This window comes from Rhizobium leguminosarum (assembly GCF_001679785.1).
GTDB classification, from domain to species: Bacteria; Pseudomonadota; Alphaproteobacteria; order Rhizobiales; family Rhizobiaceae; genus Rhizobium; species Rhizobium leguminosarum_R.
In genome coordinates this window covers 1346127-1461469 of record NZ_CP016286.1, presented here as the reverse complement: position 1 = coordinate 1461469, position 115343 = coordinate 1346127, and the positions used below count along the sequence as shown (strand labels likewise).

Below are 115343 nucleotides of genomic sequence, written 5' to 3'. Positions count from 1 at the left end.
TAGCGGCCGGTCTTGGCTGAGAATCCAGGATCTGAACGGTAAGCGGTTCCGTGCCACATAAAGGACGCGAACATCGACGACAGATGAGTCGCAATTGAAATCGAGCTGCTTTTCATGTAGTTCGAGGAGCATGGGCAAGATGTACCGAATCGCAATGAGCAGGTTGCTCGTGATGATGCGGCTGGTGATCATCGTATCACTGGCGGGGTACTCGCTGTCGAACGCCAGCGCCGCCATGCATGGCTCCTCCTTCCCCGAGGCGGCAGCGATACTGTCCGAGGCGGATGCAATGCAGCATCATGATGGCCATGACATGACGAAGATGGCTGTCCATGACCATTCCCGGGGCGACGTCAGTGATGACGCAGATGGCGTATCGAAGCCTGTCAAGCCAGAATGCTGCAAGGATTTCTGTGGCGGGCTCGGCATCATGTGTGAAGGCCAGGATGTCGGCCGACCCGTCTTAACCTCGATCCGGCAGTTCATCGACGACCGGACGACCCTTGGCGAGCTGCCGCCCCTCCACCGTCCCCCGAATATCTGAATAGAGACCTACCCGTTTGATCGGGTCTAGTCGGACGCTTGCCTGCTTCCGGGCGAGCGCCTTGTAGGCTATCTCCTATTCGGAAATTTCATAATGAAACCCTCGCTTTTCGTGGTGGGGCTGCCGCTTATCGTCGGCGGCTGCGCATCCACACTTCCTCCCGACGTGGTGGCGTTGCCCACCGCGGTCGACCAGCCGTCCGCACCTCCGGCGGCATACAGGTCGCCGATCGCAGGCTACGTCGCCCGGCAGCCGGTCGATCCCAAGCCCTGGCGCAGACAGAACGATCTGCAGTCTCCCATGAATGGAGACGACTCATGATCTGCACCAGAAAACTGATCTTGGCGCTGGCATTTCCACTCGCCTTGAGCGGCTGCGTTACAGGCGCCGAGTATTCCCGCAAAGAGGCGGGCTTCACCTCCGTTGCCAACAAGACCGCCACCGTCACGGCGAAAGAGACCGTCTGGATCCAGAACCAGAACCAGGCCCGATCGGCGGCCGCGCAGGTCAAAAGCCTGCTTGCTCGAACGAAGCCTCTTGACGTCGAGACAGCGGTCCAGATCGCGCTGCTCAACAACAAGGGACTGCAGGCCGCCTATGCCGATCTCGGCGACAGCGCCGCCGACGCCTGGCAGTCGACGATGTTCCTCAACCCGATCGTCTCCATCGGCACTACCGGCATGGGCGCGCCGGGCCTGGAGGCGTTCAAGACGATCGAAGGAATGATTGCGACGAACATCCTGGCGCTCGCCACGAAGAACAGGGACATGGCGATCGCCGACACCCGCTTCCGGCAGGCGCAATTGACCGCGGCGGTGAAGACACTTCAGGTCGCCGCCGACACCCGGCGCGCCTGGATCGGCGCGGTGGCGTCATGGGAGACCGTCGGGCAGCTCCAGCGTGCCCAGGCGACCGCCGACGCAGCCTCGGAACTCGCGGAGAAGCTTGGCGAGACCGGCGCTATGGCCAAGGGCGCTCAAGCCCGTGAGCATGTCTTCGTCGCCGAACTCGCCGGAGAAACGGCGAAGGCCCGCCTGTCCGCCCGTCTTGCCAAGGAGGAGCTGACGCGACTGATGGGCCTCTGGGGCTCCGATCTGGATTACCAGGTCCCGAACAGCCTGCCGCCGCTCCCCAAGTCCGTCATCAGACGCGATACCATCGAGGCCGAAACTCTCAGGAACCGCATCGATCTACAGATCGCCAAGCTCGACCTTGAGGCCACGGCGAAGTCCTACGGCCTCACCGAGGCGACGCGCTATGTGACCGACCTCGAAATCCTGACCGGTTTCGAAACGGAACGCGAAATCGAGGACGACGAGACGAAAACGCGAACCACTGCGCAGGTCGAGCTTGAGTTCGCCATCCCGATCTTCGACACCGGCAAGGCCCGGATGCGCAAGTCCGAGCTGGCCTACATGCGGGCGGCGAACCTCTTGGCGGAGAAAGCCGTCAACGTCCGTTCGGAAGCACGCTCCGCCTACGAGGCTTACCGCTCGAACTACGACATCGCCCGGCATTACCGGAATAGCGTCGTGCCGCTGCGCACCAAGGTCGAGGAGGAATCCCTGCTGACCTACAACGGCATGATATCGAACACCTTCGAGCTGCTGACAGACACCCGCGACAAGATCAACTCCATCCTGCTCTCCGTCAACGCGAAGCGAGATTTCTGGCTGGCCGAAGCCGATCTGGCGCCTGCGATCTACGGCGGCGGCGCGACGAAGGCGTCGGCAGAGACCGAGGTCGCCGCTGCTTCCGAAAGCAGTGCTGGCGGCGGTCATTGAGAAAGGACACACCATGTTCAACAGACGACAACTTTTTGGAGCCAGCGCCGCTCTGCTCACCACAGCCGCTTGGACGAAGACGTCGGCGATGGGCCTGCCCGACGCACCGACCATGGAATCGGCGGACATGCAGCCACCACTCCACCCTGCCTCGGGTCCGGACTATCAGCCCGTGGTCACCCTCAACGGCTGGACCCTGCCGCACAGGATGAACAATGGCGTTAAGGAGTTCCACCTGGTCGCCGAACCGGTCGAACGCGAGATGGCGGACGGCATGACCGCCTATCTGTGGGGCTACAACGGACAATCACCGGGACCGACGATCGAGGCTGTCGAGGGCGATCGCGTCCGCATCTTCGTCACCAACAAGCTGCCGGAGCACACGACGATCCACTGGCACGGCATGATCTTGCCATCCGGCATGGACGGCGTCGGCGGCCTGACGCAGCCGCATATCCCCGTCGGCAAGACCTTCGTCTACGAATTCGATCTCGTGAAATCCGGCACCTTCATGTACCACCCGCATTCCGACGAGATGGTGCAGATGGCCATGGGCATGATGGGCATGTTCATCATCCATCCCAAAGACCCGAAGTTCATGCCGGTCGACCGGGACTTCGTCTTCCTGCTCAACGCCTACGACATCGATCCTGGCTCGTATGTGCCCCGGATCATGGAGATGACCGATTTCAACATGTGGTGCTGGAACAGCCGCGTGTTTCCGGACATCAGCCCCCTCGTCGTCTCCAGGAATGACAGGGTGCGGGTTCGCGTTGGGAACCTGACCATGACGAACCATCCGATTCACATGCATGGCTACGATTTCGAGGTGACCTGCACCGACGGTGGCTGGGTGCGGCCGGAAGCGCGATGGCCGGAGGTGAGCATCGACATCCCCGTCGGCGCGATGCGTGCCTACGAGTTCGACGCCAAGTATCTCGGCGACTGGGCAATCCACTGCCACAAGTCGCACCACACGATGAACGCGATGGGTCACGACATCCCGACCTTCATCGGAGCCGACAAGTCGAAGGTCGCCGAAAAGATCAAGAAGCTGCAGCCGGAATACATGCCCATGGGCACCAAGGGCATGGCCGACATGGGCGAAATGGAAATGCCCATTCCCGAGAACACCATTCCGATGATGACCGGCTGGGGGCCGCACGGCCCCATCGAAATGGGCGGCATGTTCTCAGTCGTGAAGGTCCGCGAGGGCATCTCGGCAGACGATTACTCCGATCCGGGTTGGTACGAAAACCCACCCGGGACCCAGGCTTGGGAATGGACTGGCGAATTGCCGGACGCGACCAAGGCCAAAGACGCGAAAACGCAAATCACGCCGAAACCGAAAAACGGCTGAGGCTCAACCTCCACATCCAAAAAAGGATTTACGCATGAAGAATTATGTATTGGCACTGGCGCTGGTCGCCCTCGCATCGCCTGCCCTGGCTACCGGCAATCACGCTGGCGGTCACGGTGAAAAAATGGCCATTGGCGAACCTGGCGATAAAGCCAAGGCAACGCAGACGATCCGCGTCACGATGAAGGAAACCGACGACGGGAAGATGCTGTTCACGCCCGCTGTCTTCAACGTCCGTAAGGGGCAGACGGTCAACATCGCGATCAAGAATGCCGGAACGATCGACCACGAATTCGTGCTCGATCAGGAAGACAAGATTCTGGAGCACAAGAAGGTCATGGAGAAGTTTCCGGAGATGGAACACGACGATCCGAATTCGATCCGACTTCCGGCCGGTCAATCCGGCGAGATCGTCTGGAAGTTCACCACCGATGGCGAGTTCAAGTTCGCCTGCCTGATCCCCGGTCACTATGAAGCAGGCATGCACGGCGACGTCACCGTCGCTGGGAAGTAATCCGCAAAAGGAGTTGTGAACATGAAAAATGCCATGATCAAAATCAGCGTGGCCGCCCTGCTCTCTGCCGGCGTGGCCTTCGGTGCGTTCGCCCAGGAATTCACCAAGGGTGTCGTCAACAAGGTCGACGCCAAAGCGAACAAGGTGACCATCAAGCATGAGGACCTGAAGAGCCTCGACATGCCTGCGATGACGATGGTTTTCCGGGTCGAAGACCCAGCTCTGCTCGAAAGGATGAAGGAAGGTTCGAAGATCGAATTCGTCGCCGAACGTGTGAATGGCAAGCTGACCGTCACCGAAGTAAAATAGTGGGCTCCTGCCGCCCGGTCTCGATCCGGGCGGCAGGACATCAAGGAGTGGAGACGATGTACAGGAGAAGCTTCATTACGATGGCGGCATCCGCCCTGGCGTTTCTTGGCGGCGGGACACGCGCCGCCGCGCCGGCAAAGATGACGGTCTACAAGGATCCAAACTGTGGCTGCTGTCATGAATGGTCGCAGGCGATGGCGGCAGCAGGATTTTCCCTCGACGCTCGCGACACCGACGACCTTTCAGCGGTCAAGGCGCGGTTGGGCGTGCCGGCCGACCTGCAGGGATGCCACACCGCCGTCGTCGAGGAATACTACCTCGAGGGACATGTGCCGCTCGAGGCCGTCCAGCGCCTTTTGCGGGAGCGGCCGCCGGTCCGAGGGCTGGCCGTGCCGGGCATGCCGTCCGGCTCGTTGGGAATGGGCGACGACCCGCAGGCGTCGTATGACGTGTATGCGATCCCGTCAGGGACCGAAGCGCCATACGTGTTCAAGGAGGTCCGTCCCCGGAAGGGCTGACGTTGCGATCGATCAGGCCAGAACCGGGCGGCGATCAAGAACCCGGAGCGGAACTAGACTGAGACTGATCGACCGGTTGCCGCCGAACGACGCTGCGTGATTGCCATCGGCGAAGGCCAGCCCGCAGGCGAATTCCTGCTCGATCGGATGGTGTCGTGCGCTGGTGTTTCACCGAAGTCGAGGCGGATGGCTGCCATATATATTCGGCAGTCCCTCCCCACGGGAGGTGATGTCGGCAGCGTCGAACATGGCTGTTGAAGCGAATGATCCTTAAAGCGCGTCGCATCGAATTGGATACATGTGACGCGCTTTCCATGAGACGAATTACAAGTTGGGTGCCCGCACCGACTCCTCTTATCTCAAGGAACAAATCTCGCATGGCGATGTTGTCATTTATATAAACATAGAACCATGGGAGGAACTCATGCGGAAAACTCTTCAGTTCGTACTGGTCGGCTTGGCCGCGATAAGCGGGTTGACGATCTCGCCGACGATCGCGGCCGCGCAGGACTTAGAGTTGCGGATCGGCCCCGGTGGCGTCGGCGTTTACGACCGTGATCGCGACCGTGACCGATATGACGGATATGGCCGGCGCGGACCGCGAGGCTGCGACCCGGATGATGCTCTCGACATCGCACGCAGCGAAGGACTTCGCAGAGCACAGATCGTACGCATGTCTCCCCGCAGTATAGTCGTGCAAGGGATGACGCGCCGTGGACCGGAAAGAATAACCTTCGCAAACCGGCGCGGCTGCCCGGAAATCTGACCGCGGCGTGAGCAAATAAGACGAGACGGCCGGGCCTTCGAGGTCGTCGAAGGATTCCAGCCCTACGCCTTGTTTTCAAAGCGGCGGAACCTTTGGCCCCTCTGGACATTGCTGCCCATGCAGCGCTCTGCTTTGGGTCGCGTGCACCTTTGAGCACCATAGGAGGATTCATCATGATGAGCGGTCAATTGAAGGCGCTTCTCGCCGTCCTTGCCGTTGCCGGCTACCAAAACAGAGACAAGATCGGAGAGCTCCTACGGGGCATTCAGAACCCTCAGCAGGCCGGCGCGGGAAACCAGCAGCCCGGCGGGCTTGGCGGCCTTCTTGGCGGACTGACCGGCTCGGGTGGTCTCGGCGGACTTCTCGGCGGGCTGACGTCCGGAAGCGTCGTCAGCGGCGGTCTGGGCGATCTGCTGAAGACGTTTCAGCAGAATGGTCACGGTGACAAGGCGGAGTCGTGGGTAAAACCCGGTCCGAATGCGGACATTGATGACGGCCAGCTCGCGGAAGCACTGGGACCGGACGTTCTCAACGAGATCGCGGCCAGTACCGGCCTTTCGCATGAAGAGATTCTGGGACGCCTAAAGCGCGATCTTCCCAAAGCGGTGGACGACCTGACACCCGAGGGAAGAGTACCCACCGCCGAAGAGAGCTTTTTGTCTTCTGCAAGTCAATCGACCACCAGCGGACGACCCGGCACCCTCTAATTTCGTCGCACCAGCGCATCACTCGGGGAGACCGGACTTGCGGTAGCCGTCGATGAAATGTGCAAGCGTCCGAGCGTCACGGAACGGTTCGGCCGCCGCCCAGTGGCGGGTCGAAAAATGCGGGTTGGCGACGAGGAACAATTCGACCTCGGCACGCGCCTCTTCAAGCCGGCCGAGTTGGGCAAGGCTTGCCGCCAGGAAGCGGCGTGAGCTTGTGCGATAGGTCTCGTCCCGGCGCAGCGTCTCGATGGCGGCTTCGTATTGGCCGGCGGCATATTGCGCCTGGCCGAGCGTCAGGTAGTACCAGCCTGCCGGGAACGGGTTCAGCCGGAAGGCCTTGGCGATATGCTCAAGCCCCTCCCCGACCCGCCCAGCGAGAACCGCGATGTCGGATAGGGCCGCAAAGGTGTCGGCCTCATTCGGGTCGAGTTCGATCGCCTTGGCGAATTCCGCATCCGCCTCGGCGAAACTGCGCTCGTAGGCAAGCAGGTAGGCGAGGATCCAGCGGCAGCCGGCATCGTTGGGATCGATCGCCACCGCCTTGCGCGCCAGTTGCAGAGCAGTCTTACGCGTAGGCTCCGTCGGTCCGCCGGAATGCACCTCTCCCATCCAGTGATTTATGGCAAGCCAGCGATAGGGCTCGGCATAGTCGGGGTCGAGCGAAATCGCCCGCGTCAACATCAGATGTGCTTCCCGCGCCGTCTGCGGCGAGTCGTCCATCAGCTTGCGCGCCCGCACGCAGAGATCGTAGGCTTCGAGATTTTTGGGCCGGTTGCGCGGCGGCGGTGCGCGCAGCCGGCCAAGCAGCGCTTCCACTATCTTGGCCGTCACCTCGTCCTGGACGGCAAAGATATGGTCCAGGTTGCGGTCGAAACGTTCCGCCCATAGATGATTGCCACTGACGGCGTCGACCAGCTGGGCGTTGATGCGCACCTGCCCTGCTGCCCGGCGTGCGCTCCCTTGCAGCAGGTAGCGCACGCCGAGCTCCTCGGCGATTGTGCGCACATCCATCGGCCTTCCCTTGTAGGCGAAGGCCGAGCTGCGGGCGATGACGAACAGGCCCGGCATCCTGGACAGGTCGGTGATCAGGTCTTCGGTCAGGCCATCGGCGAAGGATTCCTGCTCTGGATCATTGCTGATATTGACGAAGGGCAGCACTGCTATCGATGGTTTATCGGGCAGCGGCAGAGGCTTTCGCTTGACGCCGGCGCGCTGATCGATGGCGCCGGTGAAGCGGTAGCCGACGCGCGGCACCGTGGAGATCCATTCACCGCCGTCGGCCGCCGGACCGAGCAGCTTGCGCAGTTGCGCGATCTGGACGGTGAGGTTGCCTTCCTCGACGGCCAAGCCCGGCCAGGCCGCATCCATCAACTCGCCCTTCCCCAGGATTTCTCCGGGCCGCTCGACGAGGGCAGCAAGCAGCTTTACCCCGCGATGACCAACGGCAACGGGATCATTGTTCCGAAGAAGCGTCCCCGCCGCCGGATCGAGCACGAACGGACCAAAGGCAAAGCGTGATCCCTGCATGGAGCGCATCCTAGAGACTTTCAGCCTCCGTTGGAACTGTTCAGCAGGGGACAATTCGGTCCAGTTCAAGGCTCTAGCCGCATCAGAACACCCTCTCGCTCGTCGATGAAACCTTGCCCGGCGACCATGCCGCGAGCCGGATCTCAAACCTGCCGGGCGATGGCGCCGACTATATTGACGACAAGGCGCGCGGCGGTCAGGGCCGACAGGCGGTCGATGTCGGCGGGAGGATAGAGCTCGACAAGATCGAATCCTGCGATCCTGGCCCGCCTGCCAAGGCCGGCAATCAGGTCGATTACCTCGGTATAGGTGAGGCCGCCGGGCGTGCGCGCAGCCACACCCGGCATGATGCTGGGATCGAGGCTGTCGCAGTCGAGCGTGACGACGACCCGCGCTCCTTGCGGAATATGCCGGAGAGCGGCTTCGGCGCCGTCGGCGTGAATTTCGCGGGCAGTGACGAAGCGGCTGCCGTAACCCCGCGCCGCTTCGATGTCGGCGAGGCGTGCGCTGCCGACACTACGGAGGCCGACCTGCACCATGCCGGCGACATGCCGCATTTCGCTCGCCCGACGCATCGGGCTCGAATAGCCGAAACGCTCGCCATGCACCTCGTCACGCCAGTCGATATGGGCGTCGACCTGCAGGATCCAGACCGGTTCGTGATCGGCAAAGCCGGCGAGGAAAGGAATGGTCACGGAACAGTCGCCGCCGAGCAGGATCGGCACGGCGGGCACTGACAGGATCTCGCGCGTCTTCACCTCGATCCGGGCGCGGTTGCCGGCATTGTCATGCATGGTGGTTTCGACGTCACCTGCGTCGATGCAGCACACCGGTTTGCCATCGAACAACGGTCCGCCGAGATCGAAGTCCCAGTGCTCTACGAGCGCGGCATCGTCCTGGCTCACAGCGCGGATGGCATCGGCGGCCAGGACATAGCCGCTGCTGTCCTTGCCGGGATAGGTGCTGCCGTGACCGGCCGCGAAGATCACCGCACGGGGCAAACGGCCATCGGCGAGGCGATGTGGAAGGCCAAGAAAGGAAGGCGAGGCTGTCATTTCCTGATGGTCCTGATGATGTCCGGCGGAAGTTGCTGTGGTGAGGACTTTTGGTCGGGGCAAAATTCTATGCAGACCTGTTTAGTCCCTTTGGAAGTTTTTGAGAACTTTTTGGACGCGCTTAATTACGGCGCTCGTCGTATCCCGCAGAATTCATCCTCTTTTGAGCTTGAAGGTTCCCGCACCTTCAAACACCATGGAGGTTGCAATGAACGATACTTCCACCCCTGCATTGGCGCCGCATCACGCGGCGCGGGCGGGAACGTCTGTGGAGCCGTCGGACGTGTCGGATCGGCACTTGCACGGCACGACATCGCCGCGAGAAGATCGGATCCCATGGGCCGCGATGGCGGGTATCATCGCGACCGTTACGGTGTTCGCCGTGGCGCAAGGGCTGACCTATCCGCTGCTCAGCTTCATCCTGGAGCGGCAAGGGACGACATCCGGCCTGATCGGATTGTCGGCGGCGATGACGCCGCTCGGTTTCATTCTATCGGCGCCCTTCATTCCGGCGCTTTCTCGGCGCGTGGGTGGGGCGCGGCTGGCGATCCTGTGTTCGATCCTGGCCGCGCTCACCCTAATGACGATTGCCTGGGCGCAGGACGTCTGGGCCTGGATGCCGCTGCGCTTCCTGCTCGGCGTCTTCGCCAATCCGCTTTACGTGATCAGCGAAACCTGGCTGATCTCGATCACGCCGGCGCCACGCCGGGGCCGGATCATGGGACTCTATTCGTCGATCGTTTCGGGCGGCTTCGCCATCGGCCCGCTGTCGCTCTGGCTCACCGGCACTGAGGGTTGGCCACCCTTCGTGATCGGCATTACGGCCTTCCTCCTCTGCGGCCTGATCGTGCTTGCGGTCGTCCCACACCTGCCCGACATGCCTGGTGAAGGCGAGGCGACGTCGGTCGGCGGCTTTTTCGCGCTGGCGCCGCTGCTGTTGTTTGCGGTTTTCACGGCTGCCGCCTTCGAGCAAATCCTGCTTTCGCTGTTTGCGGTCTATGGCGCAGCGCTCGGCAGTGGCGAGAGCCACATCGCTTCGCTGATCACCTGTTTCATCGCCGGCAATGCCGTGCTGCAGATTTCGCTCGGGCGCTTGGCCGAACGGTTCAGCTCGACGCGGATGATGCTCTTCTGCGTCCTGGCTTGCCTCGCCAGCTGCCTGCTGCTGCCGTCGGCCTTCAATTCGTGGCTTATCTGGCCGATCGTTTTCGTCTGGGGCGGGGTCTCGTTCGGGATCTACACCCTGTCGCTGATCCAGCTCGGCGAGCGTTTCACCGGCCAGGCCCTGATCGCCGGAAATGCGACCTTCGCCTTGGTATGGGGCATCGGCGGCATCGTCGGATCGCCTGCGACAGGACTGGCGATGCAACTGATCGGACATCAGGGTCTGCCATTGTCCCTTGGCCTGCTCAGCTGTGTGCTGGCGGCGTTGCTGATGGCCAGGAGATGGCGGGGCTGATCGAGGCACTTGCTCGTGCCATGCCGCCCTGCCCCGGGATTCATCTGCCGGCCCTTTCCGCAGAAGAATTGCTCCTTAATGTATAACATGTTATATAACAACCAATACAAATGGAGATCGACATGGTCGAGGATGTGGTCCGGACGCTGGGGTTTCTATGCATGGGCAGCCGGTTGCGGCGCATCGGAGAAAGGCTGCAGGCCGATACGCAGCAGGTCATCGACGAGGCCGGTCTCAGCATTCAGGCGGGCCAATATCCATTCCTTGCAGCGATCGACCGGGCCGGGCCGCTGACGATCGGCGAGCTCGCGCAGGCGGTGGGCATCACCCAGCCCGGCGCAACCCGCACCATCGGCCAGCTTCTCGAACTCGGTTACGTCGACATGCAGCCGGCCCCGGATGATCAGCGTCGCAGACTGGTGTCGCTGACCGACAAGGGACAGGACCTCGTCGGTCATTCGAAAAAGGTGATCTGGCCGCGCATCGCCGCCGCCGTTGCGGATCTCTGCGGTGATCTCGACGGGCCGATCCTCGAACAGCTCGCGGCCATCGAGGACGGGCTTGCGGCGGTGCCGCTTGCGCGCCGCAACGCCGCCAAGGAGGAACGATAATGCCCCATATCCTCGACCGACCGATCTGGAGCGCACTGGAAACCGCGCATGCCAATCTTGCCGAAGGCGGCAGGTCCGCGCGGCGATACCCACCCTCCATCGTTCCTTTCGCGGCGTCCGCCGACGACACGCCGGAGAGCCTCGACGCCCTGGAGAACCTGCCTTCGCAGGAGGAGAGCATGATTCTCGTCGAATCCGGGCCGATCGTCATTCCACGGGGTCTTACCGTCGCAACGGAGGCATCGGTGGTCCAGATGATTGCCGAGCGGTCCCATGAGCGGATTTCCGATCCTCGCATCCAACCGCTGACGGAGTCCGATGCCGCCGACATGCTTGATTTGGCGACATTGTCCAAACCCGGGCCGTTCACGTTGCGAGCCCAAAGCCTCGGCAGCTTCTGGGGGATCAAGAGCGAAGGCCGCCTGGTGGCGATGGCCGGGCAACGGATGCGGCAGACAGGTTTCATCGAGCTCAGCGGGCTTTGCACCCATCCCGATTTCCAGGGACGCGGCCTCGGCACCCTGCTCTTCCGCTTCGTTGCCGGAGAGATCGCATCGAGCGGCGACACAGCCTATCTGCACGCCTATGCGGCGAACACATCGGCCATTTCGCTCTACAAGACACATGGCTTTGCGCTTCGCTCTGAGATGAACATGCGGGTGGTCAAACGTCGCTCCTGAGCAATGCCCCGACCTATCGCACCGCCGGCGGCAGCACTTCGAATTTCCAGAATTTTTCCGGGCTGAAATAGGTCGTGGCAAACGCGCGAATATCTGCGGCGGCTACCTTGTCATAGCCGCTGAGATTGTCGCGTATCCGGTCTAAACCACGCGAATCCGTCTGAGCGCCGCGCAGATATTCAATCCAATATTCGTTACCCTGCTGCTGATGCTTCAGTGTCTCGATAATCGGTTCCCGCGCGCGCGTGAGTTCGTCCGGGGAGACATCACGCGACCGCAGATCCTTGGCGATGTCGTCGACGAGTGCGTAGAAGCGCGCGACCTTTGCCGGGTCTGTCTCGACGTAGAAATATGCGTAGCCGTAGCCAGGGACTTCACTTGACAGGTCAGCATCGCCCTCCAGCACATAGCTTGCTCCTTCTGCGATGCGAAACTGGTCGATCAACCTATTTTGGAAAATCTGGGTGGCGAGATTGGCGGTGAAGGACCGCGGCAGGTCGGAAAGCAAATCGCCAATCGGAACCCCTACCGCGGCGGCGGCGCTATCCGCCCTGCCCTTATGGGCCTCCACAACGGGCTTCTCGTTCGTCGCCGGAAAACGAACGTCGTTCCGATCGTCGCTCGACGTCGTCTCCGGGCGCGGCGGCAAGGCGCCAAAAGTTTCAGCTGTCAGCCGGATCGCGTCGTCCACCGTCACGTCGCCAACGATGGTGATATCGATCGGGCCGTTGGAGACCATAGGCCGGAACAGCGCCTCGAAATCCTCTGGATGAGCGGCCGACAACTGCGCGCGATCGGGGAAGGTCCAGCGCCGGTCGCCCGAATGCACGAGACCTGGGAAATCGCGGCTGACTATGCCGCCAGGCGTCGCCTCATACTGCTCGAGACCGCTCAAATAGGCTTGCTGCACACGTTTGAACGCCTCGGGGCGATAGGCGGGATCGGAGGTGTATGCGGTCATGAGCTGCAGTTGCGTCGCAAGATCTTCAGTCCGTGTACGCCCGTCGAACCTGAAGGAGCTGTCACCTACGGAGAAATCGATGCTGACGATGTTGGCCGTCAGCGCTTTCTGGATATCCTGGTAATCCATGGCCTTCACGCCGGACAGCACGACGGCCGAAGATGCCCAGATCGGGGCGGAACGGTCGTGCGGCAGGTCCAGCCGACCGCCGCCGATATATTCCCGCACCAGCACTTCGTTGGCACGCAGCTTGGTTGGCTTGACGGTAAGCCGCACGCCGTTGGAAAAGCGCACCAAGGTCAAGCCGAGATCGTCGACGGCGCGGCGTTCGACCACAGCGCCCGGCGTGCCGAAATGGACGTAAGGCCAGGCGACGTCAGCTGCACTAGATCCTACCGAGACGGCAACGGCATTTGACGCATCGTAGACTTGCCGAACCGCGTCGACTCCGCCCTCAGGTGGTTGGGCCGTCTGTAGCACGACCTGCGGACCGTTGCCGGAGAAAGCACGCTGCAGGGCCTGATTGACCTCGGCCGCCGTGACGCCGTTCGTCATCGTCTCGAACAAGGAGAGGTCTTCGCTAGGCGAGGTGAAGACTTGATCATCATCGACGCTGCTCGCCAGCATGGAAGCGACGTCGGTGGTCGTGCGTGTCGCGGCTCCGGCCGCAGCAGCCTGCAGGGCCGAGCGATAGTCGAGGATTTCGCGATCGATCTCCGCCTGCGTAGCGCCGAACTCCTGGATACGACGCTGTTCCTGGTCGATGGCCGTGAGCGCCGCCTGCCATTTTTCCGGCTCGGAGTTCGCCGCGATCAGGACGACATGTGCGGAATCGAGGAGATCCTGAGAGCCGACGCCGGCACTGATGAATGGGGCATCCGCCTTGCCGGCGATGGTGCTCACCCGGCGATTGAGCACCATGAGACCGAGATTTTCAATAAGCTCAGCGCGGCGCTTGGCGAAGGTGTCAGGCGCCGCGTCATAGAGACGCGTCCAGGCGACCTGTACGCTCGTCATGCCGCCGGGAACAACGATGAGGTCGGTGCTTTCGCCTTTCGTCACCAGCGTGCCGAGATCCGGTTTTGTCGGAGCCGGGTCGACGGCCTTCCAATCGCCGAAGCGCTGCCGGATTTCCGTTTCCATGGCGGCGGGGTCGATATCGCCCACCACCATCAGCGTTGCCCGATCGGGTCGGTAATTGGCCCGGTAATATTCACGGACGAGGGCCACAGGCGCATTGCTGATGATGTCGGCTTTACCGATCGGCGTCCGCATGGTCGCGCGCTTGCCGGCGAGCAGCGAATTCATAATTTCGAGAGCCGCGCGATACTGCGGCGTGTCGCGCAGCCGCTCTTCCGACAGGATGACGCCGCGTTCGCGATCGAAGGCGCCAGCGTCGAGGGTGAGCTCGCTCGCCGTTTCTCGCATCAACATCAGGCCCGTCGAAACCGTGTCTGCATCGACCTCGGGCAGATCGAGTGCATAGACAGTCTCGTCGTAAGAGGTATGGGCGTTGGTGTCCGGCCCAAAGGCCAAACCCTTGCGCTGCAAGATACGGATCATCTCCCCTTCGGCGACATGTGTCGAACCCTTGAAGGCCATGTGCTCGAGGACATGCGCCAGACCCTGCTGGTTGTCGTTTTCGTCGAGCGAACCGGAGCCGATGCGAAAGCGGATCGCTGCCTGTCCGGGCGGCGTGACATTGCGCATGATCGCAAATCGCATGCCGTTGGCGAGCATGCCGAAACGCACATGGGGGTCGGCTTGGATGTCGCTTTGCGTTTGTGGCCAGGGCACGGATGGGCTGTCCGCATAGGCTGGCGACGTGAAGTTTGCGACGAGGGAGACCGTCGCGAGAAACCACCATACCGTGGAGCATTCCATTTTTTTGTGAGACATTCTTGTCCAGGTGATGAGAATGAAGGGGTAGATGGCGTCAATCTGACTATTCCACAGGTTGCATTTCCCATCAACTGCCATGTGTAATGAATAAGAAGTAGATAACTCTGCCTAGAACAGGATCTCGTCCGAAAACCGCTCACACTTTTCGGCATCATGCTCTGGGTGTCAGACCATTGTCATCGAACCCGCCTAAGGGATAGCGCCTCGATACTGTCACCAGGAGGCGTTTTCGATGGCGACATTGGAGCAGGTCGCGTTCCGGGTAGGATGCTCGCTGGCGACCGCGAGCAGGGTTCTCAACCGCAACGGACCGGCCAGCGACCTGATGGTGCGCAAGGTGCGCCGTGCGGCCGCCGAACTCGGCTATCGCCCGGCCGGCTCGTCCGCCGGCAGGCTCGGACGCAGACCTGTGGTCGGCGTGCTGATCCCGAGCATCACCAATCCGGTCTTTGCCTCGTCACTGTCGAGCATCCAGAACCGCATGCTGGTGGCCGGCCATGGCGTCTTGATCGCCCAGTCGAATTACGATCCGGCGCGCGAGGCCGATGCCGTCGCAGCACTTTTGAACGACCGGCCGACCGGGCTGATCCTCACCGTCTGCGATCCATCCACCAGCAAGGCGCTGCTTGCGAAGCTGCCGCCGACCGTGCTGCTCAACAACCTGCCGACGGCGCAGTTTCCGGCGGCCGTCACTGCCGACAATCGCGGCGCCGGCCGCGAGATCGCGACATTCCTGATCGGCATGGGCCATCGCCGCATTCTGTTTCTCTCCGGGAATTTTGCCGCCTCCGACCGCGCCCACCTTCGCTACCGCGGTTATCTCGACGCTATGGCCGAGAACGGGCTGACACCCCTCGATGCGGTGCAGATCCCGTTCGTCAGCGGCTATGACCAGCTCGACCTTGGCGTCGCGATGACTTCGCTTGCGCCGACGGCGATCATCGCCTCCAACGATCTGCTGGCGCTCGGCGTCATCGGCGCGCTGAAGCGCGAGGGGCTTTCCGTGCCTGGGGATGTTTCGGTCGCCGGCTTCGACGGCATTGCCATCGGCCGGCTGATCGATCCACCACTGACGACCATCGAAATGCCGGATGCCAGCATGGGGGCGACGGCCGCCTCGCTGCTGCTCGACATGGCGGAGAATGCCGCCCCTGCCCGCCATCTTAATGTCGCCTATACGCTTCGCCGCGGCGGCACCGTGCGCGCCATCTGACGCTTGCGAAACCAGAGGGCCGCCACGCGCTCGGTGTGGCGGCCCTGCCCTGTTTCCGATCGGGAAACCGATCAGCTGCGCGGCAGCATGCCCTCGACATCGGCGGCTGCGTCGTCGAGCGCTTCCTTCGGTTCGGCCGACTGGTCGACGATGCGCGAGAGATTGTCGACGATCGTCTGCGTGACCTTGACGCCATTGGAGCCTGGGAAGGCGTACCAGGGGATCATCACCGGCATCTGGCTGAGGCCTGCCTGGAACAGCGGGTTCTGCTTGTAGAAATCGCCGAGATAATCGGCCGACTTGGCGGCAAGCTCGTTGTTCGGGACGTAACCGGTGCCGGGCACGACGACGGAAGCGCCATAAGGGCCGGCGGCGAATTTGGCGAACTTCCAGGCGGCATCCTGCTTGGCGGCGTCATGCGTCAAGATGACGACGGCGTTACCGCCGGTCGGCAGGCGGCCGTTCACCGGATCGATCAACGGGATCTTGGCGGTGCGCAGATCGAACTTGTTGCCGACATTCTTGATCGTGTTGCGCAGCGCTCCTGTTGTCTGGAATTCGAAACCGACCTTGCCGGCTGCGAAAGCCTGTTCGCCGGCGGCCTTGGTGAACACGGGCATGCCGCCTTCGGTCACCAGACGATGCAGGACCTCGACGGCCTTCTGACCTTCCGGGCCGTTGAAGGCAACCTTGCTTTCGTCGTCGCTCAGCATCTTGCCGCCGGCGCCGAAGAGCAGTGCCGAAAACATCCAGTCATCGCCCTGCCAGCGGAAATCGATTCCGTCGACGCCATTGCCGAGCGCCTTGATCTTGCCGCCGAGCGCGATGACCTCATCCCAGGTTTTCGGCGGGTTTTCAGGATCGCCGCCGGCCGCCTTCACGAGGTCGGCGTTGTAATACATGATCGGGTTGGAGGTCGCGAAAGCCAGACCAACCTGCTTGCCCTTGACCTGGGCAAGCTTGAGGATCGTGTCGGAGAAGCCCTGCTCGGCCATGTTGCCGTCCTTCTGGACGAGCGGACCGAGGTCGACGGCGACGTCGCGCTCGTCGAGCATGCGCAGGCGGTTGAGGCCGATGAAGGTGATATCGGGCATTTCGCTGGTGCCGACCTGGCGAAGGATCGTCTGGATGCCTTCTTCATAGGTGGCCGACGGGCTGGCGAACTGGATCTTGATATCGGGATTTTCTTCCATGAACTTCTTCGAGATCGTGTCCATCACGTCCTTGAAGAAGCCTGGCATCGGGTAGTGAACCGTCAGCGTCGTCTCGGCATGCGCGGGAAGCGCGATTGCCATCGATACGGCCGCTGCGGCGAGAAGCTGGGTGATATGTTTCATCGCTCGTTCTCCTGGGTTGAAACCGGTCAGCCTTTGAGACCGGTCATGGTGATGCCCTCGACGAAGCGCTTCTGCGCAAGCAGGAAGGCAATGACGAGGGGAAGGGTAATGATGAGGGTCGCCGCCATCAGCGCGCCGTAGTCGTCGCCGGCCTCGGCGGCGCGGAAATACATCAGACCAAGCGGTGGTGTGGCATAGTCCTGCTTGCTGATGACGATCAGCGGCCAGTAGAGATCGTTCCAATGGGCGACGACCGAAAAGATGGCGAAGGCGGTAACCGCCGGCCAGGCATTCGGCACGATGACGCGGGCGACGATGCCGAGTTCCGACATGCCATCGAGACGCGCGGCATGGATGAGATCGTCGGGCATGGCGCGGAAGAACTGCAGGAACATGAAGATCGCGAAGACCGAAATGGTGAAGGGCGCGACAAGGGCGGCATAGCTGTTGAGCAGCGCGGCGCGGTCGAAGGCGACATAGAGCGGCAGCGCGGTCGCATGGATCGGCACCAGCAGCCCGAGCATGACAAGCACCATCATCGCGCGGGCGGCGCCGAAGCGCAGCTTTGCCATGGCGTAGGCGCAAGGGATCGCCACCAGCACCTGGAAAAAGAAGATCAGCCCGCAGACGACGACGCCGTTCCACAACAGCTGCGCCATCGGCACCCGGCTCAAGGCCTTGGCAAAATTCTCGGCATAGGTGAAGTGCGTCGGGATCAGCGACAGCGACGAGGTGAAGATGTCGCTTTGGGCCTTGCCGGCCGTCGAGATCATGAAGACATAGGGCGACAGGAAGATGATCGCACCGAGCGAAAGCAGCGTCAGGCGGATGATCCTGCCGAGGGGAAAAGCGTTCGTCATCATGTGTAATGCACCCGGCGATCGAGAATGCGGTATTGCAGGAACATCAGCACCACCAGGATCAGCAGAAAGACCACCGTCATCGCCGAGGCATAACCGACGCGCAGGTAGACGAAGCCCTCCTGGTAGATAGTGAAGAGCAGCACCTCCGACGCCTTGTTCGGGCCGCCCTCGGTCAGCGTCTTCACAGTCTCGAAGACCTTGACCGAATTGGTGATGCTGATGGTGATGACGAAGAGCGTCGTCGGCCCGAGCATCGGCCAGGTCACCAGCAGGAAGCGGTCGAGGGAGGATCTGGCCCCATCCACTTCGGCTGCCGCGTAAAGCTCGCGCGGGATCGCCGTCAGTCCGGCCAGGAACAGCACCATATTGAAGCCGGCCGATTGCCAGACGCCGATGATCGAGAGGCTGTAAAGCACCGTGCCGGAGCTGCCGAGCCAGTTCGGGCCGGGAAGCCCGACGAGGGCGAGCAGCGCGTTGAGCGGGCCGATTGTGGGGTGGAACATATATTGCCAGACGGTCGCCATGGCGACGATCAGCGAGGCGACCGGGAGGAAATAGGCGGTGCGGAAGAAGCTGCGCGCCTTCGTCTCACTCTCGATCAGCATTGCGATGCCGAGGCCGAGAAGGATCGAGACGGGTGCGACGATCGCCGTGTACACCGTCGTATTCCACAGCGACTTGCGAAACGTGCGGTCGGTGATCAGATGCGCGTAATTCTCGAAGCCGACGAAACGGAACTTGCCGTAGCCGAGTTCGAAATCGGTAAAGCCGAGCACGATGACTGATGCAACCGGCAAAAGCACGAAGAGAAACAGCAGGATCATTGCCGGCATCACCAGCATCCAGGCGATGCGGGCCTCGCTGCGCCGATGCACAACGGCGGCATCCTGCGGCACGGCTATGGAGACGATGCTAGCCATGCGCCCTCTCCCGCTGGGCATCGGCAGCGCCGAGCCCGGCATCGGCAGCGCCGAGCCCGGCATCGTTTGTAGCGAGCCCGGCATCACCCGTTGCAACGCCGCCGGCCAGCCGGCTGCCGTCCTCGGCAAAGATCAGCGTGCGGCCGGGCGAAAGCCGCAGGCCGACCGGATCGCCGGCAACAAGGCCAGAGGCTTCGGCCGGTTGAACCTTGGCGACGATAGTCTCGCCGATTGCCTCGAGCCGGCAATGGAGGATGACTTCGGAGCCCAGGAATTCGACGCGTTCGATCCGGGCGGCAAGGCCGTCATGCCGGCTCTTGGAGACAAAGACGAATTCCGGGCGAATGGCGAGCGTGACCGGCATCTTGCCGCCGGGCGCATTCTCAAGCGTCAGGCGCAGGCCGCCGCAGAGAATGACGCCGCCTTCGGCAAAGGCCGGCAGCAGGTTGATGCGCGGCTGGCCGATGAAGCGGGCGACCTCGATATGGGCGGGATCGTCGTAGATGACCTCGGGGCTGGCGATCTGCAGCAGCTTTCCGCCCATCATCACGGCGACACGGTCGGCCATGGACAGCGCTTCCGCCTGGTCGTGGGTGACATAGAGCGTCGGTACGCCCGCGCGGCGATGCAGGTCGACGATCTCGCCGCGGGCGTGAACGCGCAGATTGGCATCGAGATTGGAGAGCGGTTCGTCCATCAGGAAGATGCTCGGCTGGCGCACCATGGCGCGGGCGAGCGCCACGCGCTGACGCTGGCCGCCCGACATCTGGCCGGGCTTGCGGTCGAGCAGGTGATCGATCTTCAGCGACGTCGCCATATCCCTGACGTCGCGGGCGATCGCCCTGCGGGTGGCGCGCTGGCCCGGCATCAACGACCCGATGAAGGGCAGCCGCTGCATCCTCGACAGCCGGCGTATCGCCAAAGGCACGGCGATATTCTCAGAGGCCGTCAGATGCGGATAAAGCGCGTAGGACTGAAAGACCATGGCGATGTTGCGGTCGGCGGCTGCAACGCCGGACATATCCAGTCCGCTGATCAGGATTTCGCCCTGGTCGGCATGGTCGAGGCCGGCAAGGACTCGCAACAGCGTGCTCTTGCCGCAGCCGGAAGGGCCGACCAGCGCGATGAATTCACCGGCGGCGACATCCAGGCTGACGCCATCGAGGATCTGGTTGCCGCCGAACGCCTTGGTGATGCCGCGAAGCGAGAGCGCGCTCATTCGACCGGTTCCCGCTGCTTGACCGCCTGGGGATAGACCTCGTGCACGACATCGTCGAGCACATGCGCGGTCATGCCGGGAACGGCGACGATCGTGCTTTCGACCGATGCCTCGAGCTCGTGGACGACGGCGCCGATCAGGCGCTCACCCGGCATCTCGCGCTCCATCTTGTCGATGATGAAGGCGGCCGACGGACCCCATGTCAGTTGGGTATTGTCTAAGCGCCCCTGCCAGGCCCAATGGAGATGGCCGCTCGCAAACAGCGCCACGTCATGGGCTGATATCAGATCATAGAGCCGCCGGCGCTGAGCCGGGCGAACGCTCCAATATCCGGTATCGCCTTCGTCGGGTTCATCGACGAAAAGCGGCTTGTGCGCGAACAGCGCCACCCGCCGCCCTGCCCTGTCGGATAGCGCCTGGTAGAGCCATTCGAACTGAGCTTCTTCCTCGTCATCCTCATGACCAAGAAGCAGCGAGTTCAATCCGATGAAACGCCAGGCACCCGTATCCTCCAGCCAGCGGTCGTCGCCGGCAAGGCTGCGCCAGCGGGACAGCCGCTCGGCATTGACGGGCTGATCCGATCCCTTTAGGTGGCCGACATCGTGATTGCCGGGGACGATCAGCATCGGGATCGACACCTGACGCATCAGATCCATGGAAAAGGTGATGTCGTCGTCCTTGTCGGCACCGTCGACGGTAAGATCGCCAGTATGGACGATCAAGTCGGCGCCGGTTTCTTCGATCCAGGTCAGAAGCGGCGCCCAGTTGCCGTTGAAATGCGGCTTGCCGGGGCTGAAATGGGTGTCGGTGATCTGAATGATTTTCATGGGGCGCGTCTCCGAGACGTCGGCAGCGCGTCACGGGCGCTCCCTTCTCGTGCCCTCTCTAGAAGGCTCCCATGTCAATCACACAGCTGAGGTTTTCAGCTGTTTCTCAGTTTTGACATCGATCTGTCATGCTGGCGCAGACCGCCCGCCGGAACCGTGGCAGCCTTCGCCTGTATTTGGAATCAAGAACACGCGGGCGTTTGCAACATTGCGTTGCAATCAGTGCCGTGGCGCGTTGGCGGGAATGGATGATACCGTTGCCGAGACAGGGTCGCTTGCAGGAAAGCTGTCCTCGAGGCCTTCATCGAGTTCCTCTTCCAGCGTTTGCCTGTCGCCGGCCGAACGCGCACTCGGCTGGCCGATCAAGCCCTTGCTGCCTTCGTCGAAATTGCCGTTGCTCAAGGCATCGTAACGGTTGATGCTGCCGTCTGCTTCCCCGCCGGTAAAGGTGGTCAGCTGAACCATCATGACCTTGGCGTGGTCGACCGCCGTCGTATCGTCGAGTTCGCCGTGGGAGTTGTCGATTTTGACGGAAATCGATTCTCCTCCCTCGCCCAGGAATTCGACGGTGAAGATGTCGCCGGCTTGTGTCACCCGAGTATCGATCAGCTGCATGGAAACCTCCTGTGTTCATGCACCTCAACGGCCATCCGGCTCCGGAGTTCCACCGCTATGCCGTTTCGACACAAGGCAACGAGCCTTGGGATAATGCGCCAGCTCGGAATAAAACGCCTATGCGAGTTCATTGCCAGTCAACAGTCGCATCCATGCCGCAATTGCCGCTGTCGCCTTGCCCTTAAGTCTTATGGTTAATTTATTAATAATTCGGGGTTTATGAATGGAACCTGACAACCTTTCCAAGTGTTGATGCTGCGCCGTGGAGGAACCCCCGATGATCCTGAAAATCCTTGCCCCCAAGATCGATGCCGATTGCCATGATACCGGCACTTATCCCGATGGGATTTTCGCCGACAACCGGATCGATCTTTCCGCTCGTCGCGACGACCGCCGTCGCTCACCACATGAGCGCGACTACGGCAATGACAGGAAAGTGGAAAACCTGCCGCTCGGTTTTGCTTGACCGTACCGGACGTGGCACGCGTCGCAGCCTGCGAAGACCAGAACGCCCGATGCCGCAGCACGGCAGTCAGCGCTCCGGCTGTTTCCCTAATTCTTCCGCCGCCGTTACCGACGTTCCGGCCGCCATATGTGTGCGCATCGGTGTTGAAGATTTCCTCCCAGAGTCATCGCCCAGAACTTTTGCTGTGCAGCTGATAGCCATGTTCGAAGGGAGCGTCGTTCAGCGACCCCGCAACGAGGAAATCCTCGCCGTCATTCCATCGATGAACGCGGTCATTCAATTTCCGTCGTGAACCAAGGGAATGGCGATGTTGCGGGACCGAATGGCATCCTGCTGGATACTGAGCGCAATCAGTTCGCGATAGCAGCTGAGCATCCCTGCGCCGCGACTTCCGCTTCGCCGGGATAGCCATCCTCGTCACGAGAGCGCTGCATTGGATGAGACGTCCAATCGTTCGAGGGGTGACCTTGCTCGTCCCAACTGCCGCGGAGCGGACATTGTCGAACGCCATTCACGGCAAGCCGCTGCGAAACCGGAATTGAACATTGACGATCATCGGATCCTCCCGTGTCGGATTCGCCGGACTCCGCTCTTGCGGCCCTCTCGCTCAGGCATGCTCAGCCGGCCGGACGGAAATATGCAAGCACAGATTTAATAATAAATACAATCCGAAACGGGCCACATTCGGAACAATATACCATGGTTAACGGGGTGATACCGCACGACCCTCCTCGTGTATTAAATCGAATTGGCTTTAACGACTGGGGATATATTCCCATCGCCAATTCCCTCATAAACTGGGAGAAAAAGCTATGGCTCAAGCCGTTAGAATAAACGATATTATTCGTTCTTTTGGAATTGATACGCATATCGACTACACCGACGGAAAATATTCCAATGTCGGAGAAGTTGTTAAGGCTCTCGACTATCTTGGCCTTGATACGGTTCGCGATCACGCCCCCAACTCCGCTTCCGACCCCAATGGCCAAACGCATCTCGGCGACGCGGCCGAGGCCGGCGTGCAATTCGTCTTCAGCGCCCAGCGGGAAGTCGACCCCGCCGCTGTCGCCCAGCGACTGCATGCTTTCGTGCAGACCCATCCCGGGTCAGTCGTTGGCATCGAAGGTCCGAACGAAGTCAACAACTGGCCGGTGAGCTATCACGGCTTGAGCGGTCAGGCCGCAGCGGTCGCCTATCAGAAAGACCTGTCTGCCGCCGTCAACGCCGATCCCTTGCTGAAAAATATCCCCGTTCTCGGCTTTACCGGATATACGGTCGCTTCCGCCTCCGACTACACGACGATCCACACCTATGCGAAGGATGGCGACCAGCCATATTCATGGCTTTCCCGCGAAGCCGGCGTTCAGCGCGCTGCCGATCCCGGCAAGCCGCTGGCGATCACCGAGACCGGTTACCACACCTCGCTCACCGCCGACAGCAATGGCGGCTGGGAAGGCGTCAGTGAAGCGACGCAGGCAAAGCTCCTGCTCAATACGCTGATGGACGGCGCGGCCCTCGGCTCGAAAAACACGTTCATCTACGAGCTGCTGGACGCCTATTCCGATCCGCAGGGCGCCAATCAGGAAAAGCATTTCGGCCTTTTTCATCTCGACTATTCGGCCAAGCCGGCTGCGACGGCGATCCACAACCTGACCGAAATCCTTCAGGACGACGGCGCAACAAGAGCGAGCTTCAGCGCGGGAACCGTCAATTATTCGATCGACGGCCTGCCGTCCTCGGCCCGCAGCCTGCTCACGGAAAAATCGGACGGAAGCTACCAGATCATCATCTGGAACGAGCCCGATATCTGGAACCAGTCCTCCGATACAGCCATTCAGGCCGCGGCAACAGCCGTCAAGGTCAATCTCGGCGCCTCATTCGGCTCCGTGAAAGTCTTCGACCCGCTGACCGGGACGACGGCGATCAAAAGCCTCAGCAACGTTTCGTCACTGACGCTCGATGTCGTCGACCATCCTTTGATCATAGAGATAGCAGGCAGCGGCGCCAGCACTCCGCCGGCCACCAATCATCTCTATGGCGGCACCGGTAACGACACCTTCACCGTGACCAATGCCAACCAAATCGTCGACGAAAGCCTGGGCGGCGGAACGGATACCATCAAGGCGTCGATCTCCTTCAGCCTGGCCGATCAGAAGCATACGGTGGGAACGATCGAAAACCTCACCTTGACCGGGACGGCCAATCTCAACGCGACGGGCAACAATACGGCCAACATTCTCACCGGCAACGACGGAAACAATTCTCTCAACGGCGGCAAAGGTGCCGATCGATTGGTCGGCGGGCTCGGAAACGACAAGCTGATCGGCAAGGCCGGTGCTGACGTTCTCATCGGCGGCGGCGGAGGCGATTCTTTCGTCTTCGATGTGAAGCCCGACAATACCAGCGTCGACAAGATCCGGGATTTTTCCTCCGCGGCGGGCGACAAGCTGATGCTCGATCATTCGATTTTCGCCGCGCTCAGCCTATCCAGATTTTCGGATGAGAATTTCGTTCTGGGAACGAAAGCGCTCGAGGCTGATGACAAGCTGATCTACGATCAGGCGAGCGGCATTCTAGCCTATGACGCGGATGGAAGCGCAGCGGGCGCGGCCATCCACGTTGCGGATCTCGATAATTCCACCGCACTTCACTTCAAAGATTTCTTGCTTGCCTGACCCGCTCGGCCCGTTCCCTTCCGGGCGCGGGCCTGCAGATCACAGGGCAGTCGCGTCTCCTCCTCTTGCCGGAGCCTAAATCCCGGCCACATTCTCCGTTGACGCCACCCGTGCAGGTCAGGAGAAGCCTTTGCCCTGGATCGCCAATATCGTCCATTTCATCGCCGCAGCATTTCTGACCAACGGAATTCCGCATTTCGTCAACGGCGTCAGCGGCAGACCGTTCCGCATTCCATTCGCGCAAGGGGCAAAGCTCGGCTCACCGACAGCGAATGTCGTATGGGGCTGGGCGAATTTCCTCATCGCCTTCCTGCTCTTTGCCACTGCATAATTCCTTAAATCGGAATCGATTTAAGGATAAAATTATGCAGCAATTCAAAGTGTTACAGCGTCCTTTGCGCGTCTGAAAAGACGCGCGGCGCTGTAATATCGGGCCGCTCTATATCGGCACGCTGGGCGACACGATCTTCGTCGCGGCCGGCATGCTCGTCATCGGCATCCTGCTTGCCCGGATTTTCAAGGGCGGCGTTTGATATAACTAACTTGCATGATGATAGTCACTGCTGTAATGACTATCATCATGCAGCGGACGAGTTTCAGCGACTTCAAATGCCCGGTGGCGCGCGCGCTCGACAGCGTCGGCGACTGGTGGAGCATGCTGATCCTGCGCGATGCCTTTCAGGGGCTTTCGCGCTTCGACGAATTTCAGAAAAGCCTCGGCGTGGCGCCGAACATCCTGACGCGACGGCTCAAACATCTGACGGAAAAGGGGCTGTTCGAACGGCGGCTCTACCATCAGCGCCCTGCCCGCTACGAATATCTGCTGACGGAAAAGGGCCGTGATTTCTTTCCTGTTCTGATGACGCTGTTTTCATGGGGAAGCCGGCACATCCCGGAAGAGGACCTCGCCTTTCTCTTGGGCGATTCCGCTTCCGGCAGAGAGCGCCAGACGATGCTGGTCGATGCGCGGACCGGCGAAGAAGTGACACCTGAAAACACCAGCCTGCTTGCAGGTCCCGCCGCCGATGACGAGGTGCACGAGCGGATCGCCCGCATGCGCGCCTGGTACCTCGGCATCGACGCATAAAGCAAAAAGTTACAGCGTCCTTTGCGCGTCTGAAATACGCGTGGCGCTGTGGAGAGGAAAATAGAATGGATCGCATTGTTGTCACCGGCATGGGACTTGTCTCGCCACTCGGCACCGGTGTCGAGCCCGCCTGGAAGCGCCTTCTCGACGGCGGTTCTGGGCTGCGGGTGTTGGCGGAGGATATCGTCGGCGAACTCTCGGCCAAGGTCGGCGGGATCGTTCCCGGCATCGCGGAAGATGCTGAGGCTGGTTTCGATCCCGACCGTTATATCCCGCCGAAGGACCAGAAGAAGATGGACCGCTTCATCCACTTCGCCATGGCGGCGACGGAGGAAGCGGTGAGGCAGGCCGGCTGGATGCCCACTGACGAAGGCGAGCGCGAGCGCACGGCAACGATCATCGCGTCGGGCGTCGGCGGCTTCCCGGCGATCGCTGAAGCGGTGCGGATCGGCGAAACGCGCGGCGTTCGGCGGCTGTCGCCTTTCACCGTGCCCTCCTTCCTCGTCAACCTCGCCGCCGGCCAGGTCAGCATCCGTTATGGCTTCAAGGGGCCGCTCGGGGCTCCGGTGACGGCGTGTGCGGCCAGCGTCCAGGCAATCGGCGATGCGGCGCGGCTGGTCCGCTCCGGTGAAGCGGATGTGGCGATTTGCGGCGGCGCCGAGGCCTGCATCGACAAGGTGAGCCTCGGCGGCTTTGCCGCTGCGCGTGCCCTTTCCATCGGTTTCAACGAGACGCCGGAGCTGGCTTCACGGCCTTTCGACACGGCGCGCGACGGTTTCGTCATGGGCGAAGGCGCCGGCATCCTGGTCATCGAGACGCTGGAGCACGCGCTTGCCCGTGGCGCCACGCCGCTCGCCGAACTCGTCGGCTACGGCACAGCCGCGGACGCCTACCACATGACCTCGGGCCCCGAAGACGGCGACGGCGCGCGCCGGGCAATGGAGGCGGCACTCCGGCAGGCAAAGATCCCCGCCTCCGAGGTCAGGCACCTCAACGCCCATGCGACCTCGACACCGGTCGGTGACAGGGGCGAGATCGCGGCGATCGGCACGGTCTTCGGCCGCAATGGCGGTATTGCCGTCAGCGCGACGAAATCGGCGACCGGCCACCTGCTCGGCGCCGCCGGCGGGCTCGAGGCGATCTTCACTATCCTTGCGCTACGCGACCAGATCGCGCCACCGACCCGCAACCTGGAGCATGCGGATCCGGCCGCCGACGGCATCGATATCGTCGGCAAGACGGCGCGGCCGCTGGCGATGGACTATGCGATTACCAACGGTTTCGGCTTCGGCGGGGTGAATGCCAGCGCCCTGTTCCGCCGCTGGTCGTAAAGTCCACTTTCCTTGTGCTGAAAATCGCCTACACTTCTGCTCTATCGGCGATCCTTTCCCCGATAGAGCCGGAGATACCCCATGCGCGCCTTCTTCGCAGTTCTCATCCTGTGTGCCGCGTCCGCCCTCTCCCCTGTCTCGGCCCGCGCCGAAGATCCGATCGACACGACGCGGACGATGATCGAGCAACAGATCAAGGCCTTCCTCAAGGACGATGCCGAGACCGCCTATTCCTTCGCCGCGCCTGGCATCCGGGCGCTGTATCCCGACAAGAACCTGTTCTTCGCCATGGTGAAGAAGAGCTACGAGCCGGTCTATCACCCCGGCAATTACGCCTTCGGGCGCAGCCGCTCGATCGACAACGGCGCGCTGATCTATCACGAGGTGCTGATTTCAGGCCGCGACGGCAAGGACTGGACAGCGATCTACCAGATCATGCGCCAGCCGGACGGCAGCTACAGGATCAACGGCGTGCAGATCATGCCGGACGCGGACAGCAAGGGCATTTGATCCCGATCTGATCAAACTTCGTCTGATTGGATCAAACGGGTTCGAGATCGCCCCTCGCCCATTCCTCCTGCGTTTCCGCCATGAAATCGGCGAAGCGGCCTTCGGCGATCGCCTTGCGGATGCCCTGCATCAGTTCCTGGTAATAGGCGAGATTGTGCCAGGAGAGCAGCATGCCGCCGAGCGCCTCGTTGGAACGGACGAGGTGGTGGAGATAGGCACGCGAATAGTCGCGCGAGGCCGGGCAGTTCGACTGTTCGTCGAGCGGGCGCATATCCTCGGCATGGCGGGCATTGCGGATATTGACCTTGCCGCGGCGGGTAAAAGCCAGGCCATGGCGGCCGGAACGGGTCGGCATGACACAGTCGAACATGTCGATGCCGCGGGCGACCGATTTCAGGATATCATCAGGCGTGCCGACGCCCATGAGATAACGCGGCTTTTCCAGAGAAAGCACCGGCAGTGTCGTTTCCAGCATCTGCAGCATGACGTCCTGGGGCTCGCCGACGGCAAGGCCGCCGATCGCATATCCCTTGAGGTCGAGCTGGCTCAGCGCCTCGGCCGAACGGATGCGCAGCGCCGGGATATCGCCGCCCTGGACGATTCCGAACATCGCCTTGCCGGGTTGCTCGCCGAAGGCGACCCGGCAGCGCTCGGCCCAGCGCAGCGACATTTCCATGGCGCGCTCGATCTCCTTCGGCTCGGCCGGCAGCGCCACGCATTCGTCGAGCTGCATCTGGATGTCGGAGCCGAGCAACCCCTGGATTTCGATGGAGCGCTCCGGCGACATATGGTGCAGGCTGCCGTCGACATGCGACTTGAAGGTGACGCCCTGCTCGTCGAGCTTGCGCAGGCCGGACAGCGACATCACCTGGAAGCCGCCGGAATCGGTCAGGATCGGATGCTCCCAGCGAATGAGCTTATGCAGGCCGCCGAGGCGGGCGACACGTTCGGCGGTCGGGCGCAGCATCAGGTGGTAGGTATTGCCGAGGATGATGTCGGCGCCGGTCTCGCGCACCTGGTCGAGATACATCGCCTTGACCGTGCCGACGGTGCCGACCGGCATGAAGGCCGGCGTGCGGATCTCGCCGCGCGGCATGGAAATCTGGCCGAGGCGGGCGCCGGAATCGGTCTTGTCGAGCGTGAATTGGAAATTGTCTGTCATTTGTCTTTCCGGAAAAGAAGGCTCGCGTCGCCGTAAGAGTAGAAGCGGTAGCCCGTCGAAATGGCGTGTTGATAAGCCGCGTGCATGGTCTCGAAGCCGGCAAAGGCCGAGACCAGCATGAACAGCGTCGAGCGCGGCAGGTGGAAATTGGTCATCAGCATGTCGACCGCCTTGAAGCGGTAACCAGGTGTGATGAAGATGCCGGTAGCGCCGGCCCAGGGCATGATCTCTCCGCTTTCCTCGGCGGCACTCTCGATGAGCCGCAACGAGGTCGTGCCGACACAGACGATGCGCCCGCCTCTTTCCCGCACGGCATTCAGCCGGGCGGCGATCTCGGCGCTGACATAGCCGCTTTCGAGATGCATCTTGTGATCGGCGGTATCGTCGGCCTTGACCGGCAGGAAGGTGCCGGCACCGACATGCAGGGTGACGAAATGGCGTTCGATGCCGGCCCTATCGAGCGCTTCGAACAGCGCGGGCGTGAAGTGCAGGCCGGCTGTCGGCGCGGCAACGGCGCCCTCCTCGCGCGCATAGATCGTTTGGTAATCGGCGCGGTCGCGCTCGTCCTCGGGGCGCTTTGCGGCGATATAGGGCGGCAGCGGGATATGGCCGACGGCGGCGATCGCCTCGTCGAGCGCAGGGCCTGAGAGATCAAACAGCAGCGTCACCTCGCCGGCCTCGCCCTTTTCCTCGACGGTGGCATCGAGCGAACCGAGGAAGCAGCTTTCACCTGAATGGCCGAAGGAGATGCGGTCGCCCTCCTTGATGCGCTTGCCCGGCTTGGCGAAGGCCTTCCAGCGGCTGGGGCCGGTACGCATATGCAGCGTTGCCGACACCTGCTGGCCGCCGGCGCCGTCGCGATGGCGTATCCCCTCGAGCTGAGCCGGAATGACCTTGGTATCGTTGAAGACCAGCGCGTCGCCAGCCCGCAGGAAGGAGGTGAGATCGCCGACGCGATGGTCCGACAGGTGGCTTTCCGCATTCGGATCGACGACGAGCAGGCGCGCGCTGTCGCGCGGCTCAGCCGGCCTCAACGCTATGCGTTCATCGGGCAGATCGAAATCGAAAAGGTCTACGCGCATCAGGGCACTTTCAGGCAAAGCGAAACCCGCCCCGCGCAGCTATGCGCAAGGGCGGGTTTCAGCAGAAATCACAATCAGACGTCGGCGGCAACCCGCATGGAGACGATCGAGTCCGGATCGGAAACCGGCTCGCCGCGCTTGATCTTATCGACGTTATCCATGCCTTCGATGACCTGGCCCCAGACGGAATACTGCTTGTTCAGCCAGGGCGCGTCGGTGAAGCAGATGAAGAACTGCGAATTGGCCGAGTTCGGGTTCTGCGAACGGGCCATCGAGCAGGTGCCGCGCGTATGCGTGGTCGCAGAGAATTCGGCCTTCAGATCTGGCTTCGAGGAGCCGCCCATGCCGGCGCGGCTGGGATTGAAGGTTTCCGAGCCCTTCTTGCCGAATTCGACATCGCCCGTCTGGGCCATGAAATCCTGGATGACGCGGTGAAAAACGACGCCGTCATAGGCCTTCTCGCGGGCGAGTTCCTTGATGCGGGCGACATGCTCCGGGGCGACCTGCGGCAAAAGCTGAATGACAACCTTGCCCTTGGTGGTTTCCAGAATGACGGTGTTTTCGGGATCCTTGATCTCGGCCATTGTCTTCTCCTCTAGTTTTCTCTCGTAACTTACTTCTTGCCCAGGGTGACCTTGATCATCCGGTCGGGACTTTTGACTTCGCCGTTCTGGCCTTCGCCCTTCTTGATCTTGTCGACGTTCTCCATGCCGGAGACGACCTTGCCGACGACGGTGTACTGGCCGTTCAGGAAGGAACCGTCGGCGAACATGATGAAGAACTGCGAGTTGGCGGAATTCGGATCCTGCGAGCGGGCCATGCCGACCGTGCCGCGCACGAACGGGGTCTTGGAGAATTCAGCCGGGATGTCAGCCATGTCCGAGGAGCCGGTGCCGGCGAGGCTCGCATCGAAGCCCTTTTCCATGTTGCCGTATTTGACGTCGCCGGTCTGAGCCATGAAGCCGTCGATGACGCGGTGGAAGGCGACGTTGTCATACTCGCCCTTCTTGGCCAGCGCCTCGATCTGGGCGACATGCTTCGGCGCCACCTCAGGCATGAGCTGGATGACGACGGGGCCATCCTTCAGCTGGATGGTAAGATAATGATCGGCCGACTGGGCGAAGGCATCCCCCGCGAAGGAGGCGAGATACAACACGCCGGCAAATGCGAGATAAAAGAGTTTCATATGAGCTCCATTGCGGCGGGTTCCGCCTAGTCTTTGCGCTTGCTAGTCTTGCTAGTTTGGGCGCTTGGATGTGAGGGCTTGCAAGACGGCGGCCGGCACGAAAGCGCTGACATCGCCGCCCATGGCGGCGATCTGGCGGACCAATGTGGCGGTAATGGGCCGCGAGGCCGTACCCGCTGGCAAAAAGATGGTCTGAATATCGGGCGCCATCGTCCGGTTCATGCCGGCCATCTGCATTTCGTAATCAAGGTCGGTGCCGTCACGAAGACCGCGGATCAACAGCGTGGCGCCATGGGCGCGGGCGGCATCGACGACCAGATTGTCGAAGGCGACGACGGCGATGTCGCCGGTCTTGCCAGGCAGCGCTTCAGCCAGCGAACGGCGGATCAACTCAGCCCTCTCTTCGAAGGAGAAGAGCGGCGCCTTGCCGGGATGGATGCCGATCGCGACGATCACCTTTTCGGCGACGTTGAGCGCCTGGACCAGAACATCCACATGCCCATTGGTGATCGGGTCGAAGGACCCCGGATAGAAAGCTGTCGTCATGTGGCCCGACCGTTGGTTTGACGCCTTTTGTCACGGATGACGCCTTCCCGCAAGTGATTTGGCCAGTCGTTCCGGGCGGCTGAATGGCGGATGAATGTGCCGTTCAAGGCGGTTTCAGACAGGATCTGCTTAACTCGGATCATCAAGGCAGCCGATGCCATTCCGTCATCCGGCGCTCCCCGAAAGACCAGGTCCATGCTGATCGTGCTCGTCGCACTTGCCGTCTTTTCCTCCCTCGCCGCCGAGATCGCCTATGGCTATTTCGCCGATCGATACGAGATGAGCTGGGTGCGGCCGGAGCTTGCCGAACATGCGGCGATCGTGCGCGCACAGGGCCGGCTGCGCGAAAAAAACGAGCTTCGAATCTGAATGCCAGATGAACGAGACATTCAAGGTCGCTTCAGATCGGCATTGGTAAACACCCGATCAACATCCGGCGGAACCATTTACAGACGGATGCGTTCATTCAACCGATACATAGAGCGGCGCGGAAGGAATAAAAATGCCCGGCAAGATTACGATGATTAACGTGCTCTGGATGGTAATGGTCACGGGCATGCTGACCGCAACTGTCGCTCTCTATGATCAGAAGGTCGATACGTCCAAGGTTTATGGTCCCTATGCTTCGGCCCGCACGGCCGTGCTGGGCCAGTACTGAGGGGCGAGAACGCAACTCCCCAGGAAAGGAATGCCTATGTTCACGATCTTGACAGTGCTCACCGCCCTTATCAGCGTCATGTTCATCGTGTCTGTGGCCTCGACGATTTCAGCGCTCCGGCGCGAAGGCGAAGAGGTGAAGGCTCTGAACGAAAAACATAGAGCATTCTGACGTTCCTTTCTCTCCTCTTCCCACCCTTGAGCGGCACCCTTCCGTCGCCAGGGCCATTCAAAGCCGGATGCACCCAGCGTCCGGCTTTTTCTTTTCGGTTTGAAAAGAAGAAGGGCGGCTTGAAAAGAAAAGGGCGGCTCGAAGCCGCCCCATTCATTTGATCATTCCTCGGCAGGCCCGGCCGGATCGCCATCGGCACCCGGCGCCTCGTCACCGCCACCTTCATCGGTAGCAGGAGCGCCTTCGGCGACCTCGACAGCCTCTTCATCCTCCTCCGGCTCGCTGATGCGCTCGACCGAGACGACTTTCTCGTCCTTGGCCGTCGAGAAGATGGTGACGCCCTTGGTGGCGCGGCTGGCGATGCGGATGCCGCCGACCGGCACACGGATCAACTGACCGCCATCGGAGACCAGCATGATCTGGTCACCGTCATCGACAGGGAAAGCCGCGACCAGCTCCCCGATCTCGCCGGTCTTCGACGTATCGGTGGCGCGGATACCCTTGCCGCCGCGGCCGGAGATGCGGAAGTCGTAGGAGGACGAACGCTTGCCGAAGCCCTTTTCGGAGACGGTGAGCACGAACTGCTCGAGCTGCTTCAGCTCTTCGTAACGCTCGTCGCTCAGCTGTCCCTCCTCGGTGACTTCCTCGCCGACCAGCGCGATTTCCTCGGCCTCGCCCGTCGTCAGGCGGCGGTCGTTGGCGGCGCGCTTCAGGTAGGCGGCGCGTTCCCACGGCTCGGCGTTGACATGGCGCACAATGGTCATCGAGATGATGCGGTCGCCGCCGGCAAGCGTGATGCCGCGCACGCCGATCGAGTTGCGGCCGGCAAAGACCCGGACGTCGTCGACGGAGAAGCGGATGCACTGGCCGAGCGCCGTCGTCAGAAGCACGTCGTCATCTTCCGTGCAGGTCTCGACGGAGAGGATTTCATCGCCCTCCTCCTCGAGCTTCATGGCGATCTTGCCGTTGCGATTGACCTGGACGAAGTCCGACAGCTTGTTGCGGCGAACCGTGCCGCGCGTCGTCGAGAACATGACGTCGAGATTGTCCCAGCTCGTCTCGTCCTCGGGCAATGGCAGGATCGTGGTGATGCGCTCGCCGGGTGCGAGTGGCAGCATGTTGATCAGCGCCTTGCCGCGCGAGGTCGGCGTGCCGATCGGCAGGCGCCAGACCTTTTCCTTGTAGACGATGCCGCGCGAGGAGAAGAACAGCACCGGCGTATGGGTATTCACCACAAATAGCCGGCTAACGAAATCCTCGTCGCGGGTGGTCATGCCGGAGCGACCTTTGCCGCCACGGCGCTGGGCACGGTAGGTGGTGAGCGGCACACGCTTGATATAACCGAGATGCGAGACGGTGACGACCATGTCTTCGCGGGCGATCAGATCCTCGTCGTCCATTTCGAGGCCGCCATCGACGATCTCAGTGCGGCGCGGCGTGCCGAACTCGTCGCGGACGGCGATGAGTTCATCCTTGACGATGGTCTGGATGCGGACGCGCGAGGAGAGGATATCGAGGTAATCCTTGATTTCCTCGCCGATCTTGTTGAGTTCGTCGCCGATTTCGTCGCGGCCAAGCGCCGTCAGACGGGCAAGGCGCAGTTCGAGGATGGCGCGGGCCTGCTCTTCGGAGAGGTTGTAGGTGAGGTCGTCATTAATGCGATGGCGCGGATCGTCGATCAGACGGATCAGGCTTTCGACATCTTCCGCCGGCCAGCGGCGGGTCATCAGCTCTTCGCGGGCGGACTGCGGATCGGGCGCCTGGCGGATGACGCGGATGACCTCGTCGATATTTGCGACGGCAATGGCGAGACCTACCAACACATGGGCGCGGTCACGCGCCTTGCGCAGCAGGAATTTCGTTCTCCGGCTAACGACTTCTTCGCGGAAGGAGACGAAAGCGCGCAGCATGTCGAGCAGCGTCAGCTGTTCGGGCTTGCCGCCGTTCAGCGCCACCATGTTGCAACCGAAGGAGGTCTGCAGCGGCGTATAGCGATAAAGCTGGTTGAGGATGACCTCGGCGTTGGCATCGCGCTTCAGCTCGACGACGACGCGATAGCCCTGGCGGTCGGATTCGTCGCGCAGGTCGGAGATGCCTTCGATGCGTTTGTCGCGCACCAGCTCGGCCATCTTCTCGATCATCGTCGCCTTGTTCACCTGGTAGGGAATCTCGGTGATGATGATCTGCTCGCGGTCACCGCGCATCGGCTCGATGGCAGCGACGCCGCGCATGATGACGGAGCCGCGGCCGGTCTCATAGGCCGAGCGGATGCCGGCACGGCCGAGGATCTTCGCACCCGTCGGGAAGTCGGGGCCGGGAATGATCTGGATCAGTTCCGGCAGCTCGATGGCCGGATCGTCGATCAGCGCGATGCAGCCGTCGATGACTTCGGAGAGATTGTGCGGCGGGATGTTGGTCGCCATGCCGACAGCGATGCCGCCGGCGCCGTTGACGAGCAGGTTCGGGAACTTGGCAGGCACCACGACCGGCTCGGAGAGCGTGCCGTCGTAGTTGTCGCGGAAATCGACGGTTTCCTTGTCGAGATCGTCGAGCAGCGAGTGGGCAGCCTTTTCGAGGCGGCATTCGGTATAACGTTCGGCCGCCGGCGGATCACCATCGACCGAGCCGAAATTGCCCTGACCGTCGATCAGCGGCAGACGCAGCGACCAGGGCTGCGCCATACGGGCGAGCGCATCATAGATCGCGGAATTGCCGTGCGGATGGAATTTACCCATTACGTCACCGGTGACGCGGGCGCATTTGACGTATTTCTTGTTCCAGTCGATGCCGAGCTCGGACATGCCGTAGAGGATGCGCCGGTGCACGGGCTTCAGACCGTCGCGCACGTCGGGCAGCGCGCGGCTGACGATGACGCTCATGGCGTAATCGAGATACGACCGCTGCATTTCCTCCATGATGGAGATGGGCTCGATGCCTGGCGGGAGCTTCCCGCCGCCGGGGGGTGTTTGCTCAGTCAAAACAGATCACGATCTCTTCTAGAATCACTTGAAGATTTATAGCGGAAAGCCTGTTGCCGCGCCAATTTCACAGCGCGTTTTGAACAGGCTTTTGCGGCTTAAAGAGGGTAAAACATGTAAGTTGCGCGGCCGGACCGGACAATTCCGCCGCGGCCCGCCGCGGTATATTTGCCAAATCGAAATCCCCGCTTCACAATCATAAAAACCACGCACCCATATGGGGTTCCGGAGAGCCGATGGCAAGCGCCGACCAATTGATCAACGCCTTCACGACGCTGCTTGTCACCATCGATCCACCGGGGCTTGCGCCGATCTTTCTGGGCCTGACGACAGGCATGAGCCGGACCGAGCGCAAGCAGGTGGCGCTGCGCGGCTCGGTCATCGCCTTCATCATCCTTGCCATCTTCGCGCTGTTCGGCGCCGGTGTGCTCGGCGTGCTCGGGATTTCGATCGGCGCCTTCCGCATCGCCGGCGGGCTGCTGCTATTCTGGATCGCCTTCGAGATGGTGTTCGAGAGGCGGCAGCAGCGCAAGGAGAAGGCAACCGAGGCGGCGATCACCAAGGATCATATCGAGAATATCGCCGTCTTTCCCCTCGCCTTGCCGCTGATTGCCGGCCCGGGTGCGATTTCGGCGACAATCCTGCTGGCCGGCACGCTCGCCACCTCGATCGGAAAAGCCCAGCTGATCGGCGTTATTGCCGCCAATCTGCTGCTGACCTTCCTGATGCTGCTCATCGCCGAAAGGCTGGACCGTTTTCTCGGCGTCACCGGCCGGGCGATCCTGACACGGCTTCTCGGCGTCATCCTCGCCGCCCTTGCCGCACAATTCGTCGTCGACGGCGCGAAGTCGGCGTTCAATCTGATCAGCGCGACGCCGCATTGAAAAGGGCTGCCTACCCGGGTTTAAATCATCTGCCGAGAAATCAAAGAAAAAAGAGCATGATGCCATCCAAGGCATCATGCTCTCTCATGTCTTTCACAAAACCAGGGAAGGCGGTCAATCAGAACGGGATATCGTCGTCGAGATCCCGCGAGAAGTTGCCGCCGCTGCCACCGCCGCGGCTCGGCGATGAAGCGGGAGCCGGGGCGCCGTAATCGTCGCCATAATCGTTGCCGCCGGCGGCACTGCCACGGCCGCCGCTCGCGCCGCCGCCTTCACCGCGGCCGTCGAGCATCGTCAGTGTCGAACCGAAACCCTGCAGCACCACTTCCGTGCTGTAGCGATCCTGGCCCTGCTGGTCCTGCCATTTGCGGGTCTGCAGCTGGCCTTCAATATAGAGCTTGGCGCCCTTCTTCACATATTGCTCGACGACCTTGCAAAGGCCCTCGTTGAAGACGACGACGGTGTGCCATTCGGTCTTCTCACGGCGCTCGCCGGAATTGCGGTCGCGCCAGGTCTCCGAGGTCGCGATACGAAGATTGGCGATCGGCCGGCCATCCTGTGTGCGGCGGATTTCCGGGTCCGCACCGACGTTTCCAATCAGAATTACCTTATTCACGCTACCAGCCATGCTTCTCACCCTGCCTGCCGCCCTGCCCGGCGGCGTTTAATCGATCGGCGCACCTTAAACCATCACGGACCGCCGATGCGCATGGGCGGCATTTAATCCACATGTTTATCCATCAGAACGCCGCATGCATCCATCAGGAATTTTGTTCTTTATTTGTTCTAGTTTATCCGTATGATCCTGTCAACAGAATCGAAAACCTTGAGCCCTTGCGGATATTCAGCCTCGACTCGCCCGTCGGCATCACTAAATAAGGGCTGTCATCCAGAAAACCAAAGCAGAGACGATGAGCGAACTGAAGACGATCTCCATCCGCGGCGCGCGCGAGCATAATCTCAAGAGCATCGATCTCGATCTGCCGCGTAACAAGCTGATCGTCATGACCGGGCTTTCGGGTTCCGGCAAATCCTCGCTTGCCTTCGACACGATCTATGCTGAGGGCCAGCGGCGCTATGTCGAGAGCCTGTCGGCCTATGCCCGGCAGTTCCTCGAAATGATGCAGAAGCCCGACGTCGACCAGATCGACGGGCTGTCGCCGGCGATCTCGATCGAGCAGAAGACCACCTCGCGCAATCCGCGCTCGACGGTCGGCACCGTCACCGAGATCTACGACTATATGCGCCTGCTCTTTGCCCGTGTCGGCGTTCCCTATTCGCCGGCGACCGGCCTGCCGATCGAGAGCCAGACCGTCAGCCAGATGGTCGACCGCATCCTCGATTTCGGCGAGGGCACCCGTCTTTATATTCTTGCGCCGCTCGTGCGCGGGCGCAAAGGTGAATACAAAAAAGAACTGGCCGAGCTGATGAAGAAGGGCTTCCAGCGCGTCAAGGTCGACGGGCAGTTCTACGAGATCGCCGAGGCGCCGGTGCTCGACAAGAAATACAAGCACGACATCGACGTGGTGGTCGACCGCATCGTCGTGCGCTCGGATGTCTCGGCGCGCCTGGCCGACAGTCTCGAAACCTGCCTGAAGCTCGCCGACGGGCTGGCGGTCGCCGAATTCGCCGACAAGCCGCTGCCGCCGGAAGAGACGTCGGCCGGCGGCTCGGCCAACAAGTCGCTGAACGAGACGCATGAACGCGTGCTGTTTTCGGAGAAGTTTGCCTGCCCGGTCTCGGGCTTCACCATTCCGGAGATCGAACCCAGGCTCTTCTCCTTCAACAATCCCTTCGGCGCCTGCCCGACCTGTGATGGCCTCGGCGCCCAGCAGAAGATCGATCCGGATCTGATCGTGCCCGAGCCCGAGCGGACGTTGCGCGACGGGGCGATCGCGCCTTGGGCCAAGTCGACCTCGCCCTATTACAACCAGACGCTCGAAGCGCTCGGCAAACATTACGGCTTCAAGCTCGGCACCCGCTGGAACGATCTTTCCGACGAGGCCAAGGACGTCATCCTCAACGGCACCAACGACAAGATCGAATTCCACTATGCCGACGGCGCCCGCTCCTACACGACGCAGAAAAATTTCGAAGGCATCATCACCAATCTCGAGCGCCGCTGGAAGGAGACCGATTCTGCCTGGGCGCGCGAAGACATCGAGCGCTTCATGTCGGCCGCCCCCTGCCCTTCCTGCAGCGGCTTCCGCCTGAAGCCGGAGGCCTTGGCGGTGAAGATCGACACGCTGCATATCGGCGAAGTGACCGGTATGTCGATCCGCGTCGCCCGCGACTGGTTCGAGACGTTGCCGGCAAGCTTCAATGCCAAGCAGAATGAGATCGCCGTGCGCATCCTCAAGGAAATCCGCGACCGGCTGCGCTTCCTCAACGATGTCGGCCTGGAATATCTCAGCCTGTCGCGCAATTCCGGCACGCTGTCGGGCGGCGAGAGCCAGCGCATCCGGCTTGCCTCGCAGATCGGCTCGGGGCTGACCGGCGTGCTCTACGTGCTCGACGAACCGTCGATCGGCCTGCATCAGCGCGACAATGCCAGGCTGCTCGATACGCTGAAGCACCTGCGCGACATCGGCAACACCGTCATCGTCGTCGAACATGACGAGGATGCGATCCTGTCGGCCGACGATGTGGTCGATATCGGCCCGGCGGCCGGCATTCACGGTGGCCAGGTGATCGCCCATGGTACGCCGCAGGATATCATGGACAATCCGAAGTCGTTGACCGGCAAATATCTCTCCGGCGAACTCGGCGTTCCCGTTCCCGACGAACGCCGCAAGCCGAAGAAGGGCCGCGAGATCAAGGTGGTCGGCGCGCGCGGCAACAATCTGAAGAACGTCACGGCGTCGATCCCGCTCGGCGTGTTCACGGCGGTGACCGGCGTTTCCGGCGGCGGCAAATCCACCTTCCTGATCGAGACGCTTTATAAATCGGCGGCAAGGCGCGTCATGGGCGCGCGTGAAAACCCGGCCGATCACGATCGCATCGACGGCTTCGAGCATATCGACAAGGTGATCGACATCGATCAATCGCCGATCGGCCGCACGCCGCGCTCGAACCCGGCGACCTATACCGGCGCCTTCACGCCGATCCGCGACTGGTTTGCCGGCCTGCCGGAGGCCAAGGCCCGCGGCTACCAGCCGGGCCGTTTCTCCTTCAACGTCAAGGGTGGACGCTGCGAGGCCTGCCAGGGCGACGGCGTCATCAAGATCGAGATGCACTTCCTGCCGGATGTCTACGTCACCTGCGACGTCTGCCACGGCAAGCGCTACAATCGCGAGACACTCAACGTCACCTTCAAACAGAGGTCGATCGCCGACGTGCTCGATATGACCGTGGAGGAAGGTGTCGATTTCTTCGCGGCGGTGCCTGCGGTGCGCGACAAACTGCAAGCGCTGAAGGATGTCGGTCTCGGCTATATCAAGGTCGGCCAGCAGGCCAATACGCTCTCGGGCGGCGAGGCCCAGCGCGTCAAGCTTGCCAAGGAGCTGTCGAAACGCTCGACCGGACGCACGCTCTACATTCTCGATGAACCCACCACCGGCCTGCATTTCCACGACGTCGCCAAGTTGCTCGAAATGCTGCACGAACTGGTCAACCAGGGTAATTCGGTGGTGGTGATCGAACACAATCTCGAAGTCATCAAGACGGCCGATTGGGTGCTCGATTTCGGCCCCGAAGGTGGCGACGGCGGCGGCGAGATCGTCGCGACCGGCACGCCGGAAGCGATCGTCAAGGAAAAGCGGTCCTATACCGGGCAGTTCCTGAAGGAATTGCTGGAACGGCGGCCGGCGAAGAAGGCGGTTGCGGCGGAATGACGATGAGGCCAGCGTCGCCCGATGATCTGGAAACGATCGCGACGCTGACATCAGCCGCTTATCGGCCCTATAGCGAGCTCTTCGGCGCTCCGCCGATGCCGGAGACGGAGGATTATGCGCCGCGGATCGAACGCGGCGAGGTCTGGCTGTGCGAGATCGGCGGGCAAGCGGCCGGCCTGATGGTCGTCGAACGGCATTCCGATCACCTCATGCTGTTCAGCATCGCGGTCTCGCCGGCATTTCAGGGTGCCGGGCATGGGCTGGCGATGCTGCGCTGGCTGGAAGGCAAGGCACGGGAATGGGCCGTGCCGGAGATCCGGCTCTACACGAATGCGCGGATGGAGCGGAATATCGCGCTCTACAGCGCCTTCGGGTTTCAGGAAACGGGTCGCCGACCGAACCCTTATCGGCCAGGATGGACGCTCGTCGATATGACGAAAGAGATCAATGCGGCCTGAGCGGCTGCGAATGGGGAGGACGACATGACGAAATCCGGCACTATCCGCACCGGCATCGGCGGCTGGACCTTCGAGCCCTGGCGCGGGCATTTCTTTCCCGAGAGCCTGAAACAGAAGGACGAGCTGAATTATGCCAGCCGCCAGCTGAAGGTCATCGAAGTCAACGGCACCTATTACAGCACGCAGAAGCCTGCGGTCTTTGCCAAATGGGCGGCTGATGTGCCCGACGGTTTCATCTTCTCGCTGAAGGCGACCCGTTTCGTCACCAATCGGCGGGTGCTTGCCGAAGCCGGTGAATCGATGGAGCGGTTCCTGTCATCTGGCATCAGTGAACTCGGCGATCATCTCGGGCCGCTGCTGTGGCAGTTCGCACCGACGAAGAGGTTCGATCCGGACGATTTCGAAGCCTTCCTGAAGCTGCTGCCGGCAAAACAGGATGGGCTGGCGCTCCGCCACGTGGTCGAAGTACGGCACGATTCCTTCAAGGTGCCGGAGTTCGTGGCGCTGCTTTCGAAATACGGTGTGGCGCCTGTTTGCGCGGAGCATTTCGAATATCCGATGATTGCCGACGTGACGGCTGATTTCGTCTATGCGCGGCTGCAGAAGGGCTCGGACGATATTCCGACCTGCTACCCGGAAAAGGACCTGAAAGCCTGGGCAGACCGGCTGGAGACCTGGGCCGAGGGCAAGGTTCCTGATGACCTGCCGCTAATCGATGGCGATCGCAAGGTGAAGGTCGAGCCGCGCGACGTCTTCGCCTTCATGATTCATGAAGGCAAGGTCAATGCGCCGCATGGGGCGATCGCCCTGCAGCAGGCGTTGGCGAAATAGGCGGGGTCGATAGTCACAAAAGGATCGTGACCTTGTGGGTATCACATCGTCAGACACGCATTGCATGAGGGCATCATGAGCGTGGTAACCCCGGAGCCCGCATGAGCGTTGCCGCATCCTATCTCTATCGCGACGGACGCCGGGTCGAGGCTGTCCCTTTCGAGGCTGCCTCCATTCCGGCGACGGATAACGAATTCATCTGGATCGGCCTGCACAAGCCCAGCCGGGACGAACTCCTGCTGCTGCAAAGCCGTTTTGGCCTTCACGAACTCTCGATCGCCGATGCGCTCAGTTCCCTGCAGATGCCGAAGCTCAGCGTTTATGACAACCAGCTGTTCGTCATCGCAAAGACGGCGCAGCTCGAGGGAGACCATATCACCTACGGGGAAACCGCAATTTTCGTCGGCAAGCGCTATATCATCACCGTGCGGAATGGTTCCGAGCGCGGGCACGGAGAGCTGCGCGGCCGGCTGGAGACTTCGCCGAAGACGCTGTGCCACGGCACCGATTATATTCTGCATGCCATTCTCGATTTCATCATCGACGGCTATCTTCCCATCGTGCGCACGATCGAGGATTCCGTTTTCGACATGGAACGAAAAATGCTCGACGCGTTTCTCGACCGCAGCCAGATCGCCCGCATTTTCAAGTTGCGCCGGGAAGTCATTCTATTTCAGCGGGTGCTGGACGCGATGCTCGACCTTTGCGGAAAGCTCTACCATCTCGACCTGCCGTCGCTCGACAGGGAAGCGAAGCCCTATTTCCGCGATGCGCTTCAGCACATGCACCGTGTCGAGACGATGGTTGCAAGCTTGCGCGACGTGATCACATCGGTTTTCGAAGCGAGCAATCTGCTTGAACAGCAAAGACAGGGCACGATCACCCGGCAGCTGGCGGCCTGGGCTGCTATTCTCGCCGTTCCAACGGCAATCGCCGGCATCTACGGCATGAATTTCGACAATATGCCCGAGTTGAAAACCAGCTACGGTTATTTTATCGTCCTGGCAGTCATCGCCGTCATGTGCATCGCGCTTTTCATCCGTTTCAAGCGCGCCCGCTGGATATGACGCCTTGCTCGCCGATAGATTCTGGTTTCATTTCTTCCCGTCCGCCAGCGCCTCTTTCCGGCGGCGCGGCAGGAGCGATTTGAGGTACCGCCATATCGGCGAGACGGCGTAGCCGGCGACCGGAATTGCGATCAAGCCGGCGACGATACCGACGATGCCCGCTCCTGCGGCCTCGACGATCCAGCTGAGCACGGATGCCAGAGCGGGAATGGCATGCGCGGTCGCCTCCCCGGCATCATGGATCAGATGTGCAAGGCCGCCGAGGCCATAGGATTCGAGGCCATGAACGATGATGCCGCCGCCGACCCAGATCATGGCGGCTGTGCCAACGATGCCGAGCAGTTTCAGAAAATAAGGCATGCCTGTGACAAGCCCCTTTCCGATCGAACGCAAGACGGCGCCGATCGGAGATGCCGTGCGCACACGCGCCAGCATCAGACCGAGATCATCGGCCTTGACGATAAGCGCCACGCCGCCATAGACCAAGACCGTGATGCCCAGTCCCACGACGGCGAGGATGAGGGCCTGGGTGAACATGCCGCCTGACGGCACCGCGGCGAGCGTAATCGCCATGATTTCCGCCGACAGGATAAAATCCGTCTTGATTGCGCCGGCAACCTTCTCGTCTTCTATCGATTTGGCATCGAGGCTCGTCGCCTCGAGTGCCGATTCATGGGCGTGGGCCGCATGCGGCAGCACCAGCCCGTAGACTTTTTCCACGCCTTCGTAGCAGAGGTAAAGCCCGCCGATCATCAGCAGCGGCGTGATCGCCTGCGGGGCGACAAGACTCAGGATAAGCGCTGCGGGAAGCAGGATCAGCAGCTTGTTCTTCAGCGAGCCGAGCGCGATCCTGCCGATGATCGGCAGTTCGCGCGCTGCCGAAAATCCGGTGACGTAACGCGGCGTGACCGCCGCATCGTCAATGACGACACCAGCCGCTTTCGCGCCCGCCTTGGCCGCCTGGCCGGCAATGTCGTCGAGCGACGCCGCAGCCACTTTGGCCAATGCCGCGATATCATCAAGAAGGGCGATCAGGCCAACACTCATTCGAGCCTCCGTCGGGAAGACAGACTTACACAGCAAACGGAAAGCCCGTCATCCAACGAGACGTGGCATCCTCCGCCGGGAAGATGCCACGCACAGATCGTAACGACAATGGCCGTTATTCAGCCGGCATCGGGCTCAACCCACCCTCGTCCAGCGGAGGACGGACCTGCCGTTCCCGTTTCTGAGAGGCCCGCGACAGAACGCTCTGCCGGTTCACGGATTTGCGCTCCTCGTCGATGCGGCGGATCAAAATCTCCGCGCGCTCGACGGAGCCGAGAAGCGCCAGGATCGTGCCGCGTTCAGCCGCGCCGGCATTCGGGCCAAGCGCCAGTGTCTGAGCCCGAAGTTCGGTGACGGTGGGAAGGCTGACATGGCCGGCCGGCATGGAGGGACGAACCACGCCGTAGTCGGGCATGATTTCCTGCAAAGAGGCATCGAGCTTGCTCAATGCCTGGTTGACGATCGCCAACGCGGGCTCGCTGAATTTTTCACGCTTCACGCGACGGGCGACCTGATGCATCGATTCCGTCAATGCAGCGGTGAAATCGGCCTCCTCGATCAGGCTGGCAACCAGATCGAGTTGCTCGTAAGGAAGATCCTCCTTCATCAGCGAGGCGGTGTAGTCGCGAATGTCGCGGCTGAGGATATCGGTGGCGAGATAATGTTCGCCAGGATCGGATGGCGCCGACTTGGCAGACCGGGCAATATCCAGGAACATCGCGCCGGCCTGCAGATGCCGCGCGGTCTCCTGCTGGACGGCCGGAACCGCCCGCGCGAAATCGCTTGTGAGCCTGCGGTCGAGGAATTTCGGCGTCGAATAATCTTCCACATCCTCCGCATCGGTGCGGCCAATACGCGACAAGACACGTTCGAACACGCTGACGAAAGGAAACAGCAGCGCCGTATTGAAGACGTTGAAGAAGGTCGAATAGAGACCGACAGCGACCGGGACCAGCGGAAATGTCTCCTTGCCCTCGATGACGACCGGAACGCCGGGATCGCCGCCGAACCATTGCATCGCCCATGCCAGAACGTCGATCGAGACGAAGAACAAGGGCACGGTGATACAAACGCCGATAATGTTGAAGGACATATGGGCATAGGCAGCGCGTTTGGCGTTCTTCGACAGGTTGATCGAGGCAATCCAGGAGGTGATCGTGGTTCCGAGATCCGCACCCAGCGAGAAGGCAACCGCCGTCGTCCAGTCAAGGACACCGGCCGCGCCGAGCCCCATGACGATACCAATCGTCGCCGACGAGGAGTGGATCATCGCAGTGACGCCGGCGGCGATCAGTACGCATTTGATCAGGTTGTAATAGGAGTCGGCGGTCAACGTCGACAGAACGTCCATGACCTCCGGTATGTTGCGCAGCGGCCGAAGGCCGCCGGTCATCAGATTGAGACCGTAGAAAATCAGCGCGAAACCCATGCAGGCAAGCGCGACGTTGCGGACGCGCTCGCTCTTAGCAAAGCAGTAAACCAGCGAAAAAACACCCGCAAAGATCAGGCCAAGTGGACCGAGCGGCAAGGCGATCAAGCCATTTCCGAGCGTCGTTCCGATATTGGCGCCCATGATGACGCTGATCGCCGGACGCAACCCGACAACGCCGGCATTGACGAGGCCGACGACCATGACCGTCATTGCCGTCGATGACTGGATGACCCCGGTGATGAGCGTTCCCGCGATGACGCCCTTGATCGGCGTGCCTGCAGCTCTCGCGAGAAATGCGCGCATCTTGTTGACGGAGAGTGCCTGGATGCCATTCGACATGAACTCCAGACCGAGCATGAATATCCCCAGCCCGCCGATCACAGGCACAAGAATATCCTTGAAAATGTCGATGTTCACTAGCCTTACCCCCTTAGCGCCAAAATGGCGCGCTTCAACGACGCCCCCGCGTCTCACATGCCCGATTTCATATGGTCGGGGTGTCCCGACCGCGTATCATGCGCGCGAACGAATTACTGGCTCGCGGACGCATCATGCTTCAGCCAGTATTTGACGATCTGACTGACGAGCTGCGGCGGCAAAGGCACGTAGCCCAGCGCTTCGGCATCCTTACTGCCTGTCTCGAAGGCCAGACGGAAAAAATCATGCACGCGGCGATAGCGATTGGGCGCCTGTCCCTTCATGGGAACGACGGCAAATGTCGCCCCGCTGATCGGATAGACCGCCTCTCCCGGTTGATCCGTGAGCGACACCGAAAAATCTTTCGCTTCATCCCATGAGACGGTGCCGGCGGCGGCCCGCACGCCGTCCGGTCCCGGTTTTACGAACTGGCCCGATTTGTTTCGAACGGCCGCATAGGGCAGGTTTGCACGCTCGACCTGGCCAAAATCGGCATAGGCGATCGCCCCCTTGGTTGCCTGCACCGCGCGAATGAGATCCCCGGTTCCCTCGACACTCGTCCCCACAGGCCAGGCGATCAGCGTATCCGCTCCATGTGCCGCCTTCCATTCCGGGCTTGCCGAGGACAGGAATTCGGTGAACATGAAGGTGGTGCCTGATCCGTCCTTGCGCGTAACCGGGCTGATTTTCTGATCGGGAAGGCTGATCTCCGGGTTGATCGCCTTGATGGCAGGGTCAGCCCACGACTGGATCTTGCCGAGATAGATATTCGCAAGCAGCGGGCCAGTCAGGTTGATGCGGCCCTTGTCGATACCGTCAAGATTGACGGCAATCGCCACGCTGCCGAGCACGATCGGAAACTGCTGGCGGCCATGCTTCAAAAGCTCGTCGTGGGAGACAGGCACATCGGTTGCAGCGAAATCCAGCTCCGGCTGATCAAGGCGCATCAGACCTGCCAGCGAACCGACGAGCTCGTAATCTACCGTCCAATCGGGTGAGCTGAAGTCGCCGTCATCCATCCGCGCCTTCTCGTAGATTTCGGCCCACTTCGCGATGATGGGTGCCGCGAATGTGGAGCCGGCGCCGCGAATGGGCTCGGCCATGGCTGCAGGAGCGATGAAGAGCGAACCGACAACTGCCGCAAGTCCGCCAAAGCCGGCGGCGGCGGTCGTCACTCTGTGGACTTGCCGAAAAAAACGTTCCATCGGCGCTTCCCCTCGCAACCGTTGACTGCGCACTTCGATCAGAATTCAAACCAGATCAACTCAGGGACCAGCCGTATGAACCCGTGGTCCAGCCGACAGGAATTCCTGCCACCACTAAGTATTTCCATTCATTAACATTTTAATGACAGTTTAGTTTTGCGGGTTGCTGATTCTCGGCGAAGGACATTCTTTGGCTGATCGATGTCGCTCTAAAAATTCGAAATAAAACCGTCACTCAACTGACACATCGGCCGCATTTACAATGGTAAAACAACGCGGCCCGCGCTACGGCCAGACCGACGGTGCGGATTGCTTCTGCGTTCGAGGTGCAAGAGGATGCGGCAGCGCTAAAGCGGCAATACCTCGGCGGCAAGCTCCTCCGCCGTCAGCCCCTTGCCGGCGCGTTGGCCGGCCTCGCCATGCAGCCAGACGCCGGCAGCCGCGGCCTCGAAGGCCGGCAGGCCCTGGGCGAGCAAGCCGCCGATGATGCCGGCAAGCACGTCGCCGGAACCGGCGGTGGCGAGCCAGACGGGAGCGTTGGTATTGATCAGCGCACGTCCATCAGGCGCAGCAATGACGGTATCGGCTCCTTTGTAAATGATCGCGGCATTGGCGCGGCGGGCGGCGGCCACAGCCTTGTCCACCTTGCCGAGCGCGTCGTCGCCGCCGATATCGGGAAAGAGCCGCGCAAATTCTCCCTCGTGCGGCGTCAGCACCAGACGCGGCTCACCCCGGAAAAGATCAAACAGCTGTTGCGGATCATCCTTAAACGAGGAGATGCCGTCGGCATCGAGCACCAGATGACGATCGGCAAGGGCCGAGACGAAGCTACGCGCCCTGGCGCCGATGCCGAAACCGGGGCCGAGGACGAAGGTCTGCAGCCGCTTGTCGGAGAGCCAGTCGCCGAGATCGGCCTCATCGTCGATGGCATGCAGCATGACGGCGGTCAGATGCGCGGCATTGGCGGCCATCGCCGCGCGGGGGGCGGCGATCGTCACCAGGCCGGCGCCGGCCTTCAGGCCAGAGATTGCCGATATGCGCGCCGCACCCGTCTTGTCGGCCTCACCTGAGAAGACGACCAGATGACCGCGCTTGTATTTATGGGTTTCCAGATGCTCGGCCGGCAGCGCACTCTTCCAGGCATCCGGCGTGTTCTCGGCGATGACGCCGCCTGCTTCAGCCCTGACGATGCGGGCGGGGATACCAATGTCGAAGACCTCCAATTCACCGCAAAGCTCCCTGCCCGGCATCAGCAGATGGCCGGGCTTGCGGGTCATGAAGGTGATGGTGTTGCAGGCCCGGAAAGCAGTACCCAGCACCTTGCCGGTGCGACCATCAAGGCCGGAGGGCAGATCAATGGCGAGCACGGGAATAGCGGCCTCGGTGACGCGGCGGATCAGCGCGCGCACATCGGCCGACACCGCGCGGCCAAGCCCCGCCCCGAACAGGCCATCGATGAAGACGTCGCCGGTTTCCGGCCGATAGAGGCCGAGTTCCTGTCCCTCCAATGCGCAGCCGATGCGGGCGCGGGCGGCATCGCCCTTCAGCCTGGAGGGATCGCCAAGGTGGAAGAGCGCCACCCTCGCCCCGCTCTGCTGCAGATGGCGGGCTGCGACATAGGCGTCGCCGCCATTGTTGCCGGGCCCGCAGAGTGCGACGAAACGTAAAGCTCCGGGATGAAGGCGCAGAGCAGCGGCCGCGACCGCGGCACCTGCCCTCTCCATCAAGCCGAAGGAGTCGATGCCGGATGCGGCAGCGGCCGCGTCGACGGCGGCCATTTCGGCAGGCGTGAGAAGAAGGTCGGACGGATGTTTGGTCATCATCCTATTCAATCAAAAAACGCCTAAAAAACAACCGCCTGAAATACCAAAGAGAAGGACTCTATTTAGGCAATTGCCTATATTTTCACCTCAGCGTGACGTGTATTCGCAGTTGCGAAAATACATGAGTTTTTCCGTTTCCGATGGGATTTTGATCGGGAGACAATGTTTTTCCATCTGACCGTCGCCAAAACCACATAGAATTCCCCGCAAACGCGCCGGTTTTGGCAGAATCGACGTCTTTTTTCGACAAGACGGATTTCAAACTGGCACGATATCTGCATCATATCCGGCGAGCGGGAAAATTCCTGCCATAACAAGAGAAGCGGAGAGACATTTTCTCATGAAAAAGATCGAAGCGATCATTAAGCCTTTCAAGCTGGACGAAGTGAAGGAAGCCCTTCAGGAAGTTGGCCTGCAGGGTATCACGGTCACGGAAGCCAAGGGTTTCGGCCGTCAGAAAGGCCACACGGAACTCTACCGCGGAGCCGAATACGTCGTCGATTTCCTGCCGAAGGTCAAAGTCGAGGTCGTATTGGCCGACGAGAACGCGGAGGCGGTTATCGATGCGATCCGCAAGGCGGCGCAGACCGGCCGCATCGGCGACGGAAAGATCTTCGTCTCCAACGTCGAAGAGGTTATCCGCATCCGCACCGGCGAGACCGGCATCGATGCCATCTGACCACTTTGCCAATCGCGCAAAGTCCGTTACCGTCATCGCCGACCTACACCGTCATCGCAAATCGGAGGAAACTCATTAATGGCGACCGCAAGCGAAATTCTGAAGCAGATCAAGGAGAACGACGTAAAGTTCGTCGATCTGCGTTTCACCGACCCAAAGGGCAAGCTGCAGCATGTGACGATGGACGTGGTCTGCGTCGATGAAGACATGTTCGTTGACGGCGTGATGTTCGACGGCTCCTCGATCGGTGGCTGGAAGGCCATCAATGAGTCCGACATGGTGCTGATGCCCGATACCGAAACGGTGCATATGGACCCATTCTTCGCTCAGTCGACCATGGTCATCGTCTGCGACATCCTCGATCCGGTTTCCGGCGAGGCCTATAACCGCGATCCGCGCGGCACCGCCAAGAAGGCCGAAGCCTACCTCAAGGCATCCGGCATCGGCGATACGGTCTTCGTCGGTCCGGAAGCCGAATTCTTCGTCTTCGACGACGTCAAGTACAAGGCCGATCCCTACAATACCGGCTTCAAGCTCGACTCGACCGAACTGCCATCGAACGACGATACCGATTACGAAACCGGCAACCTTGGCCATCGCCCGCGCGTCAAGGGCGGTTATTTCCCTGTTCCTCCCGTCGACAGCGCCCAGGACATGCGTTCGGAAATGCTGACGGTGCTCTCCGAGATGGGCGTCGTCGTCGAAAAGCATCACCATGAAGTCGCCGCCGCCCAGCACGAACTCGGCATCAAGTTCGATACGCTGGTGCGCAACGCCGACAAGATGCAGATCTACAAATACGTCGTGCACCAGGTGGCCAACGCCTACGGCAAGACGGCGACCTTCATGCCGAAGCCGATCTTCGGCGACAACGGCTCGGGCATGCATGTGCACCAGTCGATCTGGAAGGGCGGCAAGCCGACCTTTGCCGGCGACGAATATGCCGGCCTTTCGGAGAGCTGCCTGTTCTACATCGGCGGCATCATCAAGCATGCCAAGGCGATCAACGCCTTCACCAACCCGTCGACGAACTCCTACAAGCGTCTCGTCCCGGGTTACGAAGCCCCCGTGCTGCTTGCCTATTCGGCCCGCAACCGCTCGGCTTCCTGCCGCATTCCGTTCGGCTCCAACCCGAAGGCCAAGCGCGTCGAAGTCCGCTTCCCGGATCCGACCGCCAATCCCTATCTCGCCTTTGCTGCCATGCTGATGGCCGGTCTCGATGGCATCAAGAACAAGATCCATCCCGGCAAGGCCATGGACAAGGATCTCTACGACCTGCCGCCGAAGGAACTGAAGAAGATCCCGACCGTCTGCGGCTCGTTGCGCGAAGCACTCGAAAGCCTCGACAAGGACCGCAAGTTCCTGACCGCCGGCGGCGTCTTCGACGACGACCAGATCGATGCCTTCATCGAGCTGAAGATGGCTGAGGTGATGCGTTTCGAAATGACGCCGCATCCGGTCGAATACGACATGTATTATTCGGCCTGATCGGCCGCGAACACAGAAAGTCCCGGCCCGCCGGGGCTTTCGCCTCCCAGGTCATGGACGCCACTACAGCGCCGCGCGTCTTTCAGACGCGCAAGGACGCTGTAGAACTTGGAGTGCTGCATAATTTTGTCCTTAAATCGGTTCCGATTTGAGGAATTATGCAGAAGGAGGATATGACGTTCATGTGACGAACTCGCGCAAAAATCTTGATTTGCGCGACACCAATCACCAAATTTGGTGATGAAAGGAAGTCGTACCATGAAAGAAAGAGTAGCAAAGTTCAGTATCGGCGAAGTGGTTCGGCACAAGGTTTTTCCGTTTCGCGGCGTCATTTTCGACGTTGATCCGGAGTTCGCGAATACGGAGGAATGGTGGAATTCCATTCCGGCCGAGGTGCGCCCGAGCAGGGACCAGCCCTTCTATCACCTGCTTGCCGAGAATGACGAAAGCGAATATGTCGCTTATGTCTCCGAACAGAACCTGATGAACGACGAAAGCGGCACGCCGCTTCGCAACCCACAGATCTACCAGATTTTCGATCAGGCTCCGTCAGGGCAGTTCAAACCCAAGATGAGCTTCGCCCACTAACCCACTCGTGCCGATCGTTAAATCAAGGCCTCGCTTCTCCCGGCGAGGCCTTTTCTTTGCGCAACAAAAAACCCGGCGCGAAGCCGGGTTTCTGTTTCAAAGAAATGGCAGGATTACTGCGCCTTGGCTGCCTTCTGGGCGTCTTCCAGCTTCTTGCGGGCTTCTTCGGCCTTCTTCTGCATGCCTTCCTGGAGGCTGCGCTGGCTTTCGGCGAGCTTGGATTCGGAAACCGGTTCACCATCGTAAGCGCCGGTGAAGCCTTCGAGCGAGATCTTGATCGGGTTCGGGGCGCGGCGGAAGTTGATCGAGGTGAAGATCACGTCGCTGCCCTTCTTGAGGCTGGCGATCATCGCGTCGGTCAGCGGAATTTCGGCGGTGCACTTGTCCGGCAGGCAGACGGCGTAGTCGAGCTTCTGGCCCTTGCCGCCGTCGATCTGCATGATGACGCCGGGAGGAACGAGACGTGCCGTGGGAACCGAGACCTGCAGGAGCTTGCGGTTGATCTTGCCGGATACCGAGATCAGGCCGACGGCCGTGACGAGCTGGCCGCCATTGGCGAGGATCAGGTTCTGGACAACACAGATGTCGTTGTCTTCCTGCTTGCTGCAGGTCTTGTACCAGCCGAGCTTCGGCGCTCCTGCGGCCTGTGCCGGGGCATCGGCCGGAGCCTGTGCTGCCGCATCCTGTGCGAAGGAGGAGACCGGAGCCGAAGCGCCGAACACCACTGCCAGAACGGACAGTGCTGCCCGCATTTTCTTTTCAGACTTGAACATCATAACGAATTCCGTCTCCTGATATCCGTTCGGAGCAGCGGTTTGCCGCCCCAACCATCGGGTCGTTCGGCACTCCACCTCTTAAAAAAATAAGGCAAATGCATGACCCCGAAACTTCGGGTTCACCTGTTACATCGCAGCGTTCAAGATATCCAGCTTTTCTTTGGCAATTTGAGGTGCATTTCGTCGCGAAGCCAAAGAAATCGCCGATCCGTGTTGGAATCGGTCGACCCCATGATAATCTCCGCGGTGAATCATGCCCCGTTTTCACGGATCAAGGATTGCCGAATGCTCCGGATTGCCGTCCCCCTCGTCCTCTCGCTGCTGTGCGGCACTGTCGCTGCCGAGCCGCTGCACGGCATCGCGATGCACGGCGAGCCGGCCTTGCCGGCCGACTACAAACACTTCCCTTACGTCAATCCCGACGTGAAAAAGGGTGGCAAGATCACCTATGGCGTGGTCGGCACCTTCGACAACCTCAACCCGTTCATCCTCAAGAGCATGCGCACGACGGCGCGCGGCATGTGGGATCCGGATTATGGCAATCTCGTCTACGAATCGCTGATGCAGCGCTCCAGGGACGAGCCGTTCACACTCTACGGCCTGCTTGCCGAGACGGTGGAATGGGACGACGACCGGAGCTTCATCCAGTTCAACCTCAATCCGAAGGCGAAATGGGCCGATGGCCAGCCGGTGACGCCCGAGGATGTGATGTTCACCTTCGAGCTGATGCGCGACAAGGGCCGCGTGCCCTTCGCCAACCGCCTCAACGTCGTCGCCAAGATGGAAAAGGTCGGCGAGCGCAGTGTGCGATTCACCTTCAACGACAAGGCCGACCGGGAGACGCCGCTGATCTTCGGTCTCTTCCCGGTGCTGCCGAAACATGCAATCGATCCGGCAACTTTCGACCGTTCGTCGCTGACCCCCCCGGTCGGCTCCGGTCCCTACAAGGTGAAGACGGTGAAGCCTGGTGAGAGCATCACCTATGAGCGCGATCCGAATTACTGGGGCAAGAACATTCCCGCCAAGGTCGGCACCGACAATTACGACCAGATCACCGTCCAGTATTTCCTGCAGGACACGACGCTGTTCGAGGCCTTCAAGAAGGGCGATGTCGACATCTATCCCGACGGCAATCCCGGCCATTGGGCCAATGCCTATAACTTTCCCGCCGTCACCTCGGGGGCTGTGGTCAAGGACGTGTTCACACCGAAACTGCCGAGCGGCATGCTCGGCTTCGTGTTCAACACGCGCCGGCCGATCTTTACCGATCCCAAGGTGCGCGAAGGCCTGTCGCTGGTGTTCGACTTCGAATGGGCAAACAAGAACCTTTATTCCGGCGCCTATAAACGCACGCAGAGCTTCTGGCAGAATTCCGAGCTGTCGAGTTTCGGGGTTCCCGCCAATGCAGCCGAGCTTGCCCTGCTCGGGCCGATCAAGGACAAGATTGCGCCGGAGATTCTCGACGGCACCTACAAGCTGCCGGTCACCGACGGCTCCGGCCGCGACCGCAATGTGCTGAAACAGGCCGTCGAGCAGTTGAAACAGGGCGGCTATACGATCCAGGGCGGCAAGATGCTCAATGCCTCCGGCCGCCAGCTCGCCTTCGAGATCATGACGCAGAATGCCGACCAAGAAAAGCTTGCCGTTGCCTACCAGCGTTCGCTGCAGACGATCGGCATCGCCGCTTCCATCCGCACGGTCGACGATTCGCAGTATCAGAGCCGGACGAACAGCTTCGATTACGACATGATCATGAAGTCCTATACCTCGTCGTTGTCCCCTGGGAACGAGCAACTCGGCCGCTGGTCTTCGGTTGCGCGTACGCGCGAGGGAACCGACAGCTTCGCCGGCGCCAACGATCCCGATCTCGACACACTGATCAATCACCTGCTCAGGGCACACTCGGCGGAGGATTTCACTGCGGCGGTCCGCTCCTACGACCGGCTGCTGCTTTCCAGCCATTACGTGCTGCCGCTCTATCACATGGACCAGCAATGGATGGCGCGGAGCAAGCGCATCGGCCGTCCCGACAGCGTACCGCTCAGCGGATATCAGCTGCCGGTATGGTGGGATACGAGCGCGCAGTAAGACCGGCGAACGGCCGGTCCTCATGCCTCCTCCGGAGGCGCACAGAAATAAGGAACATCATCATGGAGCGCATCACCATCGACGTCGTCTCGGATGTCGTCTGCCCCTGGTGCTATCTCGGCAAGGCGCGGCTGGAACTCGCCATCGCCGAGGTGCAGGACCAAATCGGCGTCGACATCAACTGGCGGCCGTACCAGCTCAATCCCGACTACCCCAAGGAAGGCGTCGACCAGAAGAAGGCGCTGGCGGAGAAGCTGGGCGGCGAGGAGCGTGTGGCCCAGGCGCACAAGATGCTCAGCGATTACGGCCGCGAGGTCGGCATCGCCTTTAATTTCGAGGCGATCAAGATCGGCCCGAACACACTCGATGCGCATCGGCTGATCCACTGGGCGATGATCGAAGGCCGCGAGAAGCAGGACAAGGTCGTTGCCGCGCTGTTCAAGGCGAATTTCGAGGAAGGCCGCAATGTCGGCGACCATGCTGTGCTGCTCGATATCGCCGAAAAATCAGGCCTCGACCGCTCGGTCATCGCCTCGCTGCTTGCCTCCGATGCCGACCGCGATCTGATCGTCGCCGAAATCAAGGCAGCGCAGGAGATGGGCGTCAACGGCGTGCCCTTCTTCATCTTCGATCAGCAATATGCCGTCAGCGGCGCACAGACGCCCGAGGTGTTGGCGAACGCGTTGCGCGACATTGCTAAGGCGAAGACCGAGGCGCGGTCAGGCCTCAACTGACGCCGCCGGTCATGCCGATCGAGATCGAACAGTCGCGAGCGAGTTGGGCCGAGGACTTTACGACGCTCAAGAGTGCCATCATGCGGGCAGCGCCCGCCGGCGCATACCTGCATCATATCGGCTCGACCGCCATTCCCGGTCTTCCAGCAAAAGATATCATCGATATCCAACTTACCGTGGAGACTCTGGCCGAGGTCAGCGAAAGCACGCTCGAACGGGAGGGGTTCGAGCGCAGATCAATAGTGGCCGATCATTGCCCTCCGGGACTTGACCTTGCGGAAGGCGAGTTGCGGAAGGCACTTTATCGCAGCAAAGGGCGTCCGGCCAATCTGCACGTTCGGGAAAGAGGCCGTTTCAATCAGCGTTACCCTCTTCTTTGCCGCGACTTCCTCCGCGCCCATCCGACAGCGGCAAACGCCTATGCGCTGATCAAGCAACGGCTCGCCCAGCGCTCTCCCGCGGACGTCGATTTCTATTACGATATCAAGGACCCGGTGTTCGACATCATCATGGTCGGCGCCAACGAATGGGCGAAACTGATCGGCTGGTCGGAACCGCCAGGCGACTAGGACTACCTTTTAAGATCAGGCCGGAGCGCCATGCAGCTGACCTAGTCTCATTTCAACTACACGCGTGACAACCGATTTATTTCATCTATCCAGTTACTTCCAATTTCAGATAGCGACAGTTAGCAGGACCTTCCGGTGAGTTCTCAAGTGTCATCCCTCCGTGAATCCGCTTCGACTTCGGAAGCAATGATCGCGATCGTATTTATGAAGGATGGCGATTCAGATTGTCTTTCGCCTATTTCCCTTGCGCTACGGCAAAGCTGGCCCGGTTCGAGCATTGATGTTTCGGAAAACGACGAGAACAAACCACTTTTCGTCTTCTACGACAGCACCTTGGGCGGCAGCGTGATGTTCATGGATGCTCAGGCTCCTTTGGGTGAAGGTGACCCGCAAATCAGAAATGCCTGGTTCTGGCCGACCGCTTGGAAAGAACTCAGCCAGCACAGATCACATATCATTGTCACTATTTTCGGCGGGGGTAGCGGAAAGCAAAAAGCCTTAGCTTTGCAAAGGATGCTGCAGGTAATCCTGACAAGCATTCCCTCTGCGATCGGTGTTGTGAGTCTTTCCTCAGGGGCGCTGTTGCCAACTTCGATGGTCTTGCCGCTCGTCGAGAAAGACACCGAGGTCGCTATTCCGATTTTTGTTTCCTGTTTGTTTGCAACAGAAAATCCCTCGCGTTTTCCAAAACCTTCAATCTTTTGCTCGACAGAAGGACTGATGAACTTCGGCTTGAAAAACATCGAGGCGCGAGGCTATCCCGGCACTATTCCGGACTTGCATGAGTTCATGCTTGCCTTCGCAGCGTACTTGATTGAGCATGAGGCAAATGTGGCAGATGGCGATACGGTCGGATCAACTGAGCAAAAAATTCTCGTGAAGATAGAGAAATCGTTGTTTCGCGAGAGCCAAGTGTACAGTCTATATTTTCAAGGAATGACTTGGCGAGCGAAACTGTGGCGCTTCCTGTTTGGCAACCGACCGTAGCTTCAACCCAGAACCGGAACGCAGCGCACCTCGGTCTTCACCGAATTGGCGATGAAGCATTCGTCGTGGGCGCGATGGTGCAAGGCTTCGAGTTCGCTTAAAGAGGGCTGTTTTTCGCCGCTGAAGACGACATGCGGCCGCAGCGTCACGACGGTCATGGCGAGGCGGCCCTCGGCATTCTTTTCCATGACGCCCTCGGCGGCATCGGTGTAGCTCTCGACGCAAAAGCGCTGTTTGGCGGCGAGCGACAGGAACCAGAGCATGTGGCAGCTGGAGAGCGAGGCGACGAAAGCCTCTTCCGGATCGACGGCATCCTCCGCGGAATAGGGCAGCGGCACGACATGGGCGGAAGAGGACGCCCTCACCTCGATGCCACCATCAAAGGTCCAGCGGTGGGCACGGCTGTAGCGGTTGTCGGTAAAGGTTTCGCCGTTGCGCTGCCAGGCGATCGTTGCGCCGTATGTTCCCATCTCGATCTCCCTTTTCCATGCAATTCCGGACGCAAAACCGCGGCACAGTTTTGCTGGAGTTGCTCTATTTCGCGAATTCCGCCAGCTGCGTCATGATAACGGCAGCGCCCTGCAGGCGTTTTTCCGGTGTCGGCAGGTCTCGGGTCAGGAACAGGCTGTGATCGGGGCGGATCTTCGCCATCGTGCCCTGCTTGCCGATATAACCGACGAGGTTGGCCGGATTGGGGAATTCCTTGTTGCGGAACTGCACGACGACGCCCTTCGGGCCGGCATCGAGCTTTTCGACATTGGCGGTGCGGCAGAGCGATTTGATGTAGACGATCTTCAGCAGGTGCTGGACTTCGATCGGCATCGGGCCGAATCTGTCGATCATCTCGGCGCCGAAGCCGTCGATTTCCTTGAGTTCGGTGATTTCGCCGAGACGGCGGTAGAGCGCCATGCGCAGATGCAGGTCGGGCACGTATCCTTCCGGGATCATTACCGTCGTGCCGACGGAGATCTGCGGCGACCAGCCGGTATCGTGGATCTCGTCGACACCCTTGACCTCGGCGACCGCCTCTTCCAGCATTTGCTGGTAGAGCTCGAAGCCGACTTCCTTGATATGGCCTGACTGCTCCTCGCCGAGCAGGTTGCCGGCGCCGCGAATATCGAGATCGTGGCTCGCCAGCTGGAAGCCGGCGCCGAGCGTATCCAGCGATTGCAGCACCTTCAACCGGCGTTCGGCGGTTGCCGTCAGCACCTTATTAACAGGCAGGGTGAAGAGCGCGAAGGCGCGCACCTTCGAGCGGCCGACGCGACCACGCAGCTGATAGAGCTGGGCAAGGCCGAACATATCAGCACGGTGGACGATCAGCGTATTGGCGGTGGGCACGTCGAGGCCGGATTCGACGATGGTGGTCGAGAGAAGCACGTCGTAGCGGCCTTCATAGAAGGCGTTCATGATATCTTCGAGTTCGCCGGCCGGCATCTGGCCATGGGCGACCGCGACCTTCAGCTCCGGCACATCCGACTGCAGGAAGGCATGCACGTCCTCGAGATCGGCAAGCCTGGGGCAGACATAGAAGCTCTGGCCGCCGCGATAATGCTCGCGCATCAGCGTCTCGCGGATGACCAGGCTGTCGAAGGGAGAAATGAAGGTGCGCACCGCCATGCGGTCGACCGGCGGGGTGGTGATCAGCGACAGTTCGCGCACACCGGTCATGGCAAGCTGCAGCGTGCGCGGGATCGGCGTCGCCGACAGCGTCAGCACGTGCACGTCGCTTTTCAGCTCCTTCAGCCGCTCCTTGTGCTTGACGCCGAAGTGCTGTTCCTCGTCGATGACGAGCAGGCCGAGATTGGCGAATTTGATGCCGGCGCCGAGCAGCGCATGGGTGCCGACGACGATATCGGTCTTGCCTTCCGCCACTTCCTTCTTCGTCAGCGCCAGCTCCTTGGCGCCGACAAGGCGCGAGGCCTGCTGGATGCGCACCGGCAGACCGCGGAAACGATCGGAAAAGGTTTTGAAATGCTGGCGGGAAAGCAGTGTCGTCGGCACGACGATGGCGACCTGGGCGCCGTTCATCGCTGCGACGAAGGCGGCGCGCAGCGCCACCTCCGTCTTGCCGAAGCCGACGTCGCCGCAGACCAGACGGTCCATCGGCCGGCCGGCGCCGAGATCGGAGCGCACCGCCTCGATGGCGTTTTCCTGGTCCTCGGTCTCGTCATAGGGGAAGCGGGCGGCGAATTCGTCGTAAAGGCCTTCCGGCGTCGTCAGCATCGGCGCGTGGCGCGTCAGGCGCTCGGCGGCGATGCGGATCAGCGCATCGGCCATATCGAGCAGGCGCTTCTTGAGCTTGGCCTTGCGCATCTGCCAGGCGCCGCCGCCGAGCTTGTCGAGCTGAGCTTCGGTGCCTTCGCCGCCGTAACGCGAGAGAAGATCGATGTTTTCGACCGGCAGGAAGAGCTTGGCCTCGTCGGCATATTGCAGTTCGAGGCAGGCATGCGGCGCGCCTGCGGCCTCGATGGTCCTCAGTCCTATAAAGCGGCCGATACCATGTTCGGCGTGGACGACGATCGAACCCTCATCGAGGCCCGCGACTTCCGAGATGAAATCGGCTGCGCGCTTGCGGCGCTTGGAGCGGCGCACCATGCGGTCGCCTAATATATCCTGCTCGCCGATGACGACGAGGTCCCCGGCCTCGAAGCCGGCTTCGAGACTGAGCACGGCAGCAGCAGCCTCGCCTCTCGCCAGCGAGCCGATATCCTTCAGCGCCTCGATCGGCTTGACCTTTTCCAGGCCGTGTTCGTTCAACACCTGCAGCAGCCGCTCCAGCGAGCCTTCGGTCCAGGCGGTGACGAGCACTTTCGCGCCGGCAGCACGGCGGTCGGCGATATGCTTGACGACGACGTCGAAGATGTTGATGCGTTCGGCATCGCCGCCGCCTTCGGCATTGGAGCGGGCCCAGCGCTGGCCCTGGCGGGCGTCGACATTGACGACCCGCCGTGCCTCGCCCTCATGCTCGTTGAAGGGGCTGATGCGGATCGCGGCCAGCGCATCGAGGGTTTTGATGAAAAGCTTGCTGTCGAGATAGAGCTGGCCCGGCGTCACCGGCTTGTAGGGCGTGCCCTGCGTCATCCCCTTGGCCGGCTGGCCGGAGTTCAGGCGGGCGTCATAATAGTCGAAAACGAGCTTGGAGCGCTCTTCGGCTGCTTCACGCACCGTATGATCGATGACGATCCGGAAGCCGCTCAAATAATCGAAGACGGTATCGAGCTTCTCGTAGAAAAGCGGCAGCCAGTGCTCCATGCCAGGGTAACGGCGGCCTTCGGAGACGGCAAGATAGAGCGCGTCGTCGCGGGTGGTCGCGCCGAAAGCGGAGAGGTAATTCTTGCGGAAACGGCTGATCGTATCGGGCGTCAGCGTCACCTCGCTCATCGGATTGAGATCGAGGGAGCGCACCTGCCCGATTGTGCGCTGGCTTGCCGGATCGAAGCTGCGGATGCTTTCCAGCGTATCACCGAAGAAATCGAGGCGGACCGGCTCTTCGGAACCCGGTACGAAGACGTCGAGAATGCCGCCGCGCACGGCATATTCGCCGACCTCGCGAACGGTGGCGACCCGCTCGAAGCCATTGCGCTCCAGGCGGCCGGCGAGATCGTCCATGCGCAGCTGATTGCCTGGACGGGCCGAAAAACTCAGGCCTTCGATGACATCCTGCGGCGCCACCTTCTGCAGCATGGCATTGGCGGTGACGAGCACGATTGCCGCATGCGGCTTCTTGCGATGGGCGATGAGGCCGCCGAGTGCAGCCAGCCGGCGAGCCGAGGTGTCGGCGCTCGGCGAGACGCGGTCATAAGGCAGACAGTCCCAGGCCGGCAAGGTGAGAACCGGAATGTCGGGGGCGACGAAGCCCAGCATCTGCTCCAGATCGGCCATGCGGTGGCCGTCGGACATGACATAGGCGACCGGCTCTCCCGTTCGGGCGAGCTCGGCGAGCAGCAGCGTTTCAAGACCTGCCGGCACATTGCCGATCGTCAGCGGCTCGGCAATGGCCGCAAGCTTCTTCGCATCGAAACCAGGGATCATTCCGGCGTCCTGAGGGGCTTGTCAAAATCGGGTTTGTAGGCGGCGATGCGGGCAAACATCGGTGTTTGGAAACGCTCAGGCACCGGCCATGTTCCCATGATCCAGCGGACGAGATCATTGTCCTCTTCCGCCATGATCGTCTCGAACTCGTCGAGCTCGGCTTCCGAAAGCGTCGCCACCTCGGCTTCGGCGAACTGGCCGAAGACCAGATCCATTTCGCGGATGCCGCGATGCCAGCAGCGGAAAAGGATCCGGCGGCGGCGCGGGTCGAGACCGGCACTCGTGAGCGTGACACCTGTCATGGCATTACCTTCCTGTTGATGCGCCTCTATAGACCCTGGAAAGCGGCTTGTCAGCCTTGCCAAGGCCGCATTGTTCGTCGCATTTTGGCCGCATGCGCCCCGCCATTCTCGATCCTCTGTTTTCCCCTATTTCGGGCCTTCCGGGCGTCGGACCGAAGATCGCCGAGCTGCTGGTCAAGCTGCTCGGGCGCGAGACGCTGGAGGATTGCCGGGTCATCGATCTGCTCTTCCACGCGCCCTTCTCGCTGATCGACCGGCGCAACCAGCCTGGAATCGCCCGCGCGCCGCAGGGCGCGATCGTGACGATCACGGCGCGCGTCGACCGGCACCAGGTGCCGCCGGGCGGCAAAAGCAACATTCCCTATCGCGTCTTCCTGCATGACGAGACCGGCGAACTGACGCTGGTCTTCTTCCGCGGACAGGCGGCGTGGCTGGAAAAGCAGCTGCCTGTTGACGCGGAGGTGACGGTCAGCGGCAAGATCGACTGGTTCAACGGCCGCGCCTCGATGGTGCATCCCGATTATATCGTCAGGGCCGACGAGGCGGAGAGCCTGCCGCTGGTCGAACCGATCTATCCGCTGACGGCGGGGCTCTCGCCGAAGACGCTGCGCAAGATCATCGACGCCGGCCTGCCGCGTTTTCCCGAGCTGCCGGAATGGATCGACCTGGCGCTGACAGAGAAGCAAGGCCTGCCGTCGATCCGCGACAGTTTCCACATGCTGCACGAGCCGCGCGATCCTGGGGATATCGACCCGCAGGCCCCTGCCCGGCGGCGGCTTGCCTATGACGAATTCCTCGCCGGCCAGCTGTCGCTGAGCCTGGTGCGGCAGAGGTTGCGCAAGGTGGCGGGCCAGCCGGTCACTGCGACGGGCACAATCAGCAGCAAGATCCTGAAGAGCTTGCCCTTTTCGCCTACCGGCAGCCAGAACGAGGCAATCGCCGAGGTTTTGAAAGATATGGCCGGCAACGAGCGCATGCTGCGGCTGCTGCAGGGCGATGTCGGTTCCGGCAAGACGCTGGTGGCGCTGATGGCGATGGCGGCGGTGATCGAGAGCGGCGGCCAGGCCGTGCTGATGGCGCCGACCGAAATCCTGGCGCGGCAGCACCACGCGACGATCTCGAAATTCGCCGCCTCCGCCGGGCTCGGCATCGAGGTGCTGACCGGGCGAACCAAGGGACGCGAGAGGGAGGAAATCCTGGAGCGCATCGCCTTGGGTGCTGCCCAGATCATCATCGGCACGCATGCCCTGTTCCAGGACAGCGTCGCCTACGCCAATCTGATGCTTGCCGTCGTCGACGAGCAGCACCGTTTCGGCGTGCATCAGCGCCTGCGGTTGACCGCCAAGGGCCTCTCGCCGCACATGCTTGTCATGACGGCGACGCCGATCCCGCGCACGCTGGTGCTTGCCGCCTTCGGCGATATGGACGTCTCCAAGCTCACCGAAAAACCGGCCGGCCGCAAGCCGATCCAGACGATCACCGTGCCGATGGAACGGACCGGCGAAATCGTCGGCCGACTGCAAAGCGCGATCGCCGAGGGCAAGAAGGCCTACTGGATCTGCCCACTGGTCGAGGAGTCCGAAGAGCTCGACCTGATGTCGGCCGAGGAGCGGCATGCGACGCTGGTCTCAGCACTCGGCCCGGGCATCGGCCTCATCCACGGCCGCATGAGCGGGCCGGAGAAGGATGCTGCGATGATGGCGTTCAAGAACGGCGAGACCCGGCTGCTCGTCGCCACCACCGTCGTCGAGGTCGGCGTCGACGTGCCGGATGCGACGATCATGGTGATCGAACATGCCGAACGCTTCGGCCTGGCGCAATTGCATCAGCTGCGCGGTCGCGTCGGGCGCGGCGACGAGGCCTCGACCTGCATCCTGCTCTACAAGGGGCCACTCGGCGAGACCGGCCATGCCAGGCTTTCGATCATGCGCGAGACGGAGGATGGCTTCCGCATTGCCGAGGAGGACCTGAAGCTGCGCGGTGAAGGCGAATTGCTCGGCACACGGCAATCCGGCACGCCGGGCTTCCGCATCGCCAGCCTCGAGGCGCATGCCGAGCTGTTGGAGATCGCCCGCAAGGATGCTGCTTACCTCATCGAGCGCGATCCGGAATTGACCACCGAGAGAGGAACGGCGATCCGCACCCTGCTCTATCTTTTCCGCCGCGACGAGGCGATCCGTTTTCTTAGAGCGGGTTAAAGCGCGCCGAGGCGCGCTTTAAGTCTTTGTTCTATGCATGTCGTTACCCCAAAACCGCTGAACACTTTTGGGCGACATGCATCATTCAGCCTTGGAAACCGCCACCGGCTTTGGCCGCGGCAAATGCTTCTGCTTCGGATCGGCCGGCTTGTGTTCGGGCGCCACAAGCCCGCCTGAAATCAGGAACTTGGCGGCGTCTTCCGGCGACATATCGAGCATGACGATCTTCTCGCGCGGCACGAAGATGAGGAAGCCGGCTGTCGGCACCGGCGTCGGCGGCAGGAAGACGGCGACCATGTCCTGGCCCATGGCATTGAACTTCGAAGCGATTTCGCCCTTGGCGTCGGTGGCAATGAAGATCAGTGCCCAGAGGCCGGGACCCGGATATTCGATGAGGCCGACCTTTTTGAAGGAGTTCGCCTGTTCCTTCAGCACGGTTTCGAAAATCTGCTTCACGCTTCTGTAGATCGTGCGTACCAGCGGCATGCGCTGAACGATCGATTCGCCGAACCGGACGATGCTCTGGCCGATGAGGTTCTTGCCGAGGAAGCCGACGACGGTGATCAGCACGACGGCGATCAGCAGGCCGAAGCCCGGAATCGCGAAATTGAGATAGCTTTCCGGATTCCAGCGCGCCGGAATATAGGGCCGGACCCAGCTGTCCGACCAATGGATGAAGGTCCAGGTCAGCCAGATGGTAATCGCGATCGGCGCGCAGATGATCAGTCCTGCGAGAAAATTATTCCTCAGCCGCGTCGCCACCGGCATTCTGGGGGTGTTGTCGGCCATCGTTTCCTGATGAACTCCATCTCAGTCCTGGACGGGCCGGAACGCCGGCCCTCCCCCTTGTCCGCAGACCAAAATTGCCAGAATTCGGGGCGTCGCACAATATGTTTCGGTGCGACGGTCCCGGCGTTACAGGCTTATTCCACGGTCACGGATTTCGCCAGGTTGCGCGGCTGGTCGACATCGGTGCCCATGAAGACGGCGGTGTGATAGGCGAGCAATTGGATCGGCAGCGAGAAGATCATCGGTGCGATGATTTCGTCAACCACAGGCAGGGTGATTGTTGCCATGGTCGGCAGTTTCGAGACAGCCGCACCGGCCTCGTCGGTGATGAAGATGATGCGGCCGCCGCGGGCTGCAACCTCCTGCATGTTCGAGACGGTCTTTTCGAAGAAACGGTCGTAGGGGGCGATGACGATGACAGGCATGTTCTCATCGATCAGCGCGATCGGTCCATGCTTCAATTCACCGGCGGCGTAACCTTCGGCGTGGATATAGGAAATTTCCTTGAGCTTCAGCGCGCCTTCCATGGCGAGCGGGAAGCTGGTGCCGCGGCCGAGATAGAGCACGTCCTTGCACTTCGACAGCTCGCGCGACAGGCTTTCCATCTGCGGCTGGATAAGGTTCAGCACCCGGCTCATGATGCGCGGCATTTCGGCGAGATGGCGCACCAGTGCCCTCTCCTCATCTGCACTCACCGTGCCGCGCGCCTTGCCGGCGCCGATCGCCAGCGCTGCCAGCACGGCAAGCTGGCAGGTGAAGGCCTTGGTCGAGGCGACGCCGATTTCGGGGCCGGCCATGATCGGGAAGACGGCGTCGGATTCGCGCGCAATCGTCGATTCGCGGACATTGACGACGGCGCCGATCTTCAACCCGTTGTCGCGGCAATAACGCAAGCATGCGAGCGTATCGGCGGTCTCGCCTGACTGCGAGATGAAGAGTGCGGCCTGCGACGGCGACAGCGGCATTTCGCGGTAGCGGAATTCGGAGGCGACGTCGATCTCGACCGGCAGGCGGGCATAACGCTCGAACCAATATTTGCCGACGAGGCCGGCGAGATAGGCGGTGCCGCAGGCCGAGATCGCAAGGCCGGTCGCCGCCTTGAAGTCGATCGCGGCGGCATTGGCGCCGATCGTATTCTCGGCGAAATCGACATAGTGGCTGAGCGCGTGAGAGATTACCTCCGGCTGCTCGTAGATTTCCTTTTCCATGAAGTGGCGGTGGTTGCCCTTGTCGACGACATAGGCGGTCGCCTGCGAGATCTGCCGGGCGCGCTTAACCGGCTTGCCGGCGAAATCGAGCACCGCAACGCCATCGCTGCTGAGGATGGCGCAATCGCCGTCGACGAGATAGGTGATCTCGTTGGTGAAGGGCGAGAGCGCGATCGCATCCGAGCCGAGGAACATCTCGCCGCGGCCATAGCCGACGGCAAGCGGCGGGCCGGAACGGGCAGCCATGATCGTGCCGGGATCATCCTTGAGCATGATGGCCAGCGCATAGGCGCCGGTTACCCGGTTCAGCATCTTCAGCATGGCGGCGCGCGGCTCCAGGCCTTCGCGCAGGTATTTCGCCATCAGATGGGCGACCACCTCGGTGTCGGTCTGGGTTTCGAAGACCGAACCCTCTTCGGTCAACTCGTCGCGAAGCTCGGAGAAATTCTCGATGATGCCGTTATGGACGACGGCGACGCCTTCGACGAAATGCGGATGGGCATTGGTCTCGTTTGGAATGCCATGGGTCGCCCAGCGCGTGTGGGCGATGCCGACGGTACCAGGCAGCGGTTCGATATCGAGGCGCTTTTCCAGATTGAACAGCTTGCCTTCAGCGCGGCGGCGATCCATCACGCCGTCATGAATGGTGGCGACACCGGCGGAATCGTAACCGCGATATTCGAGACGCTTCAGCGCATCGACCAGGCGCCCGGCAACAGGCGCAGTTCCGACGATCCCCACAATGCCGCACATATAGTATCCCCATAAAGGCTTCGACAACGAGGCCAGTCCTAACGATTCCTGCTTATTTCTCAATCACCTCGGCGGTCACTTTCAATTTCCGCCGGTTACGCAAGGCTGGTCAGGCTTTCGCCTTCTTCGCCGCCTTGATGGCGAGCGCACGCTCACGCAGCAGCGTCGCGCGGCCGGGCTTGATCTCCTGCCGGGCGCGGCCAAGCGCCAGCGCGTCGGCCGGCACATTGACGGTGATGACGCTGCCGGAGGCGATATAAGCGCCGTCGCCGATGGTCACCGGCGCGACCAGCGAGGAATTGGAACCGATGAAGGCGTTTTCGCCGATCACCGTCTCGCTCTTGTTGACGCCGTCATAGTTGCAGGTGATCGTGCCGGCGCCGATATTGCTGCCGGCGCCGATGACGGCATCACCGATATAGGTGAGGTGGTTGACCTTGGCGCCCTCGCCGAGCCGGCCGTTCTTGACCTCGCAGAAATTGCCGACCTTCGAACCGGTGCCGAGATCCGCACCCGGACGCAGCCGCGCAAAGGGGCCGACGGTCGCGCCCTGGCTGACATGCGCGCCTTCGATATGCGAGAAGGCATGGATGACGGCGCCGCTGTCGATCACCGCGCCGGGACCGAAGACGACGTTCGGCTCGATCAGCGCATCCTGGCCGATGACGGTATCGTAGGCGAGAAAAACCGTTTCCGGCGCGATCATGGTGACGCCTGAAAGCATCATCTCGTGGCGGCGGCGCTCCTGCCAGAAGCGCTCGATGACGGCGAGTTCGGCCCGGTTGTTGCAGCCGGTCATCTCGATCTCGGGAGCATCGACCGCGGTGACGCGTCCGCCAAGCGAACGGGCGATTTCGACGAGATCGGTCAGATAGAATTCGCCCTTGGCGTTGGCATTGCCGATGCGCGAGAGAAGATCGAGCGCCTTTCTGCCGTTGATCGCCATCAGCCCGCTGTTGCACCAGGTCACGGTGCGCTCGGCATCGGTCGCATCCTTTTCCTCGCGGATGGCGATGAGTTCGCCGTCCTTGACGAGCAGGCGGCCGTAGCCGGTCGGGCGGTCGGTGTGGAAGCCGATGACGACGACATCGCTGCCATCGGCAAGGCCTTGGCGGGCGGCCTTGAGCGGTCCGTCGGTCTGCAGCGGCACGTCGCCATAGGTGACGAGGATATCGTCATAACCCTTGACGATCGCTTCGCGCGCCGCCAGCACCGCGTGGCCGGTGCCGAGGCGTTCCTTCTGCAGACAGGATTCGATGCCGACGCCGTCGATGCTTGCCGCCTTTGCCACGTCCTCGGCATCACGGCCGACGACAAGGGCGACGGATGAGATGCCGGCGGAGGCGACCGCCTCGACCACATGGGCGATCATCGGCCGTCCGGCGACCGGATGCAGGACCTTCGATTTCGAGGATTTCATCCGCGTGCTGTCACCGGCGGCAAGGATGACGGCAAGACAAGTGCGTTCCATGATTTGCTCCGCGAATCCGCGCCATGAGGCGGCTTTATCGCCTCATACTGCATAATTCCCTAAATCGGAATCGATTTAAGGATAAATTATGCGGTCATTCAAAGTGCTGCAGCGTCCTTTCATCTCTCGAAAAGACGCGCGGCGCTGCAGACTAGCAAAGCCTTCACAAGGGTGAAATTGCGGCCGAAATCGACCCTGTGACGGCCTCGGACCCACGGGCCTCGAAAGCTTCATGCACATGGATGCGACCGTCGAGGATGACGTCCTCCATCGCACGGCGCGCGGCGGCGTTATCGCCGGAAACGATCGCATCGACGATGCGCATATGGGTATCGGCGATATTGGCGAAGCCGTTTTCGGTTGGCGGCGTGCTCATCCGGAACATGCCGACGAGGGCTGCTTCGATGAGACTGCCCAGTGTCCGCATGAAGGGATTGTGCGAGGCTTCGGCGATCGCCAGGTGAAAACGAAGGTCGGCGAGTGCCAGGCTGTCGGCCGTATGACCGGCCGCTGCCATCTCGAGCGCCAGCCCGCGCAGCATCTCGATCTCCTCGGCATTTGCCCGCTCGGCGACGAGACCGGCGGCGAAAGGTTCGAAGGCGAGGCGAATATCGTAGAGTTGCAGTAGAAACTCTTCCGTCACGCCATTGTCGAAGTGCCAGGCGATGATCTCGCTGTCGAACATGTTCCAGAGGTTCTTCTCGGTCACACGCGTACCGACCCGTGCCTTGGCGACGACCATGCCTTTGGCGGCAAGCGTCTTCATCGTTTCGCGCAACACCGTGCGGGACACTTTGAAACGTTGTGCCAGTTCCGTATCGCCTGGCAGGATCGAGCCGACCGGATAGGTGCCGGCGACGATCGCCTTGCCGAGTTCGTCGACGACCTGGGCGTGGCTCGTCCGCGTTCTACGCCCCGTTTTGCGTGTCTCGTCCAATTTGTAGCGCAAGCGATCCGTCTCCCCCTCAGGCGTACCTCTTGTTCAGACTGGAGGCGAACAGGATGGCTTTCTGCATCAGGATGAATGCAAACAGCAAAAGGCCAATCAGGATCTTGGTCCACCAGCTCGACAGCGTGCCGTCGAAGGTGATGTAAGTCTGAATGAGCCCCTGGATCAGGATACCGATCAAGGTTCCCGCCACGAATCCCGCTCCTCCGGTCAGCAGCGTCCCCCCAATGACCACCGCCGCGATAGCATCGAGTTCGACGCCGACTGCTGCAAGAGAATATCCGGCAGAGGTGTACAGCGAAAAAACGATCCCGGATAGACCCGCCAGAAAGCCCGACAGCGCATAGATCTGGATTGTCGTGCGGCCGACCGGCACGCCCATCAGCCGCGCCGTCTGCGGACCGCCGCCGAGTGCATAGACATTGGTGCCGAAGCGGGTGCGCTGGGCGATGAAGATGCCGACGGCAAAGACCAGAAGCATGATGCCGCCGATCAGCGTCAGCCGCCCGCCACCGGGCAGACGGTAATAGAGGCTCGTCAGCGTCGAATAATATTCGTGGTTGATCGGGATGCTGTCGATCGAGAGCACGAAGGCCATGCCGCGCGCCAGGAACATGCCGGCAAGTGTCACGATGAAGGCCGGCATTTCGAGATAGTGGATGATCGCGCCCATGATACCGCCAAAGGCAGTCGTGATGACGAGCACCAGTGCAAAGGCGAGCAGCGGATGGATCGAGGTATTCTCAAGGATCACCGCGAGGAAGACGCCGGTAAAGGCGATGACCGAGCCGATCGACAGATCAATGCCGCCGGAAATGATGACGAAGGTCATGCCGACCGCAGCGATACCGAGAAAGGCGTTGTCGGTCAAAAGATTGCCGATGACGCGCGTCGACAGAATGTTCGGATATTGCAGCGCGCATCCGGCATAGGCGAGCACGAAGATGACGATGGTCGCAAGCAGCGGCAGGTATTTCGAGTTCATTTCGGCTGCTCCCTGCCCTGCCGGCGGCTGGCGAAGATGGCGAGCGATTGTACCGCCGGCGACTGGATAACGAGGATGACGATAATGATGACGGCCTTGATGATCAGGTTGAATTCAGGCGGGAAGCCGGCGGACAGGATGCCGGTATTCACCGCCTGGATGATCATCGCGCCGATCAGAGACCCGAGAATGCTGAAGCGGCCACCGAGCAGCGAATTGCCGCCGACGACGACGGCGAGGATCGCATCGAGTTCCAGCCACAGGCCGGCATTGTTGGCATCGGCGCCCTTGATGTCGGCTGCGACGATGATGCCCGCAATCGAGGCGCAGATCCCGCTCAGCATATAGACCGCCATCAGCAGCACCGGCGTTTGAATGCCGGAGAGTGTGCTGGCGCGGCGATTGATGCCGACGGCCTCGATCAGCATGCCGAGCGCCGTGCGGCGGACGAGCAGGATGACGAGCAGGCCGACGAGAAGCCAGATGACGACAGGCATCGGCAGAAGCAGCAGCGAACCGCTGCCGAAGAAGGTGAGCCCATCATCGTTGAAGGTCAGGATGGCGCCTTCGGTGATCAGCTGGGCGATGCCGCGGCCGGCCACCATCAGCACCAGCGTCGCGATGATCGGCTGGATATTGAGGACTGCCACCAGGAAACCGTTCCAGATACCGCAGGCAAGCCCGATCGCAAGCGTCAGGATAATGGTATAAGAAACTGAATTTCCTGAGACAATCGACGATGCGGCGACGGCGCCGCAGATAGCGATGACCGCACCGACGGACAGGTCGATGCCCTTGGTGGCGATGACCAGCGTCATGCCGATCGCCAGCAGCGCCACCGGCGCGCCGCGGTTCAGCACGTCGATCAGGCTGCCATAAAGCCGGTCATTCTGAACCACGACATTAAAAAACTGCGGCGACGTCATGAAATTCAACAAAAGAATGACAAAGAGCGCAATCAATTGCGGCGCCAGGCGATAGGCCAGCGCTTTCAGCGAGGATCTCATGCATCCTCCATCTTGTGCTCGGCGGCGGCAATGGCATCGACGATGCCGGCAGCGGTGATACGCTCGCCTGTCAGTTCGGCGATATGCTGCCTGTCGCGCAGTACGATGACACGTGAACTATAGGCAACAAGCTCTTCAAGTTCCGAGGAAATTACTATCAGCGACATGCCGCCTGCACAGAGCTCTTCGATGAGCCGGATGATCTCGGCATGAGCGCCCACATCGATGCCGCGGGTCGGCTCGTCGAGGATCAGAAACTTCGGATTGGTCGCCAGCCAGCGAGCGAGGATCGCCTTCTGCTGATTGCCGCCTGACAGTAGCCGGATCGGTTTTTCGCGGTCGGTGGTGCGGATATCGAGCGCCTTGATGTAGCGGTCGGCGAGCGTATTCTGCTCGGCGCGTGAAAGCGGCCGCGTCCAGCCGCGGCGGGCCTGGAGCGCCAGTGCGATGTTCTCCCTGATCGACAGGTCGCCGATGATGCCATCGGTCTTGCGGTCCTCGGGGCAGAAGCCGAAACCCTTTGCGATCGCGGCGCGCGGGCTGGAAAGCGTGACCGGCTGGCCGTCGATCGTGGCGCTGCCGCTGTCGGCATGTTCGATGCCGAAGAGAAGTTCGGCAGTTTCGGTGCGGCCGGAGCCGAGCAGCCCGGCAACGCCGACCACCTCTCCGGCTCGCACCTCAAGGTCGAAAGGTTTGACCTTGCCGCGTTTGCCGTAGCCTGAAAAACGGTATCGGACGTCACCGGCCGCAAGGCTGCGTTCCCTCACCGTCTCCTCGACATGGGCCAGTTCGCGGCCGAGCATCATGGCGATCAGGCCCTGGCGCGGCAGATCGGCAACGTCGCGGGTGCCGACGAGCTTGCCGTTACGCAGCACGGTAATTCGGTCGCTGATCGCATAGACCTGCTCGAGAAAATGGGTGATGAAGACGATGCCCAGGCCGCGCTTCTTGAGGTCCTCGATGATGCGGAAGAGCAGCGCCACTTCCTGATTGTCGAGACTTGCAGTGGGCTCGTCGAGGATCAGCACCTTGCCGGAGAGATCGACGGCACGGGCGATGGCAACCACCTGCTGGACGGCGACGGAGAAACGGCCGAGTTCGGCGGTGACGTCGATATCGACGCCGTAGCCGCTCAGCAGGTCGCGCGCCTTGCGGTTCATCGCACGGACGTCGGTCATGCCGAAGCGCCTTGGCTGGCGTCCAAGAAAGAGGTTTTCGGCGACGCTCAGATTGGAAAGGAGATTGACCTCCTGATAAACCGTGCCGATACCGAGCTTCTGGGCGGCGAGCGTATTGGCCGGATTGATTTCCTGGCCGTCGAGCGTCAGGCTGCCCTCGTCACGATGATAGGCGCCGGTGATGCACTTGATCAGCGTCGACTTGCCTGCGCCGTTCTCGCCCAGCAATGCGTGCACCTCGCCTCTGCGGAGCGTGAAATCGACCTTGTCCAGCGCCACTGCGCCTGGAAAGAATTTCGATATTCCGGAGGCCGCGAGAACGTTCTCGAAATCGTGAATCATAAGGGTCTGTTTTCCTGATATTGACGGCAAACGCCGCGCCGCAGCCGGACATGACGTCCCGAGGCGGCAAGGCAGTTCCGCACCGGTCCATGACGGGCCGGTGCGGTTCTACAGCGCCCTCGTCTTTTCGAGACGCATAGGGACGCTGTAGCGCTTTGAATTGCTGCAGAATTTTATCCTGAGATCGAATGCCGATTTCAGGAATCATGCAGCGGTGTCACATCAGATCAGTAGCCCTGACCCTTCTTCTCTTCGTAGACCTTCATCGGTTCGTCGGCCGGCGTGTAGAGCTTCGACTCGGTCTGGATCCACTTGGCCGGAGCCTTCTTGTCCTTCAGATAGGCTTCGAGCGCATCGAAGGCCGGACCTGCCATATTCGGCGTCAGCTCGACCGTGGCATTGGCCTCGCCTTCGGACATGGCCTTGAAGATATCCGGCACGGCGTCAATGGAGACGACGAGGATATCCTTGCCGGGCTTCAGGCCGGCTTCCTTGATCGCCTGGATGGCGCCGACGGCCATGTCGTCGTTATGGGCGTAGAGAGCGCAGATATCCTTGCCGCCATTCTCGGCCTTCAGGAAGCTTTCCATGACTTCCTTGCCCTTGGTGCGGGTGAAGTCACCGGTCTGGCTGCGAACGATCTTGAGGTTGTCGTGGCCTGCAAGCGCCTCTTCGAAGCCCTTCTTGCGGGCGATGGCCGGCGACGAACCGGTGGTGCCCTGAAGCTCGACGACATTGCACTTCTTGTCGCCGACGGTCTTGACCAGGAAGTCGCCTGCGACCTTGCCTTCATGGACCAGGTCCGACGTCACCGCCGTCAGGTAGAGATCATCGGGAGCCTTGATGGTACGGTCGAGAAGGATAACCGGGATTTCGGCTTCCTTGGCTTCCTTGAGAACGTCGTCCCAGCCGGTTTCGACGACCGGAGCAATGAGAATGGCATCGACACCCTGAGCAATGAAGGAGCGCAGAGCCTTGATCTGGTTTTCCTGCTTCTGCTGCGCATCGGCAAACTTCAGATCGATGCCGCGCTTCTTGGCCTGTTCCTTGGTCACGGTCGTTTCAGCCGCACGCCAGCCCGATTCCGAGCCGATCTGCGAGAAGCCGACAGTGAGGCCGGCGGCCGAAGCCGAACCGAACATGCAGGCAGCCAGAATCGTGGCACTCAAAAGTGCAGTCTTCAATTTCATGATTTCCTCCCAATGCCGCATCTCGCGGCGCAGGGTCAAAAAATCATATAGTATTACTTTTGTAAATCGGAATCTTGGGATGCATTGCAGCAAAAAAAGAGCGCCCGGAAGGGCGCTCTTCGCATCTGCGAGATAGCTGCAGGACTATTTACCCGGCAGCTTGTCGTCCACACCTTCGACATAGAAGTTCATGCCGAGCAGGGTGCCGTCATCGGCCTTCTCGCCGGCCTTCAGCCAGGGCGTTCCGTCCTGCTTGTTGATCGGTCCCGTGAAGGGATGCAGTTCGCCTGATTTGATCTTGGCTTCGGCCTCCTCGGCGAGTTTCTTCACGTCGTCGGGCATGTTGGTGTAGGGCGCCATCGTCAGGATACCGTCCTTGAGGCCATCCCAGCTCTGCTCTGACTTCCAGGTGCCGTCGAGAAGCGCCTTGACGCGCTTGACGTAATAATTGCCCCAGGTGTCGATGATCGCGGTCAGCTGGACGTTCGGGCCAGCCTTGATCATGTCGGAAGCCTGGCCGAAGGCCTTGACGCCGCGCTGCTCGGCGACCTGCATTGGAGCGGTCGTATCGGTGTGCTGGGTGAGGATATCGACGCCCTGGTCGATCAGCGCCTTGGCAGCATCGGCTTCCTTGCCCGGGTCGAACCAGGTGTTGACCCAGATAACCTTCATCTTGAAGTTCGGATTGACCGACTTGGCGCCAGTTTCGAAGGCATTGATGCCCATCACCACCTCGGGGATCGGGAAGGAGGCGATATAGCCGGCCGTGCCGTTTTTAGAGAGCTTGCCGGCGATAATGCCACTGATGTAGCGGCCTTCATAGAAGCGGGAATTGTAGGTCGCGACATTGTCGGCGGCCTTGAAGCCTGTCGCATGCTCGAACTTCACTTTCGGGAACTTCTTAGCGACGGCAATAGTCGGGTCCATGAAACCGAAGGACGTGGTGAAAATCAGCGAGCAACCGGAGCGGGCCATGCGCTCGATGGCGCGTTCGGCATCCGGGCCTTCCGGGACGCTTTCGAGGTAGGGCGTCTCGATCTTGTCGCCGAATTCCTTTTCGAGCTGGAGGCGGCCGTTCTCATGGGCCTGCGTCCAGCCGCCATCGGTGCGGGTGCCGACATAAACGAAGCAGACCTTGGTCTTGTCAGCCGCCTCGGCGGCCGAACCGATGCTCAGGACGAGGGCAGCTGTCGCTGCGAGAGCAAGTGCAAGTTTTTTCATATTGATCCCTGTTGGTTGGAAGTTTCGAAACCCGTCTTGTTTGTTGTTGCTCACCGGTCCGGCACGAAGGCTTTGCCGAGCGAGGCCGGCGTATTGATCAACGTCGTGCGCCGATTATGCGAGATGATGAGGAGGACCACAACTGTCGCCGCATAGGGCAGCATCGAGAGGAACTGCGAGGGAATGCCGATGCCGAAGGCCTGCGCGTGCAGTTGCAGGATCGTTACCGCCCCAAAGAGATAACCGCCGGCCAGCAGGCGCCAAGGCCGCCAGGAGGCGAAGACGACGAGCGCCAGCGCGATCCAGCCGCGCCCGCCGGACATGTTCTCTGTCCATTGCGGCGTATAGATCAGCGACAGCTGCGCACCGGCAAGGCCGGCGCAGGCGCCGCCGAACATCACGGCGAGGTAGCGCATGCGGATGACGTCGATACCGAGCGCATGCGCCGAGGCGTGATTGTCACCGATGGCGCGGATCTTCAGGCCGGTGCGGCTCTTGAAGAGGAACCAGTTGACGGCGATAACGAGCAGGATCGACAGGTAGAAGATCAGATCCTGCTTGAAGAGGACCGTTCCGACATAGGGAATGGCGGAAAGCACCGGGATTTCGATCGGCAGCAGCCGGACGCCGGGTGCGCCGACGAAGGCCTCGCCGAGCATGCCGGAGGCGCCGAGGCCAAGGATCGTCAGCGCAAGGCCTGTCGCCACCTGATTGGCAACGAGTGTCAACGTCAGGAAGGCGAAGAACAGCGAAAACAGCGCGCCGCTGACGACGCCGCCGACAATGCCGATATAGGCCGAGCCGGTGAGCTGTGCCGTGGCAAAGGCACCGACCGCGCCCATGATCATCATGCCCTCGACACCGAGATTGAGAACGCCGGAGCGCTCGGTCACCAGTTCGCCGAGTGCGGCGATGACGAGCGGTGTGGAGGCGGTGATGACAGTCAGCAGAATGGCTTCGAAGATGCTCATGCCGCCCTGCCCCCGACCCGCGACCAGACCAGGCGGATTTTGTAATAGATCAGCGTATCGCAGGACAGCACGAAGAAGAGCAGCAGACCCTGGAAGACGCGGGTGACCTTGTCGGAAACGCCGAGCGAAAGCTGGGCTGCCTCGCCGCCGAGATAGGTCAGCGCCAGCACCAGGCCCGATGCAATGATGCCGAGCGGATTGAGGCGGCCGAGGAAAGCGACGATGATGGCGGTGAAGCCGTAGCCCGGCGAGATCGCCGGCTGCAAATGGCCGATCGAGCCGGAAACCTCGCTGATGCCGGCAAGCCCGGCAAGAGCGCCCGAGAACAGAAAGCTGAACCAGATCATCTTCTTGGAGGAGAAACCGGCAAAACGCCCTGCCCGTTCCGATTGGCCGAGCACGACGATCTCGAAGCCTTTCAGCGTATAGCGCAGCATGAACCAGGCACCGACCGCCGCAATGATGGCGAAGATGAAGGCCCAATGGGCGCGGCCCGACTCTTCCCAGATCGCCGGCAGCACCGCCTCCGGCGCGAAATCGCGCGAGACTGGAAAGTTGAAGCCTTTCGGATCGCGCCAGGCGCCGCGGATCAGCCAGTCAAGGAAGAGCTGGGCGATATAGACCAGCATCAGCGATGTCAGGATCTCATTGGTATTGAAATGCGCCTTCAGCAGCGCCGGAACGGCGGCGAAAAGCGCACCGCCGAGCGCGCCCAATATCAGCATCAGCGGCAGCACCAGTGGCGAATGCCAATCGTAGAAAATGATCGGCAGATAGGAGCCGGTGATGGCGCCGATGGTGAACTGGCCTTCGGCGCCGATATTCCAGTTGTTCGAACGGTAACAGACGGCCAGGCCGACGGCGATCAGGATCAGGGGCGCGGCCTTGATCGCCAGTTCGTGCAGCGACCAGACCTCGAGTAGCGGCTCGATGAAGAAGGCTTCCAGTGCCTCGACCGGGTCCTTGCCGAGCATGGCGAACATGATGGCGCCGAAAGTGAGCGTCAGAACAAGGGCGAGGAGCGGCGAGACGAAGCCGAAGAGCTTCGAAACGTCCGGGCGTTTTTCGAGTTCAATGCGCATGGGCTGCCTCTTCAATGCGCATGGGGCGCCTCCGGGGCAGAGCTGCTCTCGTGCAGTCCGCCCATCAGCAGACCGATCTTTTCGCGCGTCAGCTCGCCGGCCGGGAACGGGCGGGAAAGGCGGCCTTCGGAGATGACGGCGATATCTGTCGCAACTTCGAAGATCTCGTCGAGATCCTGGCTGATGACGACGACGGCCGAACCGTTTCTTGCGAGATCGACGAGCGCCTGGCGGATGCGGCTTGCCGCCCCGGCATCGACGCCCCAGGTCGGCTGGTTGACGACGAGCACCGCCGGCTGACGGTCGAGCTCGCGGCCGACGATGAACTTCTGCAGGTTGCCGCCGGACAGGGAGCCGGCGGCCGGATCATCGCCGCTCTTGCGGACATCCATCGCTTCTGAAATGCGCCTGGCGGCGGATTTCACCGCCCCGCGGCGGATCATGCCGAGCAGACCCAGAAACGCCTTGCGGTCCGACTGGCTGCGGGCAAGGACAAGGTTGTCCGACAGTTTCATGGCGGAAACGGCGGCGTGGCCGTGGCGCTCCTCCGGCACGAAGCCGGCGCCGAGAAGACGGCGGGCGGTAATGCCCTGATTGCCGACCGGCTTTTTGCGGATGACGATCGCCTCGGCCGAGGCGACCGGATATTCGCCAGACAGTGCATCGAAGAGCTCGCTCTGCCCGTTGCCCGCGACACCCGCAATGGCGAGGATCTCGCCGGAGCGCACCGCCATCGACACATCACGCAGCGACATGGCGAAAGGGGTGCGCGCGGCGACGGAAAGATTGGCGACGGCAAGCTGCACCTCGCCCCTGTCGCTTCGCTCCGGATGCGTGACGGTCGCCACTTCGCTGCCAACCATCATGCGGGCGAGCGAGGCAGGCGTTTCCCGCTTCGGATCGCAGGCGCCGGTCACCCGGCCATGACGCAGCACGGTGGCGCGATCGCAGATCCGCTGCACTTCTTCCAGGCGGTGGCTGATATAGAGAACCGAACGCCCTTCGGCGCGCAACTTGAACAGCGTCTCGAACAGCTTGTCGGCCTCCTGCGGCGTCAGCACCGAGGTCGGCTCGTCGAGGATGATGAGCTTCGGGTTCTGCAGTAGCGCGCGGACGATCTCGATGCGCTGGCGCTCGCCGACCGAGAGATCGGCGACATGGGCATGCGGGTCGAGCGGCAGGCCGTAGGCGACGGACAGCGCCCTCGCCTCCTCGGAGATTCTATCGATCGGAATGGCGTCATCGAGCGACAGTGCGATGTTTTCGGCAACCGTCAGCGCCTCGAACAGCGAGAAATGCTGGAAGACCATGCCGATGCCGAGCTTACGGGCTTCACCGGGCGACGCGATCGCGACCGGCTGGCCCTGCCAGAGGATATTTCCGCCCGTCGGCTCGAGAACGCCGAACAGCATCTTCACCAGGGTGGATTTGCCCGCACCATTTTCGCCGAGAAGCGCATGAATTTCGCCCGGCGCGATATCGAGATCGATTTCATTGCAGGCGGCAAAGCCACCGAAGAACTTCGTCAGCTTCTGGACCGATAATAACGCACCGGAATCCGGCACATTCAATGGCGACACGTTCCCCTCATTTCTTCTGCCAACCGGTCCGTTCGGATCTCATGGAATCAGCAGCGTCGTTCCTGTTGTTTTTCTTGTTTCCAGATCCACGTGAGCCCGCCCAACCTCACGCAGCGGATAGGTTTGATTGATATTGATACGCACTTTGTTGCTTTGCACAATATCAAATAGCGCTTTGGCACTGTCGATCAGCTCCTGACGCGCGGCAATATAGGTGAACAGCGTCGGCCGAGTCGCAAAGAGCGAGCCCCTCTGCGCCAGAGCCGCGAGGGTAAAATTCTCGATCGACCCGGAGGATTGGCCGAAGGAGGCAAAAAGACCGCGCGGCTTCAGACAATCGAGCGACTGTGGAAAAGTATCCCGGCCGATCGAATCGTAGACGACATCCACGCCCTTGCCGCCGGTGATGTCGCGGACACGGTCGACGAAGCTATCGCTCTTGTAGTTGATCACATGGTCGTAGCCATGGGCGAGCGCCAGCTCGATCTTGTCTTCGGAGCCCGCCGTGCCGATGACGGTGGCGCCGAGCGCCTTTGCCCATTGCCCGGCGATCAGGCCGACGCCGCCGGCAGCGGCGTGAAACAGGAGGACGGTCTCAGGGCCGACCTTGAAGGTGCGGTTCAGGAGATATTCGGCGGTCATGCCCTTCAGCATCATCGCCGCTGCGGTCTTCAGCTCTATGCCGTCAGGCACATGCACCAGATGCCGCGTCTCGATATTGCGTTCGGCGCTATAGGCGCCGTCCGCGCTGGCATAGGCGACACGGTCGCCGACCTTGAAGTCCTCGACGCCGGGGCCGACCGATGTCACCGTGCCGGCGCCCTCCTTGCCGGTGACGAAGGGGAGATGCGGGGTCTTGTAGGTGCCGTTGCGGAAATAGACATCGATGAAATTGAGCCCGACCGCCGCCTGCCTAATCTGCACTTCGCCTGTCGATGGCGGCGGAAGATCGATCTCGACATAGTCGAAAACCTCCGGCCCGCCTGTCCTCGAAAATGAAACCGCCTGCGTTTTGGTCATCTTGCCTGTCCTATGCTTCGCGTCCAAGGGCGGGGAAGAATTGCAGCACCGCGCCGATGACGTAAAGATAGGCGCCGGTCACGATGAAGAGAATGAGCGCCCATTCGGGTGTGTCGAAATGCATCAGCAGCGAAAAAATGCCGAGCGCCGACCACAGGAAAAAGACGCCGAGGTTGAGTGGGCGCAGCCTTTTGACCCGGACCGGGTGGAGGAAATGGATCGGCAGGAAGGTCAGCACCACCGAGACGATGACAACAGTGAGCGCCGTCGTGGCGCTGGCATCGATGACGAACAGCGTGAAAACGATCATGTTCCAGACGACGGGGAAGCCGGAGAAGAAATACTCGTCCGTCTTCATGCCCATATCGGCATAATAGATGGCGCTGGAGACGACGATCATGCCGGCGGCGGCGAAGGACCAGGGCTCGCCGATCATGCCGCTCTGATAGAGCGCGAAGGCCGGCAGAAGCACATAGGTGACGTAATCGATGATATTATCGAGCGTATCGCCTGACCAGTTCGGCAGCACTTCCTTGACGCGCACCTTGCGGGCGATCGGCCCGTCTATGCCGTCGACGAGAAGGGCAAGCCCCAGCCACCAGAACATGTCGATGAAACGGTGCTCGGCGGCGGCAACGACACCGAGAAAGGCAAGGAAGGAGCCGGATGCCGTCAGGATATGGACGGAAAAGGCGCGCATCTCCGCATAAGGAACACGCTTGTAGTTGAAAATCTTCATATTCCCCGACCGCCCTGTCGCGCTCGCCCCGGCAAGCATCTTTTTTCGCCACCATCGCCGGACCCTGGCTGAATCGGGTTCGACGCCGTAGGCCTTTGTTGTCGCACCGTTTTTGCCGAAAACCGGCATCCGTTTCCGGCGTGCTGCTCTAATATGCATCCTTTGCCGGGCTTCGCCAGCGGGAAATACGACATTCTCCGCCGGGCCCCTGCTCCCCATTGAATCCTGACAATGACATGCATATTTCCCTTTAGAAGCGTCGCGTGGAATGGAATGCCTTTAATTCCGGCCGGATTTGTAATATCTCGCTCGCATCCGACTGTTCATCCGACGAAACGGGATCCGCTACCGAAATGAACGCGCCTGCAAAGACCGAAGACTTCGCCTTGTCCATCCCCGCCGGCGTCTATGCCGAGACGGTGCTCGATGTCACGCACTATACCGACCGGCTCTTCCGCTTCACGATGACCCGGCCGCAGGGCTTCCGTTTCCGTTCCGGCGAATTCGCGATGATCGGCCTGATGGTCGAGGGCAAGCCGGTGTTCCGCGCCTATTCGATCGCCAGCCCCGCCTGGGCCGAGGAGCTTGAATTCTTCTCGATCAAGGTGCCGGATGGCCCGCTCACCTCCCATCTGCAGGCGATCAAGCCGGGCGACCAGGTGCTGATGCGCAAGAAGCCGACGGGCACTCTGGTGCTCGATGCGCTGACGCCCGGCCGTCGTCTCTACATGTTCTCGACGGGAACAGGCATTGCGCCTTTCGCCAGCCTGATCCGCGATCCCGAGACCTACGAGAAGTTCGAGGAAGTCATCCTCACCCATACGACGCGCGATGTCGCCGAGCTGAAATACGGCTTTGACCTCGTGCACGAGATTGAGAATGACGAGCTGCTGAAGGAAGTCGTCGGCGATAAGCTGCGCCACTATCCGACAGTCACGCGCGAGGATTTCGAATATCGCGGCCGCATCACCGACTTGATCTCCTCCGGCAAGCTGTTCACCGATCTCGGCGTGCCGCCGCTCGACCCGGTGATCGACCGCGGCATGATCTGCGGTTCCTCGGCCATGCTGAAGGATACCAAGGAACTGCTCGAAAAGGCCGGCCTCGATGAAGGCGCCAACAGCAAGCCCGCCGAATTCGTCATCGAGCGTGCTTTCGTCGGCTAAAGCATCTCTGACAATCAGATCTATGAACGGCTCCGGAAACGGGGCCGTTTCTATGTCCGGCTGAGGTAGTCGATCAGCACCGCCATGGTGGCGCGCGCTTCATCCGGCCTGCCCTGATGGATGGCGCGGATGACGGCGACGTGCAGCGCGATGGCCCGATCCATGCGCTCCGGGCTTGCCTTGGCGTACCAGAGGCGGCGCGAATGCGTCTGCACCGGACCGAGTGCTGCCGTGATGAAGCCGTTCGGGCAGGCATCCTCGAGGATTTCGTCGAAGGCCTTGTCGGCGGCGAAGAAGCCGTCGAGATCGCCGGTAGCGGCGCATTCCTCCATCGCGCGGGCGCAATCGATGAGGCGCGCGCGCTGCTCGTCGCTCGCATGTTCGGCGACGAGGCTTGCCGCGATCGGCTCCAGCTCGCGGCGCACCTGCATGACGTTGCCGTGATCCTCCGGCGCGATCTCGGCGACCTGCAGCCCGACGCGCGGTTTGACCAGGATCAGCCCCTGCCAGGCAAGCTTCTGGATTGCCTCGCGCACCGGCGTACGCCCGTGGCCCGCCATCTCGATCAGCTGCTTTTCAGTGACAAGCGCGCCGGGCTTCAACGCCAGCGTCACGATCAGATGCTCCAGCGCGAGATAGGCAAGATGGCTCTGAGAAGTCTGCAATACGGAGCTCCGTCGCCAAGTCTGATATATCACATAGTGACACGGCCAAAAACCGAAGACAAGTCGGCACCGAAATATCGAATAGAGACAGATAGATAACATTCGCGAGGCTGCTGAAAATCGGCGAATGGCATTGCAGGCGCGGGCGTCTACGCCGTAAATGGCTCCTGCCGACCACCCCACTCTCCGTCCTCCTCGGCCTTGAGCCGAGGATCCACCTCGCATCCATCAGCCGCCGCGGCATGGGTCCTCGGCTCAAGGCAGAGGAGGACGGAGAGTGCGGTTGGCTCTCTCGCCAAACTCGCCCTCGCCTATAGAGGCAAAGCGCGCGCTACCTTCCCTCGGTCACCCCTTGCGAAACGCCCGGCTGGAAACCGAGATCGAATTTTGACATGGGTCTTTTGCATTGGCGAACTGATAGCCATCGGCTTTATGGATGGCACCGAACTCCAGGCCGTTCTCCGCGCATCGTCTGCAAAAAGCCTCGACGTCCTCCACGTCGAAGAACAGCTTGACGGTGGATTGGCCGCTCCGTTGCCCCTTGGCGGCCTGGTGCAGCATGATATTCGCACCGCCGTCCTGAGCGACCAGTTCAATAATCCTGTCGCCCGGCAGGCTGGTTGCCTTGAAACAGAAGTGCTTCTGATAAAAGCGCGCCGTTTCCTCGACATTCCCAGCGTAGATCACCAGCCTGTTGAGGGCCATGATGCTGACCTCCGATAGCGCTTGCATTCGATTGACAAGAGTAGAGAGACGTCATGCGTTTTGCCATGGCGCATTATTCGTGCCGCAGCGCCTCGATGGGGTTCAACTGTGCAGCCCTTCTTGCCGGGAAATAGCCGAAGATCATGCCGATCGCCGCGGAGAAGAGGAAGGCGACGGCGACCATGAGCGGGCTGAAGACGAAAGGGACTTTCAGGAGCGTCACGGTGCCGAAGCCGAGGCCGAGGCCCAGTATGATGCCGGTGATGCCGCCGAACAGCGACAGTGCCACCGCTTCGACCAGGAACTGGATGAGCACCTGGTTTTCCAGCGCGCCGATCGCCAGGCGGATGCCGATTTCGCGGGTCCGCTCGGTGACGGAGACCAGCATGATGTTCATGATGCCGATGCCGCCGACGAGCAGGCTGATCGCAGCGACGGCGCCGAGCAGGCCGGTCAGCAGCGTCGTCGTGCCGGTCATCGCCTCGGCGATCTGGGTCATGTCGTTGACGTTGAAATCGTCCTGGCGGCCGGGAACGATCTTGCGGCGCTCGCGCAGGAGATTTTCGACATCGGACTGCACCTTCGCGGTGGAGACGCCGTCGCGCGCCGAGATGATAATCTGCGGCACGTTGCTGTTGCCGCTGATGCGCCGCTGAAACACCTTGACCGGCATGATGACAACATCATCCTGGTCATTGCCCATGCCGGACTGGCCGCGCTTGGCCAGCACCCCGATGACGGGGCACGAGACCTTGCCGACGCGGATCTGCTGGCCTGTGGGGTCGGCGCTGCCGAAAAGCTGCGAGCGCACCGTCTCACCGATGATGCAGCGCGCCTGGCCGCGTTCCTCGGCAGGGGTGAAATTGCGGCCGAGCGCCAGGTTCCAGTCCTGCGCGATGAAATAATCATTGGTAGTGCCGGAGACGCTGGTGGAATGGTTCTGGCCGCCGAAGATCACGGTCGCCGTCGACTGGTTGAGCGGCGCCACGGCCCTGAGGCCGCCGATCTGGTCGCGGATGGCCGCGACGTCCTTGACGCTGAAGCGCTTGGCCTCGGAGCTCGCCCGGCCGGGGCCGAACTGGCCGGGACGGACGAACAGCATGTTGGTGCCGAGCCGCGACAGCTCGGTCGAGACTTGCGCGGTGGTGCCGTTGCCGATCGTCACCAGCGCGATGACAGCGGCAACGCCGATGACGACGCCGAGCACGGTCAGGAACGAGCGCAGCATGTTGCGGCTGATGGCCCGCAGCGCCAGCTTCAGCGTCTCAAAGAACATGATCCGCCCTCCTCCGATGCTCGACCTCAGTCTCCAGCTTGCCGTCGACGAAACGCAGCAGCCGCTGGGCATAGGCGGCGATATCGGGCTCGTGGGTGACCATGACGATGGTGATGCCCTGCTCGCGGTTCAGCCGCGTCATCAGATCCATGATCTCGACGCTGGTCTTGGTGTCGAGATTGCCTGTGGGCTCATCGGCCAAGAGCAGCGCGGGCTCGGTGACGATGGCGCGGGCGATAGCGACGCGCTGCTGCTGGCCGCCTGACAGTTCTTGTGTCTTGTGATGTTCGCGCCCGGTCAGGCCGACCAGCGCCAGAGCCTCGCGGGCCCGTTCGCGCCGCTCGCGCACCGCCATGCCGCGATAGATCAGCGGCAGTTCGACATTTTCGACGGCCGAGGTGCGCGACAGCAGGTTGAAGCCCTGGAAGACGAAGCCGAGCATGTGGCGGCGCAGCAGCGTCAGCTGGCTGCGGTCGAAGCCGCTGGTCGGAATGCCTTCGAAGATGTAATCGCCGGCGCTCGGCACGTCGAGGCAGCCGAGAATGTTCATCGCCGTCGACTTGCCGGAGCCAGACGGCCCCATGATCGCGACGAATTCATGGGCGTTGATCGCAAGGTCGACGTGGTCGAGCGCGCGAATCGCCGCCTCGCCCTCGCCATAGATTTTCGAGACCTGTCTGAATTCGATGAGCGGCGGGCTTGCCATCCGTCTCTCCGCCTAGTTCGCACGCGCCGTGGCGTCGATCACCAGTGCGTCGTTTTCCTTGATGTCGCCGGAGACGACCTGGGTGAACTGGCCGTCGGATGAGCCGACCTGGACGACAACAGGCGCCGGGAGACCGTTGCGCAGCACCCAGACACGGCGCTCAGCGCCCTTCAGCGCCGGGCCGGCATTGTTGTTGCGCTGGCGTGGCGGGCCGAAGATGCCGAAAATGCCGCGGCCGCGCCTCTCTGCCTGCGCCGGGGCATAGCGCAGCGCAGCGTTCGGCACCATCAGCGTGTCCCTGACGGCCTCGACGGTGACATCGGCCGTCGCCGTCATGCCGGGGCGCAACAGCAGGTCGGCATTGTCGACGGATAGAACCGCCTTATAGGTCACGACATTGTTGACCACTTCGGAGGCAAAGCGGATCTGCTCGATCTCGGCGGGAAAGGTGCGGTCGGGATAGGCGTCGACGGTGAACTTCGCCTTCTGGCCGACGGCGATCTGGCCGACATCGGCCTCGTCGACATCAACCTGCAGCTCCATCTTCTTCAGGTCGCCGGCGATGGTGAAAAGGATCGGGGCCGAAAGCGAGGCTGCGACCGTGGCGCCCGGATTGACGGAGCGAGTGAGGATGACGCCGTCGATCGGCGATATGATCTTCGCCTTGGCGAGGTTGACTTCGGCAAGCTGCAGGTCGGCCTCCGAGGCCAGAACCTCGGCCTCGTTGATCTGTTTGGCGGCGACGGCGGAATCATATTTGTAGCTGGCGTCGTCGAGGCTCTGCTGGGTGGAGACGTTGCTCCTGACCAGGCTCTTCAACCGCTCGAGAGAGGTGCTTGCCGATTGCATATCGGCATTGGCCTTGATGACGTTCGCCTTGGCCGAATTGAGCTTGGCGCGCGAGCTCTTCACATCCGCCTCGAGCTTGTTCGTATCGAGGAGGGCGAGCACTTCGCCTGATTTGACCGTGCTGTTGTAATCGACATTGACGTCGCGGACCGTGCCGGAAAGCTCGCTCGATATATCCACCTGCTCGGTCGGCTGTACCGAGCCGGTGGCGGTGACGAGCACCGTCAAATCACCGCGCTTTACCGGCTGGGTGGCATAGCTCAATTCGCTTTGCCCACGACCCATATAGAAATAAGCGGCGACGGCTGCGGCAGCGATGAGGATCAGCAGGATGAGCAGGCGTCCGCGCCAGCGGCTGCGCTTGCCCTGCCGTCCCGATGCGGCAAGGACCGCTGCGAGATCGGACGCTGCGCCTGTCTTTGCTCCGGTTTCGCTGCCGCTTACGATTTTGTTCATGTCGTCCTCAATCCGTCAGTGGCCGCCTGCGGCCTCTGCGGCGAAATAACCACAACGCAGATGAACCGGCGATTAGCGTTGCCGCCGAACTGGCACGGAATTGCGGATGGGTGAAATGAAATCTTGGTAAGGAAAGGCTGGTTCAAGCGCCGGAAGCGTCCGTCAATCCGCATCCTCGGCATATTGGTCCGCGCCGGGCAACGAATGCAACCAAGGCTCGCGCCGCTTGATCCAGACCTCATAACCAGGCGCAAGGTCGGTCGGCGGAGTGTCCAGGGACCCCAGGCGGATTTCCGCCTCGTCATCCCCAAGGCAGAAAAGCCTGCTGCCGCAGGCAGGGCAGAAGCTGCGCCCGGAGAAAGTGGCGATCTCGCCGCTGTGGGAGAAAGCCTGGCGCTGCCAGACCGCGAAGAAGGTGAAAGCGGAGCCGCTCGATTTGCGGCAATCGGCGCAGTGGCAGAGGCCGGTGCGAAGCGGTTCGCCTTCCACCCTGTAGGCTACCGCCCCGCAAAGGCAGCTTCCGGTTCGGATCCTCATAGAGCGCCTTCAGGCGTCGAGATTGGTCGGCAGGCCCGGCGGGCGCCGCTTGGCCGCCATCAACAGGTCGAGTTCGGTGGCCGACGGGCCGAACTTGTCGTAGAGGCGCCTTGCCTCCTTGTCATCCAACCGGTATTTCCTGGCAAATTCGCCGATGCTGTAAGGGCGGCCCCGCAACACTCTGCGCGCCGGGGTCGCCGTATTCGGTGCGTCGGTCATGGTCTTCTCCTTTTCGTCAGATAGCCTTTAAGTTAGAGCGACCTGTCGATTTGGAAAGAGCCCGCGAGCCGCATCAAGGCTTCCGGCGTGGATGGGATGCGGCTGTTTTCCTGGAACCTTTTTCGCCAACATGCGTATTTTTTTGCTCAAGGTTGCGGGCCGCACCAAGCAGACGCGGCGGTGTCAGCCTGTGCTGCGTGCCGCACAAAAACTCTACCGTGCGGACACAAGGGGCTGCCTGAGCACGCCGACGACAACCGTGAGCGCGTCCCGGGCTTCGACGTACGCTCGGCGCGGTCAAGGAACAACGATTGCCATAGTTAGAAGGCCGCTTTCTCGAAGATATTCGACGAGTTCGGAAAATGGGATCATGGCGATGGTGAAGAGAGAATCTCTTGATGTCACCAGCAGCGCCCGGTTGGAAATCACCGGAGCCTGCCCCCACTCAAAATTGGAGAAATTGGGCCAGAACAATGGTGTGCGCCGAGCGTATTCCGCATATGGCTCGGCGAAGAGGTGAGACAAATATATGGCCTCCCGCTTCGCCGTATATCTGAACACAAGATAGGCGAGCAGCGTGAAAATTCCCGTGAAAAGCAGACTACCAAACACTAGGCAGACACCGCTGATCATGCAGAGCGAAAAGAGATAAAGAGGGTTGCGCGTGATCGAATAGGGTCCCTGGGTCACAAGCGCGGAATTCTTTCGACCTCCAATATAGATGGTCGACCAAATTCGTCCGATTATGCCAAGAGCGATCAACAATGTTCCAAACTGAGCGAGCAGTGTGAGAAAAAGGCTTTCAGGTCCGAAGCCCGGATGCGCGATGAGCTGGAAGGTGACGAAGGCAGCGGTCAGCCCCCAAAAGGCCCAAATTCGCCGCTTCTGCTTGAAGGGGCGGTTGGAGGAAGTCGTATAAGCCATCATTATTTCCGATCTCTATAAAGTTTTCGAAACGCTCTGCAGGCATGCCTGCAGAGCGAGGTTGAATTCGGGAGCCGAGGCAACAATCAGCTATCCGCAATCCCTCTGTTTGCAGGGATGCTTTTCCTGAGCGCGCCACTCCTTGACGAGTTGGCGGCGGTTTCCCGGATAATGATCGTCCAGTAAACTGACGGTCATGACGTGGTCAGCTTGGAAGATGCGAAAGTCGCCCTGCAGTTCGCACCAACCCGCGATAAATCGCTGTGAATCAATAAACCCCAGCATGATTGGCCATATGGTCCTTTCGGACACGGCCCCGCTTCGATCTTTGTGCGTGATGCTTATCTTTCGCTGCTCGCGCATCGCTCGCCTGACCTGCGCCAGATCAACAACCGATGAACCTTTTTCAGAACGACCAACAAAGAACGTGTTGTCGTCCAGGCCCCGTCGCAGGTCGGGGGGAAGCACACCGCCGATTTTTGCGAGCGCGTTTTGGACAGCGTGCGCCAAAGCATCGTCTGTGTGCCGACTAACCCACTGCGCGCCAGCGACAAGCGCCTGGATCTCTTCTTCCGTGAAAGACAGAGGGGCAAAAGGAAGCCCGGCTGCAGTATGTAGCCGACTCCGGGCTCTCCATCGATATCCGCGCCCATGGCCTGCAGCGTCACGATGTCACGACGGATGGTCCGCAGCGAAACGCCGAGCTCGCGCGCAAGCGTCAAGCCGGCCACCGTTCCGCGGTGACGACGAAGAACTTGCATCAGGTCAAATAGTCGATGGCTTCGTGACACGCTCAATCCATCATGACGAGGGCTTTTCCGGCGAGCTTCCGTCCGGACTCAAGAGCCGTGATGAGTGGAATCGCTTCGCTGAGAGGCACGATCTCGGCGATTGGAAGGCGAAGATTTTCGTCCTTGGCGGCACGAGCGAGCCTATCGAGAATCTCGGACCTCGGTGTGCACACCACAACCTTCAGTCTTCGGTTGAACATCGATCGAATGAATTTCCCCGGCGTGGGATTGAGGTCGACGAACCGGCCATTCTGACGCAAGAGCCCAAGCCCCACGGCGTCCGTCATTGTCGCAGCCGTGTCGTAGACCACATCGAAACGCTCGCGAACCGTCGACAAATCAGTTGTCCGATAGTCGAACACGGTTTGAACGCCGAGGGCCCGCGCCCGTTCCGTCGCCACCGCGCTGCAACTGCCCGATACCTTTGCGCCCAGAATCTGCGCGATCTGCACAGCCGCTTCGCCCACCGCACCGGTACAGCCATTGATGAAGACGTGCTCGCCGGCAGTCAGCTTCGCTTTGTCGACCAGCCCGTTCCAAGCGGTGGCTCCAGGCGTTCCGAGACAAGCCGCCTCCTCAAACGAAACGGTGTCGGGCTTCTTGGCTAAGAAACTGTCCTTGGTGACGACAGCCTCTCCCAGGGCGCCGCTCTCCTTGAACCGGGCAAGACCGAACACGGCATCGCCGATCTTGAAGCGCGTCACCCCTTCACCGACGGAAATGACCGTCCCGGAAATATCCATCCCCATCGCACGAGGAAAAGTCCTTCCGGTAACGATCTTCATCCGTCCTGCCCGCAGCTTCCAATCAATAGGATTGATTGCTGCGAACTTGATCTTGACCGCCACCTGTCCTTTACCCGGTGAAGCCAGTTCGAACTCCTCGAGCCGCATCAGATCGGGGCCGCCGTATTGGTGATATTGAATGCGTTTCATAGTGATCCGTTCTTCCTGTTTTCTGAAGGCACGACTGTGACGGTGGCAAGCCGCCGCGAGCCCGGCCAGCGCCAACGGCCCGACGACCAGGCGGCCTCCCCTGCCCGCGTTTGACGGGAATGCTTGGAGATCGCATGGACATCCGCGGAGGCAATCCGGCGTCGCCGCGAAGTCTGATGACCATGGCTTTCCTGAATTCCGTCACGTCGATGCAGGTTAGACCACCACGGTGCCAGATTCTGGCACCATCGTTTTTGTGACATCGTCCGCTTGCAGATCCAGCGGGCGAGCAGCGATCTTCGGGAGGGTCGCCGCGACCGGTCACGGCAATCCACCATCAGGAGCGGCTGTTCATGCGCTCGAACAGGGCTTCGCCCATCCGGCGCGTGTCGGCGGAGATGCCGATTAGGATCTCCTCCTTATCCGCTTCAAGCTGCGCCAGCGCATCGACAGCGAACTCTTCCGAGGAGACCATCATGCGGCTTGCTGTGCCTTCGCTCCGCGTACCGCCGCCGAGAGCGGTATCGACGATCGGTGGCGCGACCTCGATCACCCGAATTGCTGTGGATTTCAACTGATGGCGCAGGCTGAGCGTAAAGGAATGGATCGCGGCCTTCGTGGCGCAATAGACCGGCACATCGGCCATCGGCGAAAAAGCGAGGCCCGAGCTGACGTTGATGATGAACGCATCCTCTTGCTGCCTCAAGGTGGCGAGCAGCTCGGCGATCAGATGGATCGGCGCCGTAAGATTGATCGCCACTTCCTGATCGAGAGTGTCGATCGCCGGATCACTATTGAAATCACGCCGATGCTGAACGCCGGCGTTGTTGACGATGATATTGAGGGCCGGATGGTCCGCCTTCAGCCATTCGACCATTGAATGGCGGCTCTCGCCGTCGGCAACGTCGCAAATGCGGGTGATCAGCGCAGGCAATTTCTCTTGTGCCTTCCGCAGCGCGGCTTCGCTTCTGCCGCAAATGATGACGTGATTGCCCTTTTCGCAAAGGCGCCGCGCGAGCGCGAAACCGATGCCGGTTGCGCCGCCAGTGATCAAAATTGTGTTTCCTGTAAGATTCACGGTCGTCCATCCTTCCAACAATTGAGAAGGTGCGCCGACGATGACGTGGTATCAGCGGACACACCTTTGCGACCGGCAAGCCGGTCTCAGGTGTCGCGGATACCCTTGGAGGGAGAATTGCCGTCCCTTGAGACGGCGACCGGGCTACCATCCGGTCAGCACTCTTTCGACAGGCCGTTCCTAGCAGAATGCCGATCGAACCGCAATCGGACACCATGTTCCGGTGCGCCGAGTTACGCCGCCTACTGATGTGAGCAAGGACGGATGTCCGTTTAAACCATCTTCCAGTCGAGCGCCGTAAGAGCAAAACGCTTTCGTAGTAGACCGAAACTCTGCCTGTGACCGGCCGCATTGATGATTCACGCTCATAAGTTCATGCGATTTTCGGCGCCTAATCATGGCTGGGCGCGCACCCTATATTCAGAGCATAAGATCGAGAAGCAGCATGAAGGCTGCGGCCGACACAAGCGGAGAGCGAAGATGAACTGGTCGGATAACGAACTCAGCGAGATCGATCAGGCCAACGATTTGAAAATCGCGCCGTTCAGGGACGATGGCGCCACCTATGGCACCCCGACCTGGATCTGGGAGGTTGTCGTCGATGGCTCGCTCTACGTGCGCGGCTACCATGGTCAGAAGTCCCGCTGGTATCAGGCGGCGATCCACCAGAAGGCTGGACGAATCATTGCCGCCGGCATGACGCGCACCGTCGGCTTCGAGCCTGTAGACGGCCCGATCAACGATCGCATCGACGACGCCTACCGCGCCAAATACGGCAAGAGCCAGTATCTCGCGCCGATGGTCAGCGCCCGAGCACGCGCGGCGACCGTCCGGATCGCGCCGCGTGAGGAAACTACCTGACGGCAGTCGGATCCGAATGCGTCGTCGGTAGCCATCCAAACCAACTCGAGCAAAGGAGACGCAAGATGATCAAGCGCACACTCGGCCAGGGCCTGGAAGTCTCCGCCTTGTCGCTGGGCGCCATGGGCTATGGCAAGGCCCGCGAGCTTCCCGACCGGGCCGAGATGATCGACCTGCTTCGCACCGCCGTCGAACGCGGCATGGATTTCTTCGACACCGCTGAAGTCTACGGCCCCTGGACGAACGAGGAGATGGTGGGCGAAGCGCTTGCCCCGCTTCGCGGCAAGGTTAAGATCGCCACGAAATTTGGCTGGGACATCGACCAGGAGACGGGCAAGCACCGCGGTGGCGTCAATAGCAAGCCGGCGCAGATCCGCCGCGCCATCGAGGGCAGCCTAAAGCGCCTGCGCACCGACCACATCGACCTCTACTATCAGCACCGGGTCGATCCGGACGTGCCGATGGAAGATGTGGCCGGGACGGTCAGGGAGCTGATCGCCGAGGGCAAGGTGCGGTTGTTCGGTCTGTCCGAGGCCGGTGCCCAATCGATACGCCGGGCGCATGCGGTGCAGCCGGTGGCCGCGTTGCAGAGCGAATATTCCTTGTGGACCCGCGATCCGGAGGCCGAAATCATTCCGACAATCGAGGAACTCGGCATCGGGCTCGTGCCTTTCAGCCCTCTCGGCAAGGGATTTCTCACCGGCAAGATCGACCTCAACACCACATTCGACAGTTCCGATATCCGAGCGGGAATCCCCCGCTTCGCCGAGAAAGCGCGTCTTGCCAACCTGAAGCTGGTCGAGTTGACCGGCAAGATCGGCGAGAAGCATGGTGCTACGCCGGCCCAGGTCGCGCTAGCCTGGCTGCTGGCGCAGAAGCCCTGGATTGTTCCGCTGTTCGGCACACGCAAGCTCGAACGGTTCGAGGAGAATATCGGGGCGCTGAACGTCACCTTGGACAAGGCCGATCTCGATGAGATCGAGCAGACCAACATCGTCATTCAGGGAGCTCGTTATCCCGAAGAAATGCTGCGTCGATCCGGTCTCTAGCGGGCACATTCTGCGGCAGCCAATACCACCGCAACCTGCTTCGACGCTGACGACGAGCGCATTGCGGCTTTCGTCGTCGTGCCGTTGCGGGCCCATTCCAGGCGATGCCGGAACAACCAAGTTGGAAGGATATCATCATGAAACGAATTTTGGCCGCCACGGCAATCTCGCTCACGATGGGCGAGCCTCTCATGGCCCAGGAAGGAAGTGGAGGCGGAGCCATGCCGGCAAGTGCTTCATCATTGTCGGTCAGCGACATCCAGTCCGTATCGCCGGCTCTTGGCCGATACGCTGAAGAGGATGTGCTCGGAAATCTGTGGCAGCGGCCGCAACTGTCACGCCGCGATCGCAGCATCGTCACTCTGGCCGTGCTGATCGCCCGAAACCAGGCAATCGATCTGAAGCACTACGTCGACGGCGCTCTCGATAACGGGGTGAGCCCGACGGAGGTCTCCGAGATCATCACGCATCTGGCTTTCTACTCGGGCTGGTCGAACGCGATGTCGGCAGTCGCCGCGACCAAGGACGTCTTCAAAGACCGGGGCATCACGGCCGACCAGCTGCCTGCGGCCTCTCCGCAACTGCTGCCGCTCAACGAAGAGGTCGAGCGCCAACGCGCCACCGGCGTCGAGAAGAATGTCGGTCCTATCTCTCCGGGGCTGGTGCAGTTTACGACCGACCCGCTGTTCCTCGATCTCTGGCAGCGGCCGGGCCTTGCACCGCGAGACCGCAGCCTTGTGACGGTCAGTTTGCTGATCGCATCCGGCCAGAGCGCCCAGATCACCTATCACCTTAACCGCGCCATGGATAACGGCCTGACCGCCGACGAAGCCGGCGAGGTCGTTGCCCATACGGCCTTCTACGCCGGCTGGCCGAACGCCTTCTCTGCCTCGTCGGTTGTCGGAGAGGTGCTGCGTAGCCGGGCGAAGTGAAGCTCCAGCCTGCAGCAAAAGCACCCCGGTCCGGCGCAAAGGGGTCCGGCGTGCTTGCTGCTCCAGAGTTGATTGCTACCATTTCATAGGCAGGCGTTTATGATGGGCGTCGGTCTATGAGGAGGAATCATCATTGGAGCGCCAGAATATCAACGACCTGATGGTGTTCCTGGTGGTTGCGAGGGAGCGCAGTTTCACCAAAGCCGCAGCCAAGTTCGGCGTCTCTCAGTCGGCGCTGAGCCATACGCTCCGTCAGCTCGAGCAGCGGCTGGGTGTGCGGCTGCTGACAAGGACGACGCGCAGCGTCTCACCGACCGAGGCCGGCGAACGGATGCTGCAGAGCATCGGTCCGCTTTTCGACGAGATCGGATCTGCGCTCGATGGGCTCAACATTCTTCGGGACCAGCCGGCTGGAACCGTCCGGCTGACCGCCGGCGACTACCAGATCCAGTGCTACATATGGCCGAAGCTTCGAACCTTTCTCCAACAATATCCCGACATCAGGCTCGAACTGGACGTGAACTACGGTCTGCAGGACATCGTCAGTGAAGGCTATGATGCCGGCGTGCGCTTCGGCGAACAGATCGCCAAGGACATGATCTCGGTGAGGATCGGGCCGGATGTTCGTTTCGCCGTCGTCGCCGCAGAATCCTATTTTGCCTCACGCGATATTCCAACACATCCGAAGGACCTCATGCAGCACAGGTGCATCAATCTGCGCCTGCCCACCTATGGCGGTCTTTATGCCTGGGAGTTCGAAGAGAACGGCCGCGAGATCAAGGTTCGGGTGGACGGGCAGCTCGTCTTCAACACGATCTACAACGTTCTTGAGGCGGCTCTCGACGGCTTCGGCTTCGCCTATGTCCCGGAAGATATCGCCAAGCTCCATCTCGGAACCGGTCGCCTCCACCGATTTCTCGAAGATTTTTCTCCCTATTGGGAGGGCTTCCATCTCTACTACCCAAGCCGACGCCAGTCTTCGCCCGCCTTTTCCCTTCTCGTGAACGCGTTGCGTTATTCAACGTGAGCGGCTGCGACGACAGAGTGGCGAGCCGCTTTTTGCACCGTTGCGCGGCTCCTGCGGGAAATAAAGCGCAAAGGGATTCGCTTCAGACGACGAAACGCTTCGGCAATTCGGTGGCAAGCGCATCGATCGCCAGTCGCGACCGCAACGGCAGATATTGGGTGGTCGGCCACACGGCGTAGCATTTCATCGCCGCCCTCGGCCGATCGGTCCAGAGTTCGACCAGTTCGCCTGCCTGCACGCGGTCATGGATCAGCCAGTAGGGAAGCCAAGCGAGGCCCATGCCATCGACGGCGGCATCGGCGATCACTTCGAGATCGTCAAAGCGCAGTCTTGAAGTGACCGACAGGTCGATGAGAGCACCGGTCGCATCGGGAAGCTGCCAGGTCAGGCCATAATCGTTGCGCCAGTATACGAGCGTGTCATGTTCTGACAGATCCGCCAGCGAATGTGGCTCCCCTCGTACGGCAAGATAGGCTGGAGAAGCGCAGAGCGCCTTGCGCGGGCTGACCAGTCGCCGGGCGTGGAGCGCGGTTCCGTTCCCTAGAACGCCATTGCGCACCGCCAAATCGAAGCCGTCGGCGATCAAATCGATCTGGCGGTCACTGAAGCTGAGTTCGAGTTCGAGCCTCTCGTGCTGGCGCGCATAGGCACGCAGGATGGGTGCGGCGCAGTAGCGGCCAAACAAGACGGGCAGCGACACGCGCAACTTGCCGACGACCTCACGCCGGCCGGATTCTAGGAGAGATTCGCCTGCGCGCAGTTCCTCGATCGCACGCACACAGCGCTCGTAATATTGCTGACCATCTTCGGTCAGGCTCTGCGTCCGCGTGGTCCTGTGAAACAACCGGACGCCCAGGCGCTCCTCGAGACGCGCGATGGCCTTACCGACTGCGGAGCGCGTCAACGACAATCGCTCGGCAGCTTTGGCAAAGCCGCCCGTCTCGACCGCCTCGACAAAGACTTGCACTCCATCAAACCTGTCTCGCACGGAGCGGATCCTCGCGAAGAACGGTCCTGCGATTGGAGAACCTCAGGAACCAAAGAAGAGAAAAACTATTTCTAATCGTCAACTGTATTCTACGATATAAGGCCGGCCAAGCAAACGATATTTCCTGGCAACAACGGCAGCACAGACGACCTCATCCCGCTCGGAAACTGGTTTGGTGTCATAACCCAATCGAAGACTGACCAGGCGCCGGATGTCGCGCCTGCCGGAAGCGATCTCAGGACGGCGGGTTACCTCGGTCGTCCGCGTGGCCGAGACCGTGCGCCGGTTCCAACCCGCCTGATCCATCTTTCTCAACCAAAGAATCCTGCCATGAAACTGCTTTGCCTCGATATTCCCCAGCCCGGCGCCAGTCTGGAAAAGTACCAGCCGCATATGTCGGATGAAGCCCGACACGCCTGGCAGATGTACAAGGGCGGCATCATCCGCGACATCTATTTCCGCCAGGACCGTCCGGGTGTCGCCATCATCGCCGAATGCGAGTCGGTCGAAGCCGCCAAGCAGGCCCTGAGCGAATTCCCGCTGGCCAAGGCCGGGCTTCTCGACTGGGATGTCATCCCGCTTGGCCCCTTCCTCAACTGGGAAGCGCTGTTTGCGCCCGGCAACGCCTGAGATTCCTTGTCCGCGATACAACGGAACACTTTGCGCCCGATCGCGAATTCGGCGGGCGCAGCAGAGCCTACGAGCGCATCTTGAAGAGCGATATGAAGTTCGCGTCGTCATCGACATGGCCTCGCTCAATTCCCGAGGAGCCAAAACAATGGCAAATAATATCAAGCCCATCCTTTGCGTGGTCACCAGCCATCCGATCAGAGGCGACACCGGCGAGCCCACCGGCTTTGCGATGGTCGAACTCACGCATCCGCTCGACGTTTTCCGCGCGGCCGGTATCCCGACCGAGATCGCCTCGATCCGGGGCGGCCATCCGCCGATCGACTTCTTCGACCTCACTGATCCGGTCAACGCCCGCTTCTGGAAGGACCGCGAGTTCCGCGATGCGCTCGCCCACTCGCTCATCCTCGACGAACTCGATCCCTCCCGCTACTCCGCAGTCTTCTTCGCCGGCGGCCACGGCACGATGTGGGATTTTGCCGACAGCCCGGCTGTGCAACGCGTGATCCGCGATATCTACGAAACCGGCGGCATCGTCTCGGCGGTCTGCCACGGCCCCGCTGCATTGGTGAACGCAACGCTCTCGGACGGCAACCATTTGGTCGCGGGCAAGAAGCTGGCCGCCTTCACGGACGAGGAAGAGGCGGAGGTCAAGTACACCGAGGTCGTGCCCTATCTGCTGGCGACGACCCTCAAGGAGCGAGGCGCGCTGCATCAGCCGGCGCCGAACTGGACGGAGAAGGTGGTGGTCGATGGCCGCTTGATCACAGGTCAGAACCCGGCATCCGCACACGGGGTCGGCCAGGCGATCGTCGATCAACTCGCCCAGAAGTCCTGACCGAAGGAATTCACCAATGAAGATCATCGCAATCGAAGAGCATGTCCTGCCCGATGAGGTGAAGCATGGGTGGAACACGATTCCCGGCGCCGACGACGGAACGCTTGGGCTCAATCCAGGTCTGCTCGGCGAACGGCTGGCGGATCTTGGAGAGCAGCGGCTGGTTCTGATGGACGAGACCGGCGTCGATCTGCAGGTTCTCTCGTTGACGACTCCGGGTCTCAACAATCTCGGCCATCATGGCGTCGATCTTGCTCGTCGCGCCAACGACATTCTGGCCGGCACTGTTTCGGCTCACCCATCCCGCTTCCAGGCGATGGCGGCTCTCTCCTTTGCGCAACCGGACGAGGCGGCGCGAGAGCTGCGGCGAGCCGTCGAGGAACTCGGCTGCAAAGGTGCCGTTCTGTTCGGCCGGGTCGGCGACAAGAATCTCGATCATGTGATCTTCGAGCCGACATTCGCCAGCGCAGCGGAGCTCAATGTCCCACTTCTGATTCACCCGCAGATCCCGCAGACGAGCATTCGCGACACCTATTATGCGGGCTTCGGCGCCCCCATCGATCTCGCCCTGTCCACGTTTGCCCTCGGATGGCATTTCGAGGCAGGCATCCAGTTCGTGCGTCTGATCCTGGGCGGCGCCTTTGACCGTCACCCGAACCTCCAGGTCATCCTCGGGCACTGGGGTGAGCTGGTGCTGTTTTATCTCGAGCGGCTCGTCATGCTGGATCGGGTGTCCAAACTCCAGCGGCCATTCCTCGACTATGTCCGCAACAACCTCTATCTGACGGCCAGCGGCATGTTCAGCCCCGCCTATTTGCGGCAGGCGATCGATGCCGTCGGCGTGGACCGCATCCTGTTCTCGACGGACTACCCATACCAGTATCGCCCCGGAGGCGATGCGCGGCGATTTGTCGAAGATTTGGAGCTCGATGCCGCCGACAAGGAGAAGTTCGCGCATGCGAACTGGGAGCGCCTCACCGCAGGCCGTTTCCTCGCCTGATCTCGGCGGAAAGCTTCCGTTCGTGAGGCAGACTCATAAGGTCTTGCAATTTGCCGCCGGTAATCCTTTCCGATGCGTGACCCATTTACTCACGTGAGCGATCCACTGATTCGCCCCTGAGCACGAGTCCCAGCATCGACTATACCGGCTGACGGACTACTGAAGGCGCGGAGCCGCTACTCAACAACCCGTTCAAGCTGTTGTTGGTGGAGCGGACGCTCAGCGACGTGATAGCGCAAGCGAGGATTGATCCATGAAGTTCGACACACCTGCAGGACCGAACCCGATTGACCGGATGACCGTTGTCGGCCAGCCTCACAACCGCTTCGAGGCAGAGCTCAAGACGACTGGGACGGCGACCTACGCCTACGAATATCACAACGTCGCACCAAACGCTGCCTACGGCTATATCCTTGGCGCAGCAATTGCCAAGGGCCGAATCTCATCGATCGACACCCGGCGCGCCGAGGCCGCGCCCGGCGTGCTGGCGGTCATTACTCACCGCAATGCCGGTCCGCTTGGTGTCGGAAAATTTTATGTCCAGCGCATGTTGGCTGCCCCTGATGTCGATCACTACCATCAGCCTGTTGCAGTCGTGGTGGCCGAAACCTTCGAACAGGCACGCGCGGCTTCCTCGCTGATCCGCGTCGACTACGCTCGCAGCCCGGGCCGCTTCGATCTCGCCGAGCAACTGGACAGCGCGCCGGTTGCACCGCAGATGGAGTTTGGTGGACCGACCGAGACGCAGGTCGGAGACTTCGACCAGGCTTTTGCAGCCGCGGAGGTGAAGGTTGACGAGACCTATACTGTTCCCGACCAGGCGCATGCAATGATGGAGCCGCATGCGACGATCGCGACCTGGGATGGCGATCGGGTGACGTGCTGGACCTCAATTCAGCAGATGAATTGGGGAACCCGCGATCTCGGACTCATTCTCGGCATTCCGCGCGAAAACGTTCGGCTGATCTCACCCTTCATCGGCGGCGGCTTCGGCGGCAAGGGCACGGTGCAGTCAGATCTGGTGCTGGCGGCCGTTGCCGCGCGCATGGTGCGGCGACCGGTGAAGATCGCGCTTCAACGTCCGATAATGTTCAACAATACGATCCATCGGCCGAAGACGATCCAACGGATCCGGCTCGGCGCCTCGCGCGACGGCAGGCTGACGGCGGTCGGTCATGAGAGCTGGTCGGGCAATCTCGCCGGCGGCCGCACCGAGCCGACCACCCTTTCGACACGGTCGCTCTACGCCGGGGCGAACCGGATGACAGCTGTCCGGCTAGCGACGCTCGACCTGGCCGAGGGCAATGCCATGCGTGCGCCGGGAGAGGCGCCCGGTTTGATGGCGCTCGAGATTGCCATGGACGAGATGGCCGAAAAGCTCGGCATGGATCCGGTCGAGTTCCGCATCCTGAACGATACCCAGGTCGATCCGGAAAATGCCGATCGGCCTTTTTCCTCGCGTCCCTTCGTCGAATGCCTGCGCACAGGCGCCGAACGCTTCAGATGGAGCATGCGCAAAACTGAGACAGGTCAAGTCCGCGATGGTGACTGGTTGATTGGTATGGGCATGGCGGGTGCGATCCGCGGGGCACCGATTTCAAAGGCCGGAGCGCGGGTTCGTCTCGATCGCCAGGGCATGCTGACAGTCGAGACCGACATGACGGACCTTGGCACCGGCAGCTACACGATCGTGCAGCAAACGGCGGCCGAGATGATGGGCCTGCCAATCGACCGCGTAGTGGCAAAGCTCGGGGATTCGAGCTTTCCGGAGACGCCGGGATCTGGAGGACAGCAGGGTGCGCCTTCGGTCACAGCAGGCGTCTATGCTGCCTGCACGAAGCTGCGAGCGGTGGTCGCCCAGCGTCTGGGCTTCAACGCCACAGAGGCTGAGTTCATTGGCGGTGAGGTTCGGTCCGGAAATCGAAAGGCGCTGCTCGCCAGCGCTGCCGCCGATGGCGATCTCGTCGCCGAAGACGTCATGGAATTCGGCGATCTGGCGAAGCGCTTCGCGATCCAGACCTTCGGGGCGCATTTTTCCGAGGTCGGCGTCGACGTCTATACCGGCGAAATCCGCGTTCGCCGCATGCTCGCCGTATGCGCCGCCGGCCGCATCCTCAACACCAAGACCGCGCGCAGCCAGGTGATCGGCGGGATGACAATGGGGATCGGGGCCGCCCTGATGGAAGAGATGGTGGTCGATAAGAGATCCGGCTTCTTCGTCAATCATGATCTCGCCGGCTACGAGGTTCCGGTCCACGCCGACATCCCTCATCTCGAGGCCGTGCTCCTCGACGAAGTAGATCCAGCGATATCGCCGGTGAAAGCGAAAGGCGTCGGGGAACTGGGACTGACGGGTGTCGCGCCGGCCGTCGCAAATGCGGTCTACAACGCAACCGGCGTGCGGGTGCGGCAATATCCGATCACACTGGAGAAATTGCTCGATCGGTTGCCTCATCGCGAGTGATAGTCCCGGCGAAATGACAAGAGGTCTCACATCAGGATAGACGCCGGCCGTCCTCGCCGAAAAGGTGCAGGACGGCGGGGTCGAGGTGCAGCGGCAGGCTGTCGCCTGATTTCATCCGCTGCTGGCCGGCAAAAACCGCAATCAATTTCTTCCCGGCTGCGTCGGCGTGGACGACGGTCTCCGAGCCCAGTTCCTCGACGAGGGTGACGCGGGTATCCAGCCTGCCCGCCGAGCCCTCATCGGCAAGGGTGATATGCTGCGGCCGGATGCCGATGCTGACTCTTTCGCCCGCCGGGCGTGCCTCCTTGGCAATCACCGAGAGACGATGGCCGCCGACGGTTTCGACCTCAGCGAAACCGCCCTCGTGACCGACAATCGCACCTTCGAGAAAATTCATGTGCGGCGCGCCGATGAAGCCGGCGACAAAGCGGTTGGCCGGCTTGTTGTAGAGTTCCAGCGGTGTTCCCACCTGCTCGATCCTGCCGCCTCTCAGCACGACGATACGGTCGGCCAGCGTCATTGCTTCGACCTGATCGTGGGTGACGTAGATCATCGTCGCCTTCAGGCGGGCGTGAAGGGCCGCCAGTTCGGCGCGCATGCTGACCCTGAGTTCCGCGTCGAGATTGGAGAGCGGCTCGTCGAGCAGGAAGGCATCCGGCCGCCGCACGATGGCGCGGCCGATCGCAACGCGCTGGCGCTGGCCGCCAGAGAGCTGGCCCGGACGGCGCTGCAGGAAAGGCTCAATCTCCAGCATGCGCGCAGCGTCCGTGATGCGCGCTTCGATCTCGGCTTTCGCCACCTTGGTGTTCTCGAGACCGAAGGCGAGGTTTTCCCTGACGCTCATATGCGGATAGAGCGCATAGGACTGGAAGACCATGGCCAGGCCGCGATCGGCGGCGCTGATAGCGGTAACATCCTTCCCGTCGATGGCAATGCTGCCGCCAGTCGGCTTATCGAGGCCGGCGATCAGGCGCAGCAGCGTCGATTTCCCGCAACCGGAAGGGCCGACGAAAGCGACGAACTCGCCGTCATTGACATGAAGCGAGACATCGCGAATGACCTCGACGGCGCCGAAATTCTTGACGATGTTCCTGAGCTCGAGCCCGCTCATGCACTCTCCTGTTTTCTTCTTTTAAGGTGGCCTATTTGAGCCCCGAACCGGCAATGCCCGTCGTAATGAAGCGCTGCAGGAAGACGAAGATCAGCACGACCGGAATCATCGAGACGACGGTCATGGCGAGGATGTAGTGCCATTGCACATTGAGCTCGCCGGCATAGACGTTGAGGCCGACCTGCAGCGTATAGAGTTCCTTGCGCGACAGCACGATCAACGGCCAGAGGAAGTCGTTCCAGCGCCAGACGACCGAGAAGATCGCCAGCACCGCGAGAGCCGGCGCCGACAGCGGCAGGATGATGCGCCAGTAGATCTGCCATTCGCTGGCCTTGTCCATTCGCGCGGCGTCGAGCAATTCGTCGGGGATCGTCAGCATATATTGCCTGAGCAGGAAGACGCCCGTCGGGGTGGCGACCGTCGGCAGGATGACGCCCCAAAGGCTGTCGAAGAGGTTCAGCGTGCCGATGACGGAATAGAGTGGCACGACGATGACCGAAAGCGGCACCATTAGCGTCGCCAAGATCATCAGCATGACGGCGGTGCGACCGGGGAACTGGTATTTCGACAGCGCGAAAGCGGCCATGGAATTGACGAGCAGCGTAATCGCCGTCGCCACGACGGTGACGAAGACGGAATTGCGCAGGAACAGGAAGCAATCGAAGCGCTGGAACGGCTCGGTGTAGTTGCCGCCGGCGAATTCGACCTGGCGCACCGGTGTGCGGTCCTTGATATTCGCCTTGACGATTTCGCCCGGCTGTTTCGGATCGACCATCTGGCCGATGATGCCGATGCGGCGGACTTCGGCGAGCACGCGCGTGCTGCCATCCGGCATTGCGACATTGTAGAGCGGCAACGGCTTGTCGTATCCCGGCACCACTGCCTGTTCGGTGACATAGGGCAGGAAGGAGGGCGGGAATTCGGCAAGGGCCGCCGGCGTCTTGAACGAAGAGAAGACCAGCCAGACGGCCGGGCCGAACATCAGGAACACGCCTGATATCAGCCAGATCCAGGTGACCACATCCGTCCAATGCCAGCCGCGGCCGCGCCGGCGGAGCAGAAAGGCAGAGACAGCGCTCATTGGCGTGCTCCCTTCTTCTCGTTGCGGCTACTGACGCCGAGCTGGACCAGCGTCAGGATGACGAGCACGATGCCCATCAGGATCGAGGCGGCCGACGCCAGTCCCGGATTACGCAGCGAACTCGCAAAGCCGGTCTCGTAAATATATTGGGTGATGTACATGGTGCTGGTGCCCGGTCCGCCGCCGGTCAAAACGAAGACCTCGTCGAAGATCTGCACGGCGCGGATCAGCGCCAAGACCAGGACGACGATGAGGTTCGGCATCAGCAGCGGCAGGGTGATGCGCCGGAAGATGCGGGTTGGACGGGCGCTGTCCATCGCCGCCGCCTCGTAGAGATCGCGCGGGATCGCCTGCAGGCCGGCAAGCAGGATCAGCGCATAAAAGCCCATATGCGCCCAAACCGAGACGAAGACGGCAAAGAAGAAGGCCCAGAAACGGTCGCTGAGCCAGGAAAAGGGTTCGAAGCCGAAGGGGCTCAGCGCATAGTTCAAAAGGCCCTCACGCTGCAGTATCCATTTCCAGATCAGGCCGACGACGACGGGCGACAGCAGCACCGGGAAGAAAAAGACGGCGCGCCAGAAGCCGCGATTGGAAAGCTCGCGGTTGAGGATCAGCGCCGTTGCGAGCGCCGCGATCAGCATCACCGTCACCTGGAAGACGACGAAGACGGCGGTGTTGCGCACCGCCGCCCAGAATGTGTCGGCAGCACAAGTCGAAGGGTCGAGATAGCTGCCGCAATCGAAGAGGATGCGGTACTGGTCGGCGCCGACATAGGTCCTGTTCGGAAGGAAGATGGCGCTGCCGCTCGTTGTCGAATAGAGGAAGTTGATGACCAGCGGCAGCAGCACGAAGACGGTGAAGATCAGCATGTTGGGCGCCAGGAAGACGCCCGCCATGCCGTTCAGTCCCGTCAGCTTCTGCCAGCCGCGCATGGGAATGTCCACGAGCCCCATGGCAAGCCGGACAGGCGCAAGGAGCGCCTGCCGCAGACCGGTTTTGACAAGTGGTTCGGAATAAACCGTCTTCTCCGCCATCCGTTCGTCCGTCAGTTGCCGCCAACCTTGGCCTTGATGTCCTCGTCGATGCGCGCATAGGCGTCGTCGAGCTTCATTTCGCCGGCGATCACCTGGCTGATGCGGGCGACGATGGCGCTGTAATAGGCGTCCGACCACTTCCAGCCCGGCAGCTTCACGGCGGGCGCAGCCGTCTGTCCGGCCGCTTCGACGAAGGCCTTCAGCGCCGCCTTCACATGCGGATTGTCAGTCTTGAAGTCGACCTGGCCGGCAGCCACACCCTTATGCGCCGGGATGAACAGGCTGCGCTCGGCGAACTCCTTCTGCACGTCGGCACTTGCCAGGTAATCCATCACCTTGGCGACGTCCTTCGGGTTTTTGGTGTACTTGATCGCGACGAGACCCGCACCACCCTGCATGCCGGAGCATGCGACCGAGCCGCAGGGGCTGCCCGCCATCACCCAGTCGAAACTGTCGCCGATCTTCTGGGCGAAGCCTGGGATCTGCCAGCTGCCCGAATAATAATAGGCAAGGCCGCCATTGATGAAGTCGTCGGAGGCAGCGCGGTAGGTGGAGCCGGCAGCACTGACCCAGACGTCCTTGTTGACGATGCCGTCCTCGTTCCACTTGACGAAACGGCTGAGGAAGTCCTTGGCCCCCTGATCGAGCGGAGCCGGTTTCCCGTCGGTGGCGATGTAATTGGCGCCGTAGGAGATGTTCGGACCGGAGACGCGGTGACCGGAGCGGTCGATCGCCATGGCGAAGACCTTCTGGCTGTCGGCGACCTTCTTGGCTGCCGCCGCCCAGTCGTCCCAGGTGGCCTTCGGGCCGGGGATCTCGACGCCAGCCTGATCGAACAGCGTCTTGTTGGCGAAGCCGCCGGTCAGCGTCAGCTGCGTCATGAAGCCGGTGATGGCGTTCGAGCCGTCGGGACGCATCCAGTCGGCCTGGGCGCCGAAATTGTCGTCCCAGTATTTCGCGTCGGTGAGATAGGGGCGAAGGTCGAGCCAGTGCTGCGCCGGTGCCTTCAGATTGGCGACGCGGGCGATATCCGGCCCCTGCCCGGCTTCGAGCTGCACCGGCAGCTGTTCCTTGACGACGGTGTAGGAGACCTCGTCGAGGATGACGTTGACGTCGGGATTGGCTTTGGAGAAGCGCGACAGCAGATCCTTGACCACCTCGCCTTCATTACCGTCGGAATACCACATGATGCGCACGTCGCCGGCATGGGCGGCAACGGAACTCAAGAGAACTGCAGCAAAAGCCGCGCCGATCGATTTCATTCTGGTCATTTTTTCCTCCTCTTGACCGATCAATTCCTGCGTTCGGCCGGTCCTCCACCTGCCGGACACGTCGTCTACGAGGCCGCGCACCGAGGCTGCCTGGCCGGTATCTTCAGATGTACCGCTTCTCCCCGCACCGACCAGTCCGTCGGGCGAAGAATACGGCCTTCGGCACGCACGGTGCCGTCCTCTTCGAAAACGACCCGGCCATAATCCGGATCGACGACGATCAATGCGCCCTCGTCGTCTCGGCGGGCCGAAAGCGTGGCGAAACGCGCCTGCATGTCGTCAAGGCCAACCTCGCGCCCGACATCGGAGAGACGGACGATCCAGCGGCTCTTGCGGCTGGCCAGACGCAGCTCGATATCCGTCGTCGGGCCTTGCTTTACCGGCTCCAGCGCGCCGTTGCCGATCAGCATCGCAATGCCGTTGCCGGAGCGGGCGAGCGCCAGATTGCCGTCGACCACAGTGTCGTCGAAGGCCTCGAGCGGGAACCAGGCATGGGTGAAATCCGGCTGGCCCTCATGGATATCGAAATCGAGGATCGCCAGATCGCGATATTGATGCACGCGCGGCAATGTTCCGCAGCCACCCCAGAAGCTCGGCCGGCCATAACCGAACTGGATGGTTTCGCCGGGATGGTTGATCCAGATCTGCGCTTCCGGGCGGTCGCCCAAGCGCAGGTGCAGCACCGTCTCCTGGTAGCCGCAGGCGCCGGGACGATAATGGGCAATGGTGCCGAGCGCGGTGTCACGGGTCTTATAGTGATAGAGGGCAGCGAAACGGTTCTCGCCCTGGGAAAAGGTCCATTCCTGCGCATCGTCGGACTGGTGCGCGGCGATCGCCGCCAGCTCCTCGGGGAAACGCAGGCCGTGATCGCGAATGCAGACGGCAAGCTGCGGCAAAGCGTGGACACGCCGGCCGTACCAGCCGCGGCCCCAGAGCAGTCGGGCGATAGCTGACAGTTCAACAGAGCGGCCGGGGCGCAGCGTATGTTCGTAGGAGCGGCCCTGGCTGCCGGTCAGCATGCCGTGATGGGCCGAACGGGCAACGATCTCCATCAGGCGAACGATGCTGGCGCTCGCCCGGTTGCGGATCGTCTCATCCGGCGCGCAGGCGGCCAGCGCCGTCAGCCCCTTGAGATCGATCGGGAAATAGGGAACGGAATTCCATTCGGCCATTTCCCAGCGCTCGAAATGATCGAGCCAGGCGCGGACACGCCCTTCGCCGACCTTCATTTGCTCGGCGCCGGTGCGGCCGGAACGGACGAAGACGGCATCGGAGAACAGCCTGCCGCCGAGATAGGCGGCCGTGTGGAAGAGAAGCGCATGGTTTTCCGAAAAATACCACTGAACGTCGTTGCCAGGCTCATCCATCCAATAGCGGTAATTGAGGACGGCATGCTCGATCCTGTCGCGCAGCTCAGGTGACAGCAGATCGCTCCAGCGCGTATAGGCAAAAAGCAGCGGCACCAGCACGAAATCGGCGCAGTCGTGGCAATCCTCGATAACAGGCAGCATGGCCGAGATCATCGCCTCGGTTTCCTCGCCGCCCTGCCCCCGCGCGAGGCGCGCGAAAGCACAGACCGTGTCGGGCTCGGAATGGCCGGCGACCTCAGCCAGCGCCTCGGCGACGCGGTCCTCCAGGGCGGCAGGTGCTTCTCCCTGGCGCTGGGGATGACAGATCTCGACGCCGAGCGTGCGACTGAGCGAAAGCGCGCCTGTTTTGAAGGTGATGCGGAAATGGCGGAAATCGGCGGGCATATCCGCCGAGGTGCCGAGTTCCAGCTTGGTTGCTCCCGCTTCCAGCTCGAAATCATAATCGAAGCGCTCGATCGACATGAAGTCGCCTTCGATCTCGACATGGCAGCTCAGTGCCACCGGCAGCGGCGCGGGGAAGAGGATGGTCACGTCTTCGCCCAGATAAGCGGTGCGGTCGAAGCGCATGCCTTCAAGGATCGCCTCCAGCGCATCCGCATCACCGGCGGCGATGGGAACGGGCACTGATATTTCGACACTAGGCCCCTCGACATAATCCAGCTGGAAATAGAAACGGGCGTCGCGCTCGGCGAGATCGTCGAAATAGACGCGGATTTCGTTCAGGCCGGCCGTGAGTTCGACCTCGAAGTCTTGCTGAGCTTCGAGATTGCGCTGGTAAGGCGCCATGAAACCCTGCTCGAGGCCATTGACGAAGAGGATCGCGCCGCCGCAGGTCGACAGCCGAAGCGTGGCACGTCCCGCGGAGCGGGCATCGAGGAAGGTACGCGCCCAGCAGCCGATGCGTGTCGGGCGAAACCAGAAGCCGGAGAGATCGACACGCGGTGAGGCAAAGGGAAGCCACCAGCGGACGGCATCGAATTCGGCTGTCGGCTGCGGCCGCCGGCCGGAGAAGGATTTTTTGAATTCGGTGCGGCAGGGATATTCATGCGGAATGAAGTTCTTCGTCTTGGTGACGAAGAAAAACGGATCCATGCTGCCTTGCATCGGACGGTCGGCGACGTCGTAGCGCTGCTGCCACAGGTCGGCGAGCTGCCAGTAGACGATCGGGCTAGCCTTGGCCGTTGCACGGCGGAGATGGGATTGCTGCTCGGCGGTCATTGCTTCAGACCGCCCTAGAACAGCTAGAGCATGATGTCGTCCGAAAACCGCTCACACTTTTCGGCATCATGCTCGATCCTTGGGACGCCGGACAAAACGCCGACACATGGATTGGCCCTCAAGCCGCATGTTCAAAGCCTCCCTGCTCTGCCGCTTGTCGCGGACTCCTCAGGCAACGATTGTGCACAGGCAATCCATTTGCGCAATCTGAAAGATTTTTGCATAGTAGCTGCCAGCGAGGAGATGACATGGCGGCGGAAGAGAAAAAAGGCAGGCGCACGCGCCTCGACGACATTGCCGCCCGATGCGGCGTCTCGATCAGCACGGTGTCGCGTGCGCTGGCCGGCGAAAAGGGCGTCAGGCCGGAGATCCGCAAGCTGGTGCTGGAAACGGCAAGTGCGGTCAGCTACGCGCTGCCGGCGAGCGTTGCCGGCAAGAAGGTCATGCTCGTCGCCTCCGGGGCGGCGATGATCGACTATGTCCGCAACCAGTTTACGGTCTACGTGCTCGAAGGATTGAATGCGCGAGCCGCCGCCCTCGGCATCGAACTGGCGATGCGCCCGGTCGCCGACAAGGGGGACGAAGCCCGCGTCGTCGCCGAGATGCGTGACGATCCGAGCTTTGGCGGCATGCTGATCCTGACCGTCGACGAAGAGGAGATGCTGGCTGCGGCCGCTGATCTCGGAAAGCCCGTCGTGCTCGTCAACAGCGACGATCCCTATATGCGGCTTTCCAGTGTGACGCCCTGCAACCGTTCAGCCGCCTTCATCGCCGCCGAGCGGCTGATCAAGGCCGGGCATCAACGCATCCTGTTCATGCTGAGGCCGGGTCGGCGGACGATCGAGCGGCGCCTCGAGGGTTGGCGCGATGCCCTGCAGCACCATGGGCTGACGGCCGATGCCGATCTGGTGCTCGAAGTCGACGACTGGCTGCCGGAACTCGGCGCCGAGGCGGTCACCCGTCTTGTCCGCGAGAAAGGACTCACCTTCACCGCCATCCTGACGGCGGGCGACAGTCTTGCCAATGGCGCGGTGCGCGGCTTGCAGGCGATGGGCTATGCCGTGCCGCAGGACATCTCCGTCATGGGCATAGACGATCTGCCGCAGTCGGCCTTTCTCAATCCGCCGCTCTCGACGGTGCATATTCCGATGCGCGAACTCGGCGCCACCGCGCTCGATCTGCTGCGCGACATGATGCTCGGCCTTGCGGCCCCACGGCGGCGGGTCGAGCTTGCCTGCCATCTCGTCGAAAGGGGTAGCGTTGCAGCCGTCAGGCATGTGCCTGTCGTAACGGAAGGTCGCTGACGAGCCACGGTGGTCGAGGGTATCAAGCCTCGATAAAACTCGCTTCGAACAGTTCTCGCGCATAGGCATCATGCGTGGTGCCGGCCTGCAGGTCCGCTTTGGTGAGCTCGTCCACGAAACAACCATTCTTCATGATCAGCACCCGGTCGCACATATGGGCGATGACCGCGAGGTCGTGACTGACGAGCAGATAGGTCAGGCCCTTTTCCTCGCGCTGATCGGCCAGCAGGTTGAGGATTTCGGCTTGGACCGAGACGTCGAGCGCCGATGTCGGCTCGTCGAGCAACAGGATGGGCGGCGACAGGATCAGGGCCCGGGCGATTGCCACCCTCTGCCGCTGGCCGCCGGAAAGCTCGTGCGGGAAACGGTTTGCGAAGCTCGCCGGCAAGCCCACCTGGATCAATGCCTTTTCGACTTTCGACCAGATGTCGGAATGGCGCATGGCGCGCAGCGGTTCCGCCAGGGCGGTGCCGATACGATGGCGCGGATGCAGGGATCCGTAAGGGTCCTGAAACACCATTTGTGCGAATTTCAGCTCCTCGCGGGAGCGCTTCTTGCCGATCGGTTTGCCGCCAAGTTCGATGTGACCGGTCCAACCGGCCTCCATGCCGGCAAGGCAACGCAGCACCGTCGATTTGCCGCATCCGGATTCACCGACAATGCCAAGCGTCTCGCCCTGGCCGACGTGAAAACTGATGCCCCTGACGACATGGTTGCTTGATTTGCCAGAGGCAAAGACGACATCGAGGTCACGCACATTGATCATTGCGCCGTCTCCAGATCGAGTTTCGTCCTGTCGAGAACAGCAAGCCGGCGAACCGGGTTCCTCGGGTCGGGCAGCGCAGCGATCAGCCCGCGGGTATAGGGGTGGCGCGCCTCCTCGAGACGGGTCAGCGTTTCCACGATCCGGCCGGCATACATGACGATGATGCGCTCGCAAAAGGCTGCCACCATGCGAATGTCGTGGCTGATCAACAGCAGTCCGGAATTGTTCTCGCGCACCAGCTCATCGAGCAGCAGCAGCACGTCCTTGCGGACGCTGACATCAAGCGCCGAGGTCGGCTCGTCGGCGATGACAAGCTTCGGCCGCGCCAGCAGCATCATGGCGATCATCACGCGCTGGCCCATACCGCCCGATATCTGGTGCGGATAAAGCGCCATGACCCGCTCCGCATCGCTGATGCGCACGCGCTCCAGCATGGCGCGGGCAGCCTCATGCGCCTGTTTCTTGTGAAGACCGAGGTGAAGGCGCGCGGCTTCGGCGATCTGCTTACCGATCGAAAGCACCGGATTCAGCGAATAGCGCGGATCCTGCATGATCAGCGCAATATCCTTGCCGCGCAGCGCGCCCATCTGACGCTCGGACTTCGAAAGCAGCGGATCGCCGCTAAGATCCATGCGTTCGGCGGAGACCACCGCGGCCGGCGGCAAAAGACGCATGATCGCGCGACCGGTCGTCGACTTGCCGGAACCGGATTCTCCGACGATTCCGACGCGTTCGCGCCCGACGTCGAAACTGACATTGGAGACGGCAGGCACGGCGCCTCGGCCGAAACGGACGCTCAATCCTTCGACGGAAAGAACGGGCTGCAGATCACGATCTTGCATGGCGGGGATCCAAAAGGTCGCGCAGAGCATCTCCGGCGATGTTGAAAGCAAGGCTGGTGAGCAGGATGGCGATACCCGGCATCACGGCAACCCACCAATAATCCAGCATGAACTTGCGGCCGCTGGAGATCATCGCGCCCCATTCCGGCGCCGGCGGCTGGGCGCCAAGGCCGAGGAAGCCAAGCGAAGCTGCCGTCAGGATAATGCCCGCCATGTTGAGCGTCAGACGAACGATGACCGATGGGACGCACATCGGCGCGATATAGAGAAGAAGAATGCGCATCGGCGAGGCACCATAAAGGCGCGCGGCGACCACATAATCGGCGTTTCTGACGACAAGCGCCTCGGCGCGCGCGAGTCTCGCAATCGGCGGCCATGCGGTCAACGAGATCGCGATGATTGCCGTGGTCAAGCCCGCGCCGAGTGCCGCAGCAAAAGCCAGAGCCAGGATCAGCGACGGGAAAGAGAGAACGATATCGGTGGCGCGCATCAGCAGCGCATCGGTGCGCCCTCCGAAGAAGCCGGCAACGACGCCGATCAACAGGCCGATCGGCCCGACGATCAAGGAAATCGACAGCACGGTCTGGATGGTGATGCGCGTGCCGAAGATGAGGCGGCTCAAGATGTCCCGGCCGAATTCGTCCGTGCCTGCCAGATGCGCAAGGCTCGGCGGCTGCAAGGCATCACCAAGCGCCTGTATCGTCGGATCGTAAGGCGCCAGGAGCGGCGCGAAGATCGCGATAAAGCAAAGCAGACCAAGGATGACGAAACCGGCAAGACCGAGCGGCTCGTGGGCCAATTTACGGCCGGCGCGCGCAAACGACGCCGCGATACGGGTCGACACACTTGGCGGGCGGATATGAATCTCGCTGCGGATAACATCGCTCATCGGGCCGCCTCCCGCATGCGCGGATCAAAGACGGCGTAAGCGACGTCGGCCAGGAAGTTCAACAACATGAAAATGAATCCCACAATGATGGTGCCGGCGACGATAGCGTTCATGTCGCCGATCATCAGCGCGTTCGTCATGTACTGGCCAATGCCCGGCCAGGAGAAAACGATCTCGGTCACAACAGCGCCTTCGAGCAGACCGCCGTAGGAAATGGCAAGGATGGTGATCAGCTGCACCGCAATGTTCGGCAGGACGTGGTGCCAGATCGTGCCGAGCGGGCTTACACCCTTGGCTCGGGCCGCAATGACATAATCCTGGCTCAACTGCTCCAGGGTGAAGCTGCGTGTCATGCGGGTGATGTAGGCCATCGCCGCATAGGCGAGGATGACGGCCGGCAGAATGATATGGCCGAGCGCATTCCAGAAGATTTCCGTCTCGCCCTGCAGCAGGCTGTCGACCAACAACAGTCCGGTTTGCGGCGTGACGAGGCCTTCGTAAAAGACATCGATCCGGCCCGGCCCGCCGACCCAATTGAGGCCGGCATAGAAGATGACGAGCCCGACGATGCCGAACCAGAAAACCGGGATCGAATGACCGACGAGCGCGACCACGCGCGCCGTCTTGTCGATGAAACTGTCGCGAAAGAGTGCTGCGACCAGCCCGAGCGGGACACCGACGAAGGTCGAAATGATCACTGCCAGCGTCGCGAGTTCGAATGTCGCCGGAAACGCCTGGGCAAGATCCGAAGAGACGGGATTGCCGGTGAGGACGGCCGTGCCGAAATCACCATGCGCCAGCCCGTTCAGATAGAGGAAAAACTGCTGGTAGATCGGCAGATCGAGCCCCAGACGCGCCCGCATCGCAGCATAGGCCGAGGGATCGGCGAGCTCGCCGACGATTGCGCCGACCGGATCGGTGGGCAAGACGCGGCCGATCACGAAGGTCACACATAAGAGGATGAACAGGCTGACCAGCAAATGCGCCAGGCGTCGGCCAAATTCGGCTACGGAGAGTTCCTTCATGATCGGCTGTCCTGGGGATTATTACTGGGTTTCGACCTTGGTCACGTTCTCAAGACGCGTCAGCTGAGACGGGTGCCCCACATATCCCTCGACCTTGCTGTTGAGGACGATCGGCTCAAAGCGCTCGAAGAGCGGAAGCACCGCCGGCTTCTGTTCAACGAACAGCTTCTGCATCTGAACATAGATTTCGCCACGCTTCTTGGCGTCCGGCTCCATCGATGCCTTGGCCGTCAGGGCCGTGAGTTCCGGGATGTCCCAGGCCGAGCGCCAGACGAAATTGCCGGCATTGTTAGCTTCCTTCGAGTTGTCGGGATTGGAGGAAAACTGCTCCATCGAGCCGAGGACGTTCGGCATATAGGCGCTGGTCTGCGGGATCAGCAGATCGAAATCCCTGGCGCGATGGGCGGCGATGATTTCCGAGCCGTTGCCCTGCTGGATGTCGATCTTGATGCCGATCTGGGCAAGCGATGCCTGGATGGCGGTGGCCAGATCGATGCGCGGCGTTTGCGCGATGGTCTTCAGCGACAGCGAGAAGCCGTCCTTGAAGCCTGCCTCGCTCAGCAGCTGCTTGGACTTTTCGACGTCGAGATGCCAATCGGGGTTCGGGATGGCGTATTCGAAATTCTCCGGAACGGGTACGTTTCTGGCCCGGCCGTAAGGACCCATGATCGTCTTTTCGATGCCCTTGTAGTCGATGCCATAGGCAATGGCTTCGCGAACCTTCGGGTTGGCGAGGTATTTGTTGCCGGCATTCATCGACAGCACGTAGAAACCGCCCGTCGGAATACGCTGGATGGCAAAGCCTTTCTTGTCGCTGAACGTCGCGAGATCCGATGCGGTCAGCGCGCTGGCAATATCGATATCGCCGCGTTCGAGCATCAGCCGCTCGACCTGGCTTTCAGGCACATGCCGGACGATGACGCGACGCATCTTCGGCGCGCCGGTCATATAATCCTTGTTGGCGTCGAGGATCACCAGTTCATTCGGAGACCAGCGATTGAGGGTGAACGGACCGGAGCCGGCCGAATGGGTTCGCATCCAGGCGTTTCCGTAGTCATTATCAACGGCGTGGCTCTCGACCTCGACGCTGTCGACCACGCTGGTGGTGGTCGTCGTCAGCCGGTAGAGCAGAAGCTCTGCCGTCACCTGCTCGGAGAGATCGATCCGCACCGTCTGGTCGTCGACGGCCTTGACGAGCTTTTCGACATTGTCCTTATCGTAGCCGACGCGCTTGAGGTTGGCGGCGGCGGCCTGGTCCATCTTCAGGAGCCGCGCCAATGAATAGACGACATCCTTCGAGGTGACCGGGTTGCCGGAGGCGAAATTGGCCTTGCGCAGCGTAAAGGTGATGCCCTTGTCGTCGATCTTCCAGCTTTCCGCCAGCTGCGGAAGGATCTTGCCATCCCCGTGCTGGCGACCAGCCGATCGTACAGATTCGACATGATCTCGACCGCCTTGCCTTCGGTCGCCTGCTGCGGATCCAGCGACAGAACCTGCGCCAGCGATGTGCCGACCACCAGTTGGTCCTGCGGGGTGGCAGCCTGCATCTGTGGTGCAGCGATCGTCAGAGCGCCAACGACGGCGCCGACGAACAAGCCCTTAGAAAAATGCTTCATTGTCAGTCCTCCCTAGACTACTATAAAAGACATATTATGTCGCCCGTATGTCGTATTATGATTTATCGAAGTCTGATATGATTTGCAAGACCCGAGCGGGAGACATGATGCAAAGGGATTGGGGGAACGGAAAATGACGACACTCGGCGGTGGCCGGCAAAGACTGGCGCAGCAGGTTATCGATCAGCTGCGGGCGCAGATCGAGACGGGGAAGCTACGGGTCGGCGACCAGCTGCCGACCGAGCCGCAGCTTGAAGCGACATTCGGCGTCAGCCGCACCGTGGTGCGCGAGGCCATTGCCGATCTGAGGTCTGCAGGCTTCGTCAAGCCGATCCAGGGCAAAGGCGTCTTCGTCGCGGATCCGAAGGCGCATTCGGTCCTGTCGCTGACGCCGGTGGAAATCAAAAGCATTCCAGAAACCCTGGAATTGCTGGAGTTTCGTATGGCGGCCGAGGGTGAAGCGGCGGCAATTGCCGCCTATCGCCGCACGGCCGAGCAAGAGGCGGCGATTCGCGAAGCCAACCGCAGAATGGCAAACCTGATCGAAACCGGACAGCAAACGGTGGAAGCGGATTATGCCTTCCACATGGCGATTGCCGCCGCCACTAACAACCGATTCTATGTCGATGTCCTGCGCCATTTCGGCCCCAGAGCCATCCCCCGCGGCCAGTTTCCGACACTGCCGGAAGCCAATGACCGCAGCTATCTTCAGAAGGTTTATGCCGAACATGTCGAAATCCTCGCGGCAATCGCCGATCAGGATCCCGAACGCGCCCGCCAGGCAATGCGCGCCCATATGCTGGCCAGCCAACGCCGCTACCGCATGCTCGCCGAGCAGCAATAGGGCTCGACACTCTTCAAAATTCATATTATGTCATATGACATTGTGTAATTTCGAAAGAGACTCAAATGTATCTGGGAACACAGGTCGCAGCGCGGGATGACGACGATTATCGTATCTTCGCGCAACTGGGTGTGAAGCATATCAACGCCGACCCGCCGGGAAAGCCGAGCAGCTGGACGCTGTCCGATCTCGAACGTCATCGCGACAAGGTCGAAAGCTTCGGCCTGATCCTCGACATGATCCAGTTGCCCCTGCCCTCGCAGCCGATCGAGAAGGCTTCCTATCCCGATATCCTGCTTGCCGGCCCCGAGCGCGACAGACAGATCGACGCCGTCTGCAAGCTGATCGAGAATGTGGCAGCCGCCGGTATTCCTGCGGTGAAGTACAATCTCAACCTGATCGGCATTCCCCGCACACCGGATGAACCGGGACGCGGCGGGTCGCTGAATGCCAGCTTCCGCTGGGACAAGACGGACCAGCAGGCCGAGCCCGGCCTTGCCGGCGTGCTTTCCGAGGACGAAAACTGGGAGCGGATCGACTATTTCCTCGAACGCGTCGTTCCTGTCGCTGCAAGCAACCGCATCCGGCTCGCCTGCCATCCGCACGATCCCTATACGCCGCCGGGTTATCGCGGCGTCACGCGGGTGCTGGGCACGGTGGAAGGCCTGAAGAAATTCGTGCTGATGCGCGAAAACCCGTATCACGGCCTCAATTTCTGCCAGGGTTCGATCGGCGAGATGCTGGAAAATCCCGGCAAGGAAATCGACGATGTCATCCGCTGGTTCGGCCAGCGCGGCAAGATCTTCAATGTTCATTTCCGCAATATTCGCGGCGGCAAGCTGTCCTTCATGGAGACCTTCCCTGAAGAAGGCGACATGGACATGGTCCGCTCGGCCAGGATCTACAAGGAAGTGGGCTTCAAATACATGCTGATGCCCGACCATGTGCCGACCGTCAGCGGCAAGGATCCAACCGCCACCGCATTTGCCTTCTGCTACGGCTATATCGCCGCACTTCTGCAAGTGCTCGAGAGCGAGTGAGCCGGTTTTCAACACCTAAGAAATAGGACTTCATGATGAACCCGATTGAATTGAAGAAGGCCGTCGGTAGTGGTCTCCTGTCGTTTCCGGTGACCCATTTCGACGATCAACTCAAATTCGACGAAGCCAAATACCGCCGTCATGTCGAGTGGCTTTCCGGTTATGACGCCGCTGCGCTGTTTGCCGCCGGCGGCACCGGTGAATTCTTCTCGCTTAATCCGGCCGAGATTCCGCAGGTGATCCGGGCCGCCAAGGCGTCGGCCGGCAAGACGCCGATCATTTCGGGAACCGGCTACGGTACATCGCTCGCCATCGAGATCGCAGTCGCGGCCGAGAAGGCCGGCGCGGACGGGCTGCTGCTGCTGCC

The 115343-nt window shown here is 61.3% G+C and carries 107 protein-coding genes and 4 pseudogenes (1 of these 111 only partly in view); 50 read left to right on the top strand and 61 right to left on the bottom strand.

Features of this window, described 5'->3' with window-relative positions; genetic code table 11:
• Positions 1-130: 130 nt before the first annotated feature.
• From BA011_RS07385 to BA011_RS07345, 10 genes and pseudogenes are all read left to right on the top strand, one after another.
• Positions 131-544, top strand: a complete 414-nt coding sequence (locus BA011_RS07385; RefSeq protein ID WP_181018216.1) for a hypothetical protein — start codon at positions 131-133, stop codon at positions 542-544.
• A gap of 93 nt (positions 545-637) precedes the next feature.
• A complete protein-coding gene (locus BA011_RS07380) occupies positions 638-865 on the top strand; it encodes a hypothetical protein (RefSeq protein ID WP_065279952.1) in 228 nt (75 codons plus the stop codon).
• Positions 862-2328 carry a TolC family protein gene (locus BA011_RS07375; protein ID WP_065279951.1) on the top strand — a complete coding sequence of 489 codons (1467 nt, stop codon included), beginning with the start codon at positions 862-864 and terminating at the stop codon, positions 2326-2328. The genes BA011_RS07380 and BA011_RS07375 overlap by 4 nt, the downstream gene beginning before the upstream one ends.
• 13 nt (positions 2329-2341) lie before the next feature.
• Complete coding sequence (locus tag BA011_RS07370) at positions 2342-3688, top strand: multicopper oxidase family protein (protein WP_065279950.1); 1347 nt, start codon at positions 2342-2344, stop codon at positions 3686-3688.
• Between the two features lie 34 nt (positions 3689-3722).
• The gene (locus BA011_RS07365; RefSeq protein ID WP_065279949.1) at positions 3723-4202 is read left to right on the top strand and encodes a cupredoxin domain-containing protein; all 480 of its coding nucleotides are present in this window, start codon (positions 3723-3725) and stop codon (positions 4200-4202) included.
• 21 nt (positions 4203-4223) lie between these two features.
• Positions 4224-4511: a copper-binding protein gene (locus tag BA011_RS07360; RefSeq protein WP_065279948.1), complete on the top strand. Its 288-nt coding sequence runs from the start codon at positions 4224-4226 to the stop codon at positions 4509-4511.
• A gap of 56 nt (positions 4512-4567) precedes the next feature.
• Positions 4568-5029 (top strand): DUF411 domain-containing protein, encoded by a 462-nt coding sequence (locus BA011_RS07355; protein ID WP_065279947.1) that lies wholly within the window; start codon positions 4568-4570, stop codon positions 5027-5029.
• Positions 5030-5131: 102 nt separating this feature from the next.
• Positions 5132-5303 (top strand): annotated as a pseudogene (locus BA011_RS41250) (AhpC/TSA family protein); the annotation flags it as partial.
• Between the two features lie 150 nt (positions 5304-5453).
• Positions 5454-5795: a hypothetical protein gene (locus tag BA011_RS07350; protein WP_027665823.1), complete on the top strand. Its 342-nt coding sequence runs from the start codon at positions 5454-5456 to the stop codon at positions 5793-5795.
• A 173-nt stretch (positions 5796-5968) separates the two neighbouring features.
• Positions 5969-6502, top strand: a complete 534-nt coding sequence (locus tag BA011_RS07345) for a YidB family protein (protein WP_065279946.1) — start codon at positions 5969-5971, stop codon at positions 6500-6502.
• An 18-nt stretch (positions 6503-6520) separates the two neighbouring features.
• On the opposite strand, the gene BA011_RS07340 is transcribed toward BA011_RS07345, so the two are convergent.
• On the bottom strand, positions 6521-8029 hold the full coding sequence (locus tag BA011_RS07340) for a winged helix-turn-helix domain-containing tetratricopeptide repeat protein (protein ID WP_065282442.1): 1509 nt from the start codon (positions 8027-8029) through the stop codon (positions 6521-6523).
• A 143-nt stretch (positions 8030-8172) separates the two neighbouring features.
• A complete protein-coding gene (locus tag BA011_RS07335; protein WP_065279945.1) occupies positions 8173-9084 on the bottom strand; it encodes an agmatinase in 912 nt (303 codons plus the stop codon).
• Positions 9085-9430: 346 nt separating this feature from the next.
• Here BA011_RS07335 and BA011_RS07330 point away from each other — a divergent pair, with 346 nt between their 5' ends.
• From BA011_RS07330 to BA011_RS07320, 3 genes are all read left to right on the top strand, one after another.
• Positions 9431-10543: an MFS transporter gene (locus BA011_RS07330; RefSeq protein ID WP_065279944.1), complete on the top strand. Its 1113-nt coding sequence runs from the start codon at positions 9431-9433 to the stop codon at positions 10541-10543.
• A gap of 122 nt (positions 10544-10665) precedes the next feature.
• Positions 10666-11154 carry a MarR family winged helix-turn-helix transcriptional regulator gene (locus tag BA011_RS07325; protein WP_065279943.1) on the top strand — a complete coding sequence of 163 codons (489 nt, stop codon included), beginning with the start codon at positions 10666-10668 and terminating at the stop codon, positions 11152-11154.
• Positions 11154-11834, top strand: coding sequence for a GNAT family N-acetyltransferase (locus BA011_RS07320; RefSeq protein ID WP_065279942.1), 681 nt, complete (start codon positions 11154-11156; stop codon positions 11832-11834). The genes BA011_RS07325 and BA011_RS07320 overlap by 1 nt, the downstream gene beginning before the upstream one ends.
• Before the next feature lie 13 nt (positions 11835-11847).
• On the opposite strand, the gene BA011_RS07315 is transcribed toward BA011_RS07320, so the two are convergent.
• Positions 11848-14694, bottom strand: coding sequence for a M16 family metallopeptidase (locus tag BA011_RS07315; protein ID WP_065282441.1), 2847 nt, complete (start codon positions 14692-14694; stop codon positions 11848-11850).
• A gap of 235 nt (positions 14695-14929) precedes the next feature.
• Here BA011_RS07315 and BA011_RS07310 point away from each other — a divergent pair, with 235 nt between their 5' ends.
• Complete coding sequence (locus tag BA011_RS07310) at positions 14930-15910, top strand: substrate-binding domain-containing protein (protein ID WP_065279941.1); 981 nt, start codon at positions 14930-14932, stop codon at positions 15908-15910.
• Positions 15911-15981: 71 nt separating this feature from the next.
• Here the strand turns inward: BA011_RS07310 and BA011_RS07305 are convergent, their stop codons facing one another.
• From BA011_RS07305 to BA011_RS07280, 6 genes are all read right to left on the bottom strand, one after another.
• A complete protein-coding gene (locus BA011_RS07305) occupies positions 15982-17247 on the bottom strand; it encodes an ABC transporter substrate-binding protein (RefSeq protein WP_065279940.1) in 1266 nt (421 codons plus the stop codon).
• 26 nt (positions 17248-17273) lie between these two features.
• Positions 17274-18110, bottom strand: coding sequence for a carbohydrate ABC transporter permease (locus BA011_RS07300; RefSeq protein ID WP_065279939.1), 837 nt, complete (start codon positions 18108-18110; stop codon positions 17274-17276).
• Positions 18107-19030, bottom strand: coding sequence for a carbohydrate ABC transporter permease (locus BA011_RS07295; protein WP_065279938.1), 924 nt, complete (start codon positions 19028-19030; stop codon positions 18107-18109). The genes BA011_RS07300 and BA011_RS07295 overlap by 4 nt, the downstream gene beginning before the upstream one ends.
• The gene (locus BA011_RS07290) at positions 19023-20249 is read right to left on the bottom strand and encodes an ABC transporter ATP-binding protein (protein ID WP_065279937.1); all 1227 of its coding nucleotides are present in this window, start codon (positions 20247-20249) and stop codon (positions 19023-19025) included. The genes BA011_RS07295 and BA011_RS07290 overlap by 8 nt, the downstream gene beginning before the upstream one ends.
• On the bottom strand, positions 20246-21076 hold the full coding sequence (locus BA011_RS07285) for a metallophosphoesterase family protein (protein ID WP_065279936.1): 831 nt from the start codon (positions 21074-21076) through the stop codon (positions 20246-20248). Before BA011_RS07285 ends, BA011_RS07290 begins: the two co-directional genes overlap by 4 nt.
• Positions 21077-21295: 219 nt before the next feature.
• Positions 21296-21691: a hypothetical protein gene (locus BA011_RS07280; protein WP_065279935.1), complete on the bottom strand. Its 396-nt coding sequence runs from the start codon at positions 21689-21691 to the stop codon at positions 21296-21298.
• Between the two features lie 277 nt (positions 21692-21968).
• Between BA011_RS07280 and BA011_RS07275 the strand changes: the two genes are divergently transcribed.
• The 7 genes and pseudogenes from BA011_RS07275 (at position 21969) to BA011_RS07250 (ending at position 27760) form a co-directional block, all read left to right on the top strand.
• On the top strand, positions 21969-22157 hold the full coding sequence (locus tag BA011_RS07275; RefSeq protein ID WP_065279934.1) for a hypothetical protein: 189 nt from the start codon (positions 21969-21971) through the stop codon (positions 22155-22157).
• A gap of 49 nt (positions 22158-22206) precedes the next feature.
• On the top strand, positions 22207-22449 hold the full coding sequence (locus BA011_RS44185) for a hypothetical protein (protein ID WP_186806514.1): 243 nt from the start codon (positions 22207-22209) through the stop codon (positions 22447-22449).
• 520 nt (positions 22450-22969) lie between these two features.
• Positions 22970-24832, top strand: a complete 1863-nt coding sequence (locus BA011_RS07270) for a calcium-binding protein (RefSeq protein WP_065279933.1) — start codon at positions 22970-22972, stop codon at positions 24830-24832.
• Between the two features lie 130 nt (positions 24833-24962).
• Positions 24963-25154 (top strand): annotated as a pseudogene (locus BA011_RS07265) (hypothetical protein); the annotation flags it as partial.
• A 258-nt stretch (positions 25155-25412) separates the two neighbouring features.
• The gene (locus tag BA011_RS07260; protein ID WP_065282440.1) at positions 25413-25919 is read left to right on the top strand and encodes a winged helix-turn-helix transcriptional regulator; all 507 of its coding nucleotides are present in this window, start codon (positions 25413-25415) and stop codon (positions 25917-25919) included.
• Positions 25920-25984: 65 nt separating this feature from the next.
• Positions 25985-27250 (top strand): beta-ketoacyl-ACP synthase II, encoded by a 1266-nt coding sequence (fabF, locus tag BA011_RS07255; RefSeq protein WP_065279932.1) that lies wholly within the window; start codon positions 25985-25987, stop codon positions 27248-27250.
• 81 nt (positions 27251-27331) lie between these two features.
• Positions 27332-27760, top strand: coding sequence for a DUF4864 domain-containing protein (locus BA011_RS07250; protein WP_065279931.1), 429 nt, complete (start codon positions 27332-27334; stop codon positions 27758-27760).
• 31 nt (positions 27761-27791) lie between these two features.
• Here the strand turns inward: BA011_RS07250 and tgt are convergent, their stop codons facing one another.
• The 5 genes from tgt to coaD form a co-directional block, all read right to left on the bottom strand.
• Entirely contained in the window at positions 27792-28922 is a 1131-nt protein-coding gene (gene tgt / locus BA011_RS07245; protein WP_065279930.1) for a tRNA guanosine(34) transglycosylase Tgt, read from the bottom strand.
• Entirely contained in the window at positions 28919-30004 is a 1086-nt protein-coding gene (queA, locus tag BA011_RS07240; RefSeq protein ID WP_065279929.1) for a tRNA preQ1(34) S-adenosylmethionine ribosyltransferase-isomerase QueA, read from the bottom strand. The genes tgt and queA overlap by 4 nt, the downstream gene beginning before the upstream one ends.
• 74 nt (positions 30005-30078) lie before the next feature.
• Complete coding sequence (locus BA011_RS07235) at positions 30079-30588, bottom strand: peptidylprolyl isomerase (protein ID WP_003539661.1); 510 nt, start codon at positions 30586-30588, stop codon at positions 30079-30081.
• A gap of 29 nt (positions 30589-30617) precedes the next feature.
• Complete coding sequence (locus BA011_RS07230; RefSeq protein WP_027665846.1) at positions 30618-31190, bottom strand: peptidylprolyl isomerase; 573 nt, start codon at positions 31188-31190, stop codon at positions 30618-30620.
• 51 nt (positions 31191-31241) lie between these two features.
• Complete coding sequence (gene coaD / locus BA011_RS07225) at positions 31242-31736, bottom strand: pantetheine-phosphate adenylyltransferase (protein ID WP_065279928.1); 495 nt, start codon at positions 31734-31736, stop codon at positions 31242-31244.
• Between the two features lie 90 nt (positions 31737-31826).
• On the opposite strand from coaD, the gene BA011_RS07220 reads away from it, so the two are divergent.
• The 3 genes from BA011_RS07220 (at position 31827) to BA011_RS46085 (ending at position 32565) form a co-directional block, all read left to right on the top strand.
• Entirely contained in the window at positions 31827-32105 is a 279-nt protein-coding gene (locus BA011_RS07220) for a hypothetical protein (protein WP_065279927.1), read from the top strand.
• Positions 32106-32238: 133 nt separating this feature from the next.
• Positions 32239-32394, top strand: coding sequence for a hypothetical protein (locus tag BA011_RS44180; RefSeq protein ID WP_003539654.1), 156 nt, complete (start codon positions 32239-32241; stop codon positions 32392-32394).
• Between the two features lie 36 nt (positions 32395-32430).
• Complete coding sequence (locus BA011_RS46085; RefSeq protein WP_018445350.1) at positions 32431-32565, top strand: hypothetical protein; 135 nt, start codon at positions 32431-32433, stop codon at positions 32563-32565.
• A 161-nt stretch (positions 32566-32726) separates the two neighbouring features.
• On the opposite strand, the gene gyrA is transcribed toward BA011_RS46085, so the two are convergent.
• Positions 32727-35543 carry a DNA gyrase subunit A gene (gene gyrA, locus BA011_RS07215; RefSeq protein WP_065279926.1) on the bottom strand — a complete coding sequence of 939 codons (2817 nt, stop codon included), beginning with the start codon at positions 35541-35543 and terminating at the stop codon, positions 32727-32729.
• Positions 35544-35779: 236 nt separating this feature from the next.
• Here gyrA and BA011_RS07210 point away from each other — a divergent pair, with 236 nt between their 5' ends.
• Positions 35780-36427, top strand: a complete 648-nt coding sequence (locus BA011_RS07210) for a MarC family protein (protein WP_065279925.1) — start codon at positions 35780-35782, stop codon at positions 36425-36427.
• A 118-nt stretch (positions 36428-36545) separates the two neighbouring features.
• Here the strand turns inward: BA011_RS07210 and BA011_RS07205 are convergent, their stop codons facing one another.
• Entirely contained in the window at positions 36546-37055 is a 510-nt protein-coding gene (locus BA011_RS07205) for a single-stranded DNA-binding protein (RefSeq protein WP_065279924.1), read from the bottom strand.
• A gap of 283 nt (positions 37056-37338) precedes the next feature.
• Between BA011_RS07205 and uvrA the strand changes: the two genes are divergently transcribed.
• The 4 genes from uvrA to BA011_RS07185 all read left to right on the top strand — a co-directional run bounded on the left by uvrA (position 37339) and on the right by BA011_RS07185 (position 42616).
• Positions 37339-40260 carry an excinuclease ABC subunit UvrA gene (uvrA, locus tag BA011_RS07200; protein WP_065279923.1) on the top strand — a complete coding sequence of 974 codons (2922 nt, stop codon included), beginning with the start codon at positions 37339-37341 and terminating at the stop codon, positions 40258-40260.
• A complete protein-coding gene (locus tag BA011_RS07195; RefSeq protein WP_065279922.1) occupies positions 40257-40718 on the top strand; it encodes a GNAT family N-acetyltransferase in 462 nt (153 codons plus the stop codon). Before uvrA ends, BA011_RS07195 begins: the two co-directional genes overlap by 4 nt.
• Before the next feature lie 24 nt (positions 40719-40742).
• A complete protein-coding gene (locus BA011_RS07190) occupies positions 40743-41549 on the top strand; it encodes a DUF72 domain-containing protein (RefSeq protein WP_065279921.1) in 807 nt (268 codons plus the stop codon).
• Positions 41550-41650: 101 nt separating this feature from the next.
• Positions 41651-42616 carry a magnesium and cobalt transport protein CorA gene (locus BA011_RS07185; protein ID WP_065279920.1) on the top strand — a complete coding sequence of 322 codons (966 nt, stop codon included), beginning with the start codon at positions 41651-41653 and terminating at the stop codon, positions 42614-42616.
• A gap of 27 nt (positions 42617-42643) precedes the next feature.
• Here the strand turns inward: BA011_RS07185 and BA011_RS07180 are convergent, their stop codons facing one another.
• From BA011_RS07180 to BA011_RS07165, 4 genes are all read right to left on the bottom strand, one after another.
• Entirely contained in the window at positions 42644-43663 is a 1020-nt protein-coding gene (locus tag BA011_RS07180) for a DUF808 domain-containing protein (RefSeq protein WP_065279919.1), read from the bottom strand.
• A 115-nt stretch (positions 43664-43778) separates the two neighbouring features.
• The gene (locus tag BA011_RS07175; RefSeq protein WP_065279918.1) at positions 43779-45512 is read right to left on the bottom strand and encodes a Na/Pi cotransporter family protein; all 1734 of its coding nucleotides are present in this window, start codon (positions 45510-45512) and stop codon (positions 43779-43781) included.
• Between the two features lie 113 nt (positions 45513-45625).
• The gene (gene pstS / locus BA011_RS07170; RefSeq protein ID WP_065279917.1) at positions 45626-46717 is read right to left on the bottom strand and encodes a phosphate ABC transporter substrate-binding protein PstS; all 1092 of its coding nucleotides are present in this window, start codon (positions 46715-46717) and stop codon (positions 45626-45628) included.
• A 347-nt stretch (positions 46718-47064) separates the two neighbouring features.
• Positions 47065-48537, bottom strand: coding sequence for a bifunctional ADP-dependent NAD(P)H-hydrate dehydratase/NAD(P)H-hydrate epimerase (locus BA011_RS07165; RefSeq protein WP_065279916.1), 1473 nt, complete (start codon positions 48535-48537; stop codon positions 47065-47067).
• Positions 48538-48880: 343 nt separating this feature from the next.
• Here BA011_RS07165 and BA011_RS07160 point away from each other — a divergent pair, with 343 nt between their 5' ends.
• The 3 genes from BA011_RS07160 (at position 48881) to hspQ (ending at position 51295) form a co-directional block, all read left to right on the top strand.
• A complete protein-coding gene (locus tag BA011_RS07160; RefSeq protein ID WP_003539626.1) occupies positions 48881-49219 on the top strand; it encodes a P-II family nitrogen regulator in 339 nt (112 codons plus the stop codon).
• 78 nt (positions 49220-49297) lie between these two features.
• Positions 49298-50707, top strand: coding sequence for a type I glutamate--ammonia ligase (gene glnA, locus BA011_RS07155; protein ID WP_065279915.1), 1410 nt, complete (start codon positions 49298-49300; stop codon positions 50705-50707).
• 258 nt (positions 50708-50965) lie between these two features.
• On the top strand, positions 50966-51295 hold the full coding sequence (gene hspQ, locus BA011_RS07150) for a heat shock protein HspQ (protein ID WP_003539613.1): 330 nt from the start codon (positions 50966-50968) through the stop codon (positions 51293-51295).
• 113 nt (positions 51296-51408) lie between these two features.
• Here hspQ and BA011_RS07145 read toward each other — a convergent pair whose 3' ends face one another.
• On the bottom strand, positions 51409-52071 hold the full coding sequence (locus tag BA011_RS07145; RefSeq protein ID WP_020049906.1) for an invasion associated locus B family protein: 663 nt from the start codon (positions 52069-52071) through the stop codon (positions 51409-51411).
• A gap of 285 nt (positions 52072-52356) precedes the next feature.
• Here BA011_RS07145 and BA011_RS07140 point away from each other — a divergent pair, with 285 nt between their 5' ends.
• The 4 genes from BA011_RS07140 (at position 52357) to BA011_RS07125 (ending at position 56449) form a co-directional block, all read left to right on the top strand.
• On the top strand, positions 52357-54159 hold the full coding sequence (locus BA011_RS07140) for an extracellular solute-binding protein (RefSeq protein ID WP_065282439.1): 1803 nt from the start codon (positions 52357-52359) through the stop codon (positions 54157-54159).
• 62 nt (positions 54160-54221) lie between these two features.
• Positions 54222-54893, top strand: a complete 672-nt coding sequence (locus BA011_RS07135; RefSeq protein WP_065279914.1) for a DsbA family oxidoreductase — start codon at positions 54222-54224, stop codon at positions 54891-54893.
• An 11-nt stretch (positions 54894-54904) separates the two neighbouring features.
• Positions 54905-55462 carry a GrpB family protein gene (locus BA011_RS07130; protein ID WP_065279913.1) on the top strand — a complete coding sequence of 186 codons (558 nt, stop codon included), beginning with the start codon at positions 54905-54907 and terminating at the stop codon, positions 55460-55462.
• A gap of 186 nt (positions 55463-55648) precedes the next feature.
• Positions 55649-56449: a DUF4261 domain-containing protein gene (locus tag BA011_RS07125; protein WP_065279912.1), complete on the top strand. Its 801-nt coding sequence runs from the start codon at positions 55649-55651 to the stop codon at positions 56447-56449.
• Between the two features lie 2 nt (positions 56450-56451).
• On the opposite strand, the gene BA011_RS07120 is transcribed toward BA011_RS07125, so the two are convergent.
• The 3 genes from BA011_RS07120 to BA011_RS07110 form a co-directional block, all read right to left on the bottom strand.
• Positions 56452-56919 (bottom strand): OsmC family protein, encoded by a 468-nt coding sequence (locus BA011_RS07120; RefSeq protein ID WP_065279911.1) that lies wholly within the window; start codon positions 56917-56919, stop codon positions 56452-56454.
• A 64-nt stretch (positions 56920-56983) separates the two neighbouring features.
• A complete protein-coding gene (gene mfd / locus BA011_RS07115) occupies positions 56984-60484 on the bottom strand; it encodes a transcription-repair coupling factor (RefSeq protein ID WP_065279910.1) in 3501 nt (1166 codons plus the stop codon).
• The gene (locus tag BA011_RS07110) at positions 60481-60786 is read right to left on the bottom strand and encodes a succinate dehydrogenase assembly factor 2 (RefSeq protein WP_017960426.1); all 306 of its coding nucleotides are present in this window, start codon (positions 60784-60786) and stop codon (positions 60481-60483) included. Before BA011_RS07110 ends, mfd begins: the two co-directional genes overlap by 4 nt.
• 92 nt (positions 60787-60878) lie before the next feature.
• On the opposite strand from BA011_RS07110, the gene recG reads away from it, so the two are divergent.
• Complete coding sequence (gene recG / locus BA011_RS07105; protein ID WP_065282438.1) at positions 60879-62984, top strand: ATP-dependent DNA helicase RecG; 2106 nt, start codon at positions 60879-60881, stop codon at positions 62982-62984.
• A gap of 81 nt (positions 62985-63065) precedes the next feature.
• Here the strand turns inward: recG and BA011_RS07100 are convergent, their stop codons facing one another.
• From BA011_RS07100 to pcsA, 14 genes are all read right to left on the bottom strand, one after another.
• Positions 63066-63773 carry a DUF502 domain-containing protein gene (locus BA011_RS07100; RefSeq protein ID WP_017960424.1) on the bottom strand — a complete coding sequence of 236 codons (708 nt, stop codon included), beginning with the start codon at positions 63771-63773 and terminating at the stop codon, positions 63066-63068.
• Between the two features lie 134 nt (positions 63774-63907).
• Positions 63908-65734, bottom strand: a complete 1827-nt coding sequence (gene glmS / locus BA011_RS07095; protein WP_065279909.1) for a glutamine--fructose-6-phosphate transaminase (isomerizing) — start codon at positions 65732-65734, stop codon at positions 63908-63910.
• 109 nt (positions 65735-65843) lie between these two features.
• Positions 65844-67205 (bottom strand): bifunctional UDP-N-acetylglucosamine diphosphorylase/glucosamine-1-phosphate N-acetyltransferase GlmU, encoded by a 1362-nt coding sequence (glmU, locus tag BA011_RS07090; protein ID WP_065279908.1) that lies wholly within the window; start codon positions 67203-67205, stop codon positions 65844-65846.
• A gap of 163 nt (positions 67206-67368) precedes the next feature.
• Positions 67369-68154: a FadR/GntR family transcriptional regulator gene (locus tag BA011_RS07085; RefSeq protein ID WP_025394525.1), complete on the bottom strand. Its 786-nt coding sequence runs from the start codon at positions 68152-68154 to the stop codon at positions 67369-67371.
• 16 nt (positions 68155-68170) lie between these two features.
• Positions 68171-69139 carry a galactofuranose ABC transporter, permease protein YjfF gene (gene yjfF, locus BA011_RS07080; protein ID WP_065279907.1) on the bottom strand — a complete coding sequence of 323 codons (969 nt, stop codon included), beginning with the start codon at positions 69137-69139 and terminating at the stop codon, positions 68171-68173.
• The gene (locus BA011_RS07075; RefSeq protein ID WP_065279906.1) at positions 69136-70146 is read right to left on the bottom strand and encodes an ABC transporter permease; all 1011 of its coding nucleotides are present in this window, start codon (positions 70144-70146) and stop codon (positions 69136-69138) included. The genes yjfF and BA011_RS07075 overlap by 4 nt, the downstream gene beginning before the upstream one ends.
• Positions 70143-71666, bottom strand: coding sequence for a galactofuranose ABC transporter, ATP-binding protein YtfR (gene ytfR, locus BA011_RS07070; protein WP_065279905.1), 1524 nt, complete (start codon positions 71664-71666; stop codon positions 70143-70145). Before ytfR ends, BA011_RS07075 begins: the two co-directional genes overlap by 4 nt.
• 227 nt (positions 71667-71893) lie before the next feature.
• Complete coding sequence (gene ytfQ, locus BA011_RS07065) at positions 71894-72856, bottom strand: galactofuranose ABC transporter, galactofuranose-binding protein YtfQ (RefSeq protein ID WP_003539585.1); 963 nt, start codon at positions 72854-72856, stop codon at positions 71894-71896.
• A gap of 144 nt (positions 72857-73000) precedes the next feature.
• Entirely contained in the window at positions 73001-74077 is a 1077-nt protein-coding gene (locus tag BA011_RS07060; protein ID WP_065279904.1) for a BMP family ABC transporter substrate-binding protein, read from the bottom strand.
• 50 nt (positions 74078-74127) lie between these two features.
• Positions 74128-75048 carry an ABC transporter permease gene (locus BA011_RS07055; RefSeq protein ID WP_065279903.1) on the bottom strand — a complete coding sequence of 307 codons (921 nt, stop codon included), beginning with the start codon at positions 75046-75048 and terminating at the stop codon, positions 74128-74130.
• A complete protein-coding gene (locus BA011_RS07050) occupies positions 75045-76130 on the bottom strand; it encodes an ABC transporter permease (protein ID WP_065279902.1) in 1086 nt (361 codons plus the stop codon). The genes BA011_RS07055 and BA011_RS07050 overlap by 4 nt, the downstream gene beginning before the upstream one ends.
• Before the next feature lie 11 nt (positions 76131-76141).
• Positions 76142-77710 (bottom strand): ABC transporter ATP-binding protein, encoded by a 1569-nt coding sequence (locus tag BA011_RS07045; RefSeq protein ID WP_065279901.1) that lies wholly within the window; start codon positions 77708-77710, stop codon positions 76142-76144.
• A gap of 39 nt (positions 77711-77749) precedes the next feature.
• Positions 77750-78730 carry a quinone oxidoreductase family protein gene (locus tag BA011_RS07040; protein ID WP_065279900.1) on the bottom strand — a complete coding sequence of 327 codons (981 nt, stop codon included), beginning with the start codon at positions 78728-78730 and terminating at the stop codon, positions 77750-77752.
• A 10-nt stretch (positions 78731-78740) separates the two neighbouring features.
• The gene (pcsA, locus tag BA011_RS07035; protein WP_065282437.1) at positions 78741-79469 is read right to left on the bottom strand and encodes a phosphatidylcholine synthase; all 729 of its coding nucleotides are present in this window, start codon (positions 79467-79469) and stop codon (positions 78741-78743) included.
• A gap of 353 nt (positions 79470-79822) precedes the next feature.
• On the opposite strand from pcsA, the gene BA011_RS07030 reads away from it, so the two are divergent.
• Positions 79823-80635: a ferredoxin--NADP reductase gene (locus BA011_RS07030; RefSeq protein WP_065279899.1), complete on the top strand. Its 813-nt coding sequence runs from the start codon at positions 79823-79825 to the stop codon at positions 80633-80635.
• A gap of 50 nt (positions 80636-80685) precedes the next feature.
• Here BA011_RS07030 and BA011_RS07025 read toward each other — a convergent pair whose 3' ends face one another.
• The 11 genes and pseudogenes from BA011_RS07025 to BA011_RS06975 form a co-directional block, all read right to left on the bottom strand.
• On the bottom strand, positions 80686-81300 hold the full coding sequence (locus tag BA011_RS07025) for a GntR family transcriptional regulator (protein ID WP_065279898.1): 615 nt from the start codon (positions 81298-81300) through the stop codon (positions 80686-80688).
• A 345-nt stretch (positions 81301-81645) separates the two neighbouring features.
• Complete coding sequence (locus BA011_RS07020; RefSeq protein ID WP_065282436.1) at positions 81646-82005, bottom strand: VOC family protein; 360 nt, start codon at positions 82003-82005, stop codon at positions 81646-81648.
• A 73-nt stretch (positions 82006-82078) separates the two neighbouring features.
• Positions 82079-83281: an ABC transporter permease gene (locus tag BA011_RS07015; RefSeq protein WP_065279897.1), complete on the bottom strand. Its 1203-nt coding sequence runs from the start codon at positions 83279-83281 to the stop codon at positions 82079-82081.
• Positions 83271-83987 (bottom strand): ABC transporter ATP-binding protein, encoded by a 717-nt coding sequence (locus tag BA011_RS07010; RefSeq protein WP_003539566.1) that lies wholly within the window; start codon positions 83985-83987, stop codon positions 83271-83273. The genes BA011_RS07015 and BA011_RS07010 overlap by 11 nt, the downstream gene beginning before the upstream one ends.
• A gap of 12 nt (positions 83988-83999) precedes the next feature.
• Positions 84000-85292, bottom strand: a complete 1293-nt coding sequence (locus tag BA011_RS07005; RefSeq protein ID WP_065279896.1) for an efflux RND transporter periplasmic adaptor subunit — start codon at positions 85290-85292, stop codon at positions 84000-84002.
• A 162-nt stretch (positions 85293-85454) separates the two neighbouring features.
• The gene (locus BA011_RS07000) at positions 85455-85829 is read right to left on the bottom strand and encodes a GFA family protein (RefSeq protein ID WP_065279895.1); all 375 of its coding nucleotides are present in this window, start codon (positions 85827-85829) and stop codon (positions 85455-85457) included.
• Positions 85830-85838: 9 nt separating this feature from the next.
• Positions 85839-86048 carry a hypothetical protein gene (locus BA011_RS06995; protein WP_017964244.1) on the bottom strand — a complete coding sequence of 70 codons (210 nt, stop codon included), beginning with the start codon at positions 86046-86048 and terminating at the stop codon, positions 85839-85841.
• 297 nt (positions 86049-86345) lie between these two features.
• Entirely contained in the window at positions 86346-86972 is a 627-nt protein-coding gene (locus BA011_RS06990; RefSeq protein WP_065279894.1) for a methyltransferase family protein, read from the bottom strand.
• A gap of 90 nt (positions 86973-87062) precedes the next feature.
• Positions 87063-87769 (bottom strand): annotated as a pseudogene (locus tag BA011_RS06985) (helix-turn-helix transcriptional regulator).
• Entirely contained in the window at positions 87766-88698 is a 933-nt protein-coding gene (locus BA011_RS06980; protein ID WP_065279893.1) for an NAD(P)-dependent alcohol dehydrogenase, read from the bottom strand. The pseudogene BA011_RS06985 and the gene BA011_RS06980 overlap by 4 nt, the downstream one beginning before the upstream one ends.
• A 337-nt stretch (positions 88699-89035) precedes the next feature.
• Positions 89036-89752, bottom strand: coding sequence for an SDR family oxidoreductase (locus tag BA011_RS06975; RefSeq protein WP_237352597.1), 717 nt, complete (start codon positions 89750-89752; stop codon positions 89036-89038).
• Between the two features lie 504 nt (positions 89753-90256).
• Here BA011_RS06975 and BA011_RS06970 point away from each other — a divergent pair.
• The 4 genes from BA011_RS06970 (at position 90257) to BA011_RS06955 (ending at position 93645) form a co-directional block, all read left to right on the top strand.
• On the top strand, positions 90257-90637 hold the full coding sequence (locus tag BA011_RS06970; RefSeq protein ID WP_065279891.1) for a DUF2255 family protein: 381 nt from the start codon (positions 90257-90259) through the stop codon (positions 90635-90637).
• 65 nt (positions 90638-90702) lie between these two features.
• A complete protein-coding gene (locus BA011_RS06965; RefSeq protein WP_065279890.1) occupies positions 90703-91686 on the top strand; it encodes an aldo/keto reductase in 984 nt (327 codons plus the stop codon).
• Positions 91687-91823: 137 nt separating this feature from the next.
• A complete protein-coding gene (locus tag BA011_RS06960) occupies positions 91824-92618 on the top strand; it encodes a carboxymuconolactone decarboxylase family protein (protein ID WP_065279889.1) in 795 nt (264 codons plus the stop codon).
• 133 nt (positions 92619-92751) lie between these two features.
• Positions 92752-93645: a LysR family transcriptional regulator gene (locus BA011_RS06955; RefSeq protein WP_017988302.1), complete on the top strand. Its 894-nt coding sequence runs from the start codon at positions 92752-92754 to the stop codon at positions 93643-93645.
• An 82-nt stretch (positions 93646-93727) separates the two neighbouring features.
• Here BA011_RS06955 and BA011_RS06950 read toward each other — a convergent pair whose 3' ends face one another.
• Together BA011_RS06950 and BA011_RS44175 are read right to left on the bottom strand one after the other, a co-directional pair.
• Positions 93728-94633 carry a LysR family transcriptional regulator gene (locus tag BA011_RS06950; RefSeq protein ID WP_065279888.1) on the bottom strand — a complete coding sequence of 302 codons (906 nt, stop codon included), beginning with the start codon at positions 94631-94633 and terminating at the stop codon, positions 93728-93730.
• Between the two features lie 78 nt (positions 94634-94711).
• The gene (locus BA011_RS44175; RefSeq protein WP_186806513.1) at positions 94712-94948 is read right to left on the bottom strand and encodes a hypothetical protein; all 237 of its coding nucleotides are present in this window, start codon (positions 94946-94948) and stop codon (positions 94712-94714) included.
• A gap of 15 nt (positions 94949-94963) precedes the next feature.
• On the opposite strand from BA011_RS44175, the gene BA011_RS06940 reads away from it, so the two are divergent.
• From BA011_RS06940 to paoC, 4 genes are all read left to right on the top strand, one after another.
• Positions 94964-95263 (top strand): hypothetical protein, encoded by a 300-nt coding sequence (locus BA011_RS06940; protein ID WP_029875229.1) that lies wholly within the window; start codon positions 94964-94966, stop codon positions 95261-95263.
• Positions 95264-95411: 148 nt separating this feature from the next.
• The gene (locus tag BA011_RS06935; RefSeq protein WP_065279886.1) at positions 95412-96101 is read left to right on the top strand and encodes a type 1 glutamine amidotransferase domain-containing protein; all 690 of its coding nucleotides are present in this window, start codon (positions 95412-95414) and stop codon (positions 96099-96101) included.
• Between the two features lie 16 nt (positions 96102-96117).
• Positions 96118-97101, top strand: coding sequence for an amidohydrolase family protein (locus BA011_RS06930; RefSeq protein ID WP_065279885.1), 984 nt, complete (start codon positions 96118-96120; stop codon positions 97099-97101).
• A gap of 253 nt (positions 97102-97354) precedes the next feature.
• A complete protein-coding gene (gene paoC / locus BA011_RS06925) occupies positions 97355-99565 on the top strand; it encodes an aldehyde oxidoreductase molybdenum-binding subunit PaoC (protein ID WP_065279884.1) in 2211 nt (736 codons plus the stop codon).
• 31 nt (positions 99566-99596) lie between these two features.
• On the opposite strand, the gene BA011_RS06920 is transcribed toward paoC, so the two are convergent.
• The 5 genes from BA011_RS06920 to BA011_RS06900 form a co-directional block, all read right to left on the bottom strand.
• Positions 99597-100676, bottom strand: coding sequence for an ABC transporter ATP-binding protein (locus BA011_RS06920; RefSeq protein WP_065279883.1), 1080 nt, complete (start codon positions 100674-100676; stop codon positions 99597-99599).
• A gap of 31 nt (positions 100677-100707) precedes the next feature.
• Positions 100708-101757 carry a carbohydrate ABC transporter permease gene (locus BA011_RS06915; protein WP_065279882.1) on the bottom strand — a complete coding sequence of 350 codons (1050 nt, stop codon included), beginning with the start codon at positions 101755-101757 and terminating at the stop codon, positions 100708-100710.
• Positions 101754-102791 carry a carbohydrate ABC transporter permease gene (locus tag BA011_RS06910; protein WP_065279881.1) on the bottom strand — a complete coding sequence of 346 codons (1038 nt, stop codon included), beginning with the start codon at positions 102789-102791 and terminating at the stop codon, positions 101754-101756. Before BA011_RS06910 ends, BA011_RS06915 begins: the two co-directional genes overlap by 4 nt.
• A gap of 11 nt (positions 102792-102802) precedes the next feature.
• On the bottom strand, positions 102803-104062 hold the full coding sequence (locus BA011_RS06905; RefSeq protein WP_065282435.1) for an ABC transporter substrate-binding protein: 1260 nt from the start codon (positions 104060-104062) through the stop codon (positions 102803-102805).
• A gap of 65 nt (positions 104063-104127) precedes the next feature.
• Positions 104128-106650 (bottom strand): hypothetical protein, encoded by a 2523-nt coding sequence (locus BA011_RS06900; protein ID WP_065279880.1) that lies wholly within the window; start codon positions 106648-106650, stop codon positions 104128-104130.
• A 248-nt stretch (positions 106651-106898) separates the two neighbouring features.
• Between BA011_RS06900 and BA011_RS06895 the strand changes: the two genes are divergently transcribed.
• Positions 106899-107954: a LacI family DNA-binding transcriptional regulator gene (locus tag BA011_RS06895; protein ID WP_017960391.1), complete on the top strand. Its 1056-nt coding sequence runs from the start codon at positions 106899-106901 to the stop codon at positions 107952-107954.
• Between the two features lie 22 nt (positions 107955-107976).
• Here BA011_RS06895 and BA011_RS06890 read toward each other — a convergent pair whose 3' ends face one another.
• From BA011_RS06890 to BA011_RS06870, 5 genes and pseudogenes are all read right to left on the bottom strand, one after another.
• Positions 107977-108720 carry an ABC transporter ATP-binding protein gene (locus tag BA011_RS06890; RefSeq protein ID WP_017960390.1) on the bottom strand — a complete coding sequence of 248 codons (744 nt, stop codon included), beginning with the start codon at positions 108718-108720 and terminating at the stop codon, positions 107977-107979.
• Complete coding sequence (locus BA011_RS06885; protein ID WP_065279879.1) at positions 108717-109562, bottom strand: ABC transporter ATP-binding protein; 846 nt, start codon at positions 109560-109562, stop codon at positions 108717-108719. Before BA011_RS06885 ends, BA011_RS06890 begins: the two co-directional genes overlap by 4 nt.
• Positions 109549-110451: an ABC transporter permease gene (locus BA011_RS06880; RefSeq protein ID WP_065279878.1), complete on the bottom strand. Its 903-nt coding sequence runs from the start codon at positions 110449-110451 to the stop codon at positions 109549-109551. The genes BA011_RS06885 and BA011_RS06880 overlap by 14 nt, the downstream gene beginning before the upstream one ends.
• Positions 110448-111476, bottom strand: coding sequence for an ABC transporter permease (locus tag BA011_RS06875; protein ID WP_065279877.1), 1029 nt, complete (start codon positions 111474-111476; stop codon positions 110448-110450). The genes BA011_RS06880 and BA011_RS06875 overlap by 4 nt, the downstream gene beginning before the upstream one ends.
• Before the next feature lie 21 nt (positions 111477-111497).
• A pseudogene (locus BA011_RS06870) lies at positions 111498-113092 on the bottom strand (ABC transporter substrate-binding protein).
• A gap of 133 nt (positions 113093-113225) precedes the next feature.
• Between BA011_RS06870 and BA011_RS06865 the strand changes: the two are divergent.
• The 3 genes from BA011_RS06865 to kdgD all read left to right on the top strand — a co-directional run.
• Positions 113226-113936 carry a FadR/GntR family transcriptional regulator gene (locus BA011_RS06865; protein ID WP_065279876.1) on the top strand — a complete coding sequence of 237 codons (711 nt, stop codon included), beginning with the start codon at positions 113226-113228 and terminating at the stop codon, positions 113934-113936.
• 65 nt (positions 113937-114001) lie between these two features.
• On the top strand, positions 114002-114976 hold the full coding sequence (locus tag BA011_RS06860) for a mannonate dehydratase (protein ID WP_065279875.1): 975 nt from the start codon (positions 114002-114004) through the stop codon (positions 114974-114976).
• A gap of 32 nt (positions 114977-115008) precedes the next feature.
• On the top strand, positions 115009-115343 hold the 5' portion of the coding sequence (gene kdgD / locus BA011_RS06855; protein ID WP_065279874.1) for a 5-dehydro-4-deoxyglucarate dehydratase. The gene runs 592 nt beyond the window's last position; only the first 335 of its 927 coding nucleotides appear in the window; it begins with the start codon at positions 115009-115011; its stop codon lies off the right edge, out of view.

Coding starts and splice junctions, on each gene's coding strand:
- BA011_RS07370 (WP_065279950.1), top strand. CDS start 2,342: ATGTTCAACAGACGACAACTTTTTGGAGCCAGCGCCGCTCTGCTCACC.
- BA011_RS07220 (WP_065279927.1), top strand. CDS start 31,827: ATGAATGTGCCGTTCAAGGCGGTTTCAGACAGGATCTGCTTAACTCGG.
- BA011_RS06965 (WP_065279890.1), top strand. CDS start 90,703: ATGATCAAGCGCACACTCGGCCAGGGCCTGGAAGTCTCCGCCTTGTCG.
- BA011_RS07320 (WP_065279942.1), top strand. CDS start 11,154: ATGCCCCATATCCTCGACCGACCGATCTGGAGCGCACTGGAAACCGCG.
- BA011_RS06960 (WP_065279889.1), top strand. CDS start 91,824: ATGAAACGAATTTTGGCCGCCACGGCAATCTCGCTCACGATGGGCGAG.
- BA011_RS07350 (WP_027665823.1), top strand. CDS start 5,454: ATGCGGAAAACTCTTCAGTTCGTACTGGTCGGCTTGGCCGCGATAAGC.
- BA011_RS46085 (WP_018445350.1), top strand. CDS start 32,431: ATGTTCACGATCTTGACAGTGCTCACCGCCCTTATCAGCGTCATGTTC.
- BA011_RS06940 (WP_029875229.1), top strand. CDS start 94,964: ATGAAACTGCTTTGCCTCGATATTCCCCAGCCCGGCGCCAGTCTGGAA.
- pcsA (WP_065282437.1), bottom strand. CDS start 79,469: ATGAAGATTTTCAACTACAAGCGTGTTCCTTATGCGGAGATGCGCGCC.
- BA011_RS07165 (WP_065279916.1), bottom strand. CDS start 48,537: ATGACCAAACATCCGTCCGACCTTCTTCTCACGCCTGCCGAAATGGCC.
- BA011_RS06880 (WP_065279878.1), bottom strand. CDS start 110,451: ATGAGCGATGTTATCCGCAGCGAGATTCATATCCGCCCGCCAAGTGTG.
- BA011_RS06980 (WP_065279893.1), bottom strand. CDS start 88,698: ATGAAACGCATTCAATATCACCAATACGGCGGCCCCGATCTGATGCGG.
- BA011_RS07295 (WP_065279938.1), bottom strand. CDS start 19,030: ATGGCTAGCATCGTCTCCATAGCCGTGCCGCAGGATGCCGCCGTTGTG.
- queA (WP_065279929.1), bottom strand. CDS start 30,004: ATGCGCGTAGACCTTTTCGATTTCGATCTGCCCGATGAACGCATAGCG.
- tgt (WP_065279930.1), bottom strand. CDS start 28,922: ATGACAGACAATTTCCAATTCACGCTCGACAAGACCGATTCCGGCGCC.
- BA011_RS07360 (WP_065279948.1), top strand. CDS start 4,224: ATGAAAAATGCCATGATCAAAATCAGCGTGGCCGCCCTGCTCTCTGCC.
- BA011_RS07380 (WP_065279952.1), top strand. CDS start 638: ATGAAACCCTCGCTTTTCGTGGTGGGGCTGCCGCTTATCGTCGGCGGC.
- pstS (WP_065279917.1), bottom strand. CDS start 46,717: ATGGAACGTTTTTTTCGGCAAGTCCACAGAGTGACGACCGCCGCCGCC.
- BA011_RS06860 (WP_065279875.1), top strand. CDS start 114,002: ATGTATCTGGGAACACAGGTCGCAGCGCGGGATGACGACGATTATCGT.
- ytfR (WP_065279905.1), bottom strand. CDS start 71,666: ATGATTCACGATTTCGAGAACGTTCTCGCGGCCTCCGGAATATCGAAA.
- BA011_RS07310 (WP_065279941.1), top strand. CDS start 14,930: ATGGCGACATTGGAGCAGGTCGCGTTCCGGGTAGGATGCTCGCTGGCG.
- BA011_RS07210 (WP_065279925.1), top strand. CDS start 35,780: ATGGCAAGCGCCGACCAATTGATCAACGCCTTCACGACGCTGCTTGTC.
- BA011_RS07000 (WP_065279895.1), bottom strand. CDS start 85,829: ATGAGGATCCGAACCGGAAGCTGCCTTTGCGGGGCGGTAGCCTACAGG.
- BA011_RS07075 (WP_065279906.1), bottom strand. CDS start 70,146: ATGAGATCCTCGCTGAAAGCGCTGGCCTATCGCCTGGCGCCGCAATTG.
- BA011_RS06905 (WP_065282435.1), bottom strand. CDS start 104,062: ATGACCAGAATGAAATCGATCGGCGCGGCTTTTGCTGCAGTTCTCTTG.
- BA011_RS07145 (WP_020049906.1), bottom strand. CDS start 52,071: ATGATGTTCAAGTCTGAAAAGAAAATGCGGGCAGCACTGTCCGTTCTG.
- BA011_RS06890 (WP_017960390.1), bottom strand. CDS start 108,720: ATGATCAATGTGCGTGACCTCGATGTCGTCTTTGCCTCTGGCAAATCA.
- BA011_RS07275 (WP_065279934.1), top strand. CDS start 21,969: ATGATCCTGAAAATCCTTGCCCCCAAGATCGATGCCGATTGCCATGAT.
- BA011_RS06990 (WP_065279894.1), bottom strand. CDS start 86,972: ATGGCTTATACGACTTCCTCCAACCGCCCCTTCAAGCAGAAGCGGCGA.
- ytfQ (WP_003539585.1), bottom strand. CDS start 72,856: ATGAAATTGAAGACTGCACTTTTGAGTGCCACGATTCTGGCTGCCTGC.
- BA011_RS07205 (WP_065279924.1), bottom strand. CDS start 37,055: ATGGCTGGTAGCGTGAATAAGGTAATTCTGATTGGAAACGTCGGTGCG.
- BA011_RS07365 (WP_065279949.1), top strand. CDS start 3,723: ATGAAGAATTATGTATTGGCACTGGCGCTGGTCGCCCTCGCATCGCCT.
- BA011_RS44185 (WP_186806514.1), top strand. CDS start 22,207: ATGCCGCAGCACGGCAGTCAGCGCTCCGGCTGTTTCCCTAATTCTTCC.
- BA011_RS06930 (WP_065279885.1), top strand. CDS start 96,118: ATGAAGATCATCGCAATCGAAGAGCATGTCCTGCCCGATGAGGTGAAG.
- BA011_RS06875 (WP_065279877.1), bottom strand. CDS start 111,476: ATGAAGGAACTCTCCGTAGCCGAATTTGGCCGACGCCTGGCGCATTTG.
- BA011_RS07340 (WP_065282442.1), bottom strand. CDS start 8,029: ATGCAGGGATCACGCTTTGCCTTTGGTCCGTTCGTGCTCGATCCGGCG.
- BA011_RS06935 (WP_065279886.1), top strand. CDS start 95,412: ATGGCAAATAATATCAAGCCCATCCTTTGCGTGGTCACCAGCCATCCG.
- yjfF (WP_065279907.1), bottom strand. CDS start 69,139: ATGAACTCGAAATACCTGCCGCTGCTTGCGACCATCGTCATCTTCGTG.
- BA011_RS07180 (WP_065279919.1), bottom strand. CDS start 43,663: ATGAGTGTTGGCCTGATCGCCCTTCTTGATGATATCGCGGCATTGGCC.
- BA011_RS07050 (WP_065279902.1), bottom strand. CDS start 76,130: ATGCGCATTGAACTCGAAAAACGCCCGGACGTTTCGAAGCTCTTCGGC.
- glmS (WP_065279909.1), bottom strand. CDS start 65,734: ATGTGCGGCATTGTGGGGATCGTCGGAACTGCGCCTGTTGCCGGGCGC.
- BA011_RS07130 (WP_065279913.1), top strand. CDS start 54,905: ATGCCGATCGAGATCGAACAGTCGCGAGCGAGTTGGGCCGAGGACTTT.
- BA011_RS06915 (WP_065279882.1), bottom strand. CDS start 101,757: ATGAGCGCTGTCTCTGCCTTTCTGCTCCGCCGGCGCGGCCGCGGCTGG.
- BA011_RS07315 (WP_065282441.1), bottom strand. CDS start 14,694: ATGTCTCACAAAAAAATGGAATGCTCCACGGTATGGTGGTTTCTCGCG.
- BA011_RS07135 (WP_065279914.1), top strand. CDS start 54,222: ATGGAGCGCATCACCATCGACGTCGTCTCGGATGTCGTCTGCCCCTGG.
- BA011_RS07100 (WP_017960424.1), bottom strand. CDS start 63,773: ATGGCCGACAACACCCCCAGAATGCCGGTGGCGACGCGGCTGAGGAAT.
- BA011_RS07190 (WP_065279921.1), top strand. CDS start 40,743: ATGACGAAATCCGGCACTATCCGCACCGGCATCGGCGGCTGGACCTTC.
- BA011_RS06885 (WP_065279879.1), bottom strand. CDS start 109,562: ATGCAAGATCGTGATCTGCAGCCCGTTCTTTCCGTCGAAGGATTGAGC.
- BA011_RS06970 (WP_065279891.1), top strand. CDS start 90,257: ATGAACTGGTCGGATAACGAACTCAGCGAGATCGATCAGGCCAACGAT.
- BA011_RS07040 (WP_065279900.1), bottom strand. CDS start 78,730: ATGACCAAAACGCAGGCGGTTTCATTTTCGAGGACAGGCGGGCCGGAG.
- BA011_RS07125 (WP_065279912.1), top strand. CDS start 55,649: ATGATCGCGATCGTATTTATGAAGGATGGCGATTCAGATTGTCTTTCG.
- BA011_RS07005 (WP_065279896.1), bottom strand. CDS start 85,292: ATGAACAAAATCGTAAGCGGCAGCGAAACCGGAGCAAAGACAGGCGCA.
- BA011_RS07235 (WP_003539661.1), bottom strand. CDS start 30,588: ATGGCCGAGATCAAGGATCCCGAAAACACCGTCATTCTGGAAACCACC.
- BA011_RS07140 (WP_065282439.1), top strand. CDS start 52,357: ATGCTCCGGATTGCCGTCCCCCTCGTCCTCTCGCTGCTGTGCGGCACT.
- BA011_RS07055 (WP_065279903.1), bottom strand. CDS start 75,048: ATGAGCATCTTCGAAGCCATTCTGCTGACTGTCATCACCGCCTCCACA.
- BA011_RS07120 (WP_065279911.1), bottom strand. CDS start 56,919: ATGGGAACATACGGCGCAACGATCGCCTGGCAGCGCAACGGCGAAACC.
- fabF (WP_065279932.1), top strand. CDS start 25,985: ATGGATCGCATTGTTGTCACCGGCATGGGACTTGTCTCGCCACTCGGC.
- BA011_RS06865 (WP_065279876.1), top strand. CDS start 113,226: ATGACGACACTCGGCGGTGGCCGGCAAAGACTGGCGCAGCAGGTTATC.
- glmU (WP_065279908.1), bottom strand. CDS start 67,205: ATGGAACGCACTTGTCTTGCCGTCATCCTTGCCGCCGGTGACAGCACG.
- BA011_RS07160 (WP_003539626.1), top strand. CDS start 48,881: ATGAAAAAGATCGAAGCGATCATTAAGCCTTTCAAGCTGGACGAAGTG.
- BA011_RS06900 (WP_065279880.1), bottom strand. CDS start 106,650: ATGACCGCCGAGCAGCAATCCCATCTCCGCCGTGCAACGGCCAAGGCT.
- BA011_RS06995 (WP_017964244.1), bottom strand. CDS start 86,048: ATGACCGACGCACCGAATACGGCGACCCCGGCGCGCAGAGTGTTGCGG.
- BA011_RS44180 (WP_003539654.1), top strand. CDS start 32,239: ATGCCCGGCAAGATTACGATGATTAACGTGCTCTGGATGGTAATGGTC.
- BA011_RS07325 (WP_065279943.1), top strand. CDS start 10,666: ATGGTCGAGGATGTGGTCCGGACGCTGGGGTTTCTATGCATGGGCAGC.
- BA011_RS07270 (WP_065279933.1), top strand. CDS start 22,970: ATGGCTCAAGCCGTTAGAATAAACGATATTATTCGTTCTTTTGGAATT.
- paoC (WP_065279884.1), top strand. CDS start 97,355: ATGAAGTTCGACACACCTGCAGGACCGAACCCGATTGACCGGATGACC.
- BA011_RS07330 (WP_065279944.1), top strand. CDS start 9,431: ATGGCGGGTATCATCGCGACCGTTACGGTGTTCGCCGTGGCGCAAGGG.
- coaD (WP_065279928.1), bottom strand. CDS start 31,736: ATGACGACAGCTTTCTATCCGGGGTCCTTCGACCCGATCACCAATGGG.
- BA011_RS07375 (WP_065279951.1), top strand. CDS start 862: ATGATCTGCACCAGAAAACTGATCTTGGCGCTGGCATTTCCACTCGCC.
- BA011_RS07015 (WP_065279897.1), bottom strand. CDS start 83,281: ATGTTCTTTGAGACGCTGAAGCTGGCGCTGCGGGCCATCAGCCGCAAC.
- BA011_RS07030 (WP_065279899.1), top strand. CDS start 79,823: ATGAACGCGCCTGCAAAGACCGAAGACTTCGCCTTGTCCATCCCCGCC.
- BA011_RS07355 (WP_065279947.1), top strand. CDS start 4,568: ATGTACAGGAGAAGCTTCATTACGATGGCGGCATCCGCCCTGGCGTTT.
- BA011_RS07385 (WP_181018216.1), top strand. CDS start 131: ATGGGCAAGATGTACCGAATCGCAATGAGCAGGTTGCTCGTGATGATG.
- uvrA (WP_065279923.1), top strand. CDS start 37,339: ATGAGCGAACTGAAGACGATCTCCATCCGCGGCGCGCGCGAGCATAAT.
- BA011_RS06895 (WP_017960391.1), top strand. CDS start 106,899: ATGGCGGCGGAAGAGAAAAAAGGCAGGCGCACGCGCCTCGACGACATT.
- BA011_RS07060 (WP_065279904.1), bottom strand. CDS start 74,077: ATGAAAAAACTTGCACTTGCTCTCGCAGCGACAGCTGCCCTCGTCCTG.
- BA011_RS07250 (WP_065279931.1), top strand. CDS start 27,332: ATGCGCGCCTTCTTCGCAGTTCTCATCCTGTGTGCCGCGTCCGCCCTC.
- BA011_RS07185 (WP_065279920.1), top strand. CDS start 41,651: ATGAGCGTTGCCGCATCCTATCTCTATCGCGACGGACGCCGGGTCGAG.
- recG (WP_065282438.1), top strand. CDS start 60,879: ATGCGCCCCGCCATTCTCGATCCTCTGTTTTCCCCTATTTCGGGCCTT.
- BA011_RS07195 (WP_065279922.1), top strand. CDS start 40,257: ATGACGATGAGGCCAGCGTCGCCCGATGATCTGGAAACGATCGCGACG.
- BA011_RS07300 (WP_065279939.1), bottom strand. CDS start 18,110: ATGATGACGAACGCTTTTCCCCTCGGCAGGATCATCCGCCTGACGCTG.
- BA011_RS07110 (WP_017960426.1), bottom strand. CDS start 60,786: ATGACAGGTGTCACGCTCACGAGTGCCGGTCTCGACCCGCGCCGCCGC.
- BA011_RS07230 (WP_027665846.1), bottom strand. CDS start 31,190: ATGAAACTCTTTTATCTCGCATTTGCCGGCGTGTTGTATCTCGCCTCC.
- BA011_RS07285 (WP_065279936.1), bottom strand. CDS start 21,076: ATGAAAATCATTCAGATCACCGACACCCATTTCAGCCCCGGCAAGCCG.
- BA011_RS06920 (WP_065279883.1), bottom strand. CDS start 100,676: ATGAGCGGGCTCGAGCTCAGGAACATCGTCAAGAATTTCGGCGCCGTC.
- BA011_RS07345 (WP_065279946.1), top strand. CDS start 5,969: ATGATGAGCGGTCAATTGAAGGCGCTTCTCGCCGTCCTTGCCGTTGCC.
- glnA (WP_065279915.1), top strand. CDS start 49,298: ATGGCGACCGCAAGCGAAATTCTGAAGCAGATCAAGGAGAACGACGTA.
- hspQ (WP_003539613.1), top strand. CDS start 50,966: ATGAAAGAAAGAGTAGCAAAGTTCAGTATCGGCGAAGTGGTTCGGCAC.
- BA011_RS07010 (WP_003539566.1), bottom strand. CDS start 83,987: ATGGCAAGCCCGCCGCTCATCGAATTCAGACAGGTCTCGAAAATCTAT.
- mfd (WP_065279910.1), bottom strand. CDS start 60,484: ATGATCCCTGGTTTCGATGCGAAGAAGCTTGCGGCCATTGCCGAGCCG.
- BA011_RS07020 (WP_065282436.1), bottom strand. CDS start 82,005: ATGGCCCTCAACAGGCTGGTGATCTACGCTGGGAATGTCGAGGAAACG.
- BA011_RS06910 (WP_065279881.1), bottom strand. CDS start 102,791: ATGGCGGAGAAGACGGTTTATTCCGAACCACTTGTCAAAACCGGTCTG.
- BA011_RS07305 (WP_065279940.1), bottom strand. CDS start 17,247: ATGAAACATATCACCCAGCTTCTCGCCGCAGCGGCCGTATCGATGGCA.
- BA011_RS07280 (WP_065279935.1), bottom strand. CDS start 21,691: ATGCAGCTGATCGATACTCGGGTGACACAAGCCGGCGACATCTTCACC.
- BA011_RS07290 (WP_065279937.1), bottom strand. CDS start 20,249: ATGAGCGCGCTCTCGCTTCGCGGCATCACCAAGGCGTTCGGCGGCAAC.
- BA011_RS07335 (WP_065279945.1), bottom strand. CDS start 9,084: ATGACAGCCTCGCCTTCCTTTCTTGGCCTTCCACATCGCCTCGCCGAT.
- BA011_RS07260 (WP_065282440.1), top strand. CDS start 25,413: ATGCAGCGGACGAGTTTCAGCGACTTCAAATGCCCGGTGGCGCGCGCG.